Source organism: Neolewinella xylanilytica, assembly GCF_002934605.1.
In the GTDB taxonomy this organism is placed as follows: Bacteria; Bacteroidota; Bacteroidia; order Chitinophagales; family Saprospiraceae; genus Neolewinella; species Neolewinella xylanilytica.
This window is the reverse complement of record NZ_PTJC01000006.1, coordinates 346029-461371: the sequence shown is the minus strand read 5'-3', so window position 1 is coordinate 461371 and position 115343 is coordinate 346029. Positions and strand designations below refer to the sequence as shown.

Annotated in this window: 79 protein-coding genes and 2 tRNA genes (2 of these 81 cut by a window edge); 33 read left to right on the top strand and 48 right to left on the bottom strand. The window is 59.3% G+C overall.

Annotated features, from left to right (window positions below):
- From CLV84_RS11045 to CLV84_RS10990, 13 genes are all read left to right on the top strand, one after another.
- A protein-coding gene (locus CLV84_RS11045) for an efflux RND transporter permease subunit (RefSeq protein WP_104419853.1) crosses the window boundary here: on the top strand, window positions 1–2662 show its 3' portion. 980 nt of this gene lie to the left of the window's left edge; only the last 2662 of its 3642 coding nucleotides appear in the window; the start codon falls outside the window, past its left edge; its stop codon occupies window positions 2660–2662.
- A gap of 184 nt (window positions 2663–2846) precedes the next feature.
- A complete protein-coding gene (locus tag CLV84_RS11040; RefSeq protein ID WP_170067672.1) occupies window positions 2847–4061 on the top strand; it encodes a TolC family protein in 1215 nt (404 codons plus the stop codon).
- Between the two features lie 10 nt (window positions 4062–4071).
- A complete protein-coding gene (locus CLV84_RS11035) occupies window positions 4072–5898 on the top strand; it encodes an efflux RND transporter periplasmic adaptor subunit (RefSeq protein WP_104419851.1) in 1827 nt (608 codons plus the stop codon).
- A gap of 4 nt (window positions 5899–5902) precedes the next feature.
- Window positions 5903–6472 carry a helix-turn-helix transcriptional regulator gene (locus CLV84_RS11030; protein WP_104419850.1) on the top strand — a complete coding sequence of 190 codons (570 nt, stop codon included), beginning with the start codon at window positions 5903–5905 and terminating at the stop codon, window positions 6470–6472.
- A 77-nt stretch (window positions 6473–6549) separates the two neighbouring features.
- Entirely contained in the window at window positions 6550–7110 is a 561-nt protein-coding gene (locus CLV84_RS11025; protein WP_170067671.1) for a DUF3347 domain-containing protein, read from the top strand.
- A 59-nt stretch (window positions 7111–7169) separates the two neighbouring features.
- Entirely contained in the window at window positions 7170–7637 is a 468-nt protein-coding gene (locus CLV84_RS11020) for a DUF305 domain-containing protein (protein ID WP_104419848.1), read from the top strand.
- A 90-nt stretch (window positions 7638–7727) separates the two neighbouring features.
- Window positions 7728–8057 (top strand): four-helix bundle copper-binding protein, encoded by a 330-nt coding sequence (locus CLV84_RS11015; protein ID WP_104419847.1) that lies wholly within the window; start codon window positions 7728–7730, stop codon window positions 8055–8057.
- 229 nt (window positions 8058–8286) lie between these two features.
- Complete coding sequence (locus CLV84_RS22160; protein ID WP_262497205.1) at window positions 8287–8415, top strand: hypothetical protein; 129 nt, start codon at window positions 8287–8289, stop codon at window positions 8413–8415.
- A 19-nt stretch (window positions 8416–8434) separates the two neighbouring features.
- A complete protein-coding gene (locus CLV84_RS11010) occupies window positions 8435–8656 on the top strand; it encodes a heavy-metal-associated domain-containing protein (RefSeq protein WP_104419846.1) in 222 nt (73 codons plus the stop codon).
- A gap of 235 nt (window positions 8657–8891) precedes the next feature.
- On the top strand, window positions 8892–9215 hold the full coding sequence (locus tag CLV84_RS11005) for a hypothetical protein (RefSeq protein WP_104419845.1): 324 nt from the start codon (window positions 8892–8894) through the stop codon (window positions 9213–9215).
- Between the two features lie 238 nt (window positions 9216–9453).
- Complete coding sequence (locus CLV84_RS11000) at window positions 9454–9660, top strand: hypothetical protein (RefSeq protein ID WP_104419844.1); 207 nt, start codon at window positions 9454–9456, stop codon at window positions 9658–9660.
- Window positions 9661–9999: 339 nt separating this feature from the next.
- The gene (locus CLV84_RS10995; protein WP_104419843.1) at window positions 10000–10947 is read left to right on the top strand and encodes a Na/Pi cotransporter family protein; all 948 of its coding nucleotides are present in this window, start codon (window positions 10000–10002) and stop codon (window positions 10945–10947) included.
- Between the two features lie 144 nt (window positions 10948–11091).
- On the top strand, window positions 11092–11430 hold the full coding sequence (locus CLV84_RS10990) for a potassium transporter KefB (protein WP_146088780.1): 339 nt from the start codon (window positions 11092–11094) through the stop codon (window positions 11428–11430).
- A gap of 9 nt (window positions 11431–11439) precedes the next feature.
- On the opposite strand, the gene CLV84_RS10985 is transcribed toward CLV84_RS10990, so the two are convergent.
- From CLV84_RS10985 to CLV84_RS10960, 6 genes are all read right to left on the bottom strand, one after another.
- A complete protein-coding gene (locus CLV84_RS10985; protein ID WP_104419841.1) occupies window positions 11440–11979 on the bottom strand; it encodes a GNAT family N-acetyltransferase in 540 nt (179 codons plus the stop codon).
- Window positions 11980–12023: 44 nt separating this feature from the next.
- On the bottom strand, window positions 12024–12914 hold the full coding sequence (locus CLV84_RS10980; protein ID WP_104419840.1) for a cation diffusion facilitator family transporter: 891 nt from the start codon (window positions 12912–12914) through the stop codon (window positions 12024–12026).
- Between the two features lie 29 nt (window positions 12915–12943).
- On the bottom strand, window positions 12944–13138 hold the full coding sequence (locus CLV84_RS10975) for a hypothetical protein (protein WP_104419839.1): 195 nt from the start codon (window positions 13136–13138) through the stop codon (window positions 12944–12946).
- 113 nt (window positions 13139–13251) lie between these two features.
- Complete coding sequence (locus CLV84_RS10970) at window positions 13252–14571, bottom strand: efflux RND transporter periplasmic adaptor subunit (RefSeq protein ID WP_245911478.1); 1320 nt, start codon at window positions 14569–14571, stop codon at window positions 13252–13254.
- On the bottom strand, window positions 14564–18877 hold the full coding sequence (locus CLV84_RS10965; protein WP_104419838.1) for a CusA/CzcA family heavy metal efflux RND transporter: 4314 nt from the start codon (window positions 18875–18877) through the stop codon (window positions 14564–14566). The genes CLV84_RS10970 and CLV84_RS10965 overlap by 8 nt, the downstream gene beginning before the upstream one ends.
- A 71-nt stretch (window positions 18878–18948) precedes the next feature.
- Complete coding sequence (locus CLV84_RS10960) at window positions 18949–19269, bottom strand: hypothetical protein (RefSeq protein ID WP_104419837.1); 321 nt, start codon at window positions 19267–19269, stop codon at window positions 18949–18951.
- A 168-nt stretch (window positions 19270–19437) separates the two neighbouring features.
- Between CLV84_RS10960 and CLV84_RS10955 the strand changes: the two genes are divergently transcribed.
- The 3 genes from CLV84_RS10955 (at window position 19438) to CLV84_RS10945 (ending at window position 22915) form a co-directional block, all read left to right on the top strand.
- Window positions 19438–20310, top strand: coding sequence for a hypothetical protein (locus CLV84_RS10955; RefSeq protein WP_104419836.1), 873 nt, complete (start codon window positions 19438–19440; stop codon window positions 20308–20310).
- 47 nt (window positions 20311–20357) lie between these two features.
- Complete coding sequence (locus tag CLV84_RS10950; RefSeq protein ID WP_104419835.1) at window positions 20358–21626, top strand: cation:proton antiporter; 1269 nt, start codon at window positions 20358–20360, stop codon at window positions 21624–21626.
- Window positions 21627–22192: 566 nt separating this feature from the next.
- Window positions 22193–22915, top strand: a complete 723-nt coding sequence (locus CLV84_RS10945; RefSeq protein ID WP_104419834.1) for a hypothetical protein — start codon at window positions 22193–22195, stop codon at window positions 22913–22915.
- Between the two features lie 822 nt (window positions 22916–23737).
- On the opposite strand, the gene CLV84_RS10940 is transcribed toward CLV84_RS10945, so the two are convergent.
- From CLV84_RS10940 to CLV84_RS10925, 4 genes are all read right to left on the bottom strand, one after another.
- Window positions 23738–24778 (bottom strand): sugar phosphate isomerase/epimerase family protein, encoded by a 1041-nt coding sequence (locus tag CLV84_RS10940; RefSeq protein ID WP_104419833.1) that lies wholly within the window; start codon window positions 24776–24778, stop codon window positions 23738–23740.
- Window positions 24779–24806: 28 nt separating this feature from the next.
- Window positions 24807–27680: a PQQ-dependent sugar dehydrogenase gene (locus tag CLV84_RS10935; RefSeq protein ID WP_104419832.1), complete on the bottom strand. Its 2874-nt coding sequence runs from the start codon at window positions 27678–27680 to the stop codon at window positions 24807–24809.
- 457 nt (window positions 27681–28137) lie between these two features.
- Window positions 28138–44574, bottom strand: coding sequence for a PKD domain-containing protein (locus tag CLV84_RS10930; protein ID WP_104419831.1), 16437 nt, complete (start codon window positions 44572–44574; stop codon window positions 28138–28140).
- A gap of 37 nt (window positions 44575–44611) precedes the next feature.
- A complete protein-coding gene (locus CLV84_RS10925; protein WP_104419830.1) occupies window positions 44612–45814 on the bottom strand; it encodes a PorP/SprF family type IX secretion system membrane protein in 1203 nt (400 codons plus the stop codon).
- Between the two features lie 434 nt (window positions 45815–46248).
- Between CLV84_RS10925 and CLV84_RS10920 the strand changes: the two genes are divergently transcribed.
- A complete protein-coding gene (locus CLV84_RS10920) occupies window positions 46249–46953 on the top strand; it encodes a hypothetical protein (RefSeq protein WP_104419829.1) in 705 nt (234 codons plus the stop codon).
- 17 nt (window positions 46954–46970) lie between these two features.
- Here the strand turns inward: CLV84_RS10920 and CLV84_RS10915 are convergent, their stop codons facing one another.
- The 14 genes from CLV84_RS10915 to CLV84_RS10850 form a co-directional block, all read right to left on the bottom strand.
- Complete coding sequence (locus tag CLV84_RS10915; protein ID WP_170067670.1) at window positions 46971–51161, bottom strand: DUF7619 domain-containing protein; 4191 nt, start codon at window positions 51159–51161, stop codon at window positions 46971–46973.
- Between the two features lie 434 nt (window positions 51162–51595).
- Window positions 51596–54997, bottom strand: coding sequence for a transcription-repair coupling factor (mfd, locus tag CLV84_RS10910; protein WP_104419827.1), 3402 nt, complete (start codon window positions 54995–54997; stop codon window positions 51596–51598).
- Window positions 54998–55225: 228 nt separating this feature from the next.
- Window positions 55226–56134 carry a type IX secretion system ring subunit PorN/GldN gene (gene porN / locus CLV84_RS10905; protein WP_104419826.1) on the bottom strand — a complete coding sequence of 303 codons (909 nt, stop codon included), beginning with the start codon at window positions 56132–56134 and terminating at the stop codon, window positions 55226–55228.
- A gap of 150 nt (window positions 56135–56284) precedes the next feature.
- Window positions 56285–57955: a type IX secretion system motor protein PorM/GldM gene (gene porM / locus CLV84_RS10900; protein ID WP_104419825.1), complete on the bottom strand. Its 1671-nt coding sequence runs from the start codon at window positions 57953–57955 to the stop codon at window positions 56285–56287.
- A gap of 67 nt (window positions 57956–58022) precedes the next feature.
- Complete coding sequence (locus CLV84_RS10895) at window positions 58023–58634, bottom strand: GldL-related protein (protein ID WP_104419824.1); 612 nt, start codon at window positions 58632–58634, stop codon at window positions 58023–58025.
- A gap of 108 nt (window positions 58635–58742) precedes the next feature.
- Window positions 58743–59243 (bottom strand): peptide-methionine (S)-S-oxide reductase, encoded by a 501-nt coding sequence (locus CLV84_RS22315; protein WP_104419823.1) that lies wholly within the window; start codon window positions 59241–59243, stop codon window positions 58743–58745.
- A gap of 34 nt (window positions 59244–59277) precedes the next feature.
- Complete coding sequence (locus CLV84_RS10885) at window positions 59278–60021, bottom strand: hypothetical protein (RefSeq protein WP_104419822.1); 744 nt, start codon at window positions 60019–60021, stop codon at window positions 59278–59280.
- Window positions 60022–60185: 164 nt separating this feature from the next.
- A complete protein-coding gene (locus tag CLV84_RS10880; RefSeq protein WP_170067669.1) occupies window positions 60186–60692 on the bottom strand; it encodes a pyridoxamine 5'-phosphate oxidase family protein in 507 nt (168 codons plus the stop codon).
- A 70-nt stretch (window positions 60693–60762) separates the two neighbouring features.
- On the bottom strand, window positions 60763–61767 hold the full coding sequence (locus CLV84_RS10875) for a DUF3089 domain-containing protein (protein ID WP_170067668.1): 1005 nt from the start codon (window positions 61765–61767) through the stop codon (window positions 60763–60765).
- A 175-nt stretch (window positions 61768–61942) separates the two neighbouring features.
- Window positions 61943–63175 (bottom strand): kynureninase, encoded by a 1233-nt coding sequence (gene kynU / locus CLV84_RS10870; RefSeq protein WP_104419819.1) that lies wholly within the window; start codon window positions 63173–63175, stop codon window positions 61943–61945.
- Window positions 63176–63177: 2 nt separating this feature from the next.
- Complete coding sequence (locus CLV84_RS10865; protein WP_104419818.1) at window positions 63178–64416, bottom strand: FAD-dependent oxidoreductase; 1239 nt, start codon at window positions 64414–64416, stop codon at window positions 63178–63180.
- A 51-nt stretch (window positions 64417–64467) separates the two neighbouring features.
- Complete coding sequence (locus CLV84_RS10860) at window positions 64468–65238, bottom strand: glycosyltransferase family 2 protein (protein WP_104419817.1); 771 nt, start codon at window positions 65236–65238, stop codon at window positions 64468–64470.
- Window positions 65238–66029: a 3'(2'),5'-bisphosphate nucleotidase CysQ gene (gene cysQ / locus CLV84_RS10855; RefSeq protein ID WP_104419816.1), complete on the bottom strand. Its 792-nt coding sequence runs from the start codon at window positions 66027–66029 to the stop codon at window positions 65238–65240. Before cysQ ends, CLV84_RS10860 begins: the two co-directional genes overlap by 1 nt.
- A 107-nt stretch (window positions 66030–66136) precedes the next feature.
- The gene (locus CLV84_RS10850) at window positions 66137–66976 is read right to left on the bottom strand and encodes an alpha/beta hydrolase (RefSeq protein WP_170067667.1); all 840 of its coding nucleotides are present in this window, start codon (window positions 66974–66976) and stop codon (window positions 66137–66139) included.
- A 61-nt stretch (window positions 66977–67037) separates the two neighbouring features.
- Here CLV84_RS10850 and CLV84_RS10845 point away from each other — a divergent pair, with 61 nt between their 5' ends.
- Together CLV84_RS10845 and CLV84_RS22085 are read left to right on the top strand one after the other, a co-directional pair.
- Complete coding sequence (locus tag CLV84_RS10845) at window positions 67038–67739, top strand: alpha/beta hydrolase-fold protein (RefSeq protein WP_104419814.1); 702 nt, start codon at window positions 67038–67040, stop codon at window positions 67737–67739.
- A gap of 154 nt (window positions 67740–67893) precedes the next feature.
- Entirely contained in the window at window positions 67894–68184 is a 291-nt protein-coding gene (locus CLV84_RS22085; protein WP_104419813.1) for a DUF1572 family protein, read from the top strand.
- Between the two features lie 215 nt (window positions 68185–68399).
- Here the strand turns inward: CLV84_RS22085 and CLV84_RS10835 are convergent, their stop codons facing one another.
- Window positions 68400–69191 carry an SAM hydrolase/SAM-dependent halogenase family protein gene (locus CLV84_RS10835; protein WP_170067666.1) on the bottom strand — a complete coding sequence of 264 codons (792 nt, stop codon included), beginning with the start codon at window positions 69189–69191 and terminating at the stop codon, window positions 68400–68402.
- A gap of 157 nt (window positions 69192–69348) precedes the next feature.
- Between CLV84_RS10835 and CLV84_RS10830 the strand changes: the two genes are divergently transcribed.
- A complete protein-coding gene (locus CLV84_RS10830) occupies window positions 69349–70389 on the top strand; it encodes a hypothetical protein (RefSeq protein WP_104419811.1) in 1041 nt (346 codons plus the stop codon).
- 58 nt (window positions 70390–70447) lie between these two features.
- Here the strand turns inward: CLV84_RS10830 and CLV84_RS10825 are convergent, their stop codons facing one another.
- A complete protein-coding gene (locus CLV84_RS10825) occupies window positions 70448–72049 on the bottom strand; it encodes a T9SS type A sorting domain-containing protein (RefSeq protein ID WP_104419810.1) in 1602 nt (533 codons plus the stop codon).
- A 38-nt stretch (window positions 72050–72087) separates the two neighbouring features.
- Window positions 72088–74889: a TonB-dependent receptor domain-containing protein gene (locus tag CLV84_RS10820; protein ID WP_104421165.1), complete on the bottom strand. Its 2802-nt coding sequence runs from the start codon at window positions 74887–74889 to the stop codon at window positions 72088–72090.
- A gap of 605 nt (window positions 74890–75494) precedes the next feature.
- Between CLV84_RS10820 and CLV84_RS10815 the strand changes: the two genes are divergently transcribed.
- Together CLV84_RS10815 and bamA are read left to right on the top strand one after the other, a co-directional pair.
- A complete protein-coding gene (locus CLV84_RS10815; RefSeq protein ID WP_104419809.1) occupies window positions 75495–76253 on the top strand; it encodes an isoprenyl transferase in 759 nt (252 codons plus the stop codon).
- Window positions 76254–76310: 57 nt separating this feature from the next.
- A complete protein-coding gene (gene bamA, locus CLV84_RS10810) occupies window positions 76311–78854 on the top strand; it encodes an outer membrane protein assembly factor BamA (RefSeq protein ID WP_245911474.1) in 2544 nt (847 codons plus the stop codon).
- 291 nt (window positions 78855–79145) lie between these two features.
- On the opposite strand, the gene hppD is transcribed toward bamA, so the two are convergent.
- A complete protein-coding gene (hppD, locus tag CLV84_RS10805) occupies window positions 79146–80273 on the bottom strand; it encodes a 4-hydroxyphenylpyruvate dioxygenase (RefSeq protein WP_104419807.1) in 1128 nt (375 codons plus the stop codon).
- A 308-nt stretch (window positions 80274–80581) separates the two neighbouring features.
- Here hppD and recO point away from each other — a divergent pair, with 308 nt between their 5' ends.
- From recO to CLV84_RS10790, 3 genes are read left to right on the top strand one after another with little or no spacing between them, the layout of a single operon-like run.
- The gene (recO, locus tag CLV84_RS10800; RefSeq protein ID WP_104419806.1) at window positions 80582–81316 is read left to right on the top strand and encodes a DNA repair protein RecO; all 735 of its coding nucleotides are present in this window, start codon (window positions 80582–80584) and stop codon (window positions 81314–81316) included.
- Window positions 81317–81331: 15 nt separating this feature from the next.
- The gene (gene lnt, locus CLV84_RS10795) at window positions 81332–83092 is read left to right on the top strand and encodes an apolipoprotein N-acyltransferase (protein ID WP_104419805.1); all 1761 of its coding nucleotides are present in this window, start codon (window positions 81332–81334) and stop codon (window positions 83090–83092) included.
- A gap of 1 nt (window position 83093) precedes the next feature.
- On the top strand, window positions 83094–84851 hold the full coding sequence (locus CLV84_RS10790) for a BamA/TamA family outer membrane protein (protein WP_104419804.1): 1758 nt from the start codon (window positions 83094–83096) through the stop codon (window positions 84849–84851).
- A 206-nt stretch (window positions 84852–85057) separates the two neighbouring features.
- Here the strand turns inward: CLV84_RS10790 and sppA are convergent, their stop codons facing one another.
- Window positions 85058–86836 (bottom strand): signal peptide peptidase SppA, encoded by a 1779-nt coding sequence (sppA, locus tag CLV84_RS10785; RefSeq protein WP_104419803.1) that lies wholly within the window; start codon window positions 86834–86836, stop codon window positions 85058–85060.
- A 125-nt stretch (window positions 86837–86961) separates the two neighbouring features.
- Here sppA and CLV84_RS10780 point away from each other — a divergent pair, with 125 nt between their 5' ends.
- On the top strand, window positions 86962–88206 hold the full coding sequence (locus CLV84_RS10780; protein WP_104419802.1) for an S-adenosylmethionine:tRNA ribosyltransferase-isomerase: 1245 nt from the start codon (window positions 86962–86964) through the stop codon (window positions 88204–88206).
- On the opposite strand, the gene CLV84_RS10775 is transcribed toward CLV84_RS10780, so the two are convergent.
- A complete protein-coding gene (locus tag CLV84_RS10775; protein ID WP_104419801.1) occupies window positions 88177–88560 on the bottom strand; it encodes a hypothetical protein in 384 nt (127 codons plus the stop codon). The two genes, CLV84_RS10780 and CLV84_RS10775, sit on opposite strands and share 30 nt — an antisense overlap.
- 10 nt (window positions 88561–88570) lie before the next feature.
- Entirely contained in the window at window positions 88571–89995 is a 1425-nt protein-coding gene (gene nhaD, locus CLV84_RS10770) for a sodium:proton antiporter NhaD (RefSeq protein ID WP_104419800.1), read from the bottom strand.
- Between the two features lie 84 nt (window positions 89996–90079).
- Here nhaD and CLV84_RS10765 point away from each other — a divergent pair, with 84 nt between their 5' ends.
- From CLV84_RS10765 to CLV84_RS10750, 4 genes are all read left to right on the top strand, one after another.
- Window positions 90080–90802, top strand: a complete 723-nt coding sequence (locus tag CLV84_RS10765; protein ID WP_104419799.1) for a hypothetical protein — start codon at window positions 90080–90082, stop codon at window positions 90800–90802.
- Window positions 90803–90973: 171 nt separating this feature from the next.
- Window positions 90974–91045, top strand: a tRNA-Glu gene (locus tag CLV84_RS10760).
- A gap of 99 nt (window positions 91046–91144) precedes the next feature.
- Window positions 91145–91216 (top strand) — tRNA-Glu (locus tag CLV84_RS10755).
- A gap of 190 nt (window positions 91217–91406) precedes the next feature.
- The gene (locus tag CLV84_RS10750; protein ID WP_104419798.1) at window positions 91407–93218 is read left to right on the top strand and encodes an acetate/propionate family kinase; all 1812 of its coding nucleotides are present in this window, start codon (window positions 91407–91409) and stop codon (window positions 93216–93218) included.
- 7 nt (window positions 93219–93225) lie between these two features.
- On the opposite strand, the gene CLV84_RS10745 is transcribed toward CLV84_RS10750, so the two are convergent.
- Window positions 93226–94110 carry a histidinol-phosphatase gene (locus CLV84_RS10745; protein ID WP_104419797.1) on the bottom strand — a complete coding sequence of 295 codons (885 nt, stop codon included), beginning with the start codon at window positions 94108–94110 and terminating at the stop codon, window positions 93226–93228.
- A 191-nt stretch (window positions 94111–94301) separates the two neighbouring features.
- On the opposite strand from CLV84_RS10745, the gene CLV84_RS10740 reads away from it, so the two are divergent.
- A complete protein-coding gene (locus CLV84_RS10740) occupies window positions 94302–95945 on the top strand; it encodes a M43 family zinc metalloprotease (protein WP_104419796.1) in 1644 nt (547 codons plus the stop codon).
- A gap of 93 nt (window positions 95946–96038) precedes the next feature.
- Here the strand turns inward: CLV84_RS10740 and CLV84_RS10735 are convergent, their stop codons facing one another.
- From CLV84_RS10735 to CLV84_RS10710, 6 genes are all read right to left on the bottom strand, one after another.
- Complete coding sequence (locus CLV84_RS10735) at window positions 96039–98231, bottom strand: xanthine dehydrogenase family protein molybdopterin-binding subunit (protein ID WP_104419795.1); 2193 nt, start codon at window positions 98229–98231, stop codon at window positions 96039–96041.
- Between the two features lies 1 nt (window position 98232).
- Entirely contained in the window at window positions 98233–98694 is a 462-nt protein-coding gene (locus CLV84_RS10730) for a (2Fe-2S)-binding protein (RefSeq protein WP_104421164.1), read from the bottom strand.
- 584 nt (window positions 98695–99278) lie between these two features.
- Window positions 99279–99857 (bottom strand): Crp/Fnr family transcriptional regulator, encoded by a 579-nt coding sequence (locus CLV84_RS10725; protein WP_104419794.1) that lies wholly within the window; start codon window positions 99855–99857, stop codon window positions 99279–99281.
- Window positions 99858–99910: 53 nt separating this feature from the next.
- Entirely contained in the window at window positions 99911–101335 is a 1425-nt protein-coding gene (rlmD, locus tag CLV84_RS10720; protein ID WP_104419793.1) for a 23S rRNA (uracil(1939)-C(5))-methyltransferase RlmD, read from the bottom strand.
- A 71-nt stretch (window positions 101336–101406) separates the two neighbouring features.
- On the bottom strand, window positions 101407–102324 hold the full coding sequence (locus CLV84_RS10715) for a sugar phosphate isomerase/epimerase family protein (protein WP_104419792.1): 918 nt from the start codon (window positions 102322–102324) through the stop codon (window positions 101407–101409).
- A 5-nt stretch (window positions 102325–102329) separates the two neighbouring features.
- A complete protein-coding gene (locus CLV84_RS10710; RefSeq protein WP_104419791.1) occupies window positions 102330–104837 on the bottom strand; it encodes a PIG-L family deacetylase in 2508 nt (835 codons plus the stop codon).
- Between the two features lie 62 nt (window positions 104838–104899).
- Here CLV84_RS10710 and CLV84_RS10705 point away from each other — a divergent pair, with 62 nt between their 5' ends.
- A complete protein-coding gene (locus CLV84_RS10705; protein ID WP_104419790.1) occupies window positions 104900–105739 on the top strand; it encodes an alpha/beta hydrolase in 840 nt (279 codons plus the stop codon).
- Here the strand turns inward: CLV84_RS10705 and CLV84_RS10700 are convergent.
- Entirely contained in the window at window positions 105699–106688 is a 990-nt protein-coding gene (locus tag CLV84_RS10700) for a tetratricopeptide repeat protein (protein ID WP_104419789.1), read from the bottom strand. The genes CLV84_RS10705 and CLV84_RS10700 overlap by 41 nt on opposite strands.
- A gap of 44 nt (window positions 106689–106732) precedes the next feature.
- On the opposite strand from CLV84_RS10700, the gene ftcD reads away from it, so the two are divergent.
- On the top strand, window positions 106733–107743 hold the full coding sequence (gene ftcD / locus CLV84_RS10695; protein WP_104419788.1) for a glutamate formimidoyltransferase: 1011 nt from the start codon (window positions 106733–106735) through the stop codon (window positions 107741–107743).
- Here ftcD and CLV84_RS10690 read toward each other — a convergent pair.
- The 9 genes from CLV84_RS10690 to CLV84_RS10645 form a co-directional block, all read right to left on the bottom strand.
- Complete coding sequence (locus tag CLV84_RS10690; RefSeq protein WP_104419787.1) at window positions 107673–108167, bottom strand: hypothetical protein; 495 nt, start codon at window positions 108165–108167, stop codon at window positions 107673–107675. The two genes, ftcD and CLV84_RS10690, sit on opposite strands and share 71 nt — an antisense overlap.
- Before the next feature lie 247 nt (window positions 108168–108414).
- Complete coding sequence (locus tag CLV84_RS10685; RefSeq protein WP_104419786.1) at window positions 108415–108684, bottom strand: KTSC domain-containing protein; 270 nt, start codon at window positions 108682–108684, stop codon at window positions 108415–108417.
- A 144-nt stretch (window positions 108685–108828) separates the two neighbouring features.
- Window positions 108829–109971 carry a DegT/DnrJ/EryC1/StrS family aminotransferase gene (locus CLV84_RS10680; protein WP_104419785.1) on the bottom strand — a complete coding sequence of 381 codons (1143 nt, stop codon included), beginning with the start codon at window positions 109969–109971 and terminating at the stop codon, window positions 108829–108831.
- Between the two features lie 105 nt (window positions 109972–110076).
- Entirely contained in the window at window positions 110077–111009 is a 933-nt protein-coding gene (locus CLV84_RS10675) for a DUF4412 domain-containing protein (protein WP_104419784.1), read from the bottom strand.
- A gap of 283 nt (window positions 111010–111292) precedes the next feature.
- Complete coding sequence (xerD, locus tag CLV84_RS10670; protein ID WP_104419783.1) at window positions 111293–112192, bottom strand: site-specific tyrosine recombinase XerD; 900 nt, start codon at window positions 112190–112192, stop codon at window positions 111293–111295.
- Window positions 112193–112565: 373 nt separating this feature from the next.
- On the bottom strand, window positions 112566–113252 hold the full coding sequence (locus CLV84_RS10660; protein ID WP_104419781.1) for an HAD family hydrolase: 687 nt from the start codon (window positions 113250–113252) through the stop codon (window positions 112566–112568).
- Window positions 113253–113318: 66 nt separating this feature from the next.
- Entirely contained in the window at window positions 113319–114068 is a 750-nt protein-coding gene (locus CLV84_RS10655; RefSeq protein ID WP_104419780.1) for a glycosyltransferase family 2 protein, read from the bottom strand.
- A 101-nt stretch (window positions 114069–114169) separates the two neighbouring features.
- Window positions 114170–114913 carry an SDR family oxidoreductase gene (locus CLV84_RS10650; protein ID WP_104421163.1) on the bottom strand — a complete coding sequence of 248 codons (744 nt, stop codon included), beginning with the start codon at window positions 114911–114913 and terminating at the stop codon, window positions 114170–114172.
- 79 nt (window positions 114914–114992) lie between these two features.
- Window positions 114993–115343, bottom strand: the 3' portion of a protein-coding gene (locus tag CLV84_RS10645) for a hypothetical protein (RefSeq protein ID WP_104419779.1). The gene runs 246 nt beyond the window's last position; 351 of the gene's 597 nt are visible here — the last part of the coding sequence; its start codon lies beyond the right edge, outside the window — the gene reads right to left on this strand; its stop codon occupies window positions 114993–114995.

Here is a 115343-nt window from a genome sequence, read left to right as displayed (position 1 = left end):
ACTGCAGCCGGGACTGCCGCAGCGCACCCTGGATGACGGCACGGTAAGTAAGGTCACCATCGTCCCCTTCTACGACCGCAGCGACCTGATCTACGAGACCCTCGGCACCCTGGAGGAGGCGCTGACGCTGGAAATTCTCGTCACGGCGCTGGTGGTGATCCTGTTGCTGTTCAACCTCCGCTCCTCGCTGCTCGTTGCGGGCACCCTGCCGGTGGGCGTACTGATGTGCTTCATCGCCATGCGCTACTTCGGGGTGGACGCCAACATCGTGGCGCTGTCGGGCATCGCGATCGCCATCGGCACCATGGTCGACATGGGCATCGTGCTGGCCGAGAGTATGGTCTACCGCCTCGAGAACGCCCCGCCCGGCGAGAGTAAGCTGGAAAGCATCTACGAGGCGACGGTGGAGGTGGCCTCGGCGGTGCTGACGGCGGTGGCCACCACGGTCATCAGCTTCCTGCCGGTCTTCACCATGGAGGCGGCGGAGGGCAAGCTGTTCCGCCCGCTGGCCTTCACGAAGACCTTCGCGCTGGTGGCGGCCATCTTCGTGAGCGTCGCCTTCATTCCCGCGCTGGCGCACCAGCTGTACGGCATACGTGGGCGCCGGAGCGCGGGAGAAAAGAAATCCAGTAAATGGCAAGCTCCCACGTGGACGAAAAGCCTGGTCAACTGGGTGCTGGCCATCGTCCTGGCCTGGCTGCTGGCGGGCGTCTGGATGCCGCTGGGCGTCGACGACAGCCGCTTCCTCAACTTTATCTTCATCGTCGTGGTGGCCGGGGGCTTCCTGCTCTTTTTCTGGATGGTCATTCACTTTTACGAGCAGATCCTGCGCTTTTTACTGCGGGCCAAGTTCCTCTTCCTGCTCCTGATCGGGATGATCGTGGCGGCCGGCTTCATGGTGTACCGCAGCGTCGGGGAGGAATTCATGCCCGCCCTGGGCGAGGGTACCTTCCTGCTGATGCCCACGGCCATGCCGCACGCCGGCGTAGCGGAAAACCAGCGCAACCTGCGCACCCTCGACATGGCCGTGACGACCATCCCCGAGGTGGAGATGGTCGTCGGCAAGGCCGGCCGGGTCAACAGCGCCCTGGACCCCGCCCCGCTGTCGATGTACGAAAACGTGGTGCAGTACAAAAGCGAGTACGCCACCGACGAGAACGGGCGGCGCATCCGCTTTAAGGTGGACGAGGAGGGAGAATTCGTGCTCCAAGCCGGTCGGCAGACGACGGGCACTGCGCTTCCCTCGGCGGAGGACCTGGTGCCCGACCCCGACGGTAAATATTTCCGACAGTGGCGCGACCACATCCAAAGCCCAGACGACATCTGGGACGAGATCATCAGCGCCGTCAACCTGCCGGGCGTCACCTCCGCCCCGAAACTGCAACCCATCGAGACCCGCCTGGTCATGCTGCAAACGGGTATGCGGGCCCCAATGGGCATCAAGGTGCGGGGCACGGACCTGCAGGTGATCGAAGATTTCGGGCTCGACCTGGAGCGGGAACTCAAGAACGTGGACGGCGTGAAGGACGCCGCGGTCTACGCCGACCGCATCGTCGGCAAGCCCTACCTGCTGCTCGACATCAAGCGGGACGCGATCGCCCGCTACGGCTTGTCCATCACCGACGTACAAAGTCAGATCCAGGCCACGGTGGGCGGTATGGTAATGACGACGACGGTGGAGGGCCGCGAGCGCTACGCCGTCCGGCTGCGGTACCCCCGCGAGCTGCGCAACGATCCGCAGAGCATTCGGCGCATCCTGGTACCGACGGGCAACGGGCAACAGATCCCGCTAGGCGACCTGATCGACATTCGCTACGAGCAGGGTCCCCAGATGATCAAGAGCGAAGACGGCTTCCTGGTCGGCTACGTGCTCTTCGACCGGCTGGATGGCTACTCAGAGGTGGAGGTGGTCGAGAACGCCCAGAATTACCTGGAAAGCCTCACGCAGGCCGGGGACCTCGAAATTCCGCCGGCCATCAGCTACCGTTTTGCCGGCAACTACGAACAGCAGGTGCGGGCCGATGCCCGGTTGAAGCTGGTGCTGCCCATCGCGCTGGGACTGATCTTCCTGATCCTGTACTTCCAGTTCCGGTCGGTGACCATCACCCTGATGGTCTTCAGCGGGGTCTTCGTCGCCTTTTCCGGGGGCTTCCTCCTGCTGGGGGCCTACGGAGAACCGTGGTTCCTGGACTTCAGCTTCTTCGGCACGAACGTCCGCGACCTGTTCCAGATGCAGACCTTCAACCTCAGCGTGGCCGTTTGGGTCGGCTTCCTGGCCCTCTTCGGCATCGCGACCGACGACGGGGTGCTGGTGGCCACCTTCCTGCGCGACAGCTTCGAGCGTAACGAGCCCACTACGGTGGCCGAAGTCCGCGACGCGGTGGTGGAGGGTGGCCTACGTCGGGTGCGTCCGGCCATGATGACTACGGCCACGACCATCCTGGCCCTGCTGCCGGTACTCACCGCCACGGGCCGCGGGGCGGACATCATGGTACCGATGGCCATTCCGAGCTTCGGAGGCATGCTGCTGCAGGTGGTAACGATGTTTACGGTGCCGGTGCTTTGGAGCCTACGGGCGGAGTTTAAAGTGAAAAGAAGGATGAAGGCTGCCGTACGGGATACGGAGGTTGGAGGTTCGAAAAATGAGCATGGAGATGGTTGAGCTAAATTTTAAACACAGAGGTGCCACGGAGGTAAGCACAGAGGTGCCACGGAGAGTAGGAAGCGGTCTCCGACCGCCCCAGTACGATGCGGTCTCCGACCGCGCCAGCACAAAGCAGCCTCCGGCTGCGCAAACGAACCGACGGCCTCTGTGGCACCTCTGTGAAACCCTCCGTGGCACCTCTGTGGTGAACCTGTGCCACATTGCTGTCCTACTATTCCTATCCCTACCCCTAAACTCCCAATCCCTAGACTCCCTACGCCACCTACTCCGCGAAAACAACCCCCAGCTACAGGCCCTCAACTACGAATACCGCGCGGCCAGCACCATCGGCCGCCAGGAGTCACAGCTGATGGACCTGGAGGTAGGCGGCGGGATTTCGCCCATGCCGGTGGAAACCCGCCTCGGGCCCCAGATCGCCCGCATCGGGGTGACGCAGATGCTTCCCTGGCCCGGCACCCTGGCGGCGATGTCAGACCTGGCCGACGCCCGCGCCCAACCCCTGCTGGAAGAAGCCGCCGCGCGGCAGCTAGACCTTATCTACGAATTGGAAGTAGCCTACTACCGGATCGTGGAAGCGGAAGCCCGCATCGCCACCCTGCAGACCAGCCTGACGCTGTTTGCCAGTCTGCGGGAGATCGCCCTCAGTCGGGTGGAAAACTCGCGGGGGAGCAGCGTGGACGTCTACCGCAGTGAAATGGAAACCAATGCCGCCCGCCGCGAGATTCGCGCGCTGGAATTCGAGGAGGCCCTGGCCTGGACGCGCATCGAGGAACTCGTGAACCAGGAACTGCCCCGGGTGCTGGTCGTACCGGAGCCGCGCCCCTTCCCCACCCTCTCCGGTACTGACCTATACGATAACCACCCGCTGGTCCGCATCTACGCCCTGCAGGAAGCGATCTCCCGCCGCGCGCTGGCGGTCAACGACCTGGACGCCCGTCCGGACTTCGGCGTCGGCCTGGAGTACGCCGTCATGGGGAAGCGCACCGACGCCGACCCGGAGGGCAACGGGCAGGACATGATCATGCCGAACGTGATGGTGCGCTTTCCGATCAGCAAGGGCAAGTACACCGCAAAGCGCGAAGAGGAAGAACTCCGCGTGCGGGTGATCGGGGCGCAGCGCACGGTCGTCGTAAACGAACTGCGCTCCGCCCTCGAGGCCGCCCGCATCGCCGCCGCCGACGCGGCCGACCGCCTGGCCTTCCTCGAGGAACAGATCGAGCTGACCGAGGCGGCCCTGTCCATCGCCCGCACGGAATACGCTAACTCCCGCCGTCCCTTCGACGAGCTGCTGCGGCTGCAGAACGACCTGGTCGACTACCAACTCCAGGCCGTAGCCACCCGAACCACCCTCTTCAACCAGATCGCCACGGCGGATCGCTACCTGCCCCGGCGCTAATTTAGAAACTATGAAGACGCAAACTATTCTGTACGTCCTGTTCGCCCTGTTGCTGGGGTTGCTGGGGGGTTACCTGCTGTTCGGTACTTCAACGGCAAACGATGATCCTGACCATGCGAGTCACTCGGCGGACCAGCACGCTGGGCAGACGAGCGACTCGCAGACGTGGACCTGCTCCATGCACCCCCAAATTCAGCGGGAGGAGCCCGGCGACTGCCCGATCTGCGGCATGGACCTCATTCCCCTGGCCGAAACGGCGGGCTCCGACCCCGCGGTGCTGACCATGTCGGAAGCGGCCGTTGCCCTGGCCCGCGTGCGGACGACGGCGGTGGGCCTGGCGGGCGACGCGGGCGAAACCGAGCAGCCGTCCGAAGCAGACAGCGAACGGACCCTCACGCTGACCGGTCGCTTGGCGGCCGACGAGCGCACGGCGGCCGTGGAATCCGTGGATTTCGGGGGCCGGCTGGAGCGCCTCTTCGTCACCTTCGCCGGCGAGCAGGTCCGGGCTGGGCAGCGCATCGCCACCATCTATTCCCCCGAGCTCGTCGTGGCCCAGGAAGAACTGCTGGAGGCCCTGCGGCTGCAGACCCTCTCCCCCGAGCTGCTGACGGCGGCGCGGAACAAGCTCCGTAACCTGGAGATCACCGACGAGCAGATCGCCGAGATCGAATCCTCCGGGGAAGTGATGACCGAATTTCCGGTCTACGCCGACCGGGCGGGCACCGTGCTCGAGATCCGCGCGCGGGTAGGCGATTACGTCTCCGCCGGGGCACCACTGTATACCCTGACGAATCTCGACCGGCTCTGGGCGCTCTTCGATGCTTACGAAGGCGACCTTTCCAGGATCGACGTGGGGGATCCCGTCACCTTCACGGTAGCCAGTTTGCCCGGGGAGACCTTCCGGGCCCGGGTGAGCTTCATCGATCCGCTCCTGGACCCGGCTACGCGCACCGCCTCCGTACGGGCGGAGGTGAACAACGCGCGGAGTAGGCTCAAGCCCCAGATGTTCATCACCGGGCGGTTGGAGACGGGAGGTTTGGGCGGCGCCCCGATAGCTATCGGGGAGGAGAACGGTCCCTTGTTCGTGCCCCGGACGGCGGTACTCTGGACCGGAGAACGCTCGGTAGTGTACGTCGAAATAGCCGACGCCGAGGTACCGACCTACGAGTTCCGCGAAGTGGAGCTAGGTGACCCGACGGGCGGCGGCTACTTAGTCAACAGCGGCCTGCAGGCCGGCGAACGCGTGGTGACCAACGGCGCCTTCCAGATCGACGCGGCCGCTCAGCTGAACAACCAATTGAGCATGATGAATCGGGACGTCCGGATCCAGGGCCGGGACGAAGCGGGTATGACCGCCATGCCCGTAGCCGACTACCGGGACGAAACCCCGGCGGCCTTCCGCGATCAGCTTGCCACGCTGGTGCAGGCCTACCTACCGCTGAAGGACCGCATGGTGGCTTCGGAGCCGGTCGGCGCGGCCGTACTGGACCCCCTAGCCAAAGCCCTGGAAGGCGTCGACATGATGCTGCTGGAAGACGAGCCCCACCAGTACTGGATGGAGCAGTTGAATGCCCTGAACGGACACCTGGAAGCCCTGGCCGGAACCGATGACCTGGAAGAACAACGCCGGCAGTTCGGCTTCTTCTCTCAGGCGCTGATCAATACCCTGACCGCCTTTGGAACTAACGGCGAACTCTACGTACAGCGCTGCCCCATGGCTTTCAATAATGAGGGCGCGAATTGGATCAGCGAGCAGTCGGCCATTCGCAACCCCTACTTCGGGGACGCGATGCTCACCTGTGGCTCAACGATCGACACGCTAACCAACGTAAATTAAGACCATGCCCCAACCGACGACCCTCTACATCGATCATATGGTCTGCGACCGCTGTAAGATGGCCGTGCGCCGGGTGCTGGACAACCTGGGGTGGCGGATAGAACACCTCGAACTCGGACGGGTGACGGCCCTGCCACCGGACGGCAACCCGCGGGAAACCGTGCTGCGGGGCCAGCTGGAAAATCTGGGTTTTCGTCTGCGGGATGGGGCGCCGGGGCCGGTCAGCCGGATCAAGGGGCTGATCATCGACTACGTGTACAACGACCGCCCCGAACACCGTGGGAGCATCGCGGAGCTGATCACCGGGGACATCGACCTGAGTTATTCCCACCTGAGCCGGCTCTTTTCCCGCGAGGAGGGGCGGACCATCAATGACTTCTACCGCCTGCAGCGGATGGAGCGCGCCAAACACCTGCTGGTCACTACCGACGAGCAAGTAACGCGGATCGCCGATCGGCTGAACTACGGCAGTTCGGCGCGTTTCGCGGCGGCCTTCCGGCGGGAGACCGGCATGGCCCCTACCGCTTTCCGCGAGCGGGGACACTATGTCGCGCGGCCCCTGGATGAACTTTGACCGCAAACTTTGGCTATAAATAACATACAATGAACAAGCATGCGGTCCCGCGGGCCTGTTCCATAACAAAGGTTTATATGAAAACTCCCCTTTCTCTCCTCACCGCTTTCCTTATTCTGCTCGTTACCGCCTGCGACAGCGGCGCGAGCACGCCTACCGACAATGCCACGGAAGTAGGTATCGAGAATACGACCCCCGCGGAAGCCGCGGCGGACGAGCCCATCGACCTGGCGGACGCCGAATTCTCGGATGCCATGATCGACAAGGTCTTCCAGAATTACCTGCAGCTGCGCACCGCCCTGGTCAACGACGACGCCGCCACGGCAGCGACCGCCGCCGGAAATATGGCGGACACCTTCGACGACGAACGCGAGGAACTCCGCATGCTGGCCCAACAGATCGCCGACGCGGATGCCCTGGACATTCAGCGGACCTACTTTTCGGCGCTGACCGTAGAAATCGAAAGCCTCTTCGAAGACGCGCTGGCCGGCGGTAGGATCTACAAACTGCACTGCCCGATGGCCTTCGACGGCAAGGGAGCCGACTGGTATTCGGAGGTGAGTGAGATCCGCAATCCCTACTTCGGCGACGCGATGCTGACCTGCGGACGGGTTGAGGAGGAAATCACCGGCGGTTGATCCGGTAGTCCTTTTTTCTCCTTGCCCCGATAGCTATCGGGGGCGCCCAAATAAATACTATGCAGCACAGCGATCACAAACAGCAGTACCTCAAATTCGCCATCATGATGGCCACCTCCTTCGTGGTGATGTACATCGTGATGTTCCTGAACGTGGACGTCTTCGACCACATCATGCTCAGTCCGACGCGGACCTACATGACCGTGCTGATGATCGCCCCGATGGTGCTCATCATGATGGGATTCATGTGGGGCATGTACAAAATGAAGGTCTGGAACTACGTCATCATGGCTACGGCGGTGGTGGTCTTCGTGCTCTGTTACGTCGGCCTGCGCCAGCAGGTATTCATTGAGGACGAGCAGTGGATGAAGGCGATGATCCCGCACCACTCTTCCGCCATCATGGTCAGCCAGAAAGCCCACCTCAGCGACCCGGAAGCCATCAAGCTGGCCGAAGAGATCATCGAAGCCCAGGAGCGGGAGATTGCCGAGATGCGCAAGATCCTTTACCGGTTGGAGAGTAAGTAGTTGATGGATTATAGCAGGTAAGTAAGTAATAGCCGTATTCTCTGCTCCCACCCGCAACCCTAACAAAGAAAAATCAAAACCACCCGTACAATGAGTGCCCCCCTAAACGTGAAGTACCTCGACTGCCTGGAAGCCTGCCAGCGCTGCCTGATCGACTGTAAGGTCTTTCTGGCCAAGATGGCCGGCATGGAGTCCATGAACGACTGCCCCTGGTGCTGTATCCAGTGTATCGAAGTCCTGGAAGCCAGCATCGGCCTGATGGCCGCCGACAGCAAATTCGCCGCCGAGCATTGCCAGCTTTGCGCGAAAGTATGCGAATACTGCGCCGAGCAGTGCGAAGCCCACGACCACGACCACTGCCAGCGCTGTGCCGAAAGCTGCCGCGAGTGCGCCGAAGCGTGCCGGAAGATGGCCGCCTGATTCGCCGTCCGCCGGAAGCCCCAAAGGCTTCCGGCGGACTAAATAAAACAAGTATGTACCGCTTGATTCTACGCGTCCTTCCGGGATGGCCCCTGTCTTTCCCTTCCTGCTTGTAGCTTAGGAGGTGGCTACCCCTGGTGATAACGGCTTACCCGGGCGGTACTTGACTTTTTGACAGACACCGGATGTCTGACACGCTGGCCGCCGGACGGCGCAAATGATTATAAGAATGAAAGACTGCTGCCAACCTGACGAAAAACCCGGACCGATCAAGCGAGTGACCCGCTCGCTGACCATTATCGTACTGACGCTGTTGGCGCTCGCCGCCCTGGTGTCCGTACTGATCCGTATGTTTTGAGCAGCCAAAATGATGACCTATGAAAACGATGAAATTCAGCACCAACCTTCAGTGTGGCAGCTGCGTGCGCGGCGTGACGCCCTCCCTGGACGAGCACCGCGGCATTCACCGGTGGCAGGTGGACCTGGAAAGCGACGACCGGATACTAACCGTAGACGCAGACGATGTCCTGACCGAAGCCGAAGTGGCCGCCGCCGTGGCCGATGCGGGATTCGTAGCTAAACCGGTACGTGACGTCTGAGAGATTTTCTGACGCCCTGGGGCGAGGCGGCCCGTTCCACCGTCAGTTTTTTCCGAATGGCACGCTGGCTATTGCCGTCGATAGCTGGTGAGTAGCCTGGTCCAGGTGCTTGCGACGCAGGAGCGCACGAAACGAGCCATGGGCGGCGGCGGGGGGGCAAACAGGTCGGACCGGCCGCGGGCTTTAGCTTCATCAGTTCGTCCTGCATTTCGCGGCACTGGACACTACCAAATCGATGGTCAAAGAGGGGGACGGCTTCGTCCCCTCCTTCGCCTTCCTGTTGGCGGGCACCAAGGTGGTGATCGGGTTGAAGCTGGTGATTGCGGTATTCCTAACCGGGCCATTCGTATTCGGCGAGTACGTGGGTGGGCTGCTACTGATCGCGTCGGCCTGGCTGTTTATTCAGCATCTCCGGCCCAAGAATATGATCGAAAACGCCCGCGAACAGCTGGGCGATACCGACGAGGACGATCACGACAAAGACCTGCCCGACTGGAAGGAGCGCATCCAGGCATTCGACGCCTGGAAAAAGACCGGTATGCGGTACCGGATGGAATAGGGCATGGTGTGGAAGGAGGTCACCGTGGGTTTCTCCATCGCGGGCATCGTGGCGGTCTCTATTCCTACTAGCTTCTACGAAACCCCGTTTATCGGCAGGGCGTTGCCGGCGACGGTGGCTACTCCTTGCTCCAAATCCTGGAGCCCACGGTGATCGGGCCCGTGATGGCCTGTATCACCTTCATCGGCAGCAACTCCCTGGCGGCCGTACCGTTCACAACGGCGTCAGCTTCGCCGGCGTGAAGGCCTTCACCTTCAGCGACCTGGTGGTTTTCCCGGTACCGCGCATCCATGCGAAGCACAACGGCTGGAAGATGTCGCTTTACACGCTCCTCACCCTCTTCGTTTCCGTCGTGGACGCTACCGGGGCGCTGTACTACGGGTCCTCGCTGGCAGGCATCCTACCGGAGGGAGCCGGTGAGGCCATCGGCATCACCGACCAATAATTCTTTACAATTGACTATTCCTTCTGGCTTAACCCGATCATTCTCCTAGGTTCGGGGGTATTGGCCTGGCTGAGCAACCGCAAGATTCACGATAAGTGCCTTGCGGACCTGCGCGAGATGCCCGACATGGGCTGGGTGGAGAGGGTGTTTTAGCTGGCGATGCTGAGCTATGCTTGGTTGGCGGGAGGTTAGTGTTGAAGATTCTGGTGTAGGATTCGCCAGGTTAACTAGGTGACCTCCGGTAAGGGCGCAAGTTAACCGGGCATTAAGTTTTTATCGAGGTCGGTGTTGGGCTTGATTGCGGTGCGGGAAATCCGTTTCCTGGTATAATCCTGCACTATGCTCGAACTACTTAACGTCCCCCTACTCGTCGGCGGCCTGGGCCTGTTCATCCACGCCATTGGGGAGTTATCCTCCCACCTGCGCGCCGCTTTCACCGACGATGCCCGGGATATCGTCAAGAAGTATACCCGACATTTGCTAGGGGCGGTGGTAATCGGCACCCTGGTCACCCTCATTTTGGGTTCTTCCTCGGCGGCCATTATCCTGGCAATCGTCTTCATCAATGCGGGAGCCCTGGACTTTCGCCACGCCGTAGGCCTCATCCTCGGGGCGAATATCGGTACGACCTTCTCCAGTCAGTTGATTGCCTTGGACATTGCGGCGTACAGCTACGTGGCCATCGTATTAGGACTGGCCATTTTCATGATCGCCAATGACGAACGATGGCGGCTGGGCGGACAGATCGTGCTGTACCTCGGCTTGCTATTCTTCGGCTTGTTTTTAATGGAATCTTCCGTGGAGGCTCTCAAGGACAGCGCGGGCTTCGAGGAATGGATTGCCAAACTAAACAACCCGTACCGGGGGGCGGCCGTCGGCGGCCTCATCACGCTGATCATCCAGAGCAGCAGCGCAACCGTCGGTCTGGCCATCGTCCTCGGTAAACAGGACCTGATTTCGGTGGCCGGCGGACTGGCCGTGATGCTGGGAGCGGAACTGGGCACCTGTTCGGACACCCTGCTCGCTACCCTCGGGGGCGGACGGGAGGCCTTGAAGGCGGGCATCTTTCACCTGGTTTTCAACTTCTTCACCATTGTCCTCGGCCTGCTGTTATTCACCCCTTTCGTACAGGCCGTGGAGTGGATCAGTAGCGGACAGGGGATCGACAACCACATCGCCAACGGCCACCTGCTGTTCAACCTGGGCGGGGTGCTGGTCTTTTTGCCCTTTGCCCAGCTGGCGATTCGAATATTCGATAAAGTCTTACCGTCGCCGCAAGGTGCGTGAGCATCGGTCCCGCCAGCCGCCCAATTCTCCTATCCTACCCATTTACAAGACAGTTCCTCCGAATCAGGAAAATGAACAGGGGACTTGCAAATAAAGAAAACAGGCAATAACTTTACTTTTGAAAGTTCTTTAAAATAGATTATTATGTCAGACGTTGCTACTTCTCCCGTACCCGCTCATCCCCGCCGTGGTCTGGGTATGGCTTGCCTGCTGGGGGCCTGCCTCGGCTTTGCCTTGATCACAACCTTCGTTTTCGGAGTCGACCATCCGAATCCGGCCTGGGGTCCGGACTGGCGAGTGCGACCGCTAATCGTAGCTCCACTGGCCGGCGCGGCGGGTGCTGGTGTGGCGTACTATACGTTCCGTTTGCTGGTAAGCTGGGAATGGCCGCGCTTCCTGGTCTGGCTCGTTTGCGGACTGGGCCTCCTGGTCGCGCTTTGGATGGGAACCGTAGTCGGTCTGGACGGAACGATGTGGAATTAGCCCTCCCGGCTAATCGAGCATCCGGTAATACCGGTACATGCCCCGCTGCGCCGGATACATCCGCGGCATATCCAGGGTAAAATGCCCGCCCCGGCTGAAGCCCGTTCCCACGTAAAAGGCTAACGAGCTTTCCGCCGAATCCATCGCTTCCAGCCACAGGCAACGATCGCCTCGCCTCCGGCAGGTATTTAAGAGTCGCTTTACCGCTTGCTTACCGAATCCCCTGCCGTGAGTAGCGGGGTCCAGATAGAGGCGGTGCAATTTGGTTGCCGGCTCCTCCGGGCAATCGGGACAGCTTACATCCCGAACGCTACGCACGATGCCGACCGGGATGCCCCCGTGGAAAATGAATCGGTAGTCGGCCCGGTCGTCCGCCATCTCCCGGTCAAAGTTTTCCTTACCGTACTGGCTTTCCAGGTACCATTGTCCGCCGTCCGGCCAGAGGTAGGCGTAGACGGGCGGGTAAATTTTCTGCATCAGATCGAATAGGGCCGGCTGGTCCGCGGCCGTGACCGGCACAAACTGGGGCTCCGTCAGGGGGGAGTGCATGTGCCAAAGGTAAATTAACCGCCGCAAAAATTAATCCCGGTCGCCTAAATAGGTAGTTTTCCGTGAGCCTGCCGTTCCCCTTCGGTTTCGAGCTCCAGGGTAGCGTGTGCTACGCCCGCATCCTGTAGCAATTTCCGCACGCGATCCTTTACCTCCGCGAGGGAATCCATCTCCCGTGCCCCGTCGACGACGAGGTGAACCGAGGCCAGGTGGTATTCGCCGTCCAGCGTCCAGAGGTGTAAGTGGTGGGCATTCCGCACCCCTTCCACTTGATTGATGTCGCGTTTGAGGGCGGCATAGTCCAGACCTTCCGGGGCCGCCTGTACGATGATGCGGCCCGCCCGCCAGAGCTGTTGCACGACGCCGTAGAGGATGTAGATCGCAATCCCAATGGATAAAGCCGGATCGATCCACGGCAGATCGAAATAGTACATCAGCACACTGCCGATGAGTACGGCTACCCAACCGAGTACGTCCTCCAGCAAATGCCAGGTGATCACGCGCTCGTTGAGGCTATCCCCGCCCTGGCGCAAGCGGAACACCGCGGCACCGTTGACGGCCACGCCCAATACGGCCAGCCAGATCATCCCGCCGGCATTTGGCTCGGAGGGATTCCATAGCGCCGGTATGGCCCGCGCCAGGATCAGTACCGAACCGGCCACGAGGATGACGCCGGTAATCAGCGCCCCCAACGTATTGAACCGCTTGTAACCGAAGGTGAAATCGGCGGTCCTTTCCTTCCGCGCGAGCCCTTGGAAGTACCAGGCCAATCCCAGACTGAAGCTGTCGCCGAGATCGTGGAGCGCATCCGAGAGAATAGCGATCGAACCCGTCCAGAAACCGCCGACGATCTCAATAATGGTAAATCCTAGATTAAGGAAGAAGGCAAGGCCGACGGTATTCCGGTCGGAATGGTGGTGATGGTCGTGTGCCATGGGTCTTCGGCTGCTTAATTACGGGATTATTACCCCGCCCGGTCGAGCCACCAGTGCCGGGCCCGTTGTAAAGCCAGACCGGCGATCTCTTCCCGCGACGCGTCCGGTCGTTCTCGCTGCAGTTGGTTGGCGATCTCGATGGCCTGGTCACGAAGTTCGGGCTCGAAATCCGGGAACTTTTCGTCGAAGTCGGCAAAGGTGAAGGGATGCGATAGTGTGGCCATGGGGGATGGGAATCAGATTTTTCGGGGATAAGGTACGATCGTCGCGGCAGTAGACATCGGATGTGTCAGGCCTGCCGTTTTGTCAGACATCCGATGTGTCAGGTGGCCGTGAACTAGTGCTCGTGCGCCAGTTCCGACGCCATCGCCTGCGCCTGTACGAAGTAAGCCCCCTCCGTCACCAGGCGCACTCCCTCGGGCAGCGGATCGACGAAGCGCACGGCCGTATACCCCGCTTCGGTTACGCCCGGATTTACTCGCAGGGCGGTGAACGCCAGCGCTCCTACCCCGCTGCTGTCGGCGGCGTAAACGTAATGCAACTCTCCCTCCCGCACCACGGCGCCCTCCGGCAGGGCGGTCACCGTTGCGTCGTCGAGCCAGATGCGGGCTTCGGCGAAGCGGTCGCGAATGAAGGGCGGCTGCTCCCCCTGCAGGTGGGCGTGTACCCGAACGGTCTTGTTCTCGGCGTTGAACTCCTTCCCGATCACGTGGATCTCGGCCGTGTAGGGCTCGTTGCTCAAGGACGGAATGCGGTACGTGACCCGCTGCCCCTTCTCTACCTTACCGATGTCGCGTTCGAATACGTCCAGCTCCAGGTGCAAGTGCTCCTCGTCAATCAGCTCCATAAGCTGGGTACTGGGCTCCACGTACATGCCGTCGTGCAGGGAAATCGTAGTGATGTAGCCCGAGCGCGGGGAGAATACCGTTATCCGCTGTTGAATACTTTCCGGAGTCACCCCGTCCGGCTGCATCCCCAGGTATTCCAGTCGCTCCCGCAGTCCGGCGAGCGTGGCCCGGCGAGCGGCAACCCGCGATTCAAGCTGCTGTACGGTATTGAGCACCCCCGCGCTGTCGGCGTAGAGTTGCTGCTGGCGGGCGAGGTCCTGCGTCAGGTATTGCAGTTCCGCCTTCACCTCGAGGTAGCGCTGTTGGAGGTCAATGAAATCGGGATTCTCCAGGTAGCCCAGCACCGCCCCTTGCTCCACGTAGTCGCCCTCCACGTAATTGGCCACGTCGCGTACGAATCCGCTGGCGCGCGCACTCACTGAGGCGTAAGCATTCGGCGGCAGGCCCAGCGACCCGGTAGCGGTGAGGTAATCGTTCAGTTTCATTTCCCGGAGCGTGCCGAAGCGGATGTCCATCGCCGCGATCTGCTCCGGGCTCAGGCGGATGCCTTCCTCGTGGTCGTCGTGCTCATCGTGATTGCCGTGGTCTTCGTGTTCGCTTTCCGCGGAGGGTTCGGGCGACGGGGCGCAGGTGGAAAGCGTTCCCGTCAACAGGATCGCGAACAGGTAACGAGCAACTTGGCTCGAAATAAGGACCGGTTTTGGCCGCCCGGTGCTGTCCATTTGGGACCCTTCACCCAAACGGCGCGTAGGGAGAGGAAGCCGGTTGAAAACGAAACTACCACCGGTAAGAAGTCGTAAGCTATTCATTGCGCAAATATTGCAGCCGGTACACGGCCAGGTTGTGGGTAAGGGTTTCGGTAAGCAGCGACTGACGGGTATCCGCCAGGCTGCGCAGGGCATCAAGCACCTCCAGGTAGCCCAGTTGTCCGGCCTGATAATTGAGGCGGGTGACGCGCAGCAATTCGGCGATCACGCCCTCCCGCCGCTCCCGGAAGAAGGCAACGTTATCGGCCGTGCGTTGGAGTTCGCTCGTGAGATCAGCTACTTCCCGGGAGTAAGTCAGGCGGGTATTTTCCAGTTGGGCCTCGGCCACCTCCACGTCCACGCGACGGGCTTCGACGCGGCGGCGGTTGGGCCCGGTGAAAAGTTGCAGCGCTACGCCGGCTTCCAGTCCGCTGAGGTAGCCACTCTGGGTGAACTGCTGGCCGGAGTACCCCAGCCGGAAGGTCGGCAGGGTTTCCGCGGCGGTGACGCCGATCGCCGCCCGCGACTGCGCTACCCGCTCCCGGGCCAGGGCTACGGTGGGGTTTAGTTCCGGAGCCAGCTCGGCGGCCGGATCCGTGGTCAGCAGCCTCAGGCTATCCGAGGGAAGCAGGCCGTCGGTCTCCGTCAGGAGGGTAAGTTGCCGTTGCAATCCTTGCAACGTGATCCGGTTCGCATCGTCGAGCTGGCGCACGGCGTCGCGTTCGGCTTCGATGCGGAGGACGTCCAGTCGACTGGCCGCCCCGGCATTGGCCCGCGACGCCGCGATCCGGTAGTACGCCACGTAGGTATCGAGCAGATCCAGGTAGTGGAGGTGCAGGGCCTCGTGGTACTGCAGGCGACCGTACAGGCTTCGGATCGACAGCCGCAGTTCGGACAGGGTGAGCTCCCGGGCGGCGACGTTGCCGGCCACCACGGCATCCTGTACGGCGTTAGCGGCCCGAATAGCTCCGGGGTGGTCGAAGCGTTGCAGCACGCTAAGCTGGTTGACCCGCTGGTTGTTTTCCCGGAAGAGCCCGTCGCCGTTGTAACTCAGGTCGGTCGTGCCCGGGGCGTAGGGAAGATCGGTAAGCGCCTGGTTGCGGGCCGTGAGGCGGTCGGCGGCCTCGAGACCGGGGTTGTTCGCCTCGGCCAGCCGGATGGCCTCATCGACGGATACGCGTTGCTCCTGCGCTCCGGCGCCCAAACTGCAGAGCAATAGCGGTAGCAACACCAAGAGTTGTTTCCGGCTCATTCGCCGTTCCTGCCACCGCTCCAGCCAGTAGTACCCGATCGGCAAAATCACCAGCGTGAGGAAGGTGGCCGTCACCAGTCCGCCGATCACGACGGTCGCCAGGGGACGCTGCACCTCCGCCCCGCCGGAATTTGAAAGGGCCATGGGCAGAAAGCCGAGCGATGCTACCGCCGCCGTCATGATCACGGGCCGCAGCCGTACCCGCGTGCCCTCCACGATGCGGCCGCGAATGTCCTGCCAACCCTCCGCTTTGAGCTGATTGAAGTAACCCACCAGCACGATGCCGTTGAGTACCGCCACGCCGAAGAGCGCGATGAAGCCGATACCCGCCGAAATGCTGAAGGGCATGCCGCGCAACTCCAGCGCCCACACCCCGCCGATGGCCGCCAGTGGGATGGCCACGAAGATCAGCGTGGCCTGAGAAAAGCTGCCGAAGGTGAAGTACAGCAGGACGAAGATCAGCGCCAGGGCCACCGGCACGGCAACGGCTAGCCGGGCACTGGCCGCCTGCAGGTTTTCGAATTGCCCGCCGTAGGTCAGGTAGTAGCCGGCGGGGAGGTCGAGCTGCTCGTCCAGGGCTTGCTGGATATCCTCCACCAGGGTTTCGACGTCGGTGTCGCCCACGTTGACCCCGATGACGGTACGCCGGTTGGTATTCTCGCGGCTGATCTGCATGGGAGCGTCGACGAGTTGCACCCGGGCGAGTTCGCGGAGGGGAACCTGGCCGCCCCCCGGCAGCGGGATGTACAGGTTGGCAACATCGTCGATGCCGCTCCGATTCGCTTCGCGCAGGCGGACGGTCAGGTCGAAGCGCCGCTCATTCTCGTAGACCGTTCCCGCCGTGGCTCCCGCGAAGGCGGCGGCGATGATGCGGTTAACGTCGCGCACCTGCAGCCCGTACTGGGCCAGCTTCGGGTAGTCGAAGTCGACCACGATCTGGGGCATACCCGTCGTCTGCTCCACCGTGACCGTGCCGGTACCCGGCAGGCCGGCGATGATGGACTCGGCTTCCCGCGCCTTCCGGTAGGCAAGGTCGACGTCGGGGCCGTAAAGCTTGATGGCGATGTCGGCCTTGGCACCGGTCATCAGTTCGTTGAAACGGAGCTGAATGGGTTGGGAAAATTCGAGCCCAACCCCGGGGAAGATCGCCAGCACTTCTTCAATGGCCTCGAACATCGCCTGGCGATCGGGGGCGGTGACCCACTCCGCTCGGGGGGCCATGACGAAAGTGTAGTCGCCCGTCTCCACCGGCATAGGGTCGGTAGGAATCTCGGCCGATCCGATGGCGGTGACCACTTCCGTCACTTCGGGAATTTCCTCCAGAATGCGTTGCTGCACCCGTTTGGTCAGTTCGATGCTCTGTGCGAGGGAAGTTCCCGGTGGCAGGATTTGCTGCATGGCCAGGTCACCCTCTTCCAGCGTGGGAATAAATTCCCCGCCAAGCCGGGTAAACTGCCAGACACTGATCAGAAACAGGGCAAGAATGACCGCGACGGTGGCCACCCGGAAGCGCAAGGCCATTCGCAGAACCGGTGCGTACAGCCGCTGGAAAAAGCCGATGATGCGATCGGCGACGGTCCGCTTAACGGTGATCCGCTTGCTGAGGAAGAGCGCCGACATGGCCGGGACGTAGGTAAGCGACAGGATCAGCGCCCCGGCGATGGCCAGCATGACGGTCTGCGCCATGGGCCGGAACATCTTCCCCTCGATGCCCACCAGGGCCAGGATCGGCAGGTATACGAGCAAAATGATGATCTCCCCGAAGGCGGCCGAACTGCGGATCTTGACGGATGCGGTGGTGACTTCGCGGTCCATTTCACCCTGAGTGAGCCGGGTACCCGCCTGCGTCTGTCGGCTCCCGTGCAGGCGGTGTACGATCGCCTCCACGATGATGACGGCGCCGTCGACGATCAGGCCGAAGTCGATGGCGCCCAGGCTCATCAGGTTGGCGGAGATGCCCAGTACGTTCATCATGGAGATGGCGAAGAGCATCGCCAGCGGGATGACGGAAGCGACGATGAGGCCGGCGCGCCAGTTGCCGAGCAGCAGCACGAGGATAAATACGACGATCAGTCCGCCCTCGATCAAGTTGGTGGCCACGGTGCGCATGGCGCTGGAGACCAGCTTATCCCGTACCAAGTACGGTTCGATGGTGACGCCTTCGGGCAGCGATTTTTGTACCTGTTTCACCCGCTCCCGCACCCGTTCGGTTACGGCGGCGGAGTTGGCGCCGCGCAGCATCATCACCCGGCCGCCCACGGCTTCTTCCCCGTTGCGCACCAGGGCACCGTAACGGGGCGCGGAGCCGAAGCCTACGGTAGCCACGTCATTTACCAGGATCGGCCGGCCGGCACGCACGGCTACGACGATGTTCCGGATGTCCTCCAGGCTGCCGGCGATGCCGTTGGTGCGGATGTAGTAGGTGCGGGGATTCTTTTCGATGTAGGCGCCGCCGGTATTCTCGTTGCTGTTCTCGAGGGCGGCGAAGACTTCCGGAATCGTAACGCCCATGGCTTTAAGCTGGTCGGGGTCTACGGCTACTTCGTACTGCTTTAGGCTACCTCCCATGGTGTTAACCTCCACCACCCCTTCGATGCCGGAGAGCTGGCGGCTGACGATCCAGTCCTGCATAGTCCGCAATTCCATAGCGGAGTAGCGGTCCTCGTAGCCGGGCGCTACCGCCAGCACATACTGGTAGATCTCACCGAGACCGGTAGAGATGGGGGCCATTTCCGGAGTGCCGAGTCCGGGGGGAATATCGGCTTCGGCCTCCCGCAGGTGCTCGCTGACGAGCTGCCGGCCGAGGTAGATGTCGGTGTCCTCTTCGAAGACTACCGTCACAACGGAGAGCCCGAAGCGGGAGATGGAGCGGATCTCGACGAGGTCCTGCAGGTTCTGCAGCGCCAGTTCGACCGGCGTAGTGATGAACTGTTCCACCTCCTGGGTGGCCAGGGTCGGCGAGGTCGTGATGACCTGCACCTGGTTGTTGGTGATGTCGGGGACGGCGTCGATGGGGATCTGCCGCAGGGAGAAGATGCCCCAAGCGATGAGCGCCAGGACGAATACTCCGATCACCAGCTTATTCCGCACGGAATAAGCAATTATAGCGTCAAACATAAAGGAAGGGATAATAAGCTGAGTCAGTCCGATAGGTTCCGGGCGGGCGTAGGTATCCCGCGGTGTATCGGCTAAGCTCGGGGAGGCTGGAGATCGCCTCCCGCGGGATCGATGACCTTCCAGTCGGGAGCGTAGGCAGGTCGGGTCTGCCCCTGGGGTGGCAGCGGTAGTACGATGACCAAGGCATGCGGGGTCGGGGGTGCTTCGGCCATTACGCCGCAGCAGGAGCAGAAGCAGAGGGCCGTGCAGTTATCTTGTTGGTCGGGGCAGTCCTGGCCGTCCTGTTGCCCAACCGCATCCGAACCCGTGCAGACGGTCGAGGCTAGGTCCTGGCAGGGAAATAGGACCAGGAGGGAGAGATAAAGCGCCAATGAGAATGCTGTGAACCGCATGCGGATGGGAGACAGCGGAGGGGAGGATAAGGTTGAACGGCTACCCGTCAGGAGGCCTGACACATCCGATGTGTCAGGCCGGCAATAGGCCTGCCAAATTGACACCACCGCCCTAACCCCCCCGAACATGCCTATCTTAAAGGCTGGCCAATAACACAACCCCATCCCATGCCGATCCTTCTCCTCCTGGCACTTTTCCTCCTGGCCGGCTGCGGTACCGATCCCGCCCCCGACGCGGAACCGCTTCAGGAACCACCCGCCGCCGCTCCTTACACCGATCGCATCACCGCGGCCTACGAGCGGCTGGAAAGCGACTCCGCGGCCCGCCAGGTACTTCGCGCAATCGAGGCCCACGGCGGCCTCGAAGCCTGGTACGGCAACGGTCCGCTCTACTACCACTTCAACTACCAGCCCCTCGACGACGGCTCCCCCCGCAACACCTTCGTCTACAACGATTACGTAAACAGCCGTACCGTGCACCACCTCGCCTCCGATACCACCCAGCGCTTTGGCTTCGACGGGCAGGAGGCGTGGTCGACGACCGGCGATCGGGTGGCCGGCATGAGCCCGCGGTTCTGGTCGCTGACGCCCTATTACTTCGTGGGACTTCCCTTCGTGCTCGCCGACGAGGGGATCGGTTTCGAGTCGCTGCCGGCCCGCGAGTTGGACGGAACCGTATACGATTTGGTGAAAGTCACCTTCGCCGACGGTACCGGCGATGCACCGGACGATTACTACATACTCTACCTCCACCCGGAAACCGGTCAGCTAGACGCCCTCCGCTACATCGTTTCCTACCCCGGCTACTTTCCCGACGGCGGCCATAACCCGGAGAAGCTCATGCGCATCACCGGCAAGACGAAAGTGGACGGCATCACCCTCCCCACCGGCTACGATACGTACTGGTGGGCCGACGACCAAGCCGGGGACCACATCACCGTTATCGAAGTGACCGATTACGCCTTCCTTCCCTCGCTGGAAGCTGACTTCTTCGCCATGCCGGATGGCGGCCGGGTATTCAATGATTTACCGAAACAATAGGAAGCCAACTTCCGTAGGATTAGGTCCATAAATCCATCCTTCCCACTATGAGCATATTTCACCTGATCACGATCCTGGTTGTCGTAGCGGCCGTATTCGATTACTTCAATACCCGCTTCTTCAAGATCCCGGCCACCATTGGCTTGTTTATGGTCGGTATGGTCTTCTCCCTGGCGATTCTGGTGGTAGGGAAGTTTTATCCCGATATCCTGGCTTACGATCGGGACCTGCTGGGGCAGATCGATTTTTCGGAGGTGCTTCTGGAAGGGATCCTTAGTTTCCTGCTTTTCGCCGGAGCGATCAATCTGGACCCCGAAGAGCTACGGGAACAAAAATGGCCGATCCTGATTTCCGCCTTCGGGGCTACGCTGGTATCGGCTACCCTGGTGGGCGGGCTGACCTACTTCGCGCTCGATTTATTGGGCTCCCCCATCCCGCTGCTGCACGCCCTGATCTTCGGCGCCCTGATTTCTCCCACCGACCCGGTAGCTACATTGGGTATCCTGGAGCATACTAATTTGCCGGAGTCGCTAAAGGTTAAGATCGCGGGGGAAAGCCTCTTCAACGATGGCCTGGGCTACGTCGTCTTCCTCATCCTGACCAACATTGCCATGCCCTCCGGCGGGCACGGGGACGTGACGGTGGGGTCAGTGGCGTTACTCTTCGTACAGGAGGTTTTCGGGGCACTCATCCTCGGGTATCTGCTGGGCAAGTTGGTATCCTATATGCTGGCTACCATTGATAGCTACCAAACGGAGGTACTGATTACGCTGGCCATGGTCATCGGCGGTTACACCCTAGCGAATAGCTTGCACATTTCCGGCCCGCTGACCGTCGTAGTGGGTGGGATCATGCTGGTACGGGGCGTACAGCAGCGGGGGGGCGTATCGGATATCACCCAGGATTACCTCGTCAAGTTTTGGGAGCTGGTCGACGAGCTCCTCAATGCCGTACTCTTTCTGCTGGTGGGTCTCTTTATCGTACAGGTGGAGTTCACTACGGCGATTGTGATTACCGGGGTACTGGCGATCTTAATTGTGGTCCTCTCTCGTTTTCTCTCCCTCACCTTGTTGGTGGAGTCGTTGAAACACCGCTTTCACTTCGAGGCCAATGCCGCCGTGATCATGACCTGGGGTGGCCTGCGGGGCGGCATCTCCATCGCACTGGCCCTCAGCCTCGCCCCCGAAATCAGCAAAGACCTCATTCTCGGCATCACCTACATCGTGGTTTTCTTTTCCATCGTAGTACAGGGGCTGACGCTACAGGGCTTGGTGAAAAGACTGCAGTCCAGAGCGACCGATGAGGTCTCCGAATGAACCAAGCTCCTCCCCTCCCCAAAGCCGTCACGCTTGCGCCACCCATGAAGTGTTAAATTTCTAGTTACTGCCCTTGCCGTTTTCCTATCCGAATCGGAGCGAATTACCGGTCAACAGCGTTCATTTCGTGCCGGCTACGCCCCTATCCGATACACTTTCCGGATACCATTTACCACGTTTCAACCCCTCAAAAATACTCTTTGAAACCTAAAATAAAACACCTTCCGTGCTCACGGATTCCGAAAAAATCCTTGCCCGTATAGTCGCCGGCAAGCCGGCGCCACCGACGTCCTTTCGCCTACGATACAATTTTAGAAGGTTCGGCGTTAGTATGTTGTTATGACGTATACTTATAGTGGCTTACCTGGTCTGCGCGAGACGGTATCGCGACCGGAAGTCCCCTGCCCATTTCTATTTTTCTAAAATCGTTAAATCAGATCCCGCGGAACTTCCGTACGTATAAGGGACTGGAAATTGAATTGAAGCGAAAGCTCACCATCCGTGTCGATACCTGCCTGAGCTTCGGGAATCGACCCCCGGTAGCGCCCCATATCAAACTGTAGGTGATGAAGTATTTAGTTGCAGGCGAAAAGAGAACCGGTACCACCCTCCTCTGCGCCATCTTAGCAAAGGCCGGGGCCGAATTTGGATTTCCGCACGACCGGGAATGGTTCCGGGGCTCGGGGGATTACGAGCACCCCATCATGATCGAAAACTACAAGTATCTCAAGCGGGCCCGCCTCGCCAAGTTCGTTTCCGACACGATGGCCGCCCGGCTACAGCGCAAGATTCAGTCGAATATGAAAGAATTACTGGCGGAAGTAGATTACATTAAATACCCCCCGCTGTCGCATTCCCTGCCGATCCATATGAAGCTTGCGGGCCACGAGGTACGGCTGGTAATTACCATCCGGAAATTCAACACCTTCGCCATGAGCGCCGTCGCCAAAAACGGGGAGTGCTTTAAGGAATTGAAGGAAGCCTACATCGATACGTACAAAACCAACCTCCTGAACCTCTACCTCTACGGCGGCTGCGCGGTACTCTACGAAGACATCGTCGACCGGGAGAAAACCGATTGGGCGGTGCGCGTCAGCCAGATCACGGGCGTTTCCGCCGACAAGCTCCTCCAAGCCCGGGACACCCTTATGAATCCTACCGTATCCCGGAACGCTATCAATGAAGCCACCATTGACCGGGAGTGCGACGAGCTCTACGCTACCTTCGCCCAGCTCTCGGAGCGGGTGTTCGAAGCCGACCTGAATAAGCAGCACACCGTCAAGCTCTGATGCATCTCCGGTGCCCTCATTTCCCGGCGGTACCGAAGCGGTGTAACTCCCCGGCGTCGCCTGATTCGTGTTGATTATCGGCCTAGACGGCTCCCGTTGCCAACATGCTGCATTTCCGGACGCAGTCAGGCGCCTCTATCGCACTTCGCTTGCTGCGGTAAGCAGTACCCTAGGGCGCCGGGGCGCAGGTGAACTACACTTCCGGAACGGACCGGGCGGCCAGGGCTATTACCCTATCCCGCACGCCCGTCGTCCGTTCGTTTAGGCAGGGGAATGCGCCCCGCGGTTGATCCACCTAATGCAAAAGTTACCTGCCCCGTGGCCGTTTACGCCGCCAATCTCACCAGCTAGTGCTGCGGCAAAAGGATCGTTTCGGCGTCCCGGATTTCTCCCGCGGCGAGCCCTTCACCCGGCTGACCGACGACAATCCTAGGGGTATTCCACAGTAGGGGACACCAGTTATCGGACAGCACCGCTGGCAGCGGGTTACTCAACGGCACGGGGGGGCGACCGGAAAGCAAAGCCGGGCGTACACCGAAACGCCGATCCGACCGACTTCATCAACGGAAGGGCGACTCATGTTCCAATCAGTGGCACGTGGCCCGTCCAAAAGCGAAAGGGCCGAGGCCTTCACCTGGCGCACGGGGACTAACCAAGCTAGTAGCAGGTAAATAGAGCGCATGACCGACTTGCTTTAATGTAAATTCCTGAAACCAGTAAAATCAGGTGATACCAATACGGCGGAGGGTGTCCGAAAATCATTGCTCCCGCGCCCCGGCGCAAAAATCGATCGGCAAATGATTGCGCGTTGGACAGTCCGGTTTACTTGCGGCTGGACAAGCTCTTCCGACAGTACTCCAGACAGCGAGCGACTTCGGCTACCGCGTCGGAGCCCGCCGGAATGTCGTATTCCAGCTCGATCGTAGCGGGGAAGTTCATCTTGCTGCGCTGCATCATGGACAGTAGTTCGCCGATCGGGGTATCGCCTTCGCCCCACGCCAGGTTCTTGGCGCCGTTAGCGGGCTTGGTACGGTCCTTCGTATGCATGCTGGAGATGCTGGCATGCTTGCTGCGAACGATCTCGCGGGGATCATAACCGGCGGCGACGTAGTGCCCGGCGTCCAGATTGAGGGCATTGGCGGGGCTCTGTTGGAGGGCGGTATCCCAAAAGTCGGGGGTCTGCTGGGTGTGCCCGTGGTAGGCTACCCGTACGCCGTGCGGCTGCGCCAGCTTTCCCAGGCGGGCCGTATGCGCGTCGTTGCCCGGGTGCTCCAGGGTGACGTGGCTGGCCCCCAGGGTCTTGGCGGCCTTCAGACCGTAGTTGATTTCCGCATCGGTACTGTTCTCCCCGAAGGCGCTCGGTTTGTATCCGTAGATGCTAACGCCGGCGTCGCCGTACATGCGGCGTAGCTGGCGGAATTTACCCATGTCCACCTTGGCACGCCATTCGGCCAGTTCCTTACTATAAGCCTCGCCCTGGGCGCGCATTTCTTCCAGTTCCCTAGTTTCGTCTTCGGAGAGTTCACCGTCGCGCTGTCGGCGCATCAGTCCCCAAATCTTGCCGCGGTCCAGGGTGCTTTTCGGGGCCCCGGCAAAGGATTCCACCGGGTCGCCCATCAACTCGATGGCGCTGATGCCGGCCTCGGTAACGTAGCCCAGCGTAGCCTCCGCACTCTGGTCGGGCATACTGCGGAAGGAATAGGTGATGGCTCCGATCTGGACGCCGTTGATCTTCGAATCGGGCTTATTGTAGCGGCGGATGATGGCCGGGGCCGCGTGGAGCGTCGGTCCGGCCAGTAAGAGGCCACCGGCCAGGGAACTAGTCGTTTGTAAAAATTTGCGACGGGGAAATTTGCTGTGCATGATCGTATTTTTTGGCCGTGCTAAAGAATTACCGGGATAGCTGGCTACCGGATTTAAAGGCTATGGTGTCGAGCTGTACGAGGATCTGGCCGGGTTTGGTCTCCGTATTACGGACGACGAAGTAGACGTCGTGTACCCCCTCCGTACCGCCGACGGAAACGGACCAATTGGGCTTAAGCGACTGCCGTACCTGCCAGATACTGGGTTCCGGTCCTTGCTTGCCGGCGGCTTCCCAGGCTTGCCGTTGTTTGCGTAGCTCGGCGTCGTAGTCCAGTTCGAGGTGGACCACCTTTTCGGTTTGTCCGATGACCTTCCCGTCCGGGCTATCCAGCCGCACCTCGATCGTTCCTCCCGCGGCACCGGCCCGCTCGCTTGCCTCTGCGTTGATGACGATCTCGCCGATCCCGGTGAGGTCCAGCTGGCGATAGCCGACAAAACCACCGTCCTTAACGACGTTGAATGAACGCCGGGGCGTCGTCATCAGCTGGGTGCCTTCTTTGTAATCCGCCCCTTCCGCCCATAACACGGGGTTGCGCAGGGCAATGATCTTTTCGGACGTCAGCGAGCCCAGCTGGCCCCGCCCCCGGTCGGTATAGGCGGCGCGGAGCAGGAAGCCCCCCTTGCCGTTTTCCGCTTCCGGAACGGCGGTAACGTAGCTACCCTTCAGGGGTATCGACCGCCGGTCGGGCTCGGGCTGGTCGAGGCTCATGATGTAGTCGACCATCATCATGGCGTCCTGTTCGGACAGATCCGGGTGAGCGCTCATGGCGTGATCGCCCCATAAACCGACACTACCTTCGATGATCCGCCGTGCGCTGATCGCCTTTTGCTCCGGTGTACTGGGGTACTTCTCCGCTACGGCCTGGTAGCTGGGCCCGACGGAGGACACGTCCACCCGGTGGCAGGACAAGCAGTCGCTTTCCCCGATCATGTCCTTTCCTTTTTGGTAGATCACCCACTCGTCGCTGCTGACGTGATTTTGGGCGATCTCGATGGGGTCGTAGCCTTCCGGGGTGTAATCGAAATTGACGGCGATGGCCTCCGCGCTGATCTCCCCGCTTTCCAGGGATCCGTCTTCGGGGTCGGCCACGCGGATGTCGTACTGCAACTCGCTACCGGGGAAGAAGAAGGATTGGTTACCGCCGGTCAGTACGATGTCCACCTCCGGCGGCGCGTTACCCGCCAGGATCTGGAAGCTTTTCCGGTCGCTGTTGCCCGCCGGGTCGCTTACGACGAGTTCGGCGGTGTAGGCACCCTCCTTATCCAGGACGACCGTGTGATCGGCTTCGTTAAAGGTTTCGGAATAGCCGTTATCGGAGCTGACCGTCCATTGGTATTCCAGCTCGTCCTCGTCGTAGTCTTCGGTGCCTTCGGCAGTGAGCTTCACTTCCAGGGGCAGGGCCCCGGCGGTTTTGTCGGCACTGGCTACCACTACCGGCGGGCGATTACCGCCATTGTATTCGATGCGCTTGATCTGGGCGTTCTCATTGCCACGGAACCAGGCCGAGCCGTACTCGAGTACGTACAGCCTCCCGTCCGGGCTGAAGAGCATATCGATGGCGCTGCTGAAGTTTTCTTCCGGCAGGAAAGGTTCCATACCGACGTAGTCGCCGTGCTCGTCCATTTCCACGGCCATGATCCAGCCGCGCATGAATTCCACCATCAGCCACTTCCCCTCGTAGTAGCTGGGGAAACGATAATCCGTATCGGGAAAATCGGCCTGCCGGTAAACGGGACCGCCGGTAGCACTCCGGCCGGAGCTGCCCATCTGCGGGAACTCCTCCGAATAGCTGTACGGATACCAGATAAAGGCCGGCACCGGCTTGGGCAGCTGGGCCAGACCGTCGTTATTCGGCGAGTCGTTCACTACGTTGTCGACGTCGAAGGGCTGGCTCACCGAGTCGGTGGCGTAGTCGTAATCGATGTAGGGGATATTGTCGCCGATGAAGTAGGGCCAGCCGTGAAAGCCCGCTTCCCTGGCCTGGTTGAATTCGTCGTAGCCCCGGGGCCCGTACCGGGAATCCTCGGAGGCATCCGGCCCCACTTCGCCCCAGTAGATGTAGCCGGTTTCGCTGTCGACGCTGACCCGCCAGGGGTTCCGGTGCCCCATGGTGTAGATCTCCGGACGGGTCTTTTCGGTGCCTTGCGGGAAGAGGTTCCCGGCTGGGATGGTGTAGCTGCCGTCGTCCTCGGGGTGGATGCGCAGGATCTTGCCGCGCAGGTCGTTGGTGTTCCCGGCGGTACGCTGGTCGTCGGAGGTCTCGTGGCCGGGTCGTTCGTCCAGGTTGGAAGTGCCGATGGGCGGATTGGCGGTGTTGTTGCCGGTGGTCAGGTAGAGGTTCCCGTTCTTATCGAAAGTGATGCCGCCGCCGGTGTGGCAGCAGACTTCGCGCTGGGCGGCGTATTCCAGAACGACTTTTTCGGAGCCCAACAGCAGGCTATCGCCGTCGTACTCGAAGCGCGACAGCACGTGTTTGGCTTCGTCGGGGTGGGCATAGAGCATATAAACCCATCCGTTCTCCGCGAAATCGGGGTCGGCGGCTACGCCCATCAATCCTTCCTCGGCGGGGCGGGATTGGCCTTCCTTGTTCGTGTAGATGGTATTTACCGGGATGTGGCCGGCCGTCTTCATGCTTCGCGTGGCGGCGTCGAACGTTTTTACGCCACCCTTGCGCTCGACCAGCATCATGACCTCGTCGCTCAGGAACGTAAAGGCCATCGGTTCGTCCAGGTCACCGGGCTCGGTCAGGACGGTAGTCGTGAAGCGGTTTTCCTCGGGCATGCTACCGTCGTCTACGGATCCGCCCTGATCGTCGGGCTGGCAGGAGAAAACGGTTGCCAGCAGGATGCCGAAGCATACGACCGCTGCGGGGCGGTACGGAAAGCGAGGGGTTGTGGTCATGTTGCTTGATCGACGGTAATGGGGGTGGCCAGAAGGCGGGCGGAAGAAGGAACAAGATACATAAACGAGGTGGAAGGATTTTGCGGCGGAGCGCGGGTGAACGGCTTGGTCGAAGGGTTTGGTGCCGGTTGGTTTCTTAGCATCTTTTGTTCTGGGGGGGTACTGAACACGAGTTGTGCTGAACACGAGTTGCACTCGGGGGAATGGGGTTTGACTGCGCTGCAGTCTGGAGGGCCGCGCGGGGCGGGAAGGAAACGCAGCGCGGTCACCCCCCCCTTGCCCGGGCTTGCGACCCCGGCAAGGGAATAGCCACTTTCCTCCCGACTGCAGCGCAGTCGCACCCGAAACCTTAACGGATGCGCCGAACAAAAAAAAATCCCGGTAAGCGACGAATCGCTTACCGGGATTGCTTGGGGTTTCGGAGACCGGCGTGCTTCCTGCGCGCCGGCGCCCTCGGTTACCGCAGTAGGGTCACGTAGCCGGTCTTGGCAATGATACCGGTTTCGTTGGCCATGCCCGTCCAGCCGCGGCCGTTGCGGAACTTGGCCCGGTGGACGCGCCAGACGTAGGTACCCGGTTTGGCGGGTTGCCCCTGGAAGGTACCGTCCCAGGCCTCGGTCGGGGAACCTTCGCCGTCGATGGCCTCGGATTCCCAGACCAACTGGCCGGTGCGGGTGTAGACGGCGATGTAGTAGTCTTCCAGACCGATGCCCTTAGGCTTGAAGACGTTCTGCTCCTCGACGGTGTTATCCTCGGGGGTGAAGATGTTGGGTACGAAGAGGCCGACGAGCATCTCCAGGTCCACGTTCTTGGCCACGGTATCCTGACAGCCGTAGTCGTTTTCGACCCAGTGGGTAACGGTCTTATCGAAGCCGGAGAGGTAACGGTGTACCGGATCCAGTTCCGTGCTGCCGTGGCCGTCACCGAAGTCCCAGCCGAAGTAAACGGCGTCGGCACTCGAGCGGTCGAAGAACTGGATGGTGTTCATTGCCTCACCCTCGGCGTTGTCGAACTCGAAGTCGGCGACCGGGCGGGGGAAGATCTCCACGAAGTTCCGGAAAGTCGTGGTATCGGCGCAGCCACTACCGTTGCCGGCGATGACGGTCACGTCGTACAGACCAGGCTCATCGAAGCTGCGGCTGAAGCTTGCTCCTTCGGTGGTAAATCCGTCGGAGAACGTCCACTTGATGTAATCGGTATTCGAGCTTTCGCTGACGAATGGCAGGTCACCCGCTACACAGGTTGCCGTATCCGGGATACTGAATTCGGCTACGGGCTTACCGTAGATCGGCAGCGGCTTAGCTGCGGCGGCCTTACAGCCGAACTCGTTGGTGGCTTCCAGGACAACGTTGTAGGTACCGGCTTCGGTGTAGGTAATGCAGGGGGTGTTCAGCCCGGAGGTCAGTCCGTTGCCGAAATCCCAGGAATAGCCCTTGGCACCGGTGGTCTGGTTGGTGAAACATACCGCCTGCGGTACGTCACACGCCTCGCTGGCCTGGGCGGCAAACTTCACTTTGGGGACGTCGTGAACCTCGACCGAAGAGAATACCGCGTCGTTGCTGCAACCGTACGCATCGCGAACGGTAAGGGTGATCTCATACGTACCCGGCGTGGTGTAGGTGTGGGTACGTGGCTCAGCGCCGACGGCGGTATTCCCGTCACCGAAGTTCCAGCTGAAGTAGCTGCCACTTTCGGTGAGGTTCTTCAGGTCGACCTGCAGGGGCGGACAGCCCATGACATTCTCGGCGGTCACGGCCACGGGGGGGGCCGGGCGGATCGTGATCTGCTGACTGAAGACGCCGGGACAGTCGGCACCCTCGACGGAGGCCGAGAGCGTGACCGTGTATTCACCGGGGCCGGGGAATACGTGGCCGGGGTTCTCCACGTCCTTGATGGTGGATCCGTCGCCAAAGGTCCAGACGAAGTCGGTTACCCGACCGGAAGTATTCCGGAAGTAGACGCTATCGCCCACACAGGTGGCGCTGGCAACCTCGAAGGACACGTCGGGAGCGGGATACACCGTCACCGGTAGCGTGATTTCATCGCGGGTACAGCCGTTGTCGGCCACCAGGGTGACGTTGTACGTCTTGACGCCGTCGGTGGTGTTGCGGAAGGTGTGCTCGGGCTCTTTCTCGTCGGAGGAATAGCCGTCACCGAAGTCCCACGCGTACGTTACCAGGCTATCCGGGCTGCTGAAGTTGCGGAACTGGACGGTGAAGGGATCGCAACCGGTACGCTCGTCGGCGCTGAAACGCACCCGTAGTTCGTTCGGCTTCGAAACGACCGTCTTGGTCAGGGTATCGCTACCACAGCTATTGTAGGCCACCAGCATGATGTCGAAGGTGGCGTTTTCGGTGCCTTCGGCAATGAAGGAGCGGGCGGGCGGCGTAGCGGCGATAGAGTACAGCTCGCCGTTGACGAACCACTTGTACTTGTTCCGCGTACCGGCGGTCTGATTATCGAAGCTGACGTTCAGCTGCGAGCATCCGGCTTCCTCACTAAGGGCGAAGGCGGCTACCGGCTCGGTGGTGATGGTGACCTCCTCGCGGTAGGTATGCGTACCACAGTCGTTGGTGACGGTCAGGCTCACCAGGTAGGTGGTATCCACGCTACCGCGCTCGAAGCGGACGGGGGCGGGATTTTCGCTGCTACTTGTGCGTCCGTTGCCGAAGTCCCAGTAGTAGACGGCTTCTCCGAACACCTGGCTATTGTTGTAGAAGGTGAAGGGGACGTCGTCACAGGCTACATCCTGCTCCTTTTCGAAGCGGGCCACCGGCGTTCCGGTGACGTTGATGTGCTTCACCACCTCGTGGGCGCAGCCGAATGCATTGTAGGCGGTTAGCGTCACGGTGTGGATGCCGGGGGTGCGGAAGGTAAATACGGGATTTTCGATCCGTACCGGCGGTTCGTCGGAGTTACGCCACACGTAGCGTACGCCTCCCGTGCCGCTCTGCTTGAACTGAACGGGCTCGTCGATGCAGACGAAGTCGGGGGCATCGATGCGCGCGATCGGTCCGGGGCGGACATTGACCGTAAAGTCAACCGATCCCGTACAGGTCATACCGGCGGGCCGGTAGTAGTAGGTCAGGGTGTAGGTTCCCGCGCCGAGGGAGCTGGGATCCATTACGCCACTGCGGTCGATGACGCCGGGGCCTTCGTACCAGCCGCCGGTCGGGTTACCATTGGAGAGTACGAAGTAGGTATCGGTCTCACAGGCATCCAGTACGGGTTCGGAAACGGCCACCGCGGGTTTCTCGATTACCACCACTTCCCGGGTTCCGGATACGGTACAGGCCCCGTTATCGTACGTATACGTCAGTACGGTGGTGCCTACGCCGGCGGCTACCGGGTTGAAGTCACCGCTGGCGGTCACTACGCCCGTGCGGCCTCGCGTATCGGTCCAGTTTCCGCCGGCGGGCAGCGGGGTGGGCAGGGCGTAGACGCCGTCCAGGATACATACGGTATCGCGGCCGCCCATCGTCAGTTCGGGGGTGGCGTCGATGTGAATGGTATCGGCTACCGTGGTCACCCCACAGCTATTGTACACCGTCAGTTCGTAGACGAACGTACCGGCTTCGCGGTAAGGGATGGCGGTAGGGTACTCCGCGCGGGAGGTGATATTACCGACGCTGCCGGGGAAGGACCAGCGTACGCTGTCAACCCGTGCCCCGCCGTACACGACGATCGGCGTCAGGTCTACGCTTTCACAGAAGCGATCCTGGTTAGCCAGTAGTACCGCTACGCTTTCCTTCACGTCGACGGTGCCGGTCCAGGTGATCGGGTCACAGCTCGGGTTGTCGATCTCGGCGGTCACGGTATAGGTACCCGCTCCGGTGAAGGTAAAGGTCGGTTTGGCCGAGCGGGCATTGTCGATCGTTACGCTGCCGGCCGGACTGACCGACCACAGGTAGTTCAGGTGCGGGTCAGTGCTTCCGTTCCGTACGGTCACGGTATTCCCGGCGGACAAACACAGATCGGTTGCGGAAAGGGAGATGTCAGCCACCGGTTCGGCGTAGATGCGGAAGGTATCGCGTTCGACGGTACTACCACAGTCGGAAGCCGCGTTGACGGTGACCATGTAGGTACCGGGTGCGAGGCTCAGGGTGGGGTTATCGGGAATATTGCTTTCGAACACCGTTGCTCCGCTGGCATTCGTAATTCGCCAGCTGGCCCGGTTCGCGCCGTTTATCGCGGCGGAAAGGGCAACCGTGGTGGGACCACAGAAATCGGGCTCGGCCGTCAGTTGAATGGAGGGAACTCCACCTACGGTGATGACGGCGTCTTCGCGCTGGGTTCCACACTCGGGGTTACCGGCGGTGAGGCGGATGGTGTAAGCTCCGTTGGCCAGGTTTTCGCCAATCGCAAAGCTTGCCGGGGAAGCCTGGCTGGTAGCCACGATCGTGCCCATCGGATCGATCAGCGAGAAGGTAAAGTCGGTCAGGTCGGCACCGGAGGTATTGGTGACCCGGATCGTTCCTCCCTGGCAGACGAAATCACTGTTCACGGTGAAGGAGGGCATAGCATCATCGTAGATGCGGAAGGTATCGCGGTCGATTGTCGATCCACAGTCGGAAGTGGCCGTTACGGCTACCACGTAGGTACCCGGTTCGAGATTGAGCGTTGGCCCGTCGGGGATATTGCTTGCGAAGACAGTCTCTCCGGCGGCATTGGTCACCTGCCACTCCGTGCGCTTAGCGCCCGCGGTAGCGGCCGATAAGGTTACGGTGGTCGGGCCACAGAAATCCGGCTGGGGAAGGATATCCACGGTCGCGAGGCCGCCAATGGTAATCGCCATTTCGTCGGATTTCATTCCACATTCGGGGTTGCCGGCGGTCAAGCGCAGCGTATACGTCCCCTTCGGCAGGCCCTGTCCGATGGTGAAGTTCGCCGGAGAGGCATCGCTGGTCAGTACGGTCGTTCCCGAGGGATCGATGAGGCTGAAGGTGAAGTCCGTGACGTCACCCGTCGAGGTGTTGGCTACCGATAGCGTCCCACCCTGGCAGACTACGTCGCTGCTCACGGTGAACGACGGCGTCGGCTCCGCGAAGATGCGGAAGGTATCCCGGTCGGTTACCGTTCCACAGCCGGAAGTGGCGGTGGCGGCTGCGACGTACGTACCCGGGTTCAGGTTCAGCGTGGGGGCATCCTCCACGTCACTTTCGAAGACAACTTTGTCCTTCGCGTCCGTAATTGCCCAGGCGATGCTGGTGGCACCCGTATGAGCGGCGGAAAGGCTGACGGTATTCGGTCCACAGTAATCGGGTTGGGCGATCACTTCGATGGTCGGTGCACCACCTACGGTAATGCTGGTCTCGGAAGTCTCCATACCACAGGAGGGATTACCGGCGGTGAGGCGGATGGTGTATTCTCCGTCGGGTAGCGCTTCTCCGATGGAGAAGGTAGCCGGGGAAGCACTGCTGGTCAGCATGGTGGTCCCCATCGGGTCGACGAGGGAGAAGGTAAAGTCGGTCACGTCTCCCACCGAGGTATTGGTTACGGTGAGGGTACCTCCCTGGCAGGCAACTTCACTGTCTACCGTAAAGGAGGGTTCCGGCGTTTCGAAGAGCTGGAAGGTGTCACGGCTGCGGGCGACGCCACATTCGTTGGCCACCATAGCGGTTACGTGATACACCCCTTCACGCAGGTTGGCAACGGGCGGAGTGAAGGCGTCGCTGTTGTAAACCAGTTTGCCCGCTTCATCCCGGATCTGCCAGTTGATGAAGTTGATACGGGATGGATCGCTGTAGTTGCCGCTGAGCTGTACCTGTCCCGGACCGCACTGGTCGTTCTGGGGTACGAGTGCGATGGCAGGCAGGGCTCCCACGTTAATGCGGGCGCTGTTGCTTACCGGCGCACAGCTGGGGCTGCTTACTTCCAGGCGGACGGTGTATTCGCCTACCGCCAGGTCTTCCCCGAAGGTGAAGGTGGCGGGGGAAGCGGCGCTGGTGCGCACCACGTTGCCATCGCGGTCAACGAGGGTGAAGGTAAAGTCATCCATTCCACCGCCCGAAAGTTTCGTAGCGGTGATGCTGCCTCCCGTACAGACCGCGGTGCTGCTCAGGGAGAAGTTGGCCGCGGGAGCCGGGTTAACGGTGAAGGAGACTACGTCGGTGGCCGCACCGCAACCGTTGGTGGCGGTCGCCTTCAGGATATAGCTACCTGCGGAAAGTTTCACATTCACCGGATCGAAGGTGGCATCGGTGTAGACAACCGAACCGTCGGCATCCGTCACCTGCCAGAGGATTTCCAGGGCACCGGTGAGGGTAGCCCGGGGGGTGAAATCGGATTCCCCGCAGAAGTCGGCAACCGGCTCCAGGGAAACCGTCGGCGTCGTATCGATCACTACCGTAGTTTCCGTGCCGATGGTACCCGTTGCACAGGAGACGCTCTCTCCTTCCATGCGTACGGTGTACGTACCGGCGGCCAGGTCGCTACCGAAGGTGAAGGGGGAAGCCGTGCCGGTGGCAACCGTGGCTCCGGCCGCATCGACAACGGTAAACCGCAGGTTGGCGAGGTCGGAGCTGGTGTTGGTCACGGTTACGATTTCACCCGTACAGACGTTGTCGGTATTCAGGGAGAAGGTAGCCGGGCTACCCTGCTCGATCTCGAAGGTGGTGAAGTCGCTGGCATTTCCACAGTCGTTGGTGACGGTCACCAGCAGGGTATAGAAACCGGGGCCCAGGGTTACTTCCGCCGGATCGAAGCCGGTGGCCGCGTACACCAGGTTACCCGCGGCATTGCGGATCTTCCAGTCGATGCCACTCGCTTCGGCGTAGACCGCGGAGGGGGTAAAGGTCAGCGAACCACAGGCACTGGCTACCGGCTCCGCCGTTACCGAGGGATCGGCGTAGATGGTAATGGTGGTATCCGTGCTTACGGGGCTGTCGCCACAGGCCGTGTCGTACCCATCCATGCGGACGGTGAAGGTGCCGGGACTCAGTTTGGCGCCGAAGCGGAATGGGGTGCCGGTGCCGGAAGCGACCGTGATCCCGTCTCCATCAATCACCGAGAAGCGCGGGTTGGCCAGCGTAGCGGTGGTATTGGTCACCGTGAAGGTGCCCCCTTCGCAGCTTTCATCCTTATCGAGGGCAAAAGCGGGCTCGGAGCCACCGGTTACGGCGAAGGACACTACGTGGTCGGCCGATCCGCAATCGTTGCTTACGGCGGCGGTCAGTTGGTAATTACCTACTCCGAGGGTAACCTGCTCCGGGTTGAAGGAAGTGTTGGTGTACAGCACCGTTCCGTTTCCGTCGGTGATGGTCCAGCGGATATCGTCGGCAAACGTCCGGGTGGCGGACGGGATGAACGTCAGCGTTCCACAGCCATCGGCAATCGGGTCAACGACCACCGTAGGGACGCCGGCTACGCTCACCTGCCGCTCGATGGCCGCGGGTTGGGCGGGGCAGCTGACACTCTTACCTTCCATCCGGACGGTATAGGTACCCGCCGCGAGATCGCTGCCGAAGGTGAACGGAGAAGCGGTGCCGCTGGCGACGATGGTTCCGTCCGCGTCGCGAACGCTAAAGGTCAGTTCGGTAACGTCGCTGCTTGTGTTGGTTACGGTAAAGCTTCCGCCTTCACATACGTTTTCGGTATCGAAGCTGTAGGTGGGCGGAAGGCCTTCCGTTACCTCGAAGGTGGTCACGTCGACCGCAATGCCACAGTTATTCGCGACATCGACGGCCAGGGTGTAGAAGCCGGGGCCAAGGGTCACCGCCGCCGGATCGAAGGTTTCGTCGGTGTAGACGACGGTTCCCCGGGCATTGCGAATATTCCACCGGATGCTGGTCGCATCTTCCACGGTAGCCAGCGGGGTGAAGGTGAGGGATCCGCAGTTCCCGCTGACGGGCGCAAGGGCTACCGTTGGTACGGGGCGTATCGTGATCGTGGTATCGGCACGTACCGTGGCGTTGGCGCAGCCGGTGCTGATTCCGGTCATCGTCACCGTGTAGCGGCCGCCGGGCAGGCGGTTGCCGAAGGTGAAGGGCGAGGCGGAACCGGTGGCTACGACCGCGTCCATTTCATTCCGGACCGTAAAGTTTACGTTCTGCAGTCCGGCAGTGGTATTGGTAACCGTTACGGTTTCTTTTTCACAGACATCCTCCGCGGAAAGCGTGAAGGTGGGGGCGTCGGGAGCCGTAACCGTGAAGGTTACCGTGTCCCGGTCGCTACCGCATTCGTTGCTCACCTCGACGGAGAGGGTGTAGGCTCCCGGTCCGACAAAAGCGGTTTCCGGCGAGAAACTATCGTCGGCGTAGACGGGCATTCCCGTAGCGTCGGTGATTTTCCAGCCAATAAGCAGGGCATCGGTAACGGTGGCCACTGGCACGAAAGTGATCGATCCACAGGCGTCAGCCACGGGTTCCAGGCGTACGGTGGGTCCGGCGGAAACCGTCAGTGTCGTATCGGTGAGCACGGCCTCGCCGCAGATGGCACTGTTTCCTTCCAGCAGCAGCGTGTAAGTGCCTGCTGCCAGTTGGTCGCCGAAGACGAAGGGCGTGGTCGTTGCGGTGGTTACGGTAGCACCGCTGGCATCCAGCAGCGTGAAGGTCAGGTCGGAGAGGCCGGACGTCCCGTTCGTTGCCGTGAAGGTTTCTCCCTCGCAGATGGTCGGGGCACTGAGGGCCAATACCGGAGTGGTCGGACTTAGTACGCTGAAGGTATCCCGACTGCGGGCTACGCCGCATTCGTTAGCTATCGTTGCGGTCAGGTAGAAGGTTCCCTCGTTCAGGGCGGCGGCGGGGGGGTCGAAGCTGTCGTTATTATAGACCAGCTTGCCGGTCCGGTCGCGGATCTGCCAGTTGATGAAGGTGACCTGGGCGGGATCGGTGTGGCTGGCGGAGAGGGATACCTCGGCCGGCGCGCACTGGTCCGCAACCGGATTTACTACGATAAAGGGCGAAGCGCCTAGTTTAACGGATGTGCTGTTGCTGACGGGCGCACAAGACGCGCTTCCCACGGTGAGGCGTACAGAGTAGCTACCGATCGGCAATTCATTGCCGAAAGTGAAGGTAGCCGGCGACGCGCTACTGCTCATGATCACCTGGCCGGCGGCGTCGAGCACGTCGAAGGTGAAGGCATCCATGTTTCCGGTGGAGCGATTGACCGCTACGATGCTTCCGCCCTGACAGACGGCGGAGCTGCTCAGGCTAAAGTTCGGGGTCGGGCCTGGATTGACCGTAAAGGACGTACGGTCTTCGGCGGTACCACAGTCATTCGAGACCATGGCGACCAGGGTATAGGTTCCGGCGGAAAGCACCACCGGGCGGGGGGCAAAGGAATTGTCGGCGTACACCACCGCACCGTTCCGGTCTTGCACCTCCCAGCTGATAGCCGTGGCAAACACCGTGCTCGCGGTCGGAGTGAAATCGCTTTCACCACAGAATTCCGCAACCGGATCCACGGTCACCGTGGGGAGGGACATGATCTGGACTACTTCCTCACGGGAAACCGCGTCGGACGAGCAGGACAGGCTGGTTCCTTCCATGCGAACCGTATACGTTCCCGTCGGGAGGCCCGGGCCGAAGGTCAGGGAAGTAGTATTCCCGGAGGCAACGGTGGCACCCTGGTCGTCGAGGACCGAGAACCGGACATTGCTGAGGTCACTAGTCGTGTTCGTCACGGTGATGGTTTCGCCTTCACAGACGCTTTCGGCGTCGAGGGAAAAGGTCGGCTCCGTACCGGTACCCACTTCGAAGGTGGTGACGTCGTCGTCAGTGGCGCAATCGTTGTATACGATAGCGGTAAGGGTGTAGAAACCGGGTCCGAGTGCGACTTCCGCCGGGGCGAACGACTCATCGGTGTATACCTGTCGTCCGCTCGCATTCCGGATGCTCCAGCGAATACCCTTGGCGGAAGTGTACACCGCCGCGGGGGTAAAGGTGATGGAACCGCAATTGTCGGCTACCGGATCGAGATGGACCACGGGATTGGCCCGGATGATCACGGTGGTATCCACGCTTACGGCAGTTCCCGCACAGGAGATACTCGTGCCCGCCAGGGTGACCGTATAGGTACCCGGAACGATGCCCGTACCGAAGGAGAAGGAGGGACCACTGCCCGTGGCCACGGTGAATCCGGAAGCATTGGTCACCCGGTACGTCGGGTTGCTTACGTCCTGGCTCACGCTGGTAGCGGTGATGGTTTCTCCCTGACAGCTATTATCGGTATCGAGACTCAGGACCGGCAGGGGGGCCCGATCTACGGCAAAGGTGACCGTGTCGGCGGCTGTATCGCAATCGTTGGAGACGGTGGCGCTGAGCGTATACGTGCCGGCGGCCAGGGTGATCTGACCGGGTTCGAAGGTCGCGTCGGTGAAAATCTGCTCTCCGGCGGCGTTCTGGATTATCCACCGGATAGCCTTGGCATTGGTGGTTACGGCGGTCGGCGCGAAAGTCACCGAACCACAGCCATTCGCAACCGGCGTAATGGCGATGCTTGGCGAAGTAGCGACGGTAACCACCTGCTCGGTAGCGACGGTGCCGGTGGCACAGGTGCTGCTATTCCCTTCCATGCGCACCGTGTAAATGCCAGCGGGCAGGTCGGTGCCGAAAGTGAACGGAGAGGTCGTGCTGGTAGCCACGGGATTGCCCGCAGCATCCATAACGGTAAACGCGAGATCATCGAGACCGGAGGTCGTGTTCGTCGCCGTAATCGCGTCTCCCGTACAGGTGGTTTCGGAGCTAAGCGTAAAGGTGGGTGCCTCGCCGGTGGAAATTTCGAAGGTAGTGGCGTCGTCGGCAATGCCGCAGTTGTTGGCCACTTCCACGGCGAGGGTATAGAACCCGGCGGGGAGCGTCACTTCGGCGGGGTCGAAGGAGTCGTCGGTGTATACCCGTACGCCCTGAGCGTTGCGGATCGACCATTCGATGACGCTGGCATCGGTGATCCGGGCCGTCGGGGTAAAGGTAATCGAGCCGCAGCGGTCCACTACGGGGGTTAGCACCACGAGGGGTTCCGCCTGTACGGTGATGGTTGCATCCTTACTGATGCTCGCTCCATCACAGGCGTCGCTGTCACCGGTCATCCGTACCGTATAGTTCCCCGCAATGAGGTCGCTGCCGAAAGTGAACGGAGAGTCCGTGGTTTGCTGGATGGCATTCCCCCAGCGGTCCATGATCGTGAAGGTGACGTTGCTGAGGTGGCTGCTGGTGTTGGTCACGGTGAAGGATTCTCCCTCACAGTGGCGGTTGCTGTCCAGATCGAAAGTGATCAGCGAGGCTACATTGCCCGTTACGGAGAAGCTCACGGCATCGGTGGCATTCCCACAGCCGTTATTTACGGTGGCGGACAGGGTGTAGTCGCCGCCACCCAGGGTGACTTCCGCCGGCGTGAAGCTATTGTCGGTGTAAACTACCGCACCGGAGGCATCGCGAATTTCCCAGCTAATGCCAATGGCATTGGTGTGGTTACCGGTAGGCGTGAACGTGATCGAGCCGCACTTGTCGCCAACGGGGCTCACGACGACCGAAGGGCCATCCGTCACCCGTACCAGCGTATCCACCTGCATGGCTTCTCCGCAGGTGATGCTGTTGGCTTCCATGCGGAGGGTATAGGTTCCGGTGGGCAGGTCGCTTCCGAAGGTAAAGGGAGCTCCGACATTGGTCGCGAGAACCGCTCCACCAGCGTCCAGCACCGTAAAGCTTACGTCGGTGAAATCAGCGTTCGTATCGGTGGCCGTGATCGTTCCGCCCGGACAAATACCGTCGGTATCGATGGAAAGGATCGGCTCGCTGCGCTCCGTAACGTCGAAGGTGAGGCTATGCTGACCGCTACCACAGGCGTTCGTGACCGAAGCCGTCAGCGTATACGTACCCGTCGGGAGGGTGACTTCCGCCGGGGAGAAAGTAGCATCGGTGTACACCACGTTGCCGCTGGCGTCGGTGATTTCCCAGTCTACCGCAGTGGCGTCGACGAAGCTGGCAGCAGGCGTAAAGGTAGCCGGGCTACAGGCGTCCGCTACGGGATCCAAGGTAACGCTGGGCGAGCCGGTCACCTCGAAAGGAAGCTCCGTAGCGACGGTACCACCGCCACAGTCCGTGCTCCGTCCTTCCATGCGGATAGTGTACGTACCGGCGGGGAAGGCATTGCCGAGCAGGAAGGTTGCCGGAGAACCACTCACGTCCAGCAACTGATCGCCGGCGGCATTGAGTAGGTAAAAATGAATATTGGTCAGGCCGCTGGTCGTGCTGGTAGCGGTCACGGATTCACCGGGGCAGGTTTCCGCAACGTCCAGATCGAAGGTAGGCGCAGTGCCCGGGACGATCGTGAAAGTCTGCTGGCTGCGGTCCGTAGCACAGGCATTGGTCACGGTAGCGGTCGCGGTATAATCGCCGGCGGGCAAGTCCGTAGCCAGGGGTTGGAAGGAGTCGTCCGCGTAAACCAGGTTGCCCGAGCCATCGTGGATTTCCCACCGAATGGCGGTCAGTAGCGTAGAGTCGGTATGGGTGGCGGTCAGGGCCACGGTGGCCGATCCGCAGCCGTCGGGAATCGGATCCAGTACCACTTCGGGTTCGTCAATGAGGTACACGAAGGCCTCTTCGGATCCGGTACCACACTTTTTATCGTCCAGCTCGAGGCGAATGGTGTAGGTGCCGGGAGCCATATAGTCCGGGAAGGTGAACGTAGCCGGCGAACGGGATTCGTAAGCCACCGTATTGCCACTGGCGTCCAGGAGGTAGAACCGGGGGTTCTTGGTCAGGGCACTCGTGTTCGTAACCCGGATCGTTCCTCCGAAACAGGTCATATCCCGGTCTAAGGTGAAGCTAACCGGCGGACCGTCCAGCACGGTGAAGGGTTCCTCCACCGCGACGCCGTCCGGCGCGCAGCCGTTGTAGGCGATGGCGGTAAAGACATAATCTCCGGCCACGTCGACGTCAAAATTCCCGTCCCAGGGCGCGCCGGAGTAGATCGTTGCTCCCGCGTTCGTGCCCGTCATACCGGTTATAACCCACCGGATCGAATCGATCAGGGATTCATCAATACCGTAATTGACCGATGGTCGCACCCGTACCCGGCCGCAGGCGTCGTCGATCCTGGCTACGGTGACGACCGGCAGGACGGCGACGCTCACCTCGTGCCGGACCGTCTGGTCCGCGCAGATGCCATTGGATACCGTAGCCGTAATGGTGTAGTTCCCTACCCCACCGTTGAAGGTGAAGGTCGGTTCGGCCGCGTTTACATCGCTGATCACAACGTTAGCGGAGGGGCTCACCGACCAGGTATAGGTCAGTCCGTTACCGGTGCTGTTGTTCGTGACGGCCACGCTTTCGCCCTGGCAAATGCTATTCTTGTCAAAGCCGATGTCGACTACCGTAGGTTCTTCGACGTCAAAGCTTTCCGTAACCGTGGTCGTACCACAGGCATTGTAGACGGTCAGGCTCACTTCCAGGCCGTTGCCGTAGGACGCGAGGTTTACTTCCCCGGGTTCCAGGTCGGTGGAAAAGGCGGGGGTACTTCCGGCGGGGAATACCCAACGGACGGAATCGATCATCGCCGCGGCGGCACCGTAATCGGCGGAAGGCTCGAAGGTATCCGCTCCACAGGCGACCACGATGTCATCGATGGTGACGTCGGGTACACCCCCCACGGTCACCAACGTATCCCAGGTGATGTCGCTACAGCCGTCGACCGAGATCAAGGCCTCCAAACGGTAGGTTCCTACCTCCGCGGCCGCAATCACGGTGAAGGTCGGCGCAACCTCGGTGGAGGTGGCCACTACGTTACCGCTCGGTCCGAATGCCGTCCAGCGGTATCCGCTGATGTCGCCGGTGCTGTTATTCGTTACGGACACGGTGTTATCGCCGTTCAGACAGACCTCGTCCTGGGAAATGTCGATGTCTACGGTAGCATCGCCGGCCACCGTGAAGGTCTCGGTTACCGTTTGGGTGCCGCAGGAGTTGGTAGCGGTAAGGGTGACGGTATGCTCTCCCCGTCCGAAGTAAACACCCTCCGGTTGCAGGCGGGTGGAGGTCGAAGGCGGTGAGGCGGTGGGGAAATCCCACGCGTAGGTAGTGGTGGCGATATCGCAATAGGCACCGCGGGTGGCGAAGGTTACCTCCTGTGGTCCGCAAAGAATATCGATCGGCCGGATTTCGACGCTCGGCGTTTCTCCGATGGCCACTTTCTCGGTGTGGGTGGAGGTTCCGCAGCTGCTGGTGACCGTCAGGGTCAGCAGGTAGTTTCCGGGCTCGGAAAGGGTGATGACCGGTTCGAAGCTGTTGGCGTCGGTCCCTTCCGCGAATACGACGCCGCCGCTGTAGCAGGCGTTTTTGGCGGCGGCCAGGCTCCAGGTCATCACGGCCTCGTCGCAGCTACTGACGGCGGAGGTAAGGTTTTCGGGCCGCAGGGTCAGGCCGGCGGGCATACAGCCGGCGGCCTCGGGCAGGGTAAAGTTCGCATCCGGTGCTTCGCGGACGCAGATGGTGGTCTGGTCGGAATCGGTACAACCCGCCTCGTTGGTATAGGTGTAGGTCACCGTGTAGGTTCCGGGGGCGGGAGCGGAGAACTCCCCGTCGGCGCTGATGTAATCGCCCGACCAGTCGCCCTTGCGGTGTCTGCTGGAGGGGGCACCTTCCAGTTCGATGGTTTCGTCAACGCAGGCAACCCGGGGCTCACCGGCATCGGCGACCGGGTAGGCATGAACCGTAACGGTGATGATGTCACTGGCGTCACAACGTCCCGCCGGGTCGGTACCCAGTACTTCCACGGTGTACACGCCGGGGACGTCGTGGTTGAAGACGACCGAAGCGCCGGTAGTACCGGACAGGTGATCGCCCGTCCAGGTATAGGTAGCCCCACCGGTGGCCGTCAGGGTGACGTCGTCTCCGGCACAAACTTCTACGTCGCCGCCATCCACGTCGATGGGGGCGCCGGGGTTCACCTCCACGGTGTAGGTCTTGGTATTGCTACAACCAATGGCGTTGGTCACTTCCACGGTGTATTCGCCGCTGTTGCGGGGTTGGGCGTTCGCTATGGTCCATTCCGGTTGGTCGGAGGTGAATCCGTCGGGGCCGGTCCAGGAGAACGTCAGTCCCGCTTCGCTTCCACCCAGGCTGGCGGAAACGCTGGAGGATTCACAGGCCTGGTCGGTGACGGTGATTTCGGGAAGCTCCGGCGGACCGGCGATCTCGAAGGTTTCGGTGACCACGGTCGTTCCGCAACTGTTGCTGACGCGCAGGCGAATGGTGTAGATACCGGGAGCGTCGTAGGTAACCGGGCCGGGGAACTGGCTGGTGATATCGCCGCCACGACCTCCGTTGAAGTCCCAGGTATAGGCAGGCGGATCGGAGCAGTCGAGGCTGATGTTCAGGACGGGTTCGATCACGATCGGATCGAGGAAACAGGTGTCGGCGATTTCCGCGATGCTAAGCCGTGGGGGCTCGGCTACGGTAAATTCCTGCCAGCTGGTATCGGATCCACACTCGTTGGTGGCTACGAGTCCCAGCCGGTAGATGCCACTGGAGTCGAAGCGAATATTGAGGTCCTGGCTGTTTAGCTCCTGCGCGCCGCCGCCCGAAAGCACGGTGTAGCCGGCTTCTTCCGCGCCACAGTCCGCCGCGAGGTAATCCACGAGCCATTCGTAGGTCGCCTCCGCGCCGCAGGTGGTCAGGGTATTGGAGGTATTGGTGGTCTGGATCGTAAGGGGGGAACAGGATTCCGGATCGGTATTGACCGCCGAAAAACTGGCCTCCGGCTCGGGCAGGATACAGATGGTCTGCGTCATCGGGGGCGAGGTACAGGCGTTGCTGTACTTCGGCGTATAGTTGAGGGTGATCTCGTACTCTCCGGCTTCGTTGAAGCGGATATCCAGTCCGTTTTCGCTGTTGAGCGAACCCGATACGATTTCGTACTTCGAGGGGTCCGCGTTGATGGACCACTCGGTAAGCATCTCGAAGCTACAGGTATTCCCGACCGCGTAGAGGGCGGGCGTGGAATTATTGCGAATTTCTACCACCCCGCCCTCACAGGCTACGTCGTCGGCGTCGAAGTCCATTTCCGGCGACTTATTGGCCCGAATGATGGTACCCCCTGATTGCGTGAAGCAGGGGTTGGTGGCCTCGAAGTAGATGTTAAAGTAGTTGTTTGCGGTTTCCTCGCTTTCACACGGACTGGTGGTGAGGTAGTAGCTGAAGTTTTTGGGCGGCGGGTGATTGAAGTAGGTCGTATCGCCGCTGCCGTCGTTGACCCAGATCTTATAGATCGTGCCCGGGGGGTTATCCTCGGTACCCGAAATCCGGAACTCCACGTTTTCCGGTACACATGCGATCTGGTTGCTCACCGGAACGATGTTGCCCCCGGGGTTACTACCGTAGAAGAACTCGAAAGTCTCCTTCGCCCAGCAACCGTTGGCGCCCTGCACCGATACTTCGATGTCGTAGAGCCCCACGGAGGTGTAGGTATGCGCCGTCAGATTCGGCAGGGTGGCTCCTTCGTAGCGCGTGGACCCGTCACCCCAGTCGACGATGTAATAAATGTTGCTCGCTAATGTCGAGGACGTGTTGATAATCCGCAGCTGGTAGCTGGGGTCGTCCGTCGGCGCACAGTTCACGAAATTGTATATGCCGACGCTCTCGATCGAGGCGTCGGGCAAATCGGAGGCACTGATCGAGACCGTCCGGGTTACCGTATCCGGGACGCAGCTGCCGCCGGTAATCAGCGTCACGTCAAAGCTGTAGCTGCCATCGGTGTCGGCATCGAAAATATGGGTAGGGTTCCGCTTAGTAGACGTGGCCCCGTCACCGAATGACCACTTGTAGGTACCCGCGGAGGCGGTGACCGGTGTAAACTGGAACTCATTACAGCTGACGGCCGTGAAATCGAAATCGGCCGGACACCGCTGCCCGAAGATCCAGGATGAAGTAATCGTGAAGAGTAAAAGGGTAAAAATTCGCATAAACGAAAATTTTCAAACGGGATATAGGGGTGTCTTTCTAGAAACTTACGGGGCAGGTCGCGCCCTTGTAGAGCTCGTTCTTACCCAGGATGCGGCACTTCGATTTCAGGTCGGCCAGCATAATGCGGCAGTTGACTTCGATCGTTCCCACCGAGGAGGAGGCATTGATGCCGTTCAGCGGCAGATCGTAGGAAAAGCCCACGATCCAGCCCGTAGCCCGGTCGCGCCACCGGCGGCCCACGTCGAGCAATGACCGAACGTCGATGCCGTAGGACATGATCAGGGTGCTGGAGTTGCGCCCGCCGATGGGGTTCCCGGTGTTGGTAGCGGGCCGGCGGGGGGTGTTGAACTGGTAAAAGATGCCCGTGTAGTGGCCCTTGCCGAGCAGGTAAGAGCCGACGGTGTAGAGGTTGAATTTCCCGCCAAGCTGACTGTCCCAACGGAACTGCGGGGCGATCGAGGTAGGCGTATAGGCCCGCGTACCCTTCATGGAGCTCACCCGCCGGGTCAGTCCCATGTGCAGCGTAGTACGGCGGGGCAGCACCACGTTGGCGCTCTCCTCGTCGAAGGCGACGTTGGGTTGGTTGACGTTCGAAAGGCTGGCACCCAGCGTGAAAATGGTGTAGTCCTGCAAACCGTGGTTCCAGGAGCCGCGCACCATCGCGCCGATGTTCATATTCATGTAGGGGCCGGTGGCGACGTCGATGATCTTCGAAGCGCCCACTACGCCGGTCACGGGATCGAGCTGGTAGGAGAAGATGAAATCACCGCTGGCCAGCGAACTTTGCATGAAGCTGAGCTGGGCGCCCATGCGCATGTCCAGCCGCGACAGGCCGTTGCTGATCTTCAGGTCGGGATTGATAAAGGCGTACTCGAAGGCGCCGGCCAGGCCCACGCCCGTCGTCTTGAGCGGGGCGGCCCCGGTTTCGTCCTGAAACACCGATCCGGCAATGCCGAAGGTGGCCCGCTCGATGTCCTTGAAACAGGGCATGCGCTGATTCAGCGTAGCATTGTACGTTCGATAGCCACCCTGAAACGGCATACTGGTGGCGTCGGGCAGGCCGAACCACTGATCGCGATAGTTGAGAATGAGCTGGGTACCGGCTTCCAGGCCCGCATAGGCCGGGTTGAGGTATACTCGGTTAGCGTAGAATTGGGAGAAAAAGGGATCCTGTCCCAGGAGCTGTGCTCCCGCCAAAATCATCGCCACGAATAAAAAACTGCGTAGAAGTAGAACCATGGGCAAGCATTTGCTCCGAATAAGTTCTCCTGGTTCCCATCCCCGCCAATTGCCGGGGATATCGAGACACGTCTCTGAGAATCAGTGAATTATTCACTTATTCAGAAATACAGTGTTCTGGTCGCAGCGTCTCGTAATGTACCGGACTCTTCCATAGACGCGGCATAAGCCGGTCCTAGCCGTGGTCGAATCCAGTTACCGGTGGGTCAACTCCCCCGGTCCCTTCCTAACGCCGGCGGGAAGCGGGGCATTGTCCTATTAACGATCGATTCTTACCCTTCCGGACCAGTAGGAGGCAGGGCGCCGGAGCGCGGGTGCCAAAGCCGCGCCAGCCGAAAATATTGCTTGCAACCTATTCTTACCACCCCTATCTTGTAGGGCAAGACCCCAGACTTCCAACGGAATTTACCTAGTCACCCTAACAACTTGAAGTCATGGATCTGTGCAACCTTTCTCCCCTGCGGCCGGGAGCCATTCTCGTGCTCGGCCTCTTCGCTACCTCCCTCCTCGCCCAATCCGCCGAGCCGTCTCCCCGGCTCCGCGACGGCATGGTGATCAGTATGCAATTCCTTCCGGAAAACGCCCCGCTGTCCGATGCCGACGTGCAGGCAAAGGGCGATCGAACCGCGTCGCTGTTGCGGGGTGAGCGCGGCCGATACGAAGGCCGTGGGGTCATGCTCACCCTCGTGCCGGAACAAACGGAGCTCACCACCACCGAAGGGGAGGACCGGCAGGATTACCTGATCATCGACTCCGGTGACCCCATCACCCGCAACTGGCTACAACCCGGCGCTATCTGGGGGTTCCACACTATCCTACTGATGGACAGCATCAACCGCAGTGACTTTGAGACCTTCATTCACCGCTACTGGTCGCCCACCCGCTCCGATGCGCTGCCCGACTCCAAGCTGATCTTTCTGAAGAACCTTTCCGGGCCCGATAAGGGGGAGTTCAGCTACATCTGGCTCATCGATTCGGAAGAAACCCGCGACTACTATTTCCCGGAAGCGAAGGTGCCCTCCAAGATGTACACCGAGTTCGAAAAGGGCTGGAACTGGATCTACGACCCGGAATACCTCGGCAAGTACCTGGCGGCGCCGGAAGACGAGCTGTTTACGGACTTCGTGGTGGTCCGGTAACCGGGGTACCCCCTGCCCTATTGGCGTAGTACGCGCAAATTAGCGCTGCCTCCGCGATAATCCGACAGCCGGACCAGGTAGAGGCCCACGGGCAGCCGGGCCAGATCGAGGATGGTCTCTCCCTGGAATCGCCCCTCCCCTACCCGACGGCCCCGCGGATCGATCAGCGTATACCGTACGGGGATAGCTTCCGACAGCCGGATGCGGACCGCATCGTGGGTAGGGTTCGGCGCCACTTCCAGGATACGGGAAGCGAAGACCGGAACGGAAGTAGGCGCGTCGGATCCGTCGCAGTTCTCGTCGACGCCGTTGCCCGGTAGTTCCTTAGCTCCGGGATTTATCGCGGCGTTCGCATCGTCACAGTCGGCGAAGAAGAGGTAGCCGTCCTGGTCCGCGTCCAGGGTTTCCACCAGCGTGTTGGTCACCGTATTGGTGATCACCGGTTTATTGAAGTCGAAGTAGATGCCGGCCGTATTGTCGATGGCGGTGAAATCGTCCAGCCCCTTTTTTGCCCTGATCTCGAAGCTGAAGAAGCCGTGGCTGGCCGGCTCGTTGGTGCTACTGTCGGGGAGCAGGATGTTGGGGAATAGGACCTCCAGGTTACCGCCCTCGCCCAGGGTCACTCGGGGGTCTCCGTGGCTGGCGGTGAGCGGCCGGAAGGTGTTCCAGTCGAGGTCGGTAGACAGTTGATCCTCCAGCCGCACGGTGAAGGCCGTGTCGTTGCCCGTATTCTGAAAGCGGATCATGTAGGTGATCGCCTCGTCGAGCTGGGTGTAGTTGCTATTGCTTGCTTCGGCGCGGGCGGGCCAGGAACGCTTATCGTTGGGGTCGATGGCGCAGCGGAGGATGTCGTCGTAGAAGAAGGTGTCGCGGATCTCGGTGCCGTCCGTGTCGGTCGTGATGCTAATGGCGTTCATCGGAATAGGCTGACCGGCCAAACGCTCGCTCGGCATCCTCAGCTGAAGCGCAATTTGGTGCTGGCTGCCAGGAGCCAGGTCGCTGAAGTTCCAGCGCAGGCGGTTGGTTTCCTCGTTGAAATCAGTGGGTTCGGTTTCGGCATTTACCAACGAGACTTCCTCGTGTAATTCCAGTACCATCTCTCCGTTCTGCGACTGGCATCCCGTATTGTTGACCGTCAGCCAGAACGGCACGGTAAAGCCGCAGCGGGCGGGCCCGGAGGCCAGGTGGGCCGAAAGCACCGTCTGCCCGTCCTTCCCGTCGATGGTAAAGTCCTGCTTTAGGTCTATCTCGTCCCCGCCATCCGTAACTATCGAAACGGCACCGCTGCCAGCATAGCAAACATCAGCGACTACCTGAATGGTGTATCCCTCCTCCGCATCCAGATAGAGCGTGTACCGACCCAGCGAGTCGGTGAAGGAAGAAAGCCCGTCCCGGCCGATGGCCTCCACCCGTCGGTTGACGACCGGCCGACCTTCACTATCCGTGACCGTACCGCTCAGCGTATGGGTAAAAGGGGGGCGAAAATGGTGTAGCTCGAGTCCTAGTTCAGGATCGAGGAAGGTATAGTAATACCGCCCTTCGTGCGCCATGCCAAGCGGCCCTGAATAACCGTATACAAAAGAGTTATCCATTTTTCCAATTTCCAGGTACTTCTGCTGTTTGGCGTTGTACAGCATGAAGTAATAAGTACCGTCCTTGATCCCTCTGAACATGACGTTATTGCCGATAACGGCGTTGCTCCGTTCGTATCGTCTTCCCGCATCTAGATCCTCGGGAAAGTCAAATCCGGTTGCCAGCGGAACGAACCGGTTCGATTCGCTTCGGTAGCTATAAAAACCGAGCCCTTCCGCATCGGAAATCTCAACGAATAACTCCCCGCCCACATCCTTCATTTGCTCGAACTGTTTGCCTTCGGGACACGTCGTGAGGGTACTAAGCCGGTCGACGTCTATGATGTGATAGTCGGTCATGGCGATGACCGAGGTTTTGAAGGTCATCACGTCCACCAATTCTTCCCCTTCCTTCACCACGGCGAGCTGGTCCAGCATACCATCGCCGCCCAGGCGCATCAGCCGGTCGGTTCCCCCGTGGTTACTGATGAAATATAAATGGTCCTCGAATACTACCGCGCGCCCCCCCGCATGGGTGACGGTCGCCAGTTCAGCGGCGGGCCCGGTAGCCCCCGTGCGGGTATTCAGGCTGTGCCAGACGACCTCCGGCTCCCCCGGCTTGTTCAAACGCCGGACAACATAATAGAGCTTATCGCGGAGTGGCGCGAGGACGGGAAAGTATTCTCCCGGGTTTCGTTCGGATCGGTAGCTGACGACCGTGTCCATCAGGACCGTAGTCGATAGGTCACCGGAATGGATTACGGTCATCGCCGAACTGTCCGACTCCTCGATTTTATGGGTGAGGACGTAAAATTTATCGTTGCTTAGAACAGCCGGAGAAACCTTATTGTCATACCACATATTAAAATAGGGTATGGAAACTCTTTTATTCAACTCGGGCATCTTTACTTGATGCCCTACCTGAAATAGGTCCACCCCATCAAGCTGTCCGACGTAACTATCGGGAACCGCACCGTAGTCTTTCTCCCCTAGTGCAGAGATTCCATCCGGATCGTACCGGTACATCAGGCCGTGGGTGTCAAAGAACAGTTCGCCGTCGGCGCCGGTAAAGTAGGCCCGAATATCGCTATGGCGAGGACTGGTGGGCAAATTGCAGACAAAACTAATTTCCTCACTTCCTCCCTCCAATTGGTATAGGCGGTACGCAAAGTCCGAGGTCCTGCCGATGGCATATACGTTACCTTGGTGCCCGATTAAATCCTCCACGTATTGAACGTCACCTTCCGGCGATCGGGGTAAAGAGAAACTTTCCCAGTTCGCGTCACCCTTGTCGATTGCTGTAATGGTCGATCTGCGATAGTTCTCGTCACGTGGATCTAACATATAGATATGACTATCTCCTACTGTATGACTATGAAGTCCATCGGGGTTGAAACCGAAGGGGGAGAGCTCCAGGCTTTCTTTGTCCAATAGAAGGTGGTTATCCCATGAGTATAGGAGGTAATGATTCTTTAGCTCATGAAGGTGTAGATAATAATTGGAGCCATCTATGGGACCGGCATCCTTAACCGTCCCATTCGATAAGTCCATAGTAAAAAGTCGGTAGACTCCTTCGACCTGGTATTTTTTCGCATCGAAGAGAAACAGGTCCTCGGACAGCCGTTCAAAGTGGGGAACGTCCCACCAGGTGTAGTCTTCTCGAAACTTCCAATCCACCACCAGACGGGTTCCTTCGCTGGTTCCATCCGTGACGTACATTCCGAATTGTGATCTGTTGCCCCCTCTGAATATGGCCCGATCATCCTCGGTATAGTGGACTTCTGTAACTCTGTATTGGTCGTTGGTGCCTGGTTTTTTCATCGGATGAAGCGCACCGTTTTCGTACTTGTACAAATGAATTAGTCTGACTGCAGGCTCATAAATTGTTATCAGTAATTTTTCGTTTACCGTGAAATGGTCCCGCAGTTGATCTCCCTCGGACCCCATTATCTCGGAATCCCATATTTTTTCCGCGAAGCCATTTCTGCGCAAATGCACGTCCCACAAACTGTTGTCCTCTAAATTTTTAATGTATACATGATCGGCCGACCTTCTGGCGTCGTCAATGTACCAGCGCCCCACGTCCGTCCCCGCCTGGTAGGTTCCTTCCACGGTGCCATCCGAGATGTACAAATCACCTTCTCCTACGTAAAACAGCGCCACGTCTCCTAATACGGCAGCCGAAGGATAAAACGGTCCACCGATAAATTCAATCAGTTCGGTAAGGTTTTCCCCTTGTGCATCTACCCGGTAAATTTTGTCACCGGTTACAACGAGCAAATCACCGGATGGTAAGAATCGGGTATGCCAAATTGGCGTGTCGGATACAAAAGCTTCGTGTCGGTTATCCTCGGAATCGTAAAAATAGAGCGGATACTTACCGTCTTGCCGCAACCCAGCCAGGCGGAAAAAACCCGGTCCATTGTTAAAGATGAAGTTGTAAGTCTCGTTCGGATCACATTCCAGCTGCTTCAGGTTTCTTCCGTCCAAACTTCCGGAATACAGGCAGTTCAGGGAAGTCCGTACATACATCCGGTCATTCATAACTCGAATGTCCATATCCCTGCTATTCTCGTGTAGGTTCAAGTCTTCTACTTCGATCTCGAAGGGCAGGTCCTGCCCGTTTATCGTTGTCAATAGACAAAGTGATAGCAAGCACAAGCATACAATACGGGGCATAAGAAGAGGATTTATCAACGTAATAATGGTGAGCGCGTGAGGGCTTTCGACCTGATGAAAGCGGGACACCCTTCGAACTGACGCGGATCATCATATCCCATAGGGAAGAGCAGAACCCGAGCCGCCCCTCCCGACCAAAAGATCGAAACCAGCAGCCCCATAGCTAAATGGCGCATGTAGTACAACAATGAGTGTCGCCTGAAGATACGGTTGGAGGTCGGCCGGGAAGGATTATCCGGGGGGATTTAACCTTTATTCCTGCGCTGCGGCGCAAAACTTTTTATTACCCCTCGAGCGCAGATCGGCAATGTGGTTACCTGAGGCTCGCCTACTTGGCCGGCTTACTTCGCGGCCCGAGGCCGCATCTTCCTTGCGCTGCCGGAGGCAGCATCCTACCGCGCCAATTCCTTCTCCCCCTTCACCTCTTCCACCTTTTCCGCCAGCGACTGCAGCACGTCCTGCGCCTGCGTCAGGTTGAAGACCCGCTCCTTGGTCATGGATAGGCGGCGGGGGGTCTGCTTGAGCTGTAGGCCGCGGAGTTTGCCCTCTTCGGCAATGATGCCACTGAGTGACTTGAAGATCTGGGAATCGTAGTAGAGCGACTGGGCGTCCTCCACGAAGAAGCAGATCAGCTTGTCGTTCTTCAGCACCACCCGGTCGAAGCCCAATTCGCGGCACAACCACCGAAGCCGCAGGCCGTCGAAGAGCTCGCTGACTTCCGGGGGGATGGCACCGAAGCGGTCCTTCAGGCCGTTGGCGTAGGCAGTCAGGCGTGCCTCGTCCTCGATGTTGTCCAGGTCCTGGTACAGCCGCAACCGCTCCTGGGTGCTCTCCACGTACCGCGTGGGGATGTGCATCTCGGTGTCGGTCTCGATGGTGACGTCACGGACGAAGTCGCTGCCCTCGGTCATGGTATCCTTGAAGACGTCTTTAAACTCGCCCTGCTTCAGTTCCCTCACGGCCTCTTCCAGGATGCGCTGGTAGGTCTCGTAGCCGATATCGGCGATGAAGCCCGACTGCTCGCCACCGAGCAAGTTGCCGGCACCACGGATGTCCAGGTCCTTCATCGCGATATTGAAGCCGCTGCCTAAATCGCTGAACTCTTCCAGGGTACGCAGCCGCTTGCGGGCGTCGGGGGTCAGGACGCTAAGCGCGGGAGCAATGAGGTAACAGTACGCCTTCTTGTTCGATCGCCCTACCCTGCCCCGCAGCTGGTGCAGATCGCTCAGGCCGAACTGGTGGGCGTTGTTAATGATGATCGTATTGGCGTTGGCAATATCCAGCCCCGTCTCAATGATGTTGGTGCACACCAGCACGTCGTACTTCCGGTCGATGAACTCGATCAGGGTCTGTTCGAGTTCCTTCGGGTCCATCTGTCCGTGGGCGGCGGCAAACTGTACGTCGGGGCAGAGCTTCCGCAACATGGTCACGATATCGGTGAGGCTCTTCACGCGGTTGTGAACGAAGAAGACTTGTCCGCCCCGGTAGACTTCCTGCTGGATAGCATCCTGGATCACCTCCTCGTTGAATTGCCGCACCTCGGTGTGGATCGGTTGGCGGTTGGGCGGGGGCGTCCGGATCACCGACAAATCCCGGGCGTTCATGAGGCTAAACTGCATGGTGCGCGGGATCGGCGTGGCCGTCAGTGTCAGCGTATCCACGTTCACCTGTATGGCCCGCAGTTTTTCCTTGGCTTTCACCCCGAATTTCTGTTCCTCGTCGATGATCAGCAAGCCCAGGTCCTTGAACTCCGCCCGCTTACTCAGAATAGCGTGGGTGCCGATGAGCACGTCGAGTTTGCCCGCCTTCAGCTTTTTGAAGATCTCCGTCTTCTGTTTCGCGCTACGGAAGCGGTTGATGTAGTCGACGCTTACGCCGAATTCGTCGAGCCGCTCCTTAAAGGTGCGGAAGTGCTGGAGCGCGAGGATGGTGGTCGGCACCAAGACGGCCACTTGCTTGTTGTCGGCCGCGGCCTTGAAGGTGGCCCGCAGCGCGATCTCCGTTTTGCCGAAGCCTACGTCACCGCAGATCAGGCGGTCCATCGGGTGGGGCTTCATCATGTCGCCCTTCACGTCGTTGGTTGCTTTCAACTGGTCGGGAGTGTCTTCGTAGATGAAACTGGCTTCCAGCTCGTTCTGCAAATACCCATCCGGCGGGAAAGCGTGGCCGGGCGATGCCTGCCGCTTGGCGTAGAGCTTGATCAGCTCGCCCGCCATATCCTTCATCTTTTTCTTGGTGCGCGACTTCAGGTTCTTCCAGTGGTCGCCGCCGATCTTGTCCAGCCGCGGAAGTTGACCGTCCTTTCCGCTGTACTTCGACAGCTTATGGAGGCTGTTGATGCCGACGTAGAGGATGTCGTTGTTCTTGTACACCAGGCGGACCGACTCCTGTACTTTGCCGTTAATCTCCAGTTTTTCAAGTCCGGAGAAACGCCCTACCCCGTGATCGATGTGGACGACCAGGTCGCCAGGGGTGAGGTCGCGCAGCAGCCGCAGATTCAGCGCCTGGTCGCGGGTGAATCCCCGCCGCAGCTTATAGCGGTGGAAGCGCTCGAAGATCTGGTGGTCCGTATAGCAGGCCGCTTCCAGCTCCGAATCGATGAAACCGGCATGAATGGATACCGGCACGGGTTCGAAGCGGACGTCCGCATTCAGGTCCTTGAAGATGGAGTAGAAGCGCTCGATCTGCTTCGCATTATCGGTGAAAATGTAGTTCGTCAGGTTCGACGAGGTATTCTCCAGCAGGTTGCGGATCAGCAGTTCGAAGTTCTTGTTGAAGCTGGGTTGGGGCTTGGCGCGGCAGTCGATCGTTCGGTCGATCTTCACCGGCTGCTTGTAGTCGCTGAAGAAGACGATGGGTTTTTCACTTACGTCCTCCATCACCTCCCCAGGACGGATGAAAGCGCGGTCGTCGAAGAATTGCTTCAGTTCCTTATCGTCGATAAGGCTGAGGTTCTTGCCGAATTCTTCCGCTTTTTTGAATGCCTCCCCGAGCTTATCGAGCAACAGCTGGAAGTCCTTGAGCCAGATCGTGGTCCGCTCCGGCAGGATGTTGAAGATGCTGGTCTTCTGATCCCGGGCGAATTTGGTATTGATATTCGGGATGATGCTGACGTAGCTCACCGTTTCCACCGACAACTGGTGCAACGGATCGAAGGTCCGGATGCTTTCCACTTCGTCGTCGAAGAGCTCGATACGGTAGGGAAATTCATTGCCGTAGCTGAAAATATCGATGATGCCCCCCCGAATGCTGAATTGCCCCGGCTCGTAGACGAAATCTTCCCGGTTGAAGCCATATTCAACCAGCACCTCCAAGATCGTATCGACGTCGATATCCTCGCCTTTGGTGATTTCGATGCGGCTCTCCGTTAGTACCCTTGGCGCCACGACCTGCTCAAAAAGGGCTTCCGGATAGGTCACCACGATCTCTCCCTTCGACTGGCTATGCGTCAAGTAGTTGATGGTCTCCGTGCGCATGAGCACGTTGGTGGTGTCGAGTACCTCGAAGTACAGAGGGCGGCGGAAGCTGTCCGGCAGTAAGCGTACTTGCTTCTTCGGCAGCAGGGAGGCGATGCTGTTCTGGATGTACGCAGCCTCCTCCTTATCGGTCGCTACCACCAGATAATGGCCACCCGCCTTCCGGTAGCTTCCGGCGATCAGAAAGCTTTCCAGCGCGCCGGCCAGCCCCTTAAGTTGAACCCGCGCCGCCCGTTTATCGGCTTCGGTCAGGTCGAGGATTTTCGCCACGCGATCGCTGTCGGCGTAGCGCTGCACTAATTGCTCGGTAGGATTCAAAGGGAGGGAAAGCTTTTGGGGTGGACTAAATACCCTTGAGTAACCGGTTTCCGGGCGCGGGGGTTGTGGTCGGTGAGAAACCGGACCTCGAAGCGTCGCCGAGCGATAGCCGTCGACCTGGGAGCGTCCGGTCTAAAACCAAAACGAGGCAGACCGGATCAAATCCGATCTGCCTCGCTGACTAATGCGGGCGGCTATTGTACTACCGTACTTAAGCCTACCGTACTATTAATAGCTCCAAAGATCCTGCTCGTAGTTGAAGATCTCCTGCTTGATGCGCTCGGAGTCCAACAGTTGCTCGCGGCCGCTACGCTCGGGGCGATCGATCCGCTCGTCGAGTACGTTACTGGCTTTCGTAATGTAGCTATTGAAGAAGCGGTATTCGAATACGTCCTCCCAGCTCCGGTTGGCGGCGTCGTTGCCGTAGGCAAAGGCACTTTCGTTAGCCAGTAGCTGGCGGGCTTCGGGGTAGTAAATCCAGAACATCGGGCGCTCAATGGTCCGTCCGGCACTTTCGGTCGTTTCCTGAATCATCGGAGCGATACCGAGAATACGGACCTTCATCGTGCTGCTCTCCTTATCGAAGAACCACATTTCCTGGATGCGGTACCGCTTGACCGAGGTAGGGTCGAACAGCCGCTCCTGAAGTACGATCTTTTCCTCGTAGGTCTCGGGGTCGAGTACCCGAACGGAATCAATCCCACCGGCCATGGAAGTCAGCGTACGCTGGTCCATCAGCATGGAGAAATTGTCACCCCCGATGGGGTCGAACACCCGCAGGTCACCGGCTTGCGCGGCTTCCAGCAGAATAGTGATCAGGGGCCGCTGCGGATTGATGAAGGGCAGGTTGATCTTCTCCTGCACGTCGATGACCCGCCAGATCCGACGCTTCCACATGATGTCGGCTTCCCGCAGGTTTTCGTAAGGCAGGACCCGACGTTCGCGGATTGACTGACTCTCGACGATGTCGTTCATCGGCGGCTCGAACTCACCGTCCTGCATCAGGGGGTTGTCTTCACCGGCTCCGGGGAGCGTGAACGAATTCGGTTGCTGCTCGGGGTTATTGGGGGTCTGCGCGGAGGCTACGGTGGAAACCGCGAGCAGGCAAAGCAGGACCAGGTTATAAGCTGCCTTCATCGGGAGAGTGGAGGTTTGAATTGTTATCATACTGACTTAATACCAACGTTGTTCGGGGCGGGTATGGTATACCAAGGACAAAATACGGGCCCGTGAACGGCTGGCTGCCACGGGCCCGTAGGTTTGTGTCGGCCCGCAGGCCGAAACGGTTTAGCGAATCGTGAAGGACATGGTACCGAGATCCCGCGGAGCGGCATCGCCGGGGCACTTGGCCTTGATGTTCTTAAACAGGTAGTTGTCACCGGGCTTAGCCTTCGTGATCAGGGCGGCCGTTTGACCGGCAAAAGATCCGCCGGGGTTCTGCGATACGAGGGGGTCTTCGCGGGCCGGAACGTACAGCAGGTTAAAGCCGGCGATGTTACAGCGGGCATCGAAGTCGAAGTTCTTCAACTCGGCGAACAGACCCTGCTGGGCACGGAAGGTCGAGTTGGCAATATCGCCACCCTGCTGGCCGCCGATAGTGGGCACCGGATCGGGAATCGGCTTCACCCGGAAGGGAAAGGTACCCAGCGTCTGGCCATTAGCGGTTACGGTAATGTTGGTCGTGTTGATACCGGTAGGACGGACGCCCTTCACCATGTAGCTGTTGTTACCGGTGGAGGTGCCCTGAATGGCATCACCAAAGCTGACGCGCACGTCGTTAGAGGCAACACCGGCGGCGGAAACCGTGATCGGGTTGTCGACCCCCATGTAGAACACGTTCATCTTGTCGGCCGACACCGCAACGGAGCGGGTACCGATCTCGTAGGTAAACTCACCGTCCTGCTCGATGACCTCACCGGTCAGGGGGTTCTTTACGGCAACGTAGGTCTTGATGGTCTTGGGTCCGGGGCTACCGTTAGCCACCAGGCTGAAGTCGGCGGTACCGTCCTGCCGGATCGGCAGGCTCTGCCCGTTGACGCGCAGCGTGATGTTCTCGGGCTGCAGGGAGCTGGAGTAGCTACCTACGGAAACCGTAGCGTTCAGACGCTCGCCACCGATGACGTAGCTCTTATCGGCCTGGAAGACCGGGAAGAATTTGTCGAAGACGATCTGCTTACCGCCGGCCATTTGCACGATGTCGTTCACGAGGTTAGCCTCGGATACTTTCAGGTCCGACTGGATCTGTGACATCAGGGGCAGTACGGCGGCGAGGGGCATGTGACCGAACTTGTAGTCGGCCCAGCTGACCTTCTTGTTGTTGGACTCGCGCCAGGTCTGGTCGTCGATGCTGAAGGGCATGTTCTCGGCCACGCTGGCGATACGAGCCTGCTGCTCGCTTTCCGCGATGTCAAGTGTTTCACCGTGCTCGGTGATCAGTTGGGAATAGATATCAACAAGGCGCTGACGAGTTTGGATGATCCGCTGCTTGAGGTCCTCTCCCGCACCGGATCCTTCGGAAACCTGACCGTCGGGACCCTGTACGAGCAGACGGGTGGTCACGTCCTTATTTTTCTTTCCCTTCGGGGCAAGTACGCCGTGGCTTTCGATGTAGTCGCCTTCCATGGTGACTTCTCCGTCATTGTTGCCGGAGACGTCAATCAGGGTATCCCGTAAACCGATGACATAGCTATTGAAACTGGCGACTTCGGCACGAATCTGAGCGATCGGGTCCTGTAGCACCCGGAATTTCGCTTTGGATTCGTCCTTCAGCAGTTCGTCCAGGCTCGCGACGGTTTCTTCAATCTGTTCGTCTACGGTGGCGATACTGTTCTTATTACCCTCGTCGAGGGTCTGAAAGGCATCCATCACCTCAGCGGAGACGTTGAGGGCCAGCAGCGCCATCAATACCAAATACATGATATTGATCATCAGCTGCCGGGGTTCCTTTGGAATTGACATATAATGGGTTGGTTTAGATCACCGCCCGGGAGCGGAAATCAAAGGGTTTAGAATATTGGGATTACACTTAAGCCGTAGGCGCACGCATGGCGCTGATCATGTTGCCGTACACGTTGTTCAGCGTGGTCAGGTTACCGTTCAGTTGCTGCATGTTCTTCTTGTACACCTTGGTCTCGTCCGTAGTAGCGGCCAGGTCGGCCATGGCTTCGTTGAGCTTGGCGTAGAAGTTACCCATCTGCTTAATCTGCGCACTGGTGCCACTGAAATCAGCTTCCTGGAGTGCCTTCAGGCTACTCATGCTTTTCGACATCGTCTGTAGTTCGACCAGCATACCGCCGAGTTGCTCCTCGACGACCTCGCCATTTAGTGCGGCTACTTGAGGACCAGCGGGGGCAACCGCTCCGCCGGTAAGGGGAGTTACGTCTCCATTGTAGCTGGAAAGGCCCGGGTACAGCTTGTCCCAGTAGTAGTCAGGGTCAGGACCCAGGATACCGATCAGCAGGAAGAGGCCGGCCTCAACGCCAAGTCCCAGGGTCAGCAGGTCAATGGTTACGCCACCAATGGTCGGCATTTCCCAAGACTGAATTTTGTACAGAGCTCCCAACATCACGACAGCCGCGCCGACGCCGATGATGAAGTTCTTCATGTACTTGAAGGTGGGGGATTTGAAAAAGCTCATAGAGAGTAGTACGGATTAGGAATAACAGAGAGTAAGTAAGGTGCGCCGGTCAGTTCCGTGCAACACGATGATGGATTTAACGGGGTTTTAACCGCAGGATCGGGGCCCTTATTGCTTTAGCGCCGAAAAAAGGTCCGGTCGGTCAGCCCGTAGTCGGTCCAGTTTCGGCGTGATGTATCTCCGGCAGAACGGGCGCTCCGGATCGCTTCGGTAATAGTCCCGGTGCTCGGGCAGCGAGAATGTGAAAACGCGCAAGGGCAGGACTTTGGTTAGTAATGGTTCGTCCAGTGCACGACCTAATGCGGAAAGGATGCGTTCGCTTTCGCGGCGCTCCTCTTCGCTGTAGTAATACACCGCGGAACGGTACTTCCCCCTAAAGATATGCGCCCGAGTAGCACTATGTGTCTGCAAATGGACGTCAATTAATGCCTCCAGCGATATTCTTCCCGGATCGAAATGTACGATTACCGCCTCGGAAGGTGCTTCGTAGGGGGGTGCGGAGCCAATCCATCCCTGATCTACCCGCTTCACGCCGGGCAGCGAAACGAACACGCCCTCGGTACACCAGTGACAACCACCACCCAATCCTATCCGCTTCCATTCAGCCACCCACGCTAACACCTGAAACCCCTTTCCGGATGCATCAGGCAGCTACCGGCTTACGGCTGTTCCAGATCAATTGTTTCCCCTCCCGTTCCAGCGAAGCCGCCGACCTGCCAAATATACCCGTTAGCTTATCCAGGTCGTTCGTGTAACACATCGCTTCGATCAGTAGCGCCCGCTCTTCTTTCGTCCAGGGTTCGAAAGCCCGGGGTAGCCGCTGCCGGGCCCGCGCCATATAAGCAGGTAACCGTTCGGTGGCCTTGCGCAATCCAAGATCCGTAACCTCCCGGGTTAAAGAAGCGGCCTTATCGGATTCCAGCTTATCGAAATACCCCTCCGTGAAGAAATCAACGGCTTGCCAGTCCGCTACGGTAGCGGGAATGGCCTCGTATTCCTTCTCTCCGGACAACTCAGTGAAGAGGTCCGGTCGCGACGCAAGCATCCGGCGAATGTCACGCTGGCTCACTACGCCCCGGTAACGGCGGTAAGCGGGCAGCCCCCGCAACCGGGGATCGGCAACGCTGCGACTACCCGTCAACACTTTGGCTACCTGGGTTGGCGTCGGTTTATAGTCGAGTTCCCGCAGGTCGGCAATTATCCCGGTAATTTCTTCCGCGGGCAAGACAGCCTCCTCCATTTGTTGCAGCCGATCGACCAGGCGGATCAACTCCGCCCGGATCGCGGGCTCGTTAAGGCACCCTCCTTTACCCACGGAGCCTCCCGTGAGGGGATGCAGGTTCTGAGAAAGGCGGTGGAGATAAGTAATCAGGTCGTCACGAGTCATGGTCGTTCGTTTTGAAGGTGATGCGTTTCGGTTTCACGTTCAAAACTCGGACGGCGGCAACCAATTAATCGTCAAGTAATCGGTTACTTGCGAATATATACGTTTACAAGCGTATAAAAACGATTAGAGGATTGCCATGATTTTCGCGGGAGCAGTAGCCTGGCTTATACTTTAAGCTTACCCTGGACGCCGTCGTCCATGGTTTTTCCCGTCACTACGGAAGCGGCCATTTTGGCAAAGGCCACCACTTTTCCGTGCTGGGTATCCCAGTAATACCCCTCCCTTGGAGTGAAGCGGATCAGGCTCAGGTTCGGATCGGCAGGTCCTTCCTGAAACCAAACTTTCACCATCGGCGACCAGAGCTGCTCCGCTTTTTGGCGGTCATAGAGAACGACGGCCTCGCCATACAGGCTTAGGTACTCCTCATTCTGTTCGCTACCGTAAATAAGCTGTGCTTCGGGTTCCCGCTGTAAATCGGCGTTGCGGTCGCTGTCCTTGGCGCTGAAAAACCAGATACTGCCATCGTCCTCGACCCGTTGGGTTGCCATCGGGGCGCTGCTGAAGGGGCGGGCGCCGAGGTTGGAGCAGAACATACACGTACGCGTGTCGTCGGTAATTTTGCGGATCTTCTCGATGGATTCGCGGCTGAACAGGTTTTCGGTCTTTCCCATTGGTTTTTTCTTTCCCAACGTAGCTCGGGTGCAGGCTGTTCGGGCGCCACGGCGCAGGAAACGCGCCGGGCTATTCCACGTAAGGTGGTTCGGAACCGAGGTAAGCATCTACCCGCTGCTTGGCATTATCGCGCACGTTCATCCAAAAGAAATTGTAGTCCGCGACGTGGTAGTTCTTCGTTCGAAAAAGGATATCCCCGAAGAAGCTGGGTTTATTCGTAAACAGTGCCGCTCCCCGAATTTCCGCCCAGACGAGTCCGGGTATCGGACCAGCCTCATAGTTGTACAGAATGCCACCCCGGTTGAGGGAATCGGGTGCTCGATCGGTGGCCTTCGTCCAGGTAAGCGGATTCACCACCGCTACGGCCGGATCGTCCTGTCCTGGACCGGGTTCGAAATCATCGCGGTACGTACGCCAACTGACGAAACAACCGGTTTCTTCCGCTCCGGTACAAACCGGTATCGTACGAAATGCCTCGCGGTCGATCGGCATCCCTACCAGGTAGGCAGCGACCAGCTTTTCTCCCAGCGCTTTACCCTCAAAGCGGTCCCGCAGCAACCGCTCGGCATGGAGCGTGCCCTGGCTGTGGGCCGCCAGTATGATCGGTCGCCCGTTGTGGTAGTGCGTCAGGTAATAATCGAAGGCAGCCAATACGTCTTGATAGGCGGTATCGAGCGCACGCTGCTTCACCGACTCACCTTCGTCGTAGAAAACGCTGATGTGCGCCTGTCGGTAGCGGGGAGCATACACCTTGCCGGCGGCGTTGAAGATACTAGCCTGGTTCAGAATAGTAGATTCATCGACATCCCGGTTCAGGGCATCGTCCGTAAGAGCGGCGTTCCAGGTATTGTTATCCTTTCGGACATCGGTATAGATCGTCGGATGGACGAAGAATACGTCCGCCGCGGCACGATACTGCAGGTCCTGCAGACTATCGCCCGGGGTGCGGTCGGCGTAATCGTCCATACCGGGCAGCGCGGCCCAGTTGGCGGTCAGATCGTAGTCGGGGGCGGGGGGAGCGGGAAATGAATTACCGCTGGGTAAATCGGGAACGGACGCGCAGGATGACAGCAAAAGCAGCATCAGGCAACCGCCCCGAAAGCAAGAGATTACTGTCGAACGGTCGAGTCGCCGGTCAGATAGACGCCAATAAGCGCCAGCACGGCTAGGAGTAGAATGGTCATGTGTTTGTCTGTGTCTTGGTTGCCTAAAGTAACCCAAATATTTTGACAATGTTCTCATTTATCCGTCAGTTGAGCGCGAGGGTCGACCGCAACACCTCGTCTATGCGATTGACTTCTTCCAGTGTATTGTAGAGCGGTGCGGGCGCCAATCGCAGTACGCCGCCCCCGCTTCCGTCGAGGTTATCCTGCCGGTAATCGCAGATCAGCCCCCGCCGCGAAAGTTGTTTTTCCAGATCCGGTCTATGGCCCGGCAGGTAGGCCGAAATTTGAGCTCCCCGGTCGGCGGATCGCTCCGGCGTAAGGATGCGTAAGCCCCGGATAGCCTGCAGATTCCGGTAGAGCTGGTCGGTCAATAACTCGCTTTGTTTGCGGACGGCTTCCATGCCCCCGGCGCGGGAGAACAGCGGCAGTCCGGCCAGAAGCGGAGCCAGCCCCAGTACGGGGGCCGTGGACACCTGCCAGCCAGCCGCCCCCCGTTCCGGCACGAATTCCGGTTTCATTTGGAAGCGGTCGCTTTCCCGGTGGCCCCACCAGCCGGCGAGTCGGGGAAGGCTGTCATCCTGCTCGTGGCGCTCATGGACGAACAGGCCGCCTGGCGCTCCCGGCCCCCCGTTGAGGTATTTATAATTGCACCATACCGCGAAATCACAGCCCCACTCGTGCAGCTGGAGGGGAACGTTCCCCGCCGCGTGAGCCAGATCGAAACCGACCCGAGCGCCTACCTTCCGACCGGCGGTGGCGATGGCGGGCAGATCGAAGAATTGTCCGGTGTAGTACTGCACGCCACTCCACAGGACCAGGGCCAGCTCATCCCCCGCCCGCTCGATCTGTTCGATGATGTCTTCGGTCCGTATCGTGGCACTGCCGCGGCGAGGAGCCACCTCGATGAGGTCGCGGTCCAGGTCGAGGCCATGAAACTGCAGTTGCGCCCTAACGGCGTGTTGGTCGCTGGGGAAGGCACCGCTTTCCATGATGATCTTGCACCTGCGCCCCGTCGGCCGAAAAAAGGAAACCAGGAGCAGGTGCAGGTTCACCGTCAGCGCATTACAGGCCACGACCTCATCGGGCTTTGCGCCTACGATGGCGGAGAGGTCGCGCTGCAGCCGCCGGTGATAGCTGAGCCAGCCGCCCGCTTCCCCACCCCACCAGCCTTCCACGCCGTGCTCCCGCCACACCCGTAGCTCGCGGGATAGCTGCTCTTCCACTCCCTTGGGCTGCAGCCCAAGGCTATTGCCACAGAAATAGAGTGCGGGCGCGCCGTCCGGAGCGGCGGGCAAGTGAAATTCGTCTCGAAGCATGATCAGGTGCGTAGCGCGCCCTCGGCGGCCAGGCGACCACTGCGCATGGCGGCATCCAGGGAGCCGTTAAGTTGTTGGTCGCCGGCCAGGAAGACCCGGTCGATGAGCCGGGTTTGCGTGGCATCCGCCGAGAAGGCCACCGCACCCAGGCGGGGAAGCGCGTGCGGGATGTCGTACTGCTTGAGAAAACTCAGCGCATCGTTGGGCAAGCGGGTATGCCGGAGCAGATCCTGTTCGGCCTGGGCTACGGAATCGGTGTCCGGACACTCCTTCAGGCTCACGCTGATCAGCGATCCCCCCTGGTTGCGCAGCTTGTAGGTCGGCGCCACTTCGTCGAGTACGCAGAAGGTGTTAATGGTGCTTGTCGGGTCCACCACCAGGTTGATGAGGCGATTCTCCTTCAGCCGCCGGGTACTGTAGAAATAGAGGTTGGTGGTCGACTTGTATTCCGTGCCGCTGCCGGCTAACTGGGGAAAGAATGGATCGGGGGCGCAGGCGACGATCACCGCGCGGGTGGGAATGCGCCGGTCATCGTCCAGTATCACCTCCCGGTCCGTAATGCTCCGAACGGCATGCCCGGTGCGAATTTCCGTTCGCTGGAGCTTACCGGCCAGTTGGCGCGCCACCGCCTGAATGCCTTCCGCCGGCAGAACGGCACTCCCCTGGGCGAACATCTTCAGCACGAAACGGAACATCGCCGCCGGGGTTTCTAACCGCTGCTCGAGGAAGACCCCACCGAAAAAGGGCCGGAAGAAGCGCTCCACGATCTGTTCGCTGAAGCCGTATTTCCAGATAAAGTCGATCGTCGTTTGCTGGGTATACCCGCGAAAACATTCTTCGGGGGTACTGCGCATGAGTTTGAGCCCGAGCTGGGCCAGTCGAATCTTGTCGTTGAGCGTACCGACCGGGGAGAGGGCGGAGCGGAACAGCTGAGCGGGCTCCCGGAGCGGGTCCGCGAACCGGAAGTGCTGCTGCCGCATGTGGACGTGGCCGCCGGGGCGAAAAGCACTGACCTGCAACGCATCCAGGTCCAGGTAGCGTTTTACCTCGGGATACTCGGAGAGCAGAACCTGAAAACCCCGATCGAGCCGGAAGCCGTCGACCTCGTCGGTACGCAGCCGCCCGCCTACTTCCGCTTCGCGCTCGAGCAGCAGTGGGGCATGCCCAGCGGCTTCCAGGGTATGCGCGGCGACTAAACCGGCCGCTCCCCCACCAACGATCACGAACTTGTCTTGGGTCAAAACGGGTTACTTAAGGCTACAAATATGAGAAAAGCGCGGGAAGCGGACGGATTATGCCCGTAGGTTCCGCCGCTCGGCCAGTAAATAGGCGTAGCGGAGGAAGACGCCGTAGGCTAGCACGTAACAAATGACCAAGCCCTCCCGGCCGTCCAGAAAGCCGCCTTTTAGTACGTACTGGTTGAAAAAACGGAAGCCCGGCTTGACCAGCAGGTGGAACAGATTGATGCGCGGGGTGCGGTCAGCCGCGTCTGCCGCCTTCCAACGGGCGTACCGTCTGGTTTTATCCAGAAAGTGGTCGAGATTCTTGAAGGTGTAATGCTCGAGCCTGCCATTGAGTTGGCCGACACGCAAGCCAGCTACCTCGATCTCCTCGTGCACCTGACGGTCGTTGTAGCGCGCCCGGTCGCGGTGGAAAAAGCGCACCACGCGATCGTTGCGCCAGCCGCTGTACCGGATGCGCCGCCCCATGAAAAAGTTGGTGCGGCGAATCCAGTAGGCGTCTTGTAGATCGGGGACGGAGCGGAGGGCGTCAACTTCTTCCCGCAGCTCGGGGGTAACGAGCTCGTCGGCGTCGAGCAGCAGTATCCACTCGTGGCGCGCCCGGGCAATGGCCCAATTCTTCTGGTCCGAAGGCCCGCTGTAGGGCCGCTGCACCAACCGAACGTCCGGGCGGCCGGCCAGCAGTTCCGCCGTGCCGTCGGTACTAAAGCTATCGACGATCTGTAGGTCGTCACTCCACCCTTCCACACTGGCGAGAGAGCGTTCGATAACGTCCGCCTCGTTGAACGTGGTGTAAATGATGGAGAACGGCCGGGGGGTCATCAGCAGGACAATTGCCCCTCGCTGACGGCCCCGTAGGCTACGAAATAAGGGTTACGCAGCACTTGTTTGTTGTAAACGAGCTCCTTTCCCGTTTCGTCGTCAACCAGGTGGCCACCGGCTTCCAGGAGTACGGCGTGGGCGGCGGCGGTGTCCCATTCCATGGTAGGAGCGAGGCGGGGGTAAAGGTGAGCGGCCCCCTTAGCCAGCTCGACGATCTTCAGGGAGCTGCCACGGCTTACGATCTCGGGCTCGGTGAGCTTGTCCATGAAGGCCTGTGTTTCGTCGTTGAGGTGGCTACGGCTGGCGATCACCTTGAGGCCGGGGTCCTGCATGGTGAAGGTCGCGGCGGATATTTTCCCCTGACCGTCCTGAAAGGCCCCCTGGTTTTCGGCCGCGTAGTACAGCTCGTCCGGCACCGGAACGTAGACCGCGCCGAGCACGGGGCGCCCGTTTTCGATGAGCGCGATATTGACGGTGAACTCACCGTTGCGCTTGATAAATTCCTTCGTGCCGTCGAGGGGGTCGACCAACCAGAAGCGGGTATACTGCTCCCGCTCGGAAAAGGGCACGTCCTTGCCTTCCTCCGACACGATTGGTGCCTTCAGCTCCAGCTGCTTAAGGCCGGCCACGATCACCTCGTTAGCGGCCCGGTCGGCTTTGGTGAGCGGGCTGTCGTCCGCCTTTTGCTCCACGCCTAAATCGTCGGATTCGTAAATTTTCAGAATTTCCGCTCCGGCGCGGCGGGTAATTTGCCCAACTTCGCGGGCTAGTTCGAGATAATTGATTTCCATGGCGCTAAGGTAAGGAAGCTATGGGGTTAAGGGGCTAGGGGGCCAAGGCATTCCCCGCACGAGCGAAGCGAGCAGAGCCACCCTTCATCCCTTTACCCCCAACCCCTTTACCCCTTGACCGCCCACTCTAAAAAATCCCCCACCACCTTACCCCAGGTTTCAGGGTCGTGGGTCCCGCCTTCCACCTCGACGTACATCATCTCCTCCTCCGGACGCAGGCCTTTTTCCTGTAGCAGGGCCATGAGCTGCAGCGTATCGTCGATGGAGTCGATGACGCCGTTGTGGTTACGGTCTTCCGTTTCGTCGGCGGTGCCGGCCATGAACCAAAAGCGGTTGGCGATGGCCTTGCGGTGGCGGCGGACGTAGTCGTGCACGATCCGGTTGGCGTCCGGAAGCTTGGGGGTATACGCTTTGCTTCGGTACCAGAGGGAGCCGCTGAAAATCCCGGCCGTCCGGAAGACGCGGGGGTGGTTCCAGGCGGTATCGAAGGCTGACAGTCCGCCCAGGCTGAACCCGGCGATCGCCCGTCGTTCGGCGGTGTGGTAAATGTTATTGTGGTCCTGCAACCAGGGCAGGAGTTCATCGATGAGAAATTGCTGATAGGCCGCCGCGGCGGCACCGTTTCCGGCGTGATCGCGCTTACTGGCCGTACCGTATTCCCGCATCCGGTTGGCGGCGTGGACACCGACTACTAGCGTTGGGGGTAACCGTTTGGTTTTGTACATCCGCTTGAGCCGTTCGCCCAATTGCATGCGGGACAAGTCCTGGCCGTCGTTAAACACCACCAGCGAGAGCAGGCGCCAGGGGGGTACGGCGGGGCGGTAAATCGTCACCAGCACCTCCCGTTGCAGATGTTTGCTGGACAGGGTGTACTCGCGGCGCAGCAGGCCTTTCCGCCGGGAGAAGACGCTGCCCACGATTTGCCGCAAATAGTTTACCGGTTTCACGATCCAAAGGTAGTCGTATTACCGCGGTTTGCTACCTTGACGCCCCTGATTCCCCCCTCCCATGCGCGAAACGTACACCGAGTTTTACTCTCACCACCTGGGCCACAACGTCAAGGTGCTCACTTTCGGCACCCGGGGGTATCCGGTAGTGATTTTTCCCACCACCCTCGGTAGCTACTACGAAGCCAAGGATCGCGGCATGATCGAAGCCGTACGGTGGTTCGTCGAGCGCGGTTTCATCCAGGTATTTTGCCCCGATAGCATCAACAACGCCAGCTGGTACGCCAACATTCACCCCAGGCACCGGCTGGAGCGGCATATTCAATACGACAAATTTCTCGCCGACGAATTCGTGCCCCAGATTCGCTGGAATACCGGTAGCGGCCGCATCGCCTGCGCCGGCATCAGCTTCGGGGGCTTTAGTGCCACCAATTTTGCCTTCCGCCACCCCGAGATGGTGAGCCACCTCTTCAATATGAGCGGCGCCTTCGACATCAAACCCTTCCTCCGGGGCTACTACGACGATAACGCCTATTTCAACAACCCCGCCGATTTTATCGGGGGCGCCAACGATCCCCACCTCTGGAACATGAAAATCGTCCTGGGCACCAGCAACTGGGACATCTGCCTCGATGCCAATCTCCAATTCAGTGAGAAATTGCGCCGCAAGGGCATCGATCACTGGCTGGACGTCCGCGGCGACATCGAGCACGACTGGCCCCTCTGGCTTGACATGTTCCCCCATTACGTCAGCCTTATTTAAAGGGCTGAATTGTTGAAGGACTGGATTAGGGAATGGCTACCGCACGGGGCAGCCCGCCGGCAGACTAGCCTTGCCAGGCGGATGGCGGAGCGCCACACTAGCGAAGCGAGCATTCACGCTGCATTCAGTCCTTCGTTAATTCCCCCATTCACTAATTGATGTAGGGCGCCGTAGCGCAGGAACAACCTTCCCCCGCAAGCCCTTCACCACGCCCCTCCCCCAAGACCTCCTGACCAGCTACAAAAAGCTATTCGCCTATTACCGCACCCTCGGCGAACGGGCCATGGAGCAACTAACCTTCGACGAACTCACCGCGGACGACGACGCCCGCTCCAACAGCATCGCCGTAATCGTGAAGCACCTGGCCGGTAACATGAAAAGCCGGTGGACGGATTTCACGCGTAGCGACGGCTTCAGCCGTCTAGCTGCTTTGTGCGGGGGGTAAGCGCTGACGGGTGTTTTAACTTTTTGGCAGCCAGTCCACTGAAGTGGACGCTACGTAGCGACGGCTTTAGCCGTCAAGCTGCTGCATGCAACTGGGTAAGCGCAGGCGGGTATTCCGTCTTGCTGGCAGCTAGTCCACTGAAGTGGACGCTACGCGTACGTGGCCGTACCGACGGCTTTGACCGAGATCTTGTAGCCAGTCCACTGAAAGGGACATTATGAACTAATAGAGAAAAACTCGATCTGCACCGTATCCTCCACGGCAATACTGAGTAAGGTAGCCGCCCGTCCCAGATTCACCGCGATTTCGAGGTAGCCATCCGAATCAAAACGACACAGGGCCTCCCCCTCCGGCACGTCGTGGTAGCCGAAACTAAGCCCGTCGAGGGGCGGCATGCGTTTGACGAGCAATTGGAAGCCCCGGCCCTCCCCGACGTTTTCGAAGATTTGCCGGGTGATATTGGTGGTGACGTTGTCGAAGCGGTCGACGAAGACCACGGCGCCCCGGATGTAGTTCGGTCCGATCACCGGATGAAAGGCCAGGCGCTCGGTGTAGCGGGTCGAGGGCACCCCGATCTCGTGGAAGGGCTTACGGTGGGTAAGGTGCCCCACGGCGCGGGCGTAGATCTCGCTCAGCGGTGTATCGGCGTCGTAGCCGTCGAGCACGAAGGTCTGGTCGGGAATCTCCCCAAATACCAGGGAGAAGATGCCGTTGTCCGGTGCGATAAAGTAGTGTCCCTCGTGGAAGGCGGCCAGGAAGCGGCCCTTCGGCTGGTAATAGTCGTACACCCGCAGCAGGTGAATGCTGCCCTTCGGAAAGTGCCGCCAGACCTTTTTGAACACGAAGGCGGCCGTTACGATATCGTAGGGAGGGATATCGTGGCTGATGTCAACCAGTGGCAAACCGGGCTGAGCCGACAACAGTCGCGCTTTGAGTCGGGGAAGGTGAAAGTCGGTCCGACCAAAGTCGGTAGTGAGGGTCAGAACGGGCAAGACGGGGGTGGCCACGTGATTAAGATTTGTACAAAGTAAGCGCAGCGCAGCCAAATGTTCGTTATCTACCGGTCCGCCCCCACTCGCCCCCCCTTCACCGAACATCGCCTACCCGACAGCCGGTTATGACCCGAGGACTATTATCCAAAGCATATACACCTTAGGTATTCGCATGCAAATTCGCCCCTACCAATTCCTATTCCTTTTCCTGGTAATCGTTGCACCTGCGTCCGCGCAAATCGAATTAGAACAGGGAAACATCGAGGCACTTACGGACGATATGCCGGTCTGGTCGCGCCCCGGTACGCGCTACCGCAGTCAGAGCCGGGGCCTGAGCGTCCGCTACGAAACCCAGCCGGAATTTTACTGGAACGGCGGGGATGCCATAGGCGGCGGCGAACAGCACGTCACCCACCTCGAGCAATTCACCTTCAAGTTCAAGATCCCGCTACTGAATAAGCCGCGGGTCAAGGCGCTGCTGGGCTACGAATGGGACACCGAGAAGTATTTCTTCGCTAACCCCTACGAAGGCTACGAGAACGAGCAAACGCTCTTTCAGCTCCTCGACGAACGACGGCTGAAGGCGAATAAACTCTCCGCCTACTTTACTTACAGCTTCGACGACCGCTTCTACCTGTCCAGCCGGGTCCGGATGTCCCTCAACGGCGACTACCAGGGCCTGATCGACTTCGGCAGCCTGTACCGCACGTACAGCGCCGCGGTGATCTACGGTAAGAAGGTGAGCATGGACGAGGAGTGGGCGGTAGGCGTCACCTACAGCAACAACAAGGCGCGGCAGATCGCCCTCCCTTTTTTCGTCTATAACCGCACCTGGAACGACCGCTGGGGTATCCAGACGGCTCTCCCCGGCCAGGCCTACCTGCGCCGCAACGTCGGCGAACGCCTGCTTAACAACTTCCTCCTGGGCGCCACTTTCGACAGTAAGTACTACGCCCTGAACACCGACGGCCGCGGCTTTGAAGAGCTCCAGCAGTACTTCCTGCGCAACAACGGGGTACGGGCCATGCTGCAATACGAGCACAACTTCGCCCCCTGGGTGTGGGCCTTCGTCCAGGGCGGCGTGTTTATCCCCTGGCAGACGCGCTTCAACCCGGCCGACGACATCGACCTGGATCTGGAAACGAGCGTGGGAAGCCGCCCCTTCGTGCGGGCGGGGATCTTTTTGGCGCCACCTAAGGATTTGATTAAATAGAAAGACCCCGCCGGGCGGGGCCGACGGGGTCTTTGCATTGGATGCTTTTCCGGATGGATTACCGGATGAAGAGCTTGCGGGCGGTAATGCCCTCGTCCACCCTAACGCGCACGATGTACTGACCGGTAGGCAGATTGCCGCGATCCAAGCGGTAAGAGCTCTGGTTCACCGAAGGAATATAGGCGACTTGCGTTCCTGTAATGGTATACACTACGATATCCCGAATAGGATAAGCTTCCGCCGTCTCCAATCTTACGTAGTCCATCGCCGGGTTTGGCGATAAGGTAAGGCCAACTACATTCGATTCCAGGAGTTCCTCCACGTCCGTAATGCTAGGCGCGCAATCCAAACCGAGGGCCTCACAAGCATGGGGCAGGAAGAAAGCCATAGTGGTGTCGATATAGGCATTGCTTTTTGCTTCGCTGAGATCGGGATTAGTGATCAGGCTATTCTGATGCAATTCGTCGGCGTCAAAGTCCTCATCCCGGTCCACGTTGATCGCCGCGATGGTTTGATCCAACTGCGGTTTGCTGTACCAATCCCAGGGACCAGCCTGAAGACCCGGTAAAATAAAGGGATACATGTTATCGCGACTCAGGGGAATATTTTGTCCCTGGTAATCAATCATGGTATTCTTGAGCTGCGCATTTTTAGCGCTCACGAAAGCCGCCAGGGGACCAAATACCGAAGGGTTGATGCTATCGGGATATGCTACCGTACTCATTACGTCATTTCCTCCGGCCTCATTCGCTTCCCGGACGGCTATGTTCGTACCATGAACATTGACTACGAATTCACGGGTGGTTGGTACAATTACCGGGCCATTAGCAAAGGGAGCGAAGGGATCGGATACGACGTGCAATCCAATGAGTGCGGGCTCGGTATCCTTGCCCTCAATCCAGGTCGTATCTCCGAGGGCACCGCCCATATTCACACCGAGTTGGAAATTAGACGTGTAACCGACGTGATTTGGGGTATTCAGCGGAGCTTCGACCAATCCGAGCGGGTCTCCGCTGGCGGCTTCGTCAACATAGATATTACCGGTTTCGGAGCTAATCCACTTGTCCTGCCGGAGCTCCTCGAAGCGATCCAGGTAGGCCGCCGTATGTACGTTGTATCCGCCGGTTCCCAATCCCCAAACTACCAACTTAGTGGTATCGATGCCATATGGGTTACTGTCCTCGGCCACTGTACTCTTCAACCAGCGGATAGCCGTGTGCGTATCCTGTCCGCCTCTATAGGCCGCGTTGAGCAGCGTGCCCGTGCGGGTATCCTGGTCACCGAAGGGATTCCACCCGGCACGGTAGGTAGCCGGAAAAACGACGTATCCACGGCTAGCCAGGCGGGTAGCTATTTCTACTACCGCACTATCGGTGCGGGCACCCGTCACGCCACCATTCACGTAGGGAGGCAGAAAGCTGCCAGTGTGCATCAGAACAACCGCGGGTCGGCTAGTTGCAGTATCCGCTTCGGGGATGTAGACGTCCGTCAAAAGGTCGACTGCCTGGGGGGTGCCCGTAAGGACGCTGATGTTGTTGCCGTATACGACGTCTTTAGTAACCGCTACGTCGAACATGTCGTCCACGTAGCGCATCTGCGCAGTTACGCTGAGGCCACCACAGAGTGCCAGCCCTAGCAACAGGGTAAATCTTTTTGTCATAGGAATTTCGAGTTGATGAATTGAGAAATGGGCTTTATTTAACGCTTTTGCCAATTGTAAGTAGCGGATATATAAGCAAGCCGGCCGATACGCGGTCCTCCGTATACTTGGAAAACACGATTATCCAGGAGGTTGGAAGCCCCGATCTTGATAATGGTATGAATTGGTTTGATTTCCACGTTGACTTGGGCATCCAACATGCCGTAGCTTTCGATAAAGCCGGTAAATTGGGGGGAGCCCTCAAACAGAAATCCGTCAATCCATTTATAAGTGACGTTAAAGCCAAAGTCCTCCACGGCCGCCCCCAGTTTGAGGGGAACGTTACGACCTGATACGCCAATGTTGTACTTGTGTTCCGGCGTATTGAAGGCCGGGATGATGGGATCGTCGGAAGCCGTATTCAAACGGTTGAAACTGTAATTCCCGTTGAGCACAAAGTAATTGGCAAAATACAGGTTGCTTCCAATGCTGAAACCCTGCGTGGTTACCTGGTCGGTGGCATTTGCCGATACCCGGTATGCCTGAATCCGGCTTGGCAGGTTGGTAGTTGGATCAAATGAGGCATCTGCGCCCAAATTGAAACCGATAAAGTCGTTGTAGAAGCTGTAATAGTACGTTGCGTCAACGTATAGCTTTTCAAATAGCGTCGTTCGCACGCCCGTTTCGAGTGTTCTTACGCGCTCCGGCCGAATCGGGGCCACATCGAACCGTTCCAGTAAATCCAGATTTTGGGCGTTGATTGCTTCCCGTAAACTTTCGATGGTGACCAGGTCATTGAAGCCGCCGAGATTACCAATCAGGATGGCGCGGCCAACGTTGTAGAAAAGGTATTGGTCAGCAAGCGTAGGATTCCGAATAGCACTGCTAAAACTTAGGCGGAATGTCGTCCGCTCGTTTGGCGTGTATACCGCCGAAGCGGCGGGACTGAAGAGAAGGTCAAAGTTTTCATTCTTATCGGCGCGCAAACTGGCACTCAGGCGGTACCGGCTATTTAGCGTGAAGGTTCCGCCTCCGTACGCTCCCACTTCCCAGTTGGTGATTTTTCTGCCCATGGTGTCAAGCAGGATGCTCCCTCGGCTATTGGGAGTGTAGCGTCTTCCGTTGGCTCCGACCGTTAGCGACAGTTCGTTCTGAGATGATTCCGGCAGCACGCTTTGCCACTGCTTTTCCCCGTGAGCGTGATAGAGTGCCGACTTGTCAAAGAACCTGGTGCCTCCGTCCGTAGGTAGGCGGCCCGTTATATCGTCAAAAGCTTGCTCGAATCGCTCCGACCCGGGTTCGTAAAAGTCCTGCGTATTGAAAAAGGGATCACCGGTATTGGCGAAGGCTTGAGCTTCATCGTGTCCCTCCACCAAAATTTGCTGAATCTCCTCCTGACTGAAAAATTGGTTTCGGGCCGACCGTAACCCGTCCGGATCACCGATATAATCAATGCTCCGCGGGTAGTCGTCTCGGCCGGTAAAACGGGACTGTACCGAGCCTTGCCAATAATTTATGTAGGGAGATTGCCATTGCTCAAGAGGCGCGGCTCGGTTCTGCAACCGCAAAGCAGTGAAGTACGGGTCATAGCTCTCGCCCGCATCCTCGTGGGTGACATATGCACGGATGAAAAAATCGTCGCGATTCCGGAGCTCGATCCGGTGCTGAAAGAACTGAATACCACGAAGACTGAAGCGGTTATCTCCCTGGTACACCGTAGTTCCCGTGCTATAATTGCTAGCTAATATCAGCTCGGAACTTTCAAGCGTTTTACGGGGGTTCAACCGAAAGTGGAAGGCTGCTCCCGCTTTTAAATTCTCGCTATCGTAATCCACCAAATCGATTTCCTTATAGCCCCGGCGGTGAACGATTCCGATACCGGGAATGCTACTACGCTGAAAATCCAGCGCCGAAGCGTACTCATCCCCGTACACATTGACGGCATCGTACCCCCCGGGGTTATCGGCGGATGCGGGACTATCATAAACCGCATCATAATTATCCGCCACCCAGTCATCCGCCCGGAACCCAAACAGGTTGAGCTTATAGGCGAACCAGGGTTGCCCTTCCTCATTATTGATTGCCTGCGCCCACCGCACGCCCCCCTCGATCAAATTACGCTCGGCCACCTTGATCTGGGCCGACAGCCCCTGCTGCAAAAACGGATCCTTCGTCTCGATGGCGATCACCCCGTTAAAGGCGTTCGGACCGTAGAAGGCCGAAGAGGCCCCCACCACCAGGTTCACCCGGTTCACGTCCAGTTCGGAGGCGCCGAGGAAGTTACCCAGGCTGAAGTTCAGCCCCGGACTCTGGTTATCCACCCCATCGATGATCTGCAGGGAGCGCACGGGGTTCGTGCTGTTGAAGCCCCGGGTGTTCACGATCTTGAAGCCCAGGCTGGCGGCCGTCAGGTCCACGTCCTTCAGGCTACCCAGCCCGTCGTAGAAGTTAGCGGCCGCCGTTTCCTTGATCGCGATGGCATCCAGGGTTTCCACCGTCAGCGCAGCCTGTTGTTGCTTCTCACTGATCCGACGCCCGCGCACCTCCACGACTTCCGTGGTCACCGCGTCGTCGCCGAGGCGAATGGTGAGCTCCTGGTCGGCATCCGTGACTTCCACTTCGGTAGGAGCGTAGCCCAGGTAAGAAAATTGCAGGATGGCGGGTAAGCCGGATACGGTAAGTTCCCAGTTTCCGTCCAGGTCGGTGACGGTGCCCGTAGTGGTGTTTTTTACCAACACACTGGCCCCGATCAGCGGATCGCCGTTGTTGGCATCCAGTATCGAACCTTCCAGGGTGACCTGAGCCGCCAGTCGGCCGCACAGCAATAAACAGACGGCGAGAAAACAAATGGTACGCCTCATATAGGTGGTGTAGGGCGAAAGGCTTCGCAGCAAGATCGAACTAAAAATTCCGTAATTTCTACGGATTAAGCTCACAATTTAGTGAAATTTCGCTGTCTCTCTATTTTTTAACTAATTTTCATCGGCGGATCGCAGGTGTAGCGTCAACCATCAGCCCCCTGCAAATCCCTTCCCATCTCCCCGAACCAGGCCCCCGCACCGGATAACCCCAGGACGGAAAACCCAGTCTTTTAAACAGGCTCCCACCTGCCGAAGCCAGCAACTAAAAGACTACCCGACTAAAAGACTAAAAGACTACCCGACTAAAAGACTACCCACTACCAAGATGGCGAAGCCAGCGACTAAAAGACTACCCGACTAAAAGACTACCCCCTACCCCCCTACCCCCTAAAAGACTACCCCCTACCAAGATGGCGAAGCCAGCGACTAAAAGACTACCCGACTAAAAGACTACCCCCTAACCCCCCTACCCCCTAAAAGACTACCCCCTACCAAGATGGCGAAGCCAGCAACTAAAGGACTACCCGACTAAAAGACTACCCCCTACCCCCCCTACCCCTAAAAGACTACCCGACTATTATCCGTACCTTCGCGCGTCCTTAATTATGCAGGAGCTCAAGGAACATATCGACAAGCAGCGCTTACCCCATCACGTAGGCGTGATCATGGACGGCAATGGCCGCTGGGCCCAGGGCAAAGGGAAGCCCCGGGTCTTCGGTCACCACAGCGCCGTGGAAGCCGTTCGCGCTACCGTGGAAGCCTGTGCCGAGCTCGGCGTTGGTTACCTGACTCTGTACGCCTTCAGCACCGAGAACTGGAGCCGCCCGGAAATGGAAGTTGGTGCGCTGATGCAGCTACTGGTGGATACCATCGGCAACGAAATGAAGATGATGCTCGACAATGGCATCCGGCTTGCCACCATTGGCGATACCAGCGGCCTGCCCGAAGCCACCCAGCAGGCCCTTCGCTTCGGCATCGAGCAGACCGCCAACGGACACGGCATGACGCTCATCCTGGCGCTCAACTATAGCGGTAAGTGGGACGTGGCCCGCGCCGCCCGGCAACTGGCCCTGGAGGTAAGTGCCGGCCGGCTCGATCCCGCTGCCATCGACGAAGGCGCACTGAGCAATCGCCTGAGCACCCACGCTTACCCGGACCCCGAGCTGATCATCCGCACCAGCGGGGAGCACCGGCTCAGTAACTTTTTTCTCTGGCAGGCGGCCTACGCCGAATTCTACTTCAGTCCGGTCTTCTGGCCTGAATTCCGGAAACCCGACCTGTACGCCGCAATCGTCGATTTTCAGCAAAGAGAACGACGATTCGGCCGAACCAGTGAACAACTTAAGCAGCCGACCAACCCCTGAGCGTTGGCACCCATCCTTACCCCGATGGCCGGTCCACCACCGGCAAACCGATATAGCATGAGATTTAGCCTTTTCTTTCTTTGCCTCGCTTTCGGCTGTCTGACGACGCTCACCGCCCAGACTGACTCCCTGAACCTCCCCGTCTACGACTACTCCGAACCCCAGGAGTACGAAATAGGTGGCATCAAGGTAGAAGGAGCCTACTTCGCCGAAGAGAATGCCATCATCGGCGTTACCGGCCTCAGCGTTGGTCAGGACATCCGGGTTCCCGGTCCTGACATCCCCCGCGCCATCAAAAATCTGTGGCGGCTACGGCTATTCACCAACGTATCCATCGAAGAGGAAAAAACGATCGGCGACGTTATCTTTCTTATCGTCCGCGTCGAAGAGCGCCCCCGTTTCCTTCGCCACAGTTTCACCGGTGCCAAACAGGGCCGCCACGACGACCTGAACGAAGAAGTCAATAAATACCTCGTTCGGGGAGGCATCGTTACCGAAGACGCCAAGGTGAACGCCGCCGAAGCGGTCCGCGGGTACTACGTGGAAAAAGGCTACCTCGACGCCACCGTAACCGTAGAGGAAATCGCCGATACCAGCCGGGCGAACTCCGTGCGCCTCGTCTTCGACGTCAAGCGCAACGACCGGGTCAAGATCGCCGAGATCAATATCATCGGCAACGACGCCGTCAAGGAACGGAAGCTTCAGAAGCAGATGAAGGAGACCAACGAAAAGCGAAAGCTTTTTAAAGGCTCCAAATTCCAACCCGAGCTCTACGAGGACGACAAGGACGCGATGATCGCCTACTACAATACCCTCGGCTACCGCGACGCCCGCGTACTCAACGACAGTATCTACCGCAATGATGACGGCGAACTGGTCCTGGATATCCGGATCAACGAAGGGAACCAATATTATTTCCGCAACATCACCTGGAAAGGAAACTCGATTTACGACAATGAGACCCTGGCCCAGGTGTTGGGTATCGAGCGGGGGGATGTCTACAACGAGGAAGAATTACAGACGCGCCTGAGTTTCAGTCAGGACAATGCCGACGTGTCTTCCCTTTACATGGACAACGGCTATCTCTTCTTCAATGTAGACCCCATTGAAGTAGCCATCGAAGGCGATTCCATCGACCTGGAAATGCGCATTTTCGAGGGCCCGCAAGCGACCATCGATAAAGTGGTCATCAACGGCAACGACCGCACCCACGAGCACGTCATCCGCCGGGAACTCTTTACCCGCCCCGGCCAGAAGTTCAGTCGCTCCGATATCATCCGCTCCCAGCGCCAGATCATCGGCCTCGGTTACTTCAACCAGGAAACCCTCGGCATCGAAACCCCGGTCAACCCCGACCGCGGGACGGTGGACATCATCTACACCGTTGAGGAGAAGCCCAGCGACCAGCTGGAACTCAGCGCGGGCTGGGGCGGTCAGCGTGGCGTGATCGGCACCCTCGGCGTGACCTTCAACAACTTCAGCCTCCGCAACCTCTTCAACAGGGAAGCCTGGCATCCCCTGCCGCAGGGTGACGGTCAGCGGCTGAGCCTCCGTGCCCAGACGAACGGTAAGTTCTACCAAAGCTACAATGCCAGCCTCACCGAGCCCTGGCTGGGTGGCAAGCGACCGACATCGCTGTCCGTATCCGCCTTTTACAATAAGTACGACTTCGGCACCGAGGCGGTCCCCCGCAAGCTGATCATTCAGCAAGCCGCCGTCAGCCTGGGTACCCGCCTGCGCTGGCCCGACGACAACTTCGTCTTCCGCACCGGTATCAACCTGCAGACGCTGGCCCTCAACAACTGGACGGAACTCTTCGTGACCGACCAGAACGAAACGGTAACTACCGGCAACTACAACAACTTTAGCCTTCAGTTCTCGCTGTCGCGCAATACGGCCACCGATCCCATCTATCCGAAGCAGGGCTCCAACATCGAACTCTCGCTGCAGGCTACTCCGCCCTACCGGAAATTAGGCATTCGTGACGATCCCAATCTGTTGGAAGACGTGGAAGACCGCTTCCGCTTTGTGGAATACCACAAGTGGCGACTCAATGCCGAATGGTACACCCCCATCTCGCGGGACCAAAAGCTCGTACTGAAAACACAGGCAAAAATCGGCTATCTCGGTAGCTACGACGATGCCGTCGGCGTTAGCCCTTTCGAACGCTTCCAGCTCGGTGGCGACGGGGTAAACAACCAGCAGTTTGCCTTCGCCGGCGTCGATATCGTCAGTCTCCGTGGCTACGAAATCGAAGACTTGCCCAACAACTTCATCACGACGCAAAGTGGCGGCGTTCGCAAGATTGCCACGCCCATCTTTAGCAAGTACACCGTAGAACTCCGCTACCCGCTGAGCCTCAACCCCTCCAGCACCATCTTCGTGCTTGCCTTCGCCCAGGGTGGTAACGCCTGGCGTACGGCCCGTGACTTCAACCCCTTTGACCTGAAACGGAGCGTGGGTGTTGGCGCCCGGGTGTTCCTTCCCATGTTCGGTACGCTCGGCTTCGACTGGGGCTATGGCTTCGATAAGGATCCGAACCTCTCGGAGAACGGGAACCTGAGTACGTTCAACATCGTGCTTGGCTTCGAACCGGAGTAGGTAGTACGGTAGAGTGGTAGTCGCTTGCTTCGTAAGCGGAGTGGTACGGTAGAGGGCTATTCGGCTGCGACTAATGGTATCCTGCAGCGTTTGTCTCGTCTACTACCGTATTACCCCGGATGCCGAAGGCAACCGACTACCTACTACCGTACTAGCGACCGCAGGGAGCCACTACCCCGGATGGCGAAGCCAGCCGACTAAGGAACTACCTTACTAACAGCGACCGCAGGGAGCTCTACCGTACTATTCCGGATGGCGAAGCCAGCCGACTGACTAAGTACTACCGTACTACTAAAGCGTTCCCCGCAGCTCCTGCTCCCGCTCAATAGCTTCAAACAGCGCCTTAAAGTTTCCTTTACCGAAGCTGGTAGCTCCTTTCCGCTGGATGATCTCGTAAAAGACCGTCGGGCGACTGCCGATGGGGCGGGTGAAGATCTGGAGCAAATAGCCCTCGTCGTCCCGGTCGACCAGGATGCCAAGCTCCCGTAGCGGCTCGATCGATTCGTCGATCTCCCCTACCCGATCCAGTAGGGTGTCGTAGTAGGTGTCCGGCACGCGCAAGAACTCTACACCGCGGTTCCGAAGTTGGGTGACGGTATCGACGACGTTATCCGTAGCCACTGCGATGTGCTGGATGCCGGGCCCTCCGTGAAATTCCAGGTATTCTTCAATCTGCGATTTCTTCAGTCCCGGCGCCGGCTCGTTGATTGGGAATTTGATGCGGCCGTTACCGTTCGACATCACCTTGCTCATGAGGGCGGTATACTTGGTGCTGATGTCCTTGTCGTCAAAGCTGATGAGCTGCTTGAAGCCGAGCACGTCGGCGTACCAGTCCACCCACTTATTCATTTGCCCTTCGTCAACGTTGGCGACCATGTGGTCCACGTACTTGAGGCCTACGGGTCCGGGGCGGTATTCCGGTTCCCAGGCAACAAACCCGGGCAGGAAGACCCCCTCGTAGGCGGACCGCTCAACGAAGACATGGACCGTGTCCCCGTAGCTCTTGACGGCGGAACGTACCACGTGACCTTTGTCGTCCTGCTCCTGAAGAGGTTCGAAGTAAGATTCCGCTCCCCGCTCAATGGCGGTCGTGTACGCCGCGCGCGCATCATCCACCCAGAGCGCCACGGTGCGGACCGTATCCCCGTGGCGATCGATCAATTCGCCGATGTCGGTACCGGGCTTTAGGGGCGTGGTAAGCACCAGTCGGATCTTGTCCTGCACCAGGACGTAAGATTCCCGGTCCTTGATACCGGTGCTCAGTCCGGAATACGCCAGCGGCTGAAAGCCCATCGCGGTCTGGTAGAAATGGGCCGATTGCCGGGCGTTGCCGACGAGCATTTCGAAGTAGTCCGTCCCGTTCATCGGAAAGGCATCGGTGGAAACTTGGGGCGAGGTATGCGGGGCGGTCTGGGTCATGATCGAATATTTTATTGCTTTGACAACTATTGCTAACGCAAATCTAGTCCGGGTGGTTGTAGTGGTCAAGTGGCCTGGTGTTAAGATAGGGGGTTTAGGGCCTTTGGATTTCGGACCCCGCTGTGTGGGTACCCCCGCGCGATCTGCGGTTCATTTTCCAGCGTGCAGCGAGCAGCCCTATCCAGCGAATACCATCCGCGTTGCATTCCACCCCCTACCCGTCGGCAGATTAGCTCCGCCGGGCGGATGACTGATGCCCACCCGCCCTTCGTACCTTGTACTTTGTCCTTCAAACATCGTACGTAAAAATGCTCCTAAAAACCCGCGGCATTATCTTCCGCTCCGTCAAATACGGGGAGTCGTCCCTCATCCTGGAGGTATACACCGAGGAGCGGGGTATCCGGAAGTACATCGTCAGCGGAGTTCGTAAAGCCCGCAGCAGCACGCCGGCCAGTAAGCTGCAACTCATGAACCTGGTCGAGCTCATCGCCTACGAGCGACCGGGCAAGGACATGACCCGCATCAAGGAGGTCCGCCCTTCCCTCATCTATACCCGTATTCCCTTCGAGGTGGAGCGCGGCACCATCGGCCTGTTCATGCTGGAAGTAGCGCGCAACAGCATCCGGGAGTCAGAAGAGAACCCCGCGCTGTTTCAATTCCTCCACGAAGCTTTTGCTTTCCTCGATACCACCACCGGCCCCACGGTCAATATACACCTGCACTTCCTCCTCGAACTGACCGCCCACCTGGGTTTTCTCCCCTCCGGCAACTTTTCCGTCGCCAGCCCGATCTTCGACCTGAAAGAAGGCCAGTTCATCGGCAGTTTTCCCGGCCACACCGAGTATCTGGACGAAAAGCGCAGCGCTCTTATGTACCGGCTGCTCCACGCCGAGCGCCACGAACTGAAGGATATCGCCACCACCCGCGACGAACGGAGCGGACTCCTCACCGACCTGCTGCGCTATTACCACTACCATATCGAAGGAATGCGGGAGATCAATTCCCTGCCCATCCTCCGTCAGGTCATGGCCGGTAAGCAATGATCTATCTTTGCCGCTATGCGATCCCGCACCCCTTACGCCATCGCTAGTTTGCTCGTTGCCGCCTTGCTGGCTTACCGGATGTATGCCCTGACCGTGCAGGAGGAGTTGTGGGGCTACCTGCCACTCTTTTTGTATCTGGCCATCTGGGCGGGCGTAAGCCTCTTGGCTACCCGCCGCGCCACCGCCGAAGCGAACCGCCGATTCCTCCTGTCGACGGCCACCGGCGTGCTGCTCGGCATCGGCTTTCCCGGCTACCTGCCCGTTCCGTTGTTGCTACTCGTGGCCTGGGTCCCCCTCTTACTGATTCAACGAGAGACTACCCGCATACCCACCGTCTTCTGGCACGGCCTCAACGCCTTCCTCCTTTACAATATCCTGGCCACCTTTTGGGTCACCAATACCGCCTTCTTCGCGGGCGTCTTCGCCGTTGTGGCCAACAGCTTGCTGATGTGCATTCCCTGGCTGCTGTTTCACTGGACGAGCCGGATGTCGCCCCGCGTCAGCTACCTGGCCCTGATTGCCTTCTGGCTGTCGTTCGAGCACTTCCACTACAACTGGTCGCTCAACTGGCCCTGGCTCACCCTCGGCAATGGTTTCGCCGAGTTCCCCTCGCTGGTACAGTGGTACGAGGTCACCGGCGTACTCGGCGGCAGTGCCTGGGTTCTGGCGGTCAACTGGTTGGCCCTGCGGGTTTACCTGGCTCCCCGACCGCGCAGGTTTCCCATTTACCTCACCCTGGCGGTCATCCTTCCCCCGGGCATCTCCCTGGTTCGCTATTTTACCTATACGCCGCCGCCGGGGGAAACGATCCGGGTCAGTGCCATCCAGCCCAATTTCGAGCCCCACTACGAGAAGTTTACTCTCGCCGGGGAAAGCCAGTTGGATGTTTTCCTGCGATTGAGCCAGGCCGCCCTCACGGCATCGGACGGGCCGGTAGACTACCTCGTTTTTCCGGAGACCAGTTTCTCGGACGTAGATGAATCGGTTCCCCTTCGTTCTCCCGCGCTCGCCGCCCTACAAAACGAATTGCCCGCCGGAAAGCTCCGCTACCTGATTACCGGGTATGCCGGCTACTACCGTTTCCTCGCCGATGAGCCCTACTCCGAGGCCGTCCGCTTCTACCCCGCCCGCGACGGGGGCGAAATCGCCGTGGAGCGGCTCAATGGCGCCCTCCAGCTTGACCTCCGCACGGGAGATTTTCAGACTTACCGCAAGGGCGTTTTCGTACCGGGCGCGGAAAGCTTCCCCTTCCGGAAAGTGCTTTTTTTCCTCGAGCCGCTCGTCAACAGCCTCGGTGGCAGCGTGGCAGGCTACGGTACCCAGTCCGATCGCACTCCCCTCACCGGGGAACAGGCCGCGATTGCCCCGGTCATCTGCTACGAGAGCGTCTTCGGCGAGTATTTCACCGGCTACGTACGGGAAGGTGCCCAGGCGGCCTTCGTGATGACCAACGACGGCTGGTGGGATAACACCGCCGGCCACCGCCAACACCTCTGGATTGCCAGTTTGCGGGCCATCGAGACGCGCCGCCCGATCATGCGCTCGGCCAATATGGGCGCCTGCGCCTTCATCGACCAGCGCGGTCACATCGACGGCAGGACCTACTACGACGAACGCGGCTACCTTAACGGCACGCTGCGGCTCAACGACGCCATCACTCCCTACGTCCGCTTCGGTGACCTGACCGCCCGCGTCGCTATGCTACTGGCCGTCATGGCGGTGCTTTCAAACCTCTCCCGTACGCTAAGGCGCCGCGCGGGGGCGTTGCAGGATTGATATGCGCCTCCCCCTGTTCACGCTGGCCCTTCTGTTCTCTTTTTGCGCCGGAGCGCAGGAGCAGGGCGCCTGGCAGCTGGAAATCCTCGCCACCGACTTCGATCAACGCAACCGGCAACCCGACACGTTTCAGGATAGCCTGGCCGTACTCGAATACTTGGAAACGTGGCAACTCGACAGCCGGGAAGCCGCCTACTGGGAAGCATCCGTGGACAGCCTCTACATCAGTGATACAAGGCAACTCACCGCCGTGCTGCACCGGGGGCCCCGCTACGGCTGGGGCCAGCTTACGCTACCCGCGAATGAGGATGTCCGCGGCTGGGCGCGTCGCGCGGGATTCCGGGAACGGCGCTTCGGCGGGGGGCGTCGCTTATCTCCGGAGGCCTGGTCGGCGGTGCGCGACAGCCTGATCTCCCGGGCCGGCGCGGACGGCTATCCCTTCACCTCCGTTGCGCTGACCGACATCGAATGGAGCGCGGAGGGCGCGCTGTCGGGTACGGTGGATGTACGAACCGGTCCGCTGATCCGCATCGGTGACGTCCGGGTGCCGGAAGAGGTCAAGGTGCGGAAAGTATTTTTGGAGCGGTACCTGGGCTTGGTACCGGGGGAGCCCTATAGCCAGCGCCGGATCCGCCGGTTGCGGGAACGGCTCGCCCAGCTGCCCTACGTCACGGTGGAAGGCGAACCTACTATCAGTTTCCGCGACAGCCTGGCCTACATCGACCTGCCCCTGCGCCGGCGGGCGGCTAGTCGGTTCGATTTCGTAATCGGGGTGCTGCCGAATAGCAACCAAACCGATAAACTGCTCATCACCGGCGAGCTGAACGGGGAGCTGTACAACGGCTTCGGGCAGGGGGAGCGCATCGCCGCCCGCTTCGAGCAGCTTAAACCCCAAACCCAGGAACTCCAGGTGGGCCTGGAATACCCCTTCCTCTTCGGATTGCCGTTCGGCTTCGAGGGGGAGCTGGAACTCTACCGCCGCGACACCTCCTTCCTTAACCTCAATTGGCATCTGGCGGCTACCTACCTCCGCGAGGGCAACGACCGACTCTCCGCCTTCTGGGAGCAGCGGCGGACCATCGTGCCGGGCATCGACAGTGCCCGCTTGGTCAATGGCGTGCTACCGGACACCCTCGGGGTCAACCGCTCCTTCTTCGGATTGCAACTGCGGCGTACCCGGACGGACCGGCGCTTCAGTCCGCGACGGGGTTACGCGATCGACATCAGTGGCGCCGCGGGTTTCCGACGGCTCCGCAACCTTGACTTCGGCGGGGACGTGGCCGATAGCCAGACCCAACGTAGCACCCAGTTCCAGATCGATGCCGCCCTGGATTTCTACTTCGACCCCCTGGCGGGTACGGTGGTCTATCTGGGTTTTCGGAGCCAGGCCCTGATTGCTTCCCAGTCGGTATTGTCCAACGAGCAGTTCAGGATCGGCGGGGCACGCTTACTACGGGGTTTCGAGGAGCAGGAACTCTTCGCTACCGACTACCAATTGCTGACCGCGGAGTTTCGTCTGCTACTCGGGGAACGCGCCTTTCTCTACACCTTCCTCGACGCCGCCCGCCGAAACTACCGGACGGTGAAGCAGCCCGATGCACCCGTCGATTATCCGATCGGCTTCGGAGCCGGGGTGAATTTCGATACGCGGGCGGGGATTTTTGCACTTAGTCTGGGACTAGGCCACCGGGATAGCGATGGCAATCGCCTGGATCTGGGAGCGCCTAAGGTGCATTTGGGGTACGTTAGTGTGTTTTGACGCTGGTTTCGTCCACTCCGCTGGGGGTCGTTACTGATTAGTGTAGCCCGTAATCCGTATTGAGCTCGACTACAAGCCAGAAACCGGGTACTTCCTGGTCCGCCGAGCGCTAGCTCGCCTGCCCAGGAAGCCAAACTTGATATCATGGTAAGGTTCTAATCCGCTTCGGCATACAAACTCCGCTACACTCCGTTCGGCGGACGAAGCTAAAAGGTAACCACCAGCGGCAACCGGGCCTGGGGCTCCTGCATTTGGGTCATGTCCTTGAGCAGGCGGAAATATTCGTAGTTCTTGGCGCCGAGCTGGGCCTTGACCATTTTCGATACCACCTGATTCTCATCCGACTCGCCCATAAGTTCGTCCAGGAAGGCTTCCCAGGCGGGCTTGGTGCGGGGGTAATGGGCTACATCGAAATCATCTTCGATGTTGGCCAGGCGGGCGGCGGCGGCGATGGCATCTTGGAGGTTACCGAAGTCGTCGATCAGACCGATCTCCCGGGCCCGGATGCCGGAGTAGACCCTTCCCCCGGCCAGTTGACGGACCTGCTCGATCGGTAGGTTACGGCCGTCGGCCACCCGCTGCAGGAAGGTCTCGTAGATGGCTTGGGTACGCTGGTTCAATAACTGCTTTTCCTCCTCGCCCAAGTCCTGGAAGGGACTGAAGGCATTGGCGTTGCGGGCGGTATTGACGGTGTCGAAGTTGATGCCGATCTTGTCTTCCATCAATTCCTTCACGATCGGGAAAGTGAGAAAAACGCCAATCGACCCGGTGATGGACGTAGGCTCCGCGAAAATGCTGTCGGCCGCGGCGGCGATGTAATACCCTCCACTGGCCGCGTAGTCGCCCATACTCACCACCACCGGTTTGCCGGCCGCTTTGAGCTGTTCGAGGGCGTACCAGATATTCTCGGAGCTGCTGGCGCTACCACCCCCGCTATTGACGCGCAGCACCACCGCCTTCACATCGTCGTCTTCGGCCAGTTTTTCGATTTCGTTGACGTACTTTTTGTCCCCGATGCTGCCCAGCTCGCCGGCGCCATCGACGATGCTGCCTTCGGCGACGAGCACCGCTACCTCAGCTTCGCCACCGTCGAGTTTCTCGAGGCGGGCGCTGAAGTACTTGTCCAGACTGATCGTCTCCAGGTTTTCGTCGTATTCGAAGCCGACCTTATCGTGCAAGAGTTCGTCGATCTCGGTCCGGTGGCGGATGCCGTCGATCAGGCCGGCGGCGACGGCCTGCTCGTCCTTCCAACCCGTCATCTCGTTGGCCGCCCGGTAGAGCGCCGCGGGATCGACACGGCGGCTCTCGCTGATGTCTGCGAGCATGACCGAGAAAAGATCCTGCAAAAACTCCTTCGTCTGCTCCCGGTTCTCGGGGCTGATGCTGGTACGGCGTAGGGGCTCCGTGGCGCTTTTGTAGTCGCCGGCGTAAAAGATCTCGAAGCGGATGCCGGCCTGGTCGAGGGCGTTCTTCAGGAACGGAATTTGGGTTCCCAGACCGCGAAAATCCACCACGCCGAGGGGGCCGAGGTATACTTCGTCGGCCACGCTGGCGAGGTAGTACGCACTTTGGGTATAGAAGGGAGAATAGGCGACTACGAATTTGCCGGATTCCTTGAACTTCACGATGGCTTCCCGTAGGCTGCGCAGCGTGGTAAAGGAGACGCCGGCGGGCTCGTTACCCAGGTAGATCCCTTTGATGTCGTCGTCTTCGCTCGCCTCCTCGATGGCCCGGAGTACATCGTGGAGCCCGAGGGGTTCCTCGCCCCGGAGGGAGGCAAAGGGGTCGGCGTCGGCCAGGTTGCCGGTGAGCTCCGGGAGGCCGTCGAGCTGAATCGTCAGAATCGAGTTGGCGCTTACGGTCGGTTGCTCCTCAACGGAAGAGGCGAGCCCCGTGACCACCGCCGAGCCAATGAGTACCAGAACGACCAGGGCAACTAGCGTACCTAAACAGGAACCGAGTAAAATTTTCAGGAAATTGGACATACCAGACGTTTACGTGCTAAAAGCGAAAGTTCCGAAAGAACGGAACCGACTATCCGGAGGTTAGCCGTTTTTCGATGAACGGGGTAAGAAAATAGACTTATACCACCTTCCGTACCTTTGCCACCATGATGATGGACCCCCGGGAGCTGCGAATCGATGATTTCGATTACTCCCTGCCCGACGACCGAATCGCCCGCTATCCGCTCCCGGACCGGGCGGCCGCAAAGTTACTGCACTACCGCGAAGGCACGGTCACCGACCGCCACTTTCGCGAGCTGCCTGATCTGTTGCCCGCCGGCACCCTGTTGGTCGGAAATAGCACGCGGGTCATCCACGCGCGGCTTTATTTCCCCCTGCCCACCGGTCGGACCGTGGAAATCTTCTGCCTCGAACCGCTGCGCCCCGTAGATTATGCACTTTCGCTGTCAGCTACCCAAGGTGCCGTCGAGTGGAAGTGCCTTATCGGCGGCAACCGACGCTGGAAGAGCGGAAGCATTTCCCTGCCGGTACACCAGGCCGATGACACCTTCACCCTTGTCGCCGAGCGGCTGGAACGTACCGACGACACCTTCACGGTTCGCTTTACTTGGTCGGGCCCCCGGGAACTCAGCTTTGGCGAGCTGCTGGAAGCGGCGGGCACCATACCCCTACCCCCTTACCTGGGCCGCGCCGCGGAGGGAGAGGATCACCACCGCTACCAAACGGTTTTCGCCGAACGGGAGGGTTCGGTGGCGGCCCCCACGGCCGGACTTCACTTTACCCCGCAGGTCATGGAGGGGTTGGTGGATCGCGAGGTGGATTTTCGGACACTCACCCTACACGTAGGTGCCGGCACCTTTAAACCCGTCTCGGCCCCCAACCTGGGCGGCCACGTGATGCACCGGGAGTACTTCAGCGTATCCATCGAGCTCCTTCACCGCCTGGAAGCACAGCTGCGCGCCGGGCGACCAATCGTCAGCATCGGCACCACCAGCATGCGCTGCCTGGAGAGCTTATTTTATCTGGGAGCCCGTGGTATGACGGAGGGCAACTGGGAGAACGAATTGGGTCAGTGGGTGGCAACGGAAGCCAGCGTTTCCCGAACGGACGCGGCACCCGCGCTCGCCGCCCTGATCCATCATTTGGAAATGACGAACAGCGAGAGCTTCACCGGTTACACCCAGTTGATGCTGACCCCGGCGGCCCGGCCCCGGATCGTAGACGGGCTGATCACGAACTTTCATCAGCCGCGCTCCACCCTGTTACTCCTGGTGGCCGCCATGGTGGGCGATGCCTGGAAGGACATCTACCAACACGCCCGGGAGACGGATTACCGCTTCCTCAGCTACGGTGACAGCAGCTTACTGTGGCGGCGGAGCGCTGGTGCGTAGCAAGGTGACCAACCGCTGGACCGTATCGGCGCTCATCCGGATAATCAGCGAATCGACCGTCAGTTTTTCGATGGCGACCACCCGTTCCGGGTTAGTGGGCTGCGTGGTATCCTGGGCGAAGAGATACCCCGCTTCCGTCCGGTACGTACCAGCTTCACTGTAGCGCAGGGTAGAGGTAAACTCGTAGCGGTCATCGGCGCGAAAATCGAAGGTGATCTCCCGCGGATCCAGTTTGAGGCTATCGCCGTCCTCGGTGACTAACGCCCCCTGCCACTCCCCCACCAGGAGGTCGGTTTCCTGCTCACAGTGTAACAGGAGTAAAGCGAAAAAACAAAGAAGCGAAAGTCGGACCAAGGCGGAATGATTAGTGGGTGACACCGATATTAAACAGCGACTCAATTACGATGAAGGCTGCCGCACCGGCGGCAAAGCCGACGAATGCCAGCCAGGCGATCTTTTTGAAGTACCAGATGAAGTCGATCCGCTCCATTCCCATGGCGGCGACGCCGGCGGCCGAACCGATAATCAGCATACTACCACCGGTACCGGCACTGTAGGCGATAAAGTGCCATAGCCGGGCGTCAATCGGGTAATTATTGAGGTCGTACATCCCCATGGAGGCGGCTACGAGGGGAACGTTGTCAATGATCGCCGACAGGAAGCCGAGAATGATAATCACGATGTCTTCGTTGGGGATTACCGCCCGGAGGCTTTCGGCAACCGCCCGCAGGGCGCCGACGCCGTTAACGACGATGGTTTCCAGCGCGGCTACTGCCATGAGGATACCGAGGAAGAAGAGGATCGACGACATCTCGATGCGGCTCAGGGCGTTATGGGCCGAGTATTTCACTTTACGCTCCTCGGTGAAGTCTTCCTCCGGGTGGATGTATTCGGAAACCAGCCAGACCACCCCGAGGCTCAGCATCATGCCGAGGTAGGGCGGAAGGTGAGTGATGGTCTTGAAGATGGGGACGAAAACGATCATGCCTAGTCCCAGGAAGAGCATCGTCTTACTGGAAAGGAGCCGTTCCCGGTCCTGTTCTTCTTCCTGTTCCTCCGTCAGGGTGATTTCTCCCTGGAAGGGCTTGAGGAAGCTGGCGATTAGGAAAGGCAGCGCGAAACAGATGAGGGAGGGAACGATAAGGAATTCCATCAGTCCGGCGGTGCTGACGCGCTTGCCGATCCACAGCATGGTGGTGGTCACGTCGCCGATCGGCGACCAGGCACCTCCGGCATTGGCCGCGATCACGATCAGGGCCACGTACCAGATGCGTTGATCCCGGTCGGGTACGAGTTTGCGGAGGAGGGTGACCAGAACGATGGTAGCGGTCAGGTTGTCGATAATGGCGGAAAGGACGAAGCCCAGGCAGCCAACGATCCAGAGGAGCCGTTTTTTCGAGCGGGTCTTGACCCAGCCCTTCAGGATATCGAAGCCGCGGTGCAGGTCGACAATCTCGACGATGGTCATGGCACCGATGAGGAAGATGAGGATTTCGGCGGTTTTTCCCAGGTGGTGCAGGAGAGCACCAACGAAACCTTCCTCCGCGGCCTCGTGGGCACCGGCATGACCGACCTCCATCGCTTCGCCGCTGATGCTGTTCATCATGTTGAAGACGTCCCCTTCCGTGTTGATAATTTCCAGGGAGCCGGCGTTGAAGCCGAGGCTCAGTAACGCCCAGCATAATGCTCCCATGAGTAGTGCGGGAACCGTTTTGTCCAACCGAAGTGGATGCTCAAATACGATTACTATGTACCCGATGACAAAACAGGCGACTACGGCTGCTAACATGATTGATGGTTTAATGGGCGATCTCGCTCGGGCAATTATACGAATAGTACGCAACTACGGCCCGCCAAAAACGGTTTGCTAAGCATGAAACCGGAACAAGGACCCGACTACACTCGCACAATCCTGATCGGCGGCCTCGTCGTACTTAGTCTCCTGTTACTCCTGCGTATTTACCCGCCACTCGCTTTTACGGCATTTTTACTTGCGGCGGCGGTAGCTTTTGTGCTGGTCGGCGGTTCCGTTACCCAGTGGCTAAGGGGCAACGCCCGTCCGCAGGCCGACGAAAGTGAATTCGCCCAACGGGTGTCGGAACGGCTGCGCGACTGCCGGCAGCGGGAAGAGCGCTTCCGGGATGAGGGGGAACGTATCCTGAAGAGTATCGCTACCCTGCGCGACGATTTGTCACGAAATACTTCCGTTGATCCGACGGAAGTCAAAAAAGCCGAGGACGTTATCCGAGAATTGGAGGCCGAATTCAGTCTCCGCCACGCGAAAGCCGGCTTCTTTGCCGAGTGTGCCCAACAACTCAAGGAACTGCTCGACCGCCACCGCCTGATGGAGAGCATCTCCGCACGTCGCCGGGAACTGCGCAACCTTCGGCAAACGAACTACGACGACGAAGCCGTGGTAGAGGAAACCCGCTTTCATATCGAGCAGGACAGCATTGAACTGGACACTATTGTCGAGTTAAGCAACAATGCCGCCGGCAGCAGTAAAGCCGAGCAGGCCAATGCTTTACGTCGCCGATTGGAGCAATTGCGGGGCACGCTCGGCCGAAAAGATCGGCCCGAACAGCAAGCTTCCTGAGGAAAAGTTTGGCATTTACTTGCGATTTTGCCGAAGCTATCTATCTTTGCAACCGCTAAAGCCGGAATGCCGGTTTTCAGGTACAATGTTTACAGCATAAAGTGTGAAGTACAAAGGTCCGGTTACCTTTTCACTTTGTATTTCGTCCTTTAAATTTTGTACATCTCCTTTGGCCCGTTCGTCTATCGGTTAGGACGCCAGGTTTTCATCCTGGTAAGAGGGGTTCGATTCCCCTACGGGCTACTTCTTTAGTACGGGAGTAGATAGTATAGTAGTACGGTAGGCTTGCATGCCTGGCCGCCTACCGTACTAAAGTGCTACGTACTTCCTACTATTCCTCCCGGCCCGTTCGTCTATCGGCTAGGACGCCAGGTTTTCATCCTGGTAAGAGGGGTTCGATTCCCCTACGGGCTACTTCTTAGTCGTTTAATGCTCAACTCCGTGTGCCTTGTACGCAATGTGCGTCTAGATACTGCGGGGGGTACGGCACGACTACCTGGCTGCTCCACTCGCTGCGTTTCCTTTCCTTCCCTAATTTCGGTTGCCCCGCTATAATGCGGTAGGATGTCGCGAACTTTTTTCGCCGTACTTCCCTTACGCCCACATGTTAATACTCGTTTTAAACGCCGGCAGTTCCTCACTGAAGGCATCGGTCATGGATGCGACCTCCGGGGAGGTACACTTCGAAATGAATGGCAACCGATTACTGGATGCTCCCGAACTCACCTTTAGCGACGGAACGGAAATCCATCTCCAGCAAAAGGGCCACGAGGAAGCACTCCGTGCAGGCTTGACCAAGCTCAAGGAGCTATGCAGCCATCTCGATCTCGCCGGCACCGGACACCGGGTGGTGCACGGTGGGGAAACCTTTGACTGCCCTGCGCGCATCACGGATAAGGTCGAGCAAAAAATCGAGGCCCTCTCGGATCTCGCTCCGCTGCATAATCCCATCAACCTAGAAGGGATCCGCATGGCCCGACGTTTCTTCCCGGATATTCCGCACTTCGCGGTATTCGATACGTCCTACCACCACAGTTTACCCCGCCGGGCCCGTACCTACGCCCTCCCCCGAGCCCTGGCGGAGGAATACGGCATCCGTCGGTACGGCTTTCACGGGATCAGCCATAAGTATGTAGCGGGCCGTGCGGCCACCTTCCTAAAGGACGATTATCGCAACCTGCGCCTGATCAGCTGCCACTTGGGTAACGGGTGCAGTGTGGCCGCCATCGAGTTCGGCCGCAGTATCGAGACGAGTATGGGAATGACGCCGCTGGAAGGGTTGGTAATGGGTACCCGAAGCGGAGACCTCGACCCGGGAATCCTCACCATGCTAGCCCAGAAAGCGGACCTGAGCGCGGCACGAATCGATGAAATCCTGAACCGGGAGAGTGGCCTTAAGGGGTTGTCCGGGTCCAACGACATGCGGGACGTCCTCGTGCGTTCGACCGGGGGTGACGAAGGTGCCCAGCTCGCCCTGCAGATATTCACCCACCGTCTGCGGAAGTACATCGGTGCCTATACGGCCGTCATGGGTGGCGTGGACGCGATCATCTTTACGGGAGGCGTCGGCGAGAACAGCAGTATCGTGCGCCACCGCGCAGCCCAGCGGCTGGATTACCTAGGTGCCATTATCGACGAAGACCGCAATCAATCCCTGCAACTCACGACCGGAGAGGATGTGATTGCCTTTAACCGGCCCCACAGTCGGGTGAAGCTGCTGGCTATCCGCACCGATGAACAATTCGCGATTGCCAAAGCGTGCGGCAAGCTGATCGACGAAGAGAACAAGGTGAATCGGCTGCCCTCGATTCCCGTGGCGGTTTCCGCCCGCCATTGTCACCTCACCCGCGCTACGCTCGACCAACTTTTCGGAGTGGGTCACGAGTTGACGGTGAAAAAGTGGTTGTCGCAGCCCGGTCAGTTTGCCGCCAACGAAACCGTTACGGTCATTGGGCCGAAGAACCAGTTGGAACGGGTGCGCATTTTGGGTCCACTGCGCTCCGTGGACCAAGTGGAGATTTCCCGCACCGACGAATTCTTCCTGGGGATCGACGCCCCGGTACGGGAATCCGGAAAAGTAGACAATACGCCGGGGTGCCGGTTGGTGGGTCCCAGTGGCCACGTCGACCTGGAGAACGGGTTGATCTGCGCCTGGCGCCACATCCACATGACCCCGGACGATGCCAGCCGGTTTGGCGTAGCGGATCGGGATGTCGTGGAAGTGGCGATACGCAACGACGAGCGGGGATTGACCTTCGGTAACGTGCTGGTGCGGGTGTCTCCGGACTACCTGCTGGAAATGCACATCGATACCGACGAAGGAAACGCGGCGGAAATTACCCCTGGGGACACCGGTGCCCTAATGCACAGTTCGGCGGAAGGTCAGCTTAAACGGAAGGCGGTTAGCTTCTACTAAAAGCCGCTTAGGCGATCTGATCGGGTGAACCCTCAAGCAATGGCTGCAGGTCCGCAACTTCCAGGGGGGTAAACTCCTGGCCGGTGAACGTCCATACTATTTCCACGTCCATGGCCCGCAGCCCTTCGTAGACTTCCTGGAAAGCGCCGGCAATGTGCTCCGACCGGTGGGCATCGGAATTGACCTGCAGGCGAATGCCACGCTGGTGAGCTCGCCGGACGACCCAATCGGTGGGATACGTATCGGTAATTTCATCCAAGTAGATGCCCCGGGTATTTACCTCCATAATACAGCCGGCGCCGGCGATGGCTTCCAGCGTTTCTTCCACTGCCCGGCGGTACCAGGGTTCGTTTTCGTCCCAGTAACGTCCTTCCTGATTACGCTTTTTGACGCGATCCAGGTGAGCTACGATCGAAGGAGGATGGGTGGCGACCATCTCCCGGACGAGGGAAAAATAGCGCTCTACCATGGCACGGGGATTTCCGCCGAAAATGGTATTAATCCCTTCCTCGAAAACCGGATTAGCCCGTTGAAAGCTCCAAGGCATACCATCCGGCAAGTAATCGATGTAATGAACGGCACCTACGGTATAGTCGAGTCCTGCCGCCCGGATGTGCGTACTGTCTACGTTGATGACCTCCGGGATGTAATCGACTTCCAGACTTTTATAGAGCTTGATCCGATCCCCGAACCGCAGCCGCAGACGATCGATCTCCGCGATATAATCGGATAGATCGGTTACCGACATCGAACTGATTCCGGCAAACGGAATCGGAGCATGGTCGCTGAATCCATAGCTGGTAAAGCCTTCGCGGAGGGCTCGCTCAACGTATTCTTCGGGTGCGCCGACGCCATCGCTGTAATAGGTATGGGCGTGGTGATTGGTTAACATGAAGGCTTGATTGGTTAAAAATCCAACAAATTGAACGTACTAAAGCTCTGAAAATCGAGAAAAACCCGAAATAAATAGGCACAATACCGGGAAGAGGAGAATACAAAGCGGAAATTGTCCATCGGGGGTGTCCGAAGGGGATTTACCTTGTGGGTTCAGTAACACCTTTTCCAACCCATAAATTGCCTAGTATGCAGTGGAGACTTCTACTCTTTTTCATCTTTTTGGCGCTTTCCAATTGGGCAACCGCCCAGCGCAACTGTGGTTCGATGGACTACCTCGAGCAGCAAATCCGCCAAAACCCTTCCCGGGAGCTTCAGTTGCAGCAGCTGGAGCGCCTTACCGACCAATTTGATCCGGTACTGCAGAAATCGCTTTCGGGTGGCGTGCTGACCATTCCCGTCATCGTGCACGTCGTATACGGGAACAATACCGAAAACATATCGGATGCCCAGGTCAACAGTCAGATCCAGGTACTGAACGACGACTTCCGGCGCCTTAACGCCGACCGCGCCAATACCCCTTCCGACTTCCGGGGGGTGGCCGCGGATACGGAGATCGAATTCTGCCTGACCCAGGTGATTCGAAAGGCAACTACGCGTAGCAGTTTCGGCACCAATGACGCGGTCAAGTCGTCCGGTAGCGGTGGTTCCGATGCCGTTACACCTACCAAAGCAATGAATATGTGGGTCTGTGAGATCGGCGGTGGCATACTCGGTTACGCTCAGTTCCCCGGCGGCAGCCCGGCTACCGACGGCGTGGTCGTCGACTACCGCTACTTCGGCACGACCGGCACGGCTACGGCACCGTTCGACCTAGGTCGGACGGCCACCCACGAGGTCGGTCACTGGCTGAATTTGCGCCACATCTGGGGAGACGGCGGCTGTAGCGTCGACGATTTCGTCACCGATACCCCCACCGCTGGCGGCCCGAACTACACTGGCGGCGCCTGCACGTATCCCGGTCCAAACAGTTGTACGCCCCGGGGTAAGAACGGCGGAACGGACCTCCCGGATATGTTTCAGAACTATATGGACTACTCCGACGACCAGTGCATGAACTTGTTTACCATCGGCCAGAAGGACCGGATGTGGGCAGCCGTGTCAGCCGCCCGCCCGGAGCTGATTTCCGCTACCTGCGACGGTACTTCTCCCCCCTCGCCCCAGGAAATCTGTGATAACGGTATCGACGATGACGGCGATGGCCTGACCGACTGTGCAGACCCCGACTGTAGCTACGCCAGCAATTGTGCTCCACCGGCCGGCGACTGTGTCGCTCCCAACGGGCTCACCGGCCAGATCGGTAAAGGGGGGCGCCAGCTTACCATGTCGTGGAATACGGCGGACGGCGCGCTGAGCTATTTTGTTGAGGTATTGCAAAACGGTGCTACGTTCGCTTCCGGAACGGTTAGTGGAACGAGTGCGTCCGTCACCATTTCTAAGAATGCTTCCTACACCTGGCGGGTGCGTTCGAACTGCGCTAACGGCGCGACGTCCGACTTTGCCCAAACCAGCGTACGTACCGCCCGCCTCGCTTCAGCATCCGCTCAAGCACTCGGCGTATACCCCAACCCGACCAACCTGAGCGAGGTAACCGTAACCTGGAATCTGGAAAGCACTGCTCCGGCGTTGGCCAACCCGGTCATCCGGGAAAGCCAGGAGGACTTTGTCAATGTGGAAGTTCGCGATTTCACCGGACGGGTATTGCAGCAAAAGAAGGTCGAGGACAACGGTCAAACCACGCTGGACGTCACGAACCTGCGCGCCGGCGTCTACCTGCTCCACGTTCGCACCCAGGATGGCTACGGCGTGAATACCAAATTCGTCAGGCTCTAGCGGTCAAATCGTAGGTGGGCTTGTCCCATTCTATGCACGAAGCCCGGTACGACATAGTCGTACCGGGCTTTTCCGTGTTTAGATTCCTGCTACCTACCCCTTAAGCTCCCGGGGAGCGGCGAAGGGCTGGTCGTATACCCGTTCGCCGGTCACGCGGTAAATGGCATTCGCCAGCGCCCCGACTACGGGCGGGAGGGAGGGTTCCCCCAAGCCGGTAGGCGCGATACCGTTCTCCACGAAGTGGGTGTGAATGGCAGTGGGTGCCTCATTGTGGCGAATCAGCCGGTAGGTATCGAAGTTTTGCTGCTGTGGCCGGCCGTCTTCGAAGGTGATCGCACCGTACAAGGCATGGCCGATGCCATCGATAATTCCGCCCTCTACCTGGTTGTGGGCGCCTTCGGGGTTGACGACGATGCCGCAGTCGACGACGCAGTGCACCTCCTTGACCCGCGGCTGGCCATTCACCATCTCGGCTTCGAGCACTTGGGCAACGTAGGAATTGTGACAGTAATAGGCGGCTACCCCGCGGCGGTCGCCGTCGGTCCATCCCGATTTATCCCGGACCTCAGACAGTACATGAGCATACCGCTCGGCGTCGTAGTCGTTCTCTTCCCCCACCGGATTGCTGATGGCGCGATCGAAGAGTTCCAGTCGGAAGGCAATCGGGTCTTTACCGGCTGCCTCGGCGACTTCGTCGAGGAAAGCTTGTTCCGCGCCGGCAATGAAATTCGAGCGGGGAGCCCGCCAGGCACCGGTGGAGACATTGGAGTCGTTGACCAGGTTCTCGGCGAGGTAGTTGTCCACCGTGCCCGCGGGGAAGCGGTTCGGAAACACCGGGCTTTCACCGGCTCCGGTGCCCCGCACGTGAAAGGCGGTAAGCTTACCGTCACCGTCGAGAGCGGCCCGGTAGCGCACCAGGTATTCCGGGCGGTAGGTGCCCTGGGTCATATCGTCTTCGCGGCTGTACACCAATTTAATGGGGACTTTGGTAGCCTGGCTGATCAGCGTCGCCTCCACGCCAAAGTTGCCGTAAAGGCGTCGGCCGAAGCCACCGCCCATCCGCGTCATCATGATGCGGATATTCTCTTCCGGCATCCCAAGCAGGGCGCTGACCGACTTACGAAGGAACTCCGGCGTTTGGATCGGACCGACCAATTCGGCCCCGTCTTCCCGCACGTCCGCGAAGAAGTTCATCGGCTCCATGGTATTGTGGGGGAGAAAGGGGGCGTAGTAGGTTCGCTCTACCACGGTAGCGGCGGTGGAAAAAGCGCCTTCGGGATCGCCATCGCGGCGGGCAACTTCGGCCTCGCCCTCGTCGAGTAGCCGCTCCAGGGCGGCGCGGTGCATGGCGCTGGATTCGGCCGGGGAGGTCCGCTCCCATTCCACTTTCAGCGCCTTGCGCGCCTGCATGACCGTCCAGGGGTTATCCCCCACGACGGCCACCAGTTTAGGAAAGGCGTTTACGTCGGACCACTGCGGCTCAAAACCCTCGGGATGGGCATCGATCGTCACTACGCTGTGGACGCCGGGGAGGCTTTTTGCCTTCGCATCGTCTACGGATTTCAATGCCATGCCAAAGGCCGGGGGATGGACGATGGCGGCATACTTCATTCCCTCCCGTTGGAGGTCCAGTCCGTACAGCGGCTGACCGGTAACGATCTTTTTCGCATCCACGTTCTTCTTCGCGTTGCCGATGATGCGAAAATCCTTGGGATCCTTCAGGGTTACCTCTTCCGGCAGCGGCAGGGTTGCGGCGAGGGAGGCCAGCTCGCCATACCCCAGGGACCGGTCGCTGCCGTCGTGATAAACGATACCGTTTTCCGTTCGTAACTCACCCGCGTCTACTTCCAGCCGTTGGGCCGCGGCGGCAACCAGCAAGTGGCGGGCCGTGGCTCCGGTTTTCCGCAGCGGCTCCCAGCCGTGGCGGATGGACTGGCTTCCACCGGCAAGCTGCCGTTCGAAGTTCTCGGTGTCCAACGGAGCCTGCTCCACTACTACGTTTTTCCAATCGACGTCCAGTTCTTCCGCGACGATCATGGGCATCGCGGTCTTGACGTTCTGTCCGATCTCGGGATTGGGGGACATGATGGTCACCACCCCGTTCTCTCCGATTTTCAGGAAGGCATTGACGGTTACCCATTCTTCGGGCATAACCAACTCGGGCGCTGCCTGGGCGGTTTTTTCGTTCCGACAAGAGGTCAGGTAGCTGAAGCCCAGCAGTAGGCCACCGCCGGTAGCCGCGGTCAGCTTGAGGAAGGAACGGCGGGAAGGCTGATTGGAGGACATCTTAGCTTAGTTTTTTGGCGGCGGTTTTCACGGCGGCGTGGATACGGGTATAGGTTCCGCAGCGGCAGATATTTCCGTTCATCGATGCGCTGATCTCGGCGTCGTCCGGGTCCGGACTATTAGCGAGCAGGGAGGCGGCGGTCATGATTTGCCCCGCCTGGCAGTAGCCACACTGGGGTACGTCGTGCTCGAGCCAGGCGAGTTGAACCGGATGGTCGCCGTTTTCACTAAGCCCTTCGATGGTAGTTATCGCCTCGCCGCTCAGGTTTCCTACCGGAAGGTTACAGGAACGCATGGCAATTCCGTCGACGTGGACGGTACAGGCGCCACAGGAACCGATACCGCAGCCGTATTTGGTGCCGACGAGCTGCAGCTCGTCTCGAAGTACCCACAGCAGGGGCATCTCGGGATCCACGTCTACTTGTCGTTGTTGCCCGTTGACGGTAAGGTTGATGGTGGCCATGATAAGGAGCGGTTTCTGGTCTAAGATAATCAGCAATTAGCGGAACACGAAGCAAAGGTAGGGACCAAAGAAGCGGTTGCACGGAAAACGTCCCCTTGGCCATGAAACAATTGCGCAAGCTCGATACCCTAACTTGCTATTTGGCAAAATGAAGGGTATCCAAAACTCCCCGTCGAAGACGTTCGATCCCTTAAAAATCACTTTTTCATTCCGGCGGTGGGCACCAAGCCTACAGTGGCTGGTAGTCGGGAAGATTTGCGGTCATTGCGGGGGAAACGGCCACCTCGGTAGCGCAAAAGCCTCTGGATGGAATTTTCGGAAGTTGCTGTAAGGATCGCTTACCGCGTTTTGCGCTGGTTCGGCCACCGGGTCACTTAGGGATACCGACCCGACATCGTTCGGCTTGATCGGCCGGCACGTACCGATACCCAAAAAAATCGCCCGCTCCTAATAGGGCGGGCGTCAAAAGTTCAAAACCGAGATTTGTTCAAAGTGTCAATGTAGCCTATAATATCTTATCCAAAGATGCAGGCAATTCTCCAAACCGGTTTTCACATCGGTTAAAAAATCGACATTTTTTTAGTCTACTTTAACATTTGTTTTATTCGACTGAGTGACTGGGGGCGTACGCCAATGTAGTTGGCCAGGATTCCGGCGGGTATCCGTTCCATCATTCGGGGATACCGCTTCTTGAAATAGAGATACCGGTCCGTAGCTTTGAGCGGGAGCATGATGGCCTTCTCCTGCATTAGATTGACCAAGTGGTGGAGAACGATATCCTGTAATATGGCCCGGCTTTCGGCGCTCTTTTTAGCTTTAATAATGGTATTTTTATTCACAACGACCACTTGGCAATCGCTAATGCATTCCGCGGTATACTGAGCCGGGGAATCATAGAGCGTGGAAACGATACATCCGATAAAATGGCCGGGGCCGGCCAGTAGGCGGGTAGAGATTTCACCGTCCTGGTCGGTTACATACATGCGCATATACCCCGAGAGGATGTATACGACGCTGGGATTGGGATCGTCTTCGACGAAGACATTTTCCTTGGCTTGGTAAGAGCGGCGGGTCAGCCCTTTCGCGAAAGATTCCGCGAACGCTGGGTCTACACCAAATCTGATTAACGCCTCTACGAGGGGTCGTTGAATATCCGTTTCCATGTGATGTGTCTCCTATGCCGGCCAATAAAATGGGCGACGAACAACTCAAATCTTTACAAAGTAATCCGTCTCAATTTAACTACATTCTCTACGTGGCTGGTATGCGGAAACATATCGACCGGGCGGGCCCGCTCTACTACGTATTTATCGGATAACAAAGCCAGGTCGCGGGCCTGGGTAGCGGGGTTGCAGCTCACGTAAACGATTGTCGGTACATCAAGCTGCAACAGCATTTCCACGACCTTCGGGTGCATTCCCGCCCGCGGGGGATCCGTAATCAGGACATCTGGTTTACCGTGGGTTTTGGCGAAATCGTCCGTAAGGATGTCCCTTACATTCCCGGCATAAAAAGTCGCGTTGGTGACATTATTTTCGCGTGCATTTTCGCGTGCGTCGTCGATAGCGGCAGCGATCTCCTCGATACCGGTCACCTTTTTACACTGCCCGGAGACATACAGGGCGATGGATCCGATGCCGGTGTACAGGTCATACACATTCTCCTCCCCGGTTAGTCCGGCATAATCGCGGGCGATAGCGTAGAGCCGTTCCGCCTGCTTGGTATTGGTCTGAAAAAAGGATTTCGGGCCGATCCGAAAGTGGACGTGGCCCAGGGTCTCGGTTACGTATTCCCGACCGGCGTAGTGCACCATGTCCAGATCCATGAGGTACTCGTTGACCTTGCCGTTGATGCAGTAGTAGAGGCTGCTGATCCGCTCCCCGAATCGTTCCAGCGCGGCATCCAGAAAGCGGGTGATGGTATCTCGGTCATCCTCGAAGAAGGCAATGACCAGCATGCACTCCTCCGTGGTCGTGGTACGAACCATGAGTTGCCGGAGTAGCCCGTGACGCTCCCGCATGTCAAAAAAAGGCACATTCATTTCGGTCGCCAGTTCACGCAGTCCGTTACGGATTTCATTGCTCGGTCCGTGCTGCAGGTGGCATTTTTCGATCTGAATGAGCTTATCGTATGCCCCGGCTTTATGGAATCCGATGACCGGTTCCTCGTTGTTGATGTCGGTGCCGATTTCCTCGGTAGTCAGCCAACGGCGGTTGGCACAGCCGAACTCCAGTTTATTCCGGTAGTATTCGATAGTCTCGCTGCCCAGGATCGGCTCCCACTGCTCTACTTCCACTTTACCGATGCGGCGGAAAGCATCGTGGACCATCCGTTCCTTTTCACGCAATTGGCCGAAGTAGGCGAAGTGCTGCCACTTGCAACCCCCGCATACGCCGAAATGCTGACAAAAGGGCTCTACCCGTTCTTTCGACCGCTCAACGAACCGCAGGGGCGCTGCGAAAAGTACCTTTTTCTTTTTCCGGAAGGGGCGCACGTCCACAACGTCTCCGGGGGCTACATCTTCTACGAATACCGCCATGCCGTCGGGGGTCTTCCCCACGCAGAATCCCTTGTCCGCCAGTCCGGTAATCGTTACGTTATCAATGCGTTCGGGGAAGCGGTTCTTTCTGCGGCGGGCCATGTAAGGTATTTATTGCGCTCCCGATAGCAATCGGGACAGGTGCAAGGTAAGCCCGGGACCAGAAAGCCGCCTCAGACGATAAACTGCCGCAGGTAATCGTGGCTTTGTCGCAGCGACCGCAGGCGGAGTTCCTTACTGCCCTCGTAGGCCCGGTCCTCGACTTCCACGCATACCGGACCGTCGTAGCCGGCGTCCGTCAGGTGACCGAAGAACCGCCCCCAGTCTACGTCGCCCAGTCCAGGAATCTTCGGGGTATGCCAGAGCGCCGGATGAGCAAAAACACCGTGGCGATCCAGCTTCTCGCGGTCGATGCGCAGGTCCTTGGCGTGTACGTGGATCAGGCGTTCGGGATAGTCGCGGAAGGGACGGGTGTAATCCATCTGCATCAGCACCAAGTGGCTCGGGTCGTAATTCAGACCCCAGCTCGGGCTGGGAATGGCTTCCCACATCCTTTCCCAGATCGCCGGGCTCACCGCGAGGTTGTTGCCACCCGGCCACTCGTCGGCGGTGAAGCGCATGGGGCAATTTTCAATACCGATGCGCACCCCGGCTTCCTCCGCACGGCGGACTAGCGGGCGCCAAGTAGCCAAGAAATCTTCCCACTGGTCGTCGATGGTGCGGTCCTTATCGCGACCGACGAAAGTGGTTACGGTACGGATATCCAAGCTGGCACTGGCATCGATGAGTTGGTGGAGGTGATCGATGGCTACCTGCTTTTCACCTGCGCTTCCGGCGCCCAAAACGTTGGGATAATAGCCCAGAGAAGAAATGAAGACACCGTGGCGCGCCTGCAGCTCCCGTACTTCGTCTGCCCCCCGGTCGTCGAGTTTCGAGACGTCCACGTGCGTCACGCCCGCGTAGCGCCGCTCGGCTTTTCCCGGAGGCCAGCACATCGCCTCCACGCAGTCGTAACCGAAGTCGGCGGCGGTTTTAAGGACTTCTTCGAGGGATAATTCCGGAAGGATAGCGGTGACGAACCCCAGTTGCATGCGGTCTATTTTGTTTGGCCCAGGGCCACCAAGTTAGCAAACAGCCGGTAAGCGCCCGGAACGCCGGCGGGAAGCTCGCGGAAGAAGCTGTAGCCGGTATATACGAAGTGGCCGGAGCCGTACTCGGCGACCAGCAAGCCTCCCTTGTGCGGGTCTTCGTCCGGATCGTGGCTGCTGAGCAGGGCGGTATACTCTTCGGCCCACTCGTCTGGAAAGTAGAGTCCGCGTTCCTGTACCCAGCCTTCAAAATCGGCCGCCGTGATTTTATTGGGGAAGTTCAGGGCGGGGTGATCGGGAACGAGTAGCTCGACCGGAGCGTCCTCTACCGTGACCCGATCGCGGCTTAGTTGCAGGGGATAGGGACCGAGATCTTTCTCGTCGATCATGAGGCGGCGGTTGGTATTATACTGTACGATCAGCGTTCCGCCCTGCTTGACGTACTCCAGCAACCGGGGCTGGTAGACCGGCATGCGCTCGAGGGTGTTGTAGGCGCGTACACCCACTACGATGGCATCGTACTGACTCAGATCACCGACGGAGGCTTCGGAATCGTCCAGAATGTCGACATCCAGCCCAATCGAGGCGAGGGCTTCCGGAATGGCATCGCCCGCTCCCGGCAGGTAGCCGACGGTCTGCCCCGCCGTTTCAATTTTGACCCGGGCCACGGAGGCACCACCGTCCAGGGTCGCCAGTTGGGTCGGGATGTGGGGGTGATCGATGCGGACCAGGCGACGGTCGTAGTCGGTGCCGTCCAGGTTCAGCCGGGGGGTGATCCGACCCTGCGACTGTCCGTCCGGCGGGGTGAGGTCGAAGAAGTAGAAACGCTCCTGACCGGCCCGCTCAATGGATACCGGCTGGTCGGCCGGGGAAAACGACCAACCCGCGGGGACGTCCAGGCGCAGCGTTCCGTCCAGCGAATCCCGGGCAGCGGTCACCTTTACCGTGACGGAACGCGGCTCGTTTGACGAGAACAGAAAGCCCGATTCCCCTACTTCCACGAAGGCCGGCGGCAGTACCTCGAAGGGCTGAAATTCCTCGCCCGCCACGGGGTCGGTGTAGCTGTACCGCACCGGACGCTCCAGTGGCAGGGATTGCCCATCCACCATCAAGGAAATCAGGGTGGTGAGGGGGTCCGGTGTCTCCGGTAGGCCGCGCTGCCGCTGGTCGTTTACCACGTACATCCCCAGTTTCCAGTCTTCCGCCAGCCAGTAGGGGCCGCTATCGAAGGCCTCCGGAGGCAGGACGACGGACAGGGTATCCCGGATCACCGCTCCTGGTGCCAAATCGCGACCGAGGGAAGTGCCGCGCTCCCGCAGGGTACCTCCCGTCGCTACCCCGATGCTATTGATGGTCAGAGAAAGAGTACTCCGGTTGGCGATCTCGGTGACGACCGTTACCGTATCGCCCGGGGTGGCGAAGGGCGTGGTCACGGTGGAGGCTACGTATAGCCCCAGCGCACCGGAGATCACGTCCTTTATCTGGGTCATCTTTTTCGATTTCCAGTAGCCATCGGGCAGTTCCTGCATCAGCTCGTAAACCTCGAGCAGGTCGGGAACCGAGGCGGCGGGATCGTCGAAGTCGAAGGACGCCTCAATCGCCGTCAGTCGATCGCCGATGGCGGCACCGCCCTCCAGGCTTCCCCAGCTGACATCGATACCGGCGAAGGGATCACCCTCGGTATCCCGGTCGTCGCCCTTCAGCAACTCGAGTTTCTCCACGGCCCGATCGCGACTGCCGGAGCTACCGAAGCCCTGGCTCTTATGCTGACTGCGGCTGCGGGCGGCGATCTCGGCTACGCTTTCGCCCAGTTTGGGGAGGTAGGCATTGACATCGACCTCGATGAGCTTCGTGCTGTCGGCGTGGTCGGGCAGCGGGTTGTCTCCCCAGCTGTAGGCATTCCAGTACACCCGCTTCGGTTGCCAGTTTTCGACGTACGCCAGTTGCTCGGGAAAGGCGGTGGCGTCACCGGCCAGGTCAAAGGCCTCGAGGCCGATGATGGCGGAGGCGGTATGGTGGCCGTGGGTGGATCCGGGGTCACGGGGGTCAAAACGGAGGATCATCACGTCCGGCCGCCACTTCCGGATTACCCAGACGGCGTCGGCCAGCACTTGCTCGCGGTCCCAGATGTTGAAGGTTTCGTCGGGATGCTTGGAGTAACCGAAGTCGTTGGCGCGGCTGAAAAATTGTTGGCCGCCGTCAATGCGCCGGGCGGCCAGCAGCTCCTGAGTACGCGTGAGGCCCAGTAACTCGCTGATGTCGGGAGCGATCAGGTTTTGGCCGCCGTCGCCGCGGGTGAGACTCAGGTAAGCCGTTTCCACCTTTTCCACGTTGGCGAGATAGGCGATCATACGGGTGTTCTCGTCGTCGGGGTGGGCGGCGATGTACAGCGCCGAACCCAGCACGCCCAGTTTCTGAATGGCGGCGTGCAATTCGCCGGAGTTGGGCCGGGCGGGTGCCTGGGCCGGTAAATGAACAAACGACAGCAGGGCGGCTAAGAATATGGGTAGTTTCACGCGTCGGTTTTTAGGGGCCTGCGGTGGATCGCGGCCGGGGAGAGTGACGAAAATACCAACAAATGATTCGCCAAATAGGATTTGCCCTGAGCGACCTTGCCGGTCTGGCTTACTATTGGTACCGCACCCGCAGCGCGAAGCGGGGGATGGACGCGAGGATCACCCGCCACGATTACGGCCCGCACCGGCGACAGTACTTCCTCCTCGCCGAGCCCGCGGGTGCCGGGCGGGAGGAGGAACGCCCCTGGGCGGTATACCTCCACGGGGGTGCCTGGACCTTCGGCACCCCGGATTCCTTTCTCCCGGCCGCCCGCCCCTGGCTCGCCGCCGGTTACCGGGTGATCCTGCCGAGTTACCGCCGTCCGCCGTTGGTCAATTTGGAGGATATCGTGGCCGACTGCCGGGCCGCCATCACCGAGGCGGCCACCCTCGCCCGGGAAACCGGTCGCCCGCTCGGCCCGGTACAGGTCGCCGGTATCAGCGCCGGCGGACACCTCGCGGCGGTACTGGCATTGCACCCCGAGTGGTGGTCCGCGGCCGGTTGGCCCCGGTGCCCAAAGCAGACCCTGCTCTTTGCGGCCCCGCTCGACCTGGACCTATTGCGCCCCGGCTTACTCTTCGGCAAGTATCCGGCCATCAGCCCCTGTGCGGGCCCGGGCCCCGATCGGGACAGCGAATGGTTGCTAATCCACGGCGACCGGGACGGTATGGTAGCCCAACAACACTCCCTCCGCTTTGCCCACCACCTACGGAGGGCAGGTGCGCGGGTGCAGTCGGTCACCATCCCCGGTGGCGGCCACCTGGACGCCGGCCGCTGGACTTACGACGAGGACGACGCCAACGCGGCCCTCATCGCGGACTTCATCCATCGAGGCGTTCCAGTCCCTCCCGGGGAAGCGTGAAATCGGGGGCCATGCGTAGGGCGGTTTCGTAATCCCGTTGGGCGGCGTCGAGCTTGCCCATCAGTTCGCTGGCGTACCCGCGGTAGAAAAAAGCACGGGTGTGGACCGGGTCGTTGCTGATGGTGATGTTGAATTCGTTGTACGCCTGCTGCAGGCTGTCCAGTTCCATCAGCAGGAGACCTGCGTTGAAATTGCCGGCCACGTACTGCCGGTCGATGATGCTGGCCCGGCGGTATTCGTCGATGGCGCGCGTCAGGTCGCCCCGCTCGCGGTAATAATCCGCCCGGGAGTGGATCGCGATCACGTCCTCGGGGTCGATGTCTACGGCCGCATCGAAGTAAGCCTCGGCCCGCGGATCGCCCTGGGCGGCCTGGATTTCCCCGAGCAGCAGGTAGGCGTCGGTCATATCGGGGTCGATCTGGGTAGCTTCCTCGGCGGAATTGATGGCCCGGACGGTATCCCCCGTCTCGTAAAACACCTGGCTCAGGAGGTAATAGGCTTCCGGGTTGCGGGGGTCGATGCGCACCGCCTGGTTGAGGGAGGCGATGGCATCCTCGTACTGCTTGAGGATCAGTTGGGCTTCGGCCACCCGTAGCCGGGTCTCGAGCCGGTCGGGGTCTAGGGCAACGGCGCGTTGGAGGGTGCGCAGGGCGAGGCGACTTTGGTAGTATTCCAGGTAAACGTCCGCCAGGTTATAGTGGTAGTTGATGTTGGTACTATCGAGGGAGATGGCGGTAGCCAGGTCGTTGATGGCGTAGTCGTAATTCTCCAGGTCGTAATACATACTGGCGCGCTGACCGTACAGACTGGCGTCGCGGGGGTTCTGGCGAATCGCTTCGGTAAGCCGGTCGAGACCGGGGTCGCCGGAAGTTGCCGGGTTTTCTTCCGCCGGCTCGTCGGGCCCGCAGGCCAGAATGGCGGGAAGGAGCAGGAGCAACCAGTAACGCATGCTTTTTCTTTTCTTTGCCGAACGCGCAAGGTCCGAAAAATCACATGTCCGAAGCCGATCCCCTGTTAGAATGTGTCGTAAACGTCAGCGAAGGGCGCAATCCGGAGACCCTGGAAGCGCTCTCCCGGGCGATCGCCGGTACGCCGGGCTGCTATTTACTGCATCGCGACGTCGGTCCCGGCGCCCACCGCACCGTCTTCACGTTCGCGGGTAAGCCGGCGGCGGTGTGGGAGGCCGCCTACCGGGTGTATGCGGTGGCCAGCGAACGGATCGACATGCGCCTGCACCGTGGCAGCCACCCCCGGAGCGGGGCGGTGGATGTCTGCCCTTTCGTTCCCGTGTCGGGCATCAGCATGGAGGAGGTGGCGGCGGGGACGCAGGAGCTGGCCCAACGGGTAACCGAACGCTTCGATTTGCCCATTTACCTTTACGCCGGCAGCGCGCGGGTTCCCGATCGATTTAACCTGGCCGACGTGCGGCGGGGGGAGTACGAGGGCCTGGCAGAAAAACTGCGCAGCCCGGGGTGGGAGCCTGACTTCGGTCCTTCCGCCCCCCACCCCACCCTGGGGGTGACGATTATGGGAGCCCGGCCCTTTCTCATTGCCTGGAACATCAACCTGGAACCGGGTGCATCGCTGTTGCAGGCCCGGCAACTGGCCGCCCGGCTTCGGGGCAGCGGCACAAAGCAAAGGCCCGGATTATTTCCGGGCCTGAAGGCGATTGGCTGGTTTATCGACGAGTACAACCGGTGCCAGGTAAGTTGTAATGTCGTGGATCCCGATAGCCTCAGCCTGGCCCGGGTGTACCTGACGGCCGTGAACCTGGCCCAGCAACTGGGTACCGGCGTGACCGGATCGGAGCTGATTGGTTTGATTCCGGCACGACACCTGCGCGCCGCCGCCAATGGCTTTTGTATAGAAGCTTCCCCGGAAGAAGAAATGGAGACCGCCGTTTCCGTCCTCGGGTTGAATGAGCTCAGACCTTTCAGCTGGCCTGACCGAGTATTTGAAACGGTTTTTCGTGCTGCCGCTCAAACAGATCGTCGGAACCGATAAAGTAGGAACGTCCGTCTTCCATCTCGACGAAAAGCCCGCGCCGTCCGCCAAAGTCGATGGATCTAAAATCGGAGGATGGGTTCGCGAAGAGTCCTGACCAGCGAGCCGAGGGCGATACGTCCACGAAATCACAGCAGGTCATCTTGTCGGTGCGCAGTTTGAGTCGGCGACCGATCAGCCCCTTCATTTTCACCTTGAGGTGTTTCCGGTTGATCTTGATCTTCAGGCGGGTCTGGTAAACCCCGTACCAGCAAAAACCGATGGCAATAGCGATGAGGGCGGTGACCACCACGTCGAAAGTGGTAGCGCCGTTGATGAGCTCGATGCCGATGCGGTAGCACAGCAACAGGGTCATGAGGGCGAAGAGGGCCAGGAGCCCGGGATTGCGGAAGCGCTGTTCTTCTTTATAGATCGTCTTGGGCATGGTGTGAACTTTTTGTAAACGGCAGGCTAATATAACACAATTGGTTAAGTTATAGTTTACCTGTAGTTTACATTGAGTTAACATTAGATCATATTTCTGCGCTTCCCCGCTGAACGCCGCACTATTGCTCGGTTTCAGCCCACGTTAAATTTTTCCAAATTTTCAGCGTACCATCGTTTGTAAGATGGTGTACGGCCAAGGTATCCGTGTACGTACGGGCTCCAACCCGGGAAAACCATACCCCGTGTCACGCGGCCTCAAGCCGATCATTGCTCGGCTGCCGTTCACCTTCGGAAATGCGGGCGGCGGCGTACTGCTTAAAAATGTGGCGCTGCATGTACCGACCGATACTGGCCACGGCACGTAGCCGCTGCCAATGCTCGGAGGGTACGCCGAAGTAGGCGTATACGGCCCCGTTGTTGCGGAATTTCACGAATAGGGTGCTGGCCGAACGCAGGTACCCCATCTCGGAGAGCATCTGGGATTCGACTTGCTGCATTACGATCGGGAGTGCCATAATCGGGTGATTTTCAGTAGTTCACTGTCCGATATAAACGCCCGCCAATCACAGATTGTTGCTTGTTTAAAACTTTTTGTTTTAAACAAGACGTCCGGTTTCCGGCTATGGCCCGACTGTCCGTGCATTCGGCCCCGCCCTACCTTACTGCATGAAATACGCCCGGACGGAGGCACAGATACGGGAGAGCGCATCTTCCTGGAGTTCGCTATGCATCGGCAGCGAAATGACTTCCTTGCAGAGGGTATCCGTGACCGGGAGGTAGTCGATTTTATTGGCCGCGGTACCCCGAAAGGCATCCTGATCGTAGAGGGGCACCGGATAATAAACCATGCTCGGGATACCGGCCTGCTGAAGATGGTTTTGCAGGCCGTCACGACGGCCGTCGGTTATCCGCAGCGTATACTGGTGGTAGACGTGGGTGCTGGACGGCAGTTTGGCCGGCGTCAGTAAGCCGTCGATGTCACCGAGCCGGGAATCGTAGTAAGCCGCTGCCTGCCGCCGGCGCTCGTTGTACGCTTCCAGGTGGGGCAGCTTGCAGTTGAGGATGGCGGCCTGGACGGAATCCAGGCGGCTGTTAACCCCCACGACATCGTGGTAATAGCGGCGGTTTTGGCCGTGATTGGCCACCTTGCGCAGTTGGGTCGCCAGTTCGTCGTTGTCGGTATTGATGGCGCCTCCGTCGCCGTAAGCCCCCAGGTTCTTACTGGGGTAAAAGCTGGTACAGCCGATGTCGCCCAAGGTCCCGGTTCTGCCTACCGTACCGTCCGAGAAGGTATACTCGGCGCCGATGGCCTGGGCGTTATCCTCAACGATCCGCAAATCGTGCCGATCGGCTAACTTCCGGATAGGCTCCATCTCACAGCTTTGCCCGAACAGGTGGACGGGAATAATGGCGCGCGTACGTTTGGTGATCGCCGGCTCGATCAGCTCGGCGGTGAGGTTGAAGGTGAAGGGATCGACGTCCACCATGACGGGACTCAGCCCGAGGAGGGCGATCACCTCGGCCGAGGCGACATAAGTGAAGGCTGGTACGATGACCTCGTCGCCCGGCTTCAGTTCCAGGGCCATAAGGGCGATCTGTAGGGCGTCGGTGCCGTTGGCGCAGGGGATGACGTGGGCACAGCGCAGGAAGGTTTCCAGTCCGGCCTGAAAATCCCGCACCGCCGGGCCGTTGATAAATGCCCCGCTGCGGATAACGTCGAGCACGGCTTGGTCTACCTCATCCTGCATGCGTTCATACTGGGTTTTGAGGTCGACCATCTGGATCGGATCGGAAGTAGACATGGGGCAATTTTAGGGGGTAAAAGTAGGTAGTGGCTCCCTACATTACGGTAGCGGCCCCAGAAGGTTGTGACCGCTACCGCAGGAAACCGTTGCTCCCCCGACCCGCTAAAATCCCATATCCTGCACTTCAACGTCGCCTACTTCGAAGAGAGACAGGTCGATATCCCCCCCCGTTTTAATTTCGGACATGCGCATGGTGAAGGTTTTGTTGCCATCCACGGTGGTGGATTCAATCGGAAAACCTTCCACCAATTCCGCCATTCCCGGGGGAAGGCCCATTTGACCGGCGCCTGGTTGCTGCTTACCGCCTAACATGCGGCTCATGGTCCCGAAAACCTCCATGGCCGAGAGGTCCACGTCATTCGTTATCCACGAGCGGGTAGTGGTCTGCTCCTCGGTGTTGGTCACGATGATCAATTCGCAGTCGTAGCCATCGATGGTGCGATGCTCGCCGGTACGCTCTATCTCGAGGTGATCCGTCACATCCTGCCGGGATTCGTCAATCAGCTTACCCAAGTTGGGCATTCGCATGCGGTAGGCGGAGCGGTCGCCCCGCTTGTCGGTGGTGATCATCGTTGTTTTTCCGTCTTGGGTGTCGAAGATCATGTGGGCCGTCGAACCCGCATCGCCCTCCGTGATCATGCCGATCTTATCGGTGGTCGCTCCGATGCGGATGCGGCTTTCATCCGATTTGCCGCGCTTGTCTTCGGTTACGGTCATCAGCACGCTGAACGGCCGCTCGTTTTGGAAGGGCGTAAAATCATCGTTTCCCCCCATCAGCATGCCTACGACGGCGTTGGCCGCTTCCTGCTCCTCCGGGTTGGGGTCCCCAGCTTCCGCTTCCGTAGCCTCGGCCTCTTTTTTCTTGCTGAAGAGGGCGTTGAAAGCCTTGTCTATTTCCTGGTCGATCTTGCGGTCGATCTGGTTGTTGGCTCGTTGCTGGGTTCGGCGTTTCGCCCGTTCCACCGTTCCCTGGGCGTCGGTGCCGAGGGATAAGGCAATGAGTAAACTAAAAAGTAGCAGGATGCGGTAATTCATAGCGGTCGATATTAAAGTTCGTATGCGACTCTATATCACGCGACCGCGCGGCGTTACACCTGTAGAGTAAAAGAACGTAAAGTCCCCCGCCCTACCCCCTAAAAACCGAACTTTTCAAGTTTGAAAAGGGTTTTTCAGATGATTGTACCTACACTATTCCAACCAGTAACCCCATGAAACATTCTGCTGAACTCCGTGGCGATCTCGCGCGCATTCTCTTCCTTGCGTTTCTCATGGCCATTTTCCTGGCGCTGTTCTTTATCCCCAGCTTGGCCAAGTTATTTTAACCCTGGTTTGCCGGGTGAAACGAAAGAATGGTTTCCCGCAGGTAATCCGTATCCAAATGGGTGTAGATTTCCGTAGTCAGGATGCTTTCGTGACCCAACATTTCCTGGACCGCCCGCAGGTCCGCGCCCCCCTCCACTAAGTGGGTAGCAAAAGAATGGCGGAATGTGTGCGGGCTAACGTGTTTGCCCAATTCCGCCTCTTCGGCGTATTTCTTAACCGCCGTAAAGACCGATACCCGGCTCAGGCTCCCGCCCCTACGATTTAGAAACACCGTGTTTTCATCCTGGATCACCGGTAAGGCGTTCCGCACGTGCTGCAGGTAGATCGCCAAATGCTTGATCGCTTCCGGACCGATCGGAACGATGCGCTCCTTATTTCCCTTTCCCGTCACGCGCAGAAAGGCCTCCGTCAGATACAGGTCGGATAGTCGCAACGAGGTAGCTTCACTCACCCGGAGTCCACAGGCGTACAGCACTTCCAGCAAGGCGCGGTCGCGCAGGCCGTGATCGGTGCTGAGATCGATGACTCCCAGGAGCGACCGTATCTCCTCGTAACTAAGCACTTCGGGTATCTTACGCCCCAGTTTCGGGGCCCGTAGCAGCTCCGTCGGGTCGGAAGCGATCACCCCCTCATCTAGCAGGAAAGCAAAGAACGTTTTGAGGGCGGAAACCAGTCGTGCCTGAGACCGTGGGGCGAGTCCAAGTTCCGCCAGGTAGCGGAGAAAACCGTCCAGGTGCATCCGTTCTATTTGCCGGGCCCCCAATTGCCAACCCCGGAGTTCCAGGTACGCGGGCAATTTTTCCAGGTCGCTCCGGTAAGCCGTCAGGGTGTGCGCGCTGTAGCCCCGGGTAAGTTTCAGGTAGGCCTCGAAGGATCGGAACAGGGACAACCACATGGGTCGAAGGTACGCATTCCGGCATGTCGGCTACCTCCGACGGTGGGATGTACTATTTCAGGGCGGGGTTCCTAAAAAGGGAGACGGTTTCCTATCCAAATCGCACCCCCTTTGCTTTTAGCCTGAACCACCGCCTCGCTTTCAACGCCCCGCACGGCCGGGATCCCGGCAATTTATTCAACTTTCCGCAGGAAGACCTGGATTATGATGAGGACTACCTCAACGGGGAAATCCAAATGGTAAACGCATTCCCATCGCCCCCCCCCCCGTTAAAGGGCAAGGGGGTCAAGGAAGCCAAAAATAAACCTCCGCCAAGCGGACGGCTTCGGCCAAGAAGCACTAACGCTAGCTTTTTTTGTCAGTAGCGGATCCGCTACTGAGCAAGTAGAAAGCCGCCCGTTGGTTGCCGTTCAACGGTAAGTCCACGGAAATCTTCCCGGAAGGCGGCCACCTCCAGCCCTTCGAATTCCTCACGGGAATGAGTGGTGGTAAGGACGACCACCGGGCAACCCGCGTTGTTGGCGGCGCGGGCCCCCGTGACGCTGTCTTCAAAGATCAGGCAATCTTTCACATCCACCCCGATGCCTTCGGCGGCCTTTCGGAATACTTCCGGGTCCGGTTTTCCATTATTCACCATGCCACTGTGGACCACGTGCCCCATCATCGAACGGATGTCGAGGGCGTCGATCACGAAAAAGGCATTCTCCTCCGGCCCGGCCGTACCGATGGCCATGGGTACGTCTTCGGCGTAAGCCTGCTTGATGAAGTCCAGCGCGCCGCCGACGGTATTGGCCACGATTTCCGGGGCGAAGATTTCCCGGTAGGCGGCTTCCTTATCGCGGCTGATGGCCAACCGCTCCTCGTGGGTATACTCGTCACCGAAAAGGCGCTCCAGTATCTCGGTATTCACTCCGTGAATTTCGGCCTTTACCCGATCCAGGGAATACTCAAGTCCCAGTTCCTGCAACTTACGTTGCCAGGCGCGGTGGTGTACCATCATATTATCCACGAGGGTACCGTCCAGGTCGAATAGGATGCCTTTGAAGGAGATGGGGGTCATGGTGGGGGTGATTTACAAGGGTACGCCGCGGGTAGGCAATTGTTCTGGCGCGATGCGTAACCTAGATCAGTTTTTCCTACGGTAGATGATCGGCTTCGCTATTCCCCATCTGGCCAGGCGGTGCATTAGGGAGACCCGCAGCACGCCGAGCCCGTATTTGCTGCTGCGCGCGAAGTTGATGCTGCTAGCCTCGTCAAAATACTTGGTCGGGCAGGTCACTTCGGCGATATCGAAGCGGTGGTAAATGATTTGGGAAAGCATCTCGTTATCGAAGACGAAATCGTCGTCGTTGGCCTCGAAGTCGATGGTTTCCAACACTTCCCGGCTGAACGCCCGATAGCCCGTATGGTACTCGCTCAGCTTGTAGTTAATGAGGAGGTTCTGGGTGAAGGTGAGAAAGCGGTTGGCGACGTATTTGTACTTCGGCATTCCGCCGCGCAGCGCGCCCATACCTAGGATACGGGAGGCCAGCACCACGGGGTAGAGTCCTTCGCCGATAATGTTGCACATCGTCGGGATGAGCTTGGGAGTGTACTGGTAATCGGGATGTACCATGATGACGATGTCCGCACCGATGTCGAGCGCCTTCCGGTAGAGGCTCTTTTGGTTACCGCCGTAGCCGCGGTTGCTGGGGTGGGTAATGACGTGATCTACCCCCAGCTGGCGGGCAACGGCGGCCGTCTCGTCGGCACTGGCGTCGTCGCAAAGGATGACCTCATCCACTAAGTCACGCGGGACCTCCCGGTACGTACGCTCCAGCGTTAGGGCGGCATTGTAGGCCGGCATGACGACGACGACCTTTTTGTCCTTGTACATTACCCGCAAAGCTAGGAAACCGACGCCTACCCGTGACCCGAATGCCAAAAGGGCGCTTCCGTACGGAAGCGCCCTGTGTTTTCATCTGGCTTGCCGGTCGTTTACCCCTGGGAAGTAGGCCGTACCTGCAGTTCGTTCACGTGTACGCCGTCCGGCTGACTGACGGCGTAGTGGATGGCGTTCGCGATGTCTTGCTTGTCGAGAAACTCAACGTTGCCGAAGCTGTCCTTGAAGTCGGTGCGCAGCTCGTCGTCGGTAATGGTGTCCAACAATTCCGTTTCGACGGCACCGGGCTCGATGCAGGTTACGCGGATGCCGTACTTAGGAGCCAGTTCCTTGCGCAACCCGTCGCTGAGCGCGCGCACGGCGAATTTCGTAGCCGAGTACACCGCGGAGCCGGGCATCACCTCCCGACCGGCCACGCTAGAGATGTTGATGATGTGCCCCTGCTTGCGCTCGGTCATATCGGGCAGTACCTCGGCCAGACAGAGCAGGACGCCCTTGATGTTGACGTCCACCATGGTCATCCACTCGTCTACGTGCAGGTTTTTCATGTAGCTGAGCGGCATGAGCCCGGCATTGTTGACCAGGATATCGACGGGGCCGAAGGCATCCTTAGCCTGCTTCACTAGGTTTTTGACGGCGGCCCGCTCGGTTACGTCGGTTTCCACGACCAGGGCGGCGCCCCCGTCCTTTTCAATGGCTTTTTTCAGTTCTTCAAGGCGGTCGCCACGGCGGGCGGCCAGTACGACCTTCACGCCCTGAGCGGCCAGGGTTTTGGCGGTAGCTTCCCCGATGCCACTACTGGCGCCGGTGATGATGGCGGTTTTTCCGGATAATTTCATATTGCTTTTTTTATGCAAATGGAATTAGGGCCGTCTTGTTGCGGATTATACCGGTAGCGGCCGGTACAACCCCTTCCGATCAGATCTCCAGGGGCGCGCTGGGAGCCTTGTCCATGATGATGATTTCTCCGATCCGGGTATCCCCCGGCACCTGCGCTTCGTCGACATCCTGTTCCATTGATGTAAAATCCCGCAGCAGAAAGGCCTTGTTCTTGGTGTAGGCGTAGGCCCGGCTTTCGATTTCGGATCCCCGCACTTCCACCGCCGGATAAGCGATGCGCAGGCGGGAATAGGTGTGTCCCACCCGGATATCGCCCTCCGTGGCGGCGGTCGGCGTGGTGACGTGAATGTCCCCAATGAGCGTGGAATCGCGCACCGAGGGCAAGACGTAGCCGATCTCCTCCCCGTCGTCGCCAATAATGTGATACAC

Bases quoted from the DNA above. Each gene is read 5' to 3' on its own strand.
- CLV84_RS11035 (WP_104419851.1), top strand. From the start codon at position 4,072: ATGAAGACGCAAACTATTCTGTACGTCCTGTTCGCCCTGTTGCTGGGG.
- CLV84_RS11030 (WP_104419850.1), top strand. From the start codon at position 5,903: ATGCCCCAACCGACGACCCTCTACATCGATCATATGGTCTGCGACCGC.
- CLV84_RS11025 (WP_170067671.1), top strand. From the start codon at position 6,550: ATGAAAACTCCCCTTTCTCTCCTCACCGCTTTCCTTATTCTGCTCGTT.
- CLV84_RS11020 (WP_104419848.1), top strand. From the start codon at position 7,170: ATGCAGCACAGCGATCACAAACAGCAGTACCTCAAATTCGCCATCATG.
- CLV84_RS11015 (WP_104419847.1), top strand. From the start codon at position 7,728: ATGAGTGCCCCCCTAAACGTGAAGTACCTCGACTGCCTGGAAGCCTGC.
- CLV84_RS22160 (WP_262497205.1), top strand. From the start codon at position 8,287: ATGAAAGACTGCTGCCAACCTGACGAAAAACCCGGACCGATCAAGCGA.
- CLV84_RS11010 (WP_104419846.1), top strand. From the start codon at position 8,435: ATGAAAACGATGAAATTCAGCACCAACCTTCAGTGTGGCAGCTGCGTG.
- CLV84_RS11005 (WP_104419845.1), top strand. From the start codon at position 8,892: ATGGTCAAAGAGGGGGACGGCTTCGTCCCCTCCTTCGCCTTCCTGTTG.
- CLV84_RS10995 (WP_104419843.1), top strand. From the start codon at position 10,000: ATGCTCGAACTACTTAACGTCCCCCTACTCGTCGGCGGCCTGGGCCTG.
- CLV84_RS10990 (WP_146088780.1), top strand. From the start codon at position 11,092: ATGTCAGACGTTGCTACTTCTCCCGTACCCGCTCATCCCCGCCGTGGT.
- CLV84_RS10985 (WP_104419841.1), bottom strand. From the start codon at position 11,979: ATGCACTCCCCCCTGACGGAGCCCCAGTTTGTGCCGGTCACGGCCGCG.
- CLV84_RS10980 (WP_104419840.1), bottom strand. From the start codon at position 12,914: ATGGCACACGACCATCACCACCATTCCGACCGGAATACCGTCGGCCTT.
- CLV84_RS10975 (WP_104419839.1), bottom strand. From the start codon at position 13,138: ATGGCCACACTATCGCATCCCTTCACCTTTGCCGACTTCGACGAAAAG.
- CLV84_RS10970 (WP_245911478.1), bottom strand. From the start codon at position 14,571: ATGAATAGCTTACGACTTCTTACCGGTGGTAGTTTCGTTTTCAACCGG.
- CLV84_RS10965 (WP_104419838.1), bottom strand. From the start codon at position 18,877: ATGTTTGACGCTATAATTGCTTATTCCGTGCGGAATAAGCTGGTGATC.
- CLV84_RS10960 (WP_104419837.1), bottom strand. From the start codon at position 19,269: ATGCGGTTCACAGCATTCTCATTGGCGCTTTATCTCTCCCTCCTGGTC.
- CLV84_RS10955 (WP_104419836.1), top strand. From the start codon at position 19,438: ATGCCGATCCTTCTCCTCCTGGCACTTTTCCTCCTGGCCGGCTGCGGT.
- CLV84_RS10950 (WP_104419835.1), top strand. From the start codon at position 20,358: ATGAGCATATTTCACCTGATCACGATCCTGGTTGTCGTAGCGGCCGTA.
- CLV84_RS10945 (WP_104419834.1), top strand. From the start codon at position 22,193: ATGAAGTATTTAGTTGCAGGCGAAAAGAGAACCGGTACCACCCTCCTC.
- CLV84_RS10940 (WP_104419833.1), bottom strand. From the start codon at position 24,778: ATGCACAGCAAATTTCCCCGTCGCAAATTTTTACAAACGACTAGTTCC.
- CLV84_RS10935 (WP_104419832.1), bottom strand. From the start codon at position 27,680: ATGACCACAACCCCTCGCTTTCCGTACCGCCCCGCAGCGGTCGTATGC.
- CLV84_RS10930 (WP_104419831.1), bottom strand. From the start codon at position 44,574: ATGCGAATTTTTACCCTTTTACTCTTCACGATTACTTCATCCTGGATC.
- CLV84_RS10925 (WP_104419830.1), bottom strand. From the start codon at position 45,814: ATGGTTCTACTTCTACGCAGTTTTTTATTCGTGGCGATGATTTTGGCG.
- CLV84_RS10920 (WP_104419829.1), top strand. From the start codon at position 46,249: ATGGATCTGTGCAACCTTTCTCCCCTGCGGCCGGGAGCCATTCTCGTG.
- porN (WP_104419826.1), bottom strand. From the start codon at position 56,134: ATGAAGGCAGCTTATAACCTGGTCCTGCTTTGCCTGCTCGCGGTTTCC.
- porM (WP_104419825.1), bottom strand. From the start codon at position 57,955: ATGTCAATTCCAAAGGAACCCCGGCAGCTGATGATCAATATCATGTAT.
- CLV84_RS10895 (WP_104419824.1), bottom strand. From the start codon at position 58,634: ATGAGCTTTTTCAAATCCCCCACCTTCAAGTACATGAAGAACTTCATC.
- CLV84_RS10885 (WP_104419822.1), bottom strand. From the start codon at position 60,021: ATGACTCGTGACGACCTGATTACTTATCTCCACCGCCTTTCTCAGAAC.
- CLV84_RS10880 (WP_170067669.1), bottom strand. From the start codon at position 60,692: ATGGGAAAGACCGAAAACCTGTTCAGCCGCGAATCCATCGAGAAGATC.
- kynU (WP_104419819.1), bottom strand. From the start codon at position 63,175: ATGCTTCGAGACGAATTTCACTTGCCCGCCGCTCCGGACGGCGCGCCC.
- CLV84_RS10860 (WP_104419817.1), bottom strand. From the start codon at position 65,238: ATGACCCCCCGGCCGTTCTCCATCATTTACACCACGTTCAACGAGGCG.
- cysQ (WP_104419816.1), bottom strand. From the start codon at position 66,029: ATGGAAATCAATTATCTCGAACTAGCCCGCGAAGTTGGGCAAATTACC.
- CLV84_RS10845 (WP_104419814.1), top strand. From the start codon at position 67,038: ATGCGCGAAACGTACACCGAGTTTTACTCTCACCACCTGGGCCACAAC.
- CLV84_RS10830 (WP_104419811.1), top strand. From the start codon at position 69,349: ATGCAAATTCGCCCCTACCAATTCCTATTCCTTTTCCTGGTAATCGTT.
- CLV84_RS10825 (WP_104419810.1), bottom strand. From the start codon at position 72,049: ATGACAAAAAGATTTACCCTGTTGCTAGGGCTGGCACTCTGTGGTGGC.
- CLV84_RS10820 (WP_104421165.1), bottom strand. From the start codon at position 74,889: ATGAGGCGTACCATTTGTTTTCTCGCCGTCTGTTTATTGCTGTGCGGC.
- CLV84_RS10815 (WP_104419809.1), top strand. From the start codon at position 75,495: ATGCAGGAGCTCAAGGAACATATCGACAAGCAGCGCTTACCCCATCAC.
- bamA (WP_245911474.1), top strand. From the start codon at position 76,311: ATGAGATTTAGCCTTTTCTTTCTTTGCCTCGCTTTCGGCTGTCTGACG.
- hppD (WP_104419807.1), bottom strand. From the start codon at position 80,273: ATGACCCAGACCGCCCCGCATACCTCGCCCCAAGTTTCCACCGATGCC.
- recO (WP_104419806.1), top strand. From the start codon at position 80,582: ATGCTCCTAAAAACCCGCGGCATTATCTTCCGCTCCGTCAAATACGGG.
- lnt (WP_104419805.1), top strand. From the start codon at position 81,332: ATGCGATCCCGCACCCCTTACGCCATCGCTAGTTTGCTCGTTGCCGCC.
- CLV84_RS10790 (WP_104419804.1), top strand. From the start codon at position 83,094: ATGCGCCTCCCCCTGTTCACGCTGGCCCTTCTGTTCTCTTTTTGCGCC.
- sppA (WP_104419803.1), bottom strand. From the start codon at position 86,836: ATGTCCAATTTCCTGAAAATTTTACTCGGTTCCTGTTTAGGTACGCTA.
- CLV84_RS10780 (WP_104419802.1), top strand. From the start codon at position 86,962: ATGATGATGGACCCCCGGGAGCTGCGAATCGATGATTTCGATTACTCC.
- nhaD (WP_104419800.1), bottom strand. From the start codon at position 89,995: ATGTTAGCAGCCGTAGTCGCCTGTTTTGTCATCGGGTACATAGTAATC.
- CLV84_RS10765 (WP_104419799.1), top strand. From the start codon at position 90,080: ATGAAACCGGAACAAGGACCCGACTACACTCGCACAATCCTGATCGGC.
- CLV84_RS10750 (WP_104419798.1), top strand. From the start codon at position 91,407: ATGTTAATACTCGTTTTAAACGCCGGCAGTTCCTCACTGAAGGCATCG.
- CLV84_RS10745 (WP_104419797.1), bottom strand. From the start codon at position 94,110: ATGTTAACCAATCACCACGCCCATACCTATTACAGCGATGGCGTCGGC.
- CLV84_RS10740 (WP_104419796.1), top strand. From the start codon at position 94,302: ATGCAGTGGAGACTTCTACTCTTTTTCATCTTTTTGGCGCTTTCCAAT.
- CLV84_RS10735 (WP_104419795.1), bottom strand. From the start codon at position 98,231: ATGTCCTCCAATCAGCCTTCCCGCCGTTCCTTCCTCAAGCTGACCGCG.
- CLV84_RS10730 (WP_104421164.1), bottom strand. From the start codon at position 98,694: ATGGCCACCATCAACCTTACCGTCAACGGGCAACAACGACAAGTAGAC.
- CLV84_RS10725 (WP_104419794.1), bottom strand. From the start codon at position 99,857: ATGGAAACGGATATTCAACGACCCCTCGTAGAGGCGTTAATCAGATTT.
- rlmD (WP_104419793.1), bottom strand. From the start codon at position 101,335: ATGGCCCGCCGCAGAAAGAACCGCTTCCCCGAACGCATTGATAACGTA.
- CLV84_RS10715 (WP_104419792.1), bottom strand. From the start codon at position 102,324: ATGCAACTGGGGTTCGTCACCGCTATCCTTCCGGAATTATCCCTCGAA.
- CLV84_RS10705 (WP_104419790.1), top strand. From the start codon at position 104,900: ATGATTCGCCAAATAGGATTTGCCCTGAGCGACCTTGCCGGTCTGGCT.
- CLV84_RS10700 (WP_104419789.1), bottom strand. From the start codon at position 106,688: ATGCGTTACTGGTTGCTCCTGCTCCTTCCCGCCATTCTGGCCTGCGGG.
- ftcD (WP_104419788.1), top strand. From the start codon at position 106,733: ATGTCCGAAGCCGATCCCCTGTTAGAATGTGTCGTAAACGTCAGCGAA.
- CLV84_RS10690 (WP_104419787.1), bottom strand. From the start codon at position 108,167: ATGCCCAAGACGATCTATAAAGAAGAACAGCGCTTCCGCAATCCCGGG.
- CLV84_RS10685 (WP_104419786.1), bottom strand. From the start codon at position 108,684: ATGGCACTCCCGATCGTAATGCAGCAAGTCGAATCCCAGATGCTCTCC.
- CLV84_RS10680 (WP_104419785.1), bottom strand. From the start codon at position 109,971: ATGTCTACTTCCGATCCGATCCAGATGGTCGACCTCAAAACCCAGTAT.
- CLV84_RS10675 (WP_104419784.1), bottom strand. From the start codon at position 111,009: ATGAATTACCGCATCCTGCTACTTTTTAGTTTACTCATTGCCTTATCC.
- xerD (WP_104419783.1), bottom strand. From the start codon at position 112,192: ATGTGGTTGTCCCTGTTCCGATCCTTCGAGGCCTACCTGAAACTTACC.
- CLV84_RS10660 (WP_104419781.1), bottom strand. From the start codon at position 113,252: ATGACCCCCATCTCCTTCAAAGGCATCCTATTCGACCTGGACGGTACC.
- CLV84_RS10655 (WP_104419780.1), bottom strand. From the start codon at position 114,068: ATGTACAAGGACAAAAAGGTCGTCGTCGTCATGCCGGCCTACAATGCC.
- CLV84_RS10650 (WP_104421163.1), bottom strand. From the start codon at position 114,913: ATGAAATTATCCGGAAAAACCGCCATCATCACCGGCGCCAGTAGTGGC.